This window comes from Pseudomonas sp. FG29 (genome assembly GCF_057809355.1).
The window spans coordinates 55,671-171,013 of record NZ_JBMDJU010000004.1; the positions used below are offsets into that span (position 1 = coordinate 55,671).

Consider the following 115,343-nt stretch of genomic DNA (forward strand, 5'->3'; position numbering starts at 1 on the left):
GCTGGCGGGTACGAAGCCGGCCAGGCGGGCGCAGGCGAAGACCATCTGGAAGTGCAGGGCCTGACGCTGGTCGACGAAGTACAGCACGCGGTCGGCCTTGAGCGTGCCGGCGCGGTAGCGGGTAGCCGCCAGGTCGGTGGTGGCATACAGGTAGCCGCCGCCAGCCTTCTGCACGATCAGCGGCAGCGGGTTGCCTTCGGCGTTCTTGAACTCGTCCATGAACACGCACTGGGCGCCGTTGTCTTCGGTCAGCAGGCCCTTGGCGGCGAGATCGGCGACCACCTGCGGCAGGTCGTCGTTATAGGCGCTCTCGCCCTTGACGTCGGCCATGCTCAGCTTGACGCCGAGGCGGTCATACAGCGCCTGGCAATGCGAGAGGGAGATGTCGTTGAAACGGTGCCACAGGCGCAGGCACTCGGCGTCACCGGCCTGCAACTCGACCACCAACTGGCGCGCGCGGTCGGCGAACTCCGGCGATTCGTCGAAGCGCTTCTTGGCTGCGCGGTAGAAACCTTCGAGGTCGGCCAGCTCACTCTCTGCGGCGGCCGGGTTTTCCTGCATGAAGGCCAGCAGCATGCCGAACTGGGTGCCCCAGTCACCGACGTGGTTCTGGCGGATCACCTCGTCGCCGAGGAACTCCAGCACACGCGCCACACCGTCGCCGATGATGGTCGAGCGCAGGTGGCCAACGTGCATTTCCTTGGCCAGGTTAGGCGCCGACAGGTCGACCACCACGCGCTGCGTCGAACCGTTCTTGCGCACGCCGAGCTTGGCATCGGCCAGCGCGGCTTCCAGGCGCTGGGCCAGGGCGTCGCTGTTCTGGAAGAAATTGAGGAAGCCCGGGCCGGCGATTTCCACCTTGGTGATCTGCTCATCGGCTGGCAGGGCAGCGATCAGCTTCTCGGCCAGGTCACGCGGCTTCATGCCGGCCGGCTTGGCCAGCATCATGGCGATGTTGCTGGCGAAGTCGCCGTGGCTCTTGTCCTTGGTGTTCTCCACCTGGATGGCCGGCGTCAGGCCAGCCGGCAGCACGCCGTCGGCGGTCAGGCGGTCAAGGGCTTGCTGGATCAGGTGGCGAATGCTGTCTTTCATGGTCGGCTCGGATGCCTTGGCTCGGTCGAAAACTGAGCATTATAAGAGCAGCTGCGAGCTGCAAGCCACAAGCGACAAGGAAAAGCGTGCCGCGTTTCTGTGGATAGGGTGGGCTTCAGCCCACCAAGACTGGCCGCTGTTGGTGCGCTGAAGCGGGACGCCGCCCGTCCCACCCGACGGACTGTTACAGCGCGTCGGCTCAGAACAGATCGATCGGGTCGACGTCCAGCGACCAGCGCACCGCGCGCCCGCCGGGCATCTGCTCCAGCGCCTGCAGCCAGGGCGTCAGCAGGCGATGCAGGGGGGCGCGGGCGTTGCCCTGCAGCAGCAGCTGCGCGCGGAAGCGGCCGGCGCGGCGCTCCATCGGTGCGGGGATCGGGCCAAGCAGTTCGATGCCGCTCAGGCCCAGCTCACCCAGCAGGTGCTCGGCTTCATTGCAGGCCTCGTCGAGAAAGGCCTCGGCCTGGCCCGGTTTGTGCGCTTCGGCGCGCAGCAGGGCCAGGTGGCAGAACGGAGGCAGGCCGGCGGCGCGGCGCTCGCTCAGGGCCTGTTCGGCGAAGGCGAAGTAGCCCTGTTCGGTCAATTGCACCAGCAGCGGATGGTCGGCCAGATGACTCTGGATGATCACCTTGCCTGGCTCCTCGGCACGCCCGGCGCGGCCAGCGACCTGCACGATCAACTGGGCCATGCGCTCGCTGGCACGGAAGTCGGCGGAGAACAGGCCGCCATCGGCATCGAGGATCGACACCAGGGTCACCCGTGGGAAATGGTGACCCTTGGCGAGCATCTGGGTGCCGACCAGGATGCACGGCTCGCCCTTGTTGATGGTGGCGAACAGGCGATCCATCGCGCCCTTGCGTGAGGTGCTGTCGCGGTCGATGCGCAGCACCGGGTAATCGGGGAACAGCACGGCCAGGCGTTCTTCGGCGCGCTCGGTGCCGGCCCCTACCGGGCGCAGGTCGACGTGTTGGCACTTCGGGCAGTTGCTCGGTTGGCGCTCGATATGGCCGCAGTGGTGGCAGCGCAGTTCCTGATAGCGCTGGTGCACGGTCATGCGCGCATCGCAGCGCGGGCATTCCGACAGCCAGCCGCAGTCGTGGCAGAGCAGGGTCGGGGCGAAGCCGCGGCGGTTGAGGAATACCAGCACCTGCTGGCCGGCTGCCAGGGTCTGGGTAATGGCCTGCTGCATTGGCCCGGAGATGCCCGAGTCCAGTGGCCGGCTCTTCACGTCCAGGCGCAGGAAGCGCGGCTGGCTGGCGCCGCCGGCGCGTTGGGTCAGCTTGAGCAGGGCATAGCGGCCGCTGTGAGCGTTGTGCAGGCTTTCCAGCGAAGGCGTGGCCGAGCCGAGGACGATGGGCAGGTCTTCCTGACGGGCGCGCACCAGGGCCAGATCGCGGGCGTGGTAGCGCAGGCCTTCCTGCTGTTTATAGGAAGCGTCGTGTTCCTCGTCGACGATGATCAGGCCTGGGTTCTTCATCGGCGTGAACAGCGCGGAGCGGGTGCCGATGATGATGTCGGCCTCGCCATCGCGCGCCGCCAGCCAGGCATCTAGACGATCACGGTCGCTCACCGCCGAGTGCAGCAGAGCGATGCGGGCGTTGAAGCGGCGGGCGAAGCGGTCGAAGGTCTGCGGGCCAAGGTTGATCTCGGGGATCAGTACCAGCGCTTGTTTGCCGGCCTCCAGGCACTGATGGATCAGCTGCAGGTAGACCTCGGTCTTGCCGCTGCCGGTCACGCCCGCCAGCAGGTAGGCGTTGAAGCGCCCCCAGCCCGAAGCCACGGCGTTGACGGCGGCGCGTTGCTCGGCATTCAGCGGCAGCTCGGGCTGCGCCAGCCAATGCCCGGGTTTGGCGTGGGGCTGGTTACGCCGCAGCTCGACCTTGACCAGGCCTTTCTCATGCAGCAGCTGCAGGCTGTCGCGATTGAGCTGCAACTGGCTGAGCAGGCTGTGAGCGACACCGTGCGGATGTTGCGCCAGGGCCTTGAGGGCTTCCTGCTGGCGCGGTGCGCGGGCCAGGCGCGGGTCGTCGACGCTGGCACCGGGCTTGGCCAGCCAATAGCGCTCCTGGTGCACCTGCGCCGGCTCACCCTGACGCAGCAGCACCGGCAGCGCCCAGCTCAGGGTGTCGCCGAGGCTGTGCTGGTAGTACTGCGCCGTCCACAGGCAGAGCTTGAACAGCGAGGCTGGCAGTGGTGGGCGTGCATCGAGCAGTTCGAGCGCGGGCTTGAGCTTGTCGGGCGGCACTTCGCTGTGGCTGTCGACCTCTATCAGAATGCCGATCATCTCCCGCCGGCCGAACGGCACGCGCAGGCGCGCACCCGGCTGCAGAGCGCTGCGCGACACGCCGGCAGGCGGTAGGTAGTCGAACAGGCGACGCAGCGGCGAAGGCAAGGCAAGGCGCAGGATCAGGTCGGGCACGCAGGGGCTCCATGGCTGGGCGAGCGATCTTACCATGCGACAGTCGGCGCTCTGCGCGGCTTGCATAGCCCTGAACGTCTGGTAAGATTCGCGGCTTATTTCTGTGCGGTGCCTGACGTTGGGTCGGGTGGCGGCACGACTACCCCGAGGAAAGCACCATGAAAGCCGATATCCATCCGAATTACGTCGAGATCGAAGCCACCTGCTCCTGCGGCAACGTGATCAAGACCCGCTCCACCCTGGGCAAGAACCTGAGCCTGGACGTTTGCTCCGAGTGCCACCCGTTCTACACCGGTAAGCAGAAAGTGCTGGACACCGGCGGCCGTATCGATCGCTTCAAGCAGCGTTTCGGCGTATTCGGCGCCAAGTAAGCGACCGAACGATAACGGAACGTGCCATGCACCTTTCCGTGAATCTGAAAAAGGCGTCCCTGGTGGGCGCCTTTTTCGTTTCTCTGCTGTGGCTGGAATTCGCTCAGGCGTTCTGCCCGGTGCGGGCCGACCTGCCGCAGGTTGCCGTGCGCCAGGTGGTGGATGGCGATACGCTGCGCCTGGTCGATGGTCGCAGTGTGCGCCTGATCGGTATCAATACCCCGGAGCTGGGGCGCAAGGGGCGCAGTGACGAGCCCTATGCCGTGCAGGCCAAGCGCCGCCTGCAGGCGCTGGTCGAGGCCAGTGGCGGCAAGGTTGGCGTGCAGCCTGGCAAACAGGGCAAGGATCATTACGGTCGTACCCTGGCGCATCTGTATGACCGCAGTGGACATAACCTCGAAGCTCAGTTGCTCAGTGAAGGCCTCGGTTTCATGGTCGCTTTCGCGCCCAATACGCAATTGGTGGGCTGCCAGGTGCAGGCCGAGCGTAAGGCACGCCAGCAGCGCCTGGGCTTGTGGCGAGATGAGCAGGTCAAGCAGGCGGGGCAGTTGCGCCGCAGCGGCTTCGCCCTGATAGGCGGGCGCATCACCGATGTGCAGCGCAATCGTGGCGGTCTGTGGTTGGAGATGGATGGCAATCGCGTATTGCGCGTGGCGCCCGAGTTGCTCGCGGTGTTCGACGAGCGCGCTTTGTCGCGCTTGAAGGGGTGGCGTGTCGAGGCGCGTGGCTGGGTGATCGATCGACAGGCGCGAGGCGAGAGCAAGTCGGGCCAGGCGCGCTGGCTATTGCCATTGACCCATCCTGCGATGCTGGAGGTGCTGCCATGATGCGTATGTTGGTGATGTGTCTGGCATTTACCTGGCTGGCCGGCTGCGCGGTCAACCCGGCAACCGGGCGCAGCGATTTCGTGATGATGAGCGAGCGCCAGGAACTGGATATCGGCGCCCGCTACAACCAGGAAATTCTCAAGCAGAACCCTCGCTACGACGACGCCAGGCTGCAGGCCTATATCCAGCGCGTCGGCGAGCGGGTGGCGCGCAGCAGTCACCGCAATCAGCTCAAGTATGTCTTTACGCTGGTGGATAGTCCGGACGTCAACGCCTTCGCCCTGCCTGGCGGCTACATCTATATCCATCGCGGCCTGCTCGCTTACCTCAACTCCGAAGCCGAGTTGGCCGCTGTGCTCGGTCACGAGGTCGGTCACGTCACGGCGCGTCATAGCGTGCGCCAGCAGAGCCAGTCGATGGCCTGGGGCTTGCTCGGTCAGGCAGCAGCCATCGGTACCGGCGTTGGCGCGGTGGGCGATGTCGCCAATGTCATGGGCAACGCCTTCGTACGGGGTTACGGTCGCGATATGGAGCTGGAGGCCGACGGTCTCGGCGCGCAGTATCTGGCACGTGCCGGCTACGACCCGCAGGCGATGATCGAAGTGGTCAAGGTGCTGAAGAATCAGGAGACCTTCGCTCGTGATCAGGCCGCCAAGCGCGGAGAGGCGGTGCCCGACAGTGGCGGCTATCACGGTCTGTTCGATACGCACCCGGACAACGACCGACGCCTGCAGGAAGTGATCGGCCCGGCCCGTGCCTTGGCGGGTGGACAGCAGGAAGTGGGGCGCGATGTCTTCCTGCAGATACTCGATGGCCTGGTATTCGGTGACTCGGCATCCAGTGGCATTCGGCGTGGTCAGCATTTCTATCACGGGCCGCTGGATTTCACCCTGAGCTATCCGCCGGGGTGGCAGATGGTCAATCGCCCGGACGTGTTGATCGGTCACAGCACAGATGAGCAGGCCTTCATTGCCATGACGCTCGAGGCAGCAGACAAGCGTCTCACGCCTGCGGAGTTCCTGCGTAAGCGCGCCGGTAGCCAGCGCCTCGTTGCAGGTGAGGCTCTGCAGGTTGGGGCGTTGCGGGGTTATACCGCCGTACTGCCTGGGCAGTCGGCTCGTCGGGTGGCGGTGATCTATCGCGGAGACAGCGCCTTTCTGTTCGTGGCGGCAGTCAAGGGGCGCGCTTCGCTGGAGACCGAGGATGAGCGTTTCCTCAGTGTGATTCGCAGCTTCCGTGCGCTCACGGCGCAGGAGCGCAAACTGGCGGAGCCGGTGCGGTTGCAACTGGTGCGTGCGAAAGCGGGTCAGCGTCTGGCGAATCTAGTCGGTCAGGGCGCCGCTGCGGAGGGAGGCGAAGCGCGTTTGCGCCTGCTCAATAACCTTTACCCTAGCGGTGAACCGCGCGCTGGAGACTGGGTGAAGACGTTACGCTGAGTCGGCGGTTACAGCGCGACCGAACAGTCTTGTCGAGCTGTATACAACTTGCGTATCCTCGGCCGCCTGCCCATTCAACAGCAACAAAAGCGGAACGCCACTATGTCTGATCTCAAAACTGCCGCTCTCGAGTATCACGCTCAGCCCCGTCCCGGTAAGCTCAGCGTCGAGTTGACCAAGGCCACTTCCACCGCCCGCGACCTGTCGCTGGCCTACAGCCCGGGCGTTGCCGAGCCGGTGCGTGAAATCGCCCGTGATGCCGAACTGGCCTACCGTTACACCGGTAAAGGCAACCTGGTCGCCGTGATCTCCGACGGTACCGCCATCCTCGGTCTGGGCAACCTCGGCCCGCTGGCTTCCAAGCCGGTCATGGAAGGCAAGGGCGTACTGTTCAAGCGCTTCGCTGGCATCGACGTGTTCGACATCGAAGTCGATTCGGAAAGCCCGCAGGCCTTCATCGACACGGTAAAACGCATCTCCATCACCTTCGGCGGCATCAACTTGGAAGATATCAAGGCCCCCGAGTGCTTCGAGATCGAGCGCGCGCTGATCGAGCAGTGCGACATCCCGGTGTTCCACGATGACCAGCATGGCACTGCCATCGTCACCGCTGCTGGCATGCTCAACGCGCTGGAAATCGCCGGCAAAACGCTCGAAGAAGCGAAGATCGTCTGCCTGGGCGCCGGTGCTGCCGCCATCTCCTGCATGAAGCTGCTGGTGAGCATGGGCGCCAAGGTCGAGAACATCTTCATGATCGACCGTCAGGGCGTGATCCACGCCGGCCGTGACGATCTGAACCAGTACAAGGCCGTGTTCGCCACCGAAACCGACAAGCGCACCCTGTCCGATGCGCTGGAAGGTGCCGACGTGTTCGTCGGTCTGTCCGGTGCCAACCTGCTGGGCGCGGAAGACCTGCAACGCATGGCGCCGAACCCGATCGTGTTCGCCTGCTCGAACCCGGATCCGGAAATCAAGCCGGAACTGGCTCATGCCACCCGCAACGACGTGATCATGGCAACCGGTCGCTCCGACTACCCGAACCAGGTCAACAACGTACTCGGCTTCCCCTTCATCTTCCGTGGAGCGCTGGACGTCCGTGCCACCCGCATCAACGAGGAAATGAAGATCGCCGCTGCCCTGGCGCTGCGTGATCTGGCCAAGCTGCCGGTGCCTCAGGATGTCTGCGACGCCTATGGTGTCGATTCCCTGAGCTTCGGTCGCGAGTACATCATTCCGAAACCGATGGACAAGCGTCTGATCACCGTGGTCTCCGATGCCGTGGCCAAGGCTGCGATCGAATCCGGCGTAGCCACGCTGCCCTATCCGAAGCACTACCCGCTGAGCTCGGTGGATGACGTGTTCAACGGCTAAGCCGTTGGATGCAGCAAACAAGAAACCCGCCTAGGCGGGTTTTTTGTTGAGTGCGATTTTGCTGCAAGCGACAGGCTCTTGCCTGCGGCTTGCAGCTGGCTTCAGAACAGATCGATCGGCGCCATTTCATCGGCGGGCAGAGGGCTGCCGGGCGCGCCGCTACCTGGTTCGAACTCATTCATCGGCGGCGGTGAATCCTCGCTCTTGAACACCTCGAAGTAGGCGTCCGGCGTGCCGGGCGATGCCGCGCGACCGCTGACGGGATCGACCCGCAAGGTCAGGATGCCCTTGGGCTCCTTGGGTGCATGGTTGGGGCGATCCTTGAGCACCGGCCCCATGTAGTTCATCCAGATCGGTAGCGCCACGGTGCCGCCGTACTCGTTGCGGCCCAGGCTTTCCGGCTGGTCGAAACCGGCCCATACGGTGGTGACGTAGTCGGCGTTATAGCCGGAGAACCAGCTGTCCTTGGACTCGTTGGTGGTACCGGTCTTGCCAGCCAGGTCATTACGGCCCAGCGCCATCGCTCGGCGGCCTGTACCGCGACGAATCACGTCCTGCAGCATGCTGGTCATGATGTAGGCCGTGCGCTCGTCGATGATCTGTTCGGCGACCTTCGGTTCTTCCGCCGGCAGCTCGTTGTCGGTGCTGAGCGCCAGGCTGGCGTCATCCGCCGCCGGAGCCGTGCCGGGAACGCGGGCGGGGTTGGCGCGGAACAGCGTTTTGCCGTTGCGGTCGTCGATACGCTGGATCAGGTAAGGCTCGATCTTGTATCCGCCGTTGGCGAAGGTCGCCCAGCCTTCGGCAATTTCCAGCGGTGTGAGGCTGGCCGTGCCGAGTGCCAGCGACAGATTGCGTGGCAGATCCTGCTCGCTGAAGCCGAAACGCTGGATGTAATCGAGTGTGCGAGAGACGCCGAGATCCTGCAGCAGGCGAATCGAAACCAGGTTGCGCGACTTGTACAGCGCCTCCCGCAGACGGATTGGGCCGAGAAAGGTGTTGTTGTCATTCTTCGGCCGCCATTTCTGCGACAGGTAGTCGTCGGAGAGAATGATCGGCGCGTCGTTGACCAGGGTCGCGGCAGTGTAGCCGTTGTCCAGCGCGGCACTATAGATGAAGGGCTTGAAGCTGGAGCCAGGTTGGCGTTTGGCCTGTACCGCGCGGTTGTAGTTGCTCTGGTCGAAGGAGAAGCCGCCGACCAGAGACTGAATCGCCCCGCTGTAAGGATCGAGCGAAACCAGCGCGCTCTGCGCGGCGGGAATCTGCACGAAGTTCAGGCTGCCGTCGCTCTGGCGTTGCACCCTGACGATGTCGCCGACCTTGGCCACGTCCGCTGGTTGCTGTGGGCGCGGGCCGAGGCTGTTGGTATTGAGGAAGGGGCGTGCCCATTTCATGCTGTCCCAGGACACGGCCTGTTCTTCGCCGTTGCGAGTCATCACGAGAATGCCGCTCTTCTCCACCTGTGTGACGACCGCGGGTTCCAGGCCGCCTATGGTGCGGAACTTGCCCAGCTCGGTCAGCCAGGTTTCCCGTGTCATGCCGGGAAGGCGGCTTTCCGGGCCGCGATAGCCATGGCGCTGGTCGTAGGCGATCAGCCCGTCGCGTAGCGCGGTGTTGGCGATCTCCTGCAGGGTGCTGGGGACGGTGGTGGTGACGTTGTAGCCCTCGGTGTACGCCTCGCTGCCGTAGCGCCCAACCATCTCGGCTCGCGCCATCTCGGCAATGTAGGGGGCGTTCAACTCGGGAGTGGGGACGTGGTAGCGGGCATCCACTTCCTCTGCCAGCGCGCTCTCATAGCGGGCTTGGTCGATGCGCCCGAGTCGATAGAGGCGACCGAGAATCCAGTCACGACGTTCCTTGGCGCGGGTCGGGTTGACCAGCGGGTTGTAGCGCGACGGCGCCTTCGGCAGGCCGGCGATCATGGCCATCTGAGCCAGCGACAGATCGCGGATGGATTTGCCGTAGTAGACTTGTGCGGCTGCCTCGATACCGTAAGCGCGGTTGCCGAGGTAGATCTTGTTCACGTAGAGCTCGAGGATTTCGTCCTTGCTCAACTCACGTTCGATCTGCAGTGCCAGAAGAATTTCCGTGGCTTTGCGCGAGAAGCTGCGCTCGTTGGTGAGAAAGAAGTTCTTTGCCACCTGCATGGTGATGGTGCTTCCACCGCTCTGTATCTGGCCGCTCTTCAATAATTGCGTGGCAGCGCGCATCAGGCTGGTCACATCGACGCCATAATGGTTGGCGAAATTATCGTCCTCGGCCGCCAGCAGTGCGCTGATGAAATCCTTGGGGATTTCGTCGAAGCGAATGGGGGAGCGTCGCATTTCACCGAACTCGGCAATCAGCTTGGCATCGCTGCTGTAGACGCGCAGCGGAATCTGCAACTGAACCTGGCGCAGCGACTCGACGGACGGAAGGGTAGGGCTAAGATAAAGGTATGCGCCGCTTAAACTGAGCAACAGTCCACAAAATGCGGCAACGCAAGACCACCAGAAGAACTTCAGCAGGCGCATCAAAATGTCAGGAATTCCAAGTAAAAGAATGAGTTAAGCAGTAGCCGAGGCTAAAAGGGAAAAACTGATCACATTATAAGCGTTTTTTCCTCGGGGTAGCCATTTGCGCTTCTGTCAAGACTGATATTTAATGTGGAAAAACATAAATAGTCCGTAAGTCGCGGATGCCAATAGGAAAACGGTCGTGCTAGGGCTCTTCAAGAAGAAAGCGAATACGCTGCTGGGGATCGATATCAGCTCGACCTCGGTCAAGCTCCTCGAATTGAGTCGCTCGGGAAGCCGCTACAAGGTAGAGGCTTACGCCGTCGAGCCGCTCCCGCCGAATGCTGTGGTGGAAAAGAACATCGCCGAACTCGAAGGGGTGGGGCAGGCGATTTCTCGCGTGCTGGTCAAGGCCAAGAGTGGCGTCAAGAGCGCTGCAGTGGCGGTGGCAGGTTCCGCCGTGATTACCAAGACCATCGAGATGGAAGCCGGGCTTTCGGACGACGATCTGGAGAACCAGCTGAAGATCGAAGCCGACCAGTACATTCCTTACCCGCTCGAAGAAGTGGCCATCGATTTCGAGGTTCAGGGGCCTGCGGCCCGCAACCCCGAGCGTGTCGAGGTGCTGCTCGCGGCCTGTCGAAAAGAAAACGTCGAAGTGCGTGAGGCAGCGCTCGCCCTGGCTGGGCTGACCGCCAAGGTCGTCGATGTCGAGGCTTATGCTCTGGAGCGTGCCTATGGTCTGCTCGAGGCGCAGTTGGGTGCCGGGCACGATGAGCTGACCGTCGCAGTGGTGGATATCGGCGCCACCATGACGACGCTGAGTGTTTTGCACAACGGGCGCACCATCTACACCCGTGAACAGCTCTTCGGTGGCAAGCAACTGACCGAGGAAATCCAGCGCCGCTATGGTCTTTCCGTTGAGGAGGCCGGGCTGGCCAAGAAGCAGGGCGGCTTGCCGGACGACTACGATGCCGAAGTGTTGCAGCCCTTCAAGGAGGCGGTCGTTCAGCAGGTGTCGCGCTCGCTGCAATTCTTCTTCGCGGCTGGTCAGTTCAATGATGTCGACTACATCCTCCTGGCTGGTGGCACGGCATCGATCCCTGATCTCGATCGTCTCATTCAGCAGAAGATCGGAACGCAAACCCTCGTGGCCAATCCCTTCGCCGACATGGCGCTGGGCAGCAAGGTCAATGCTGGTGCGCTGGCCAGTGATGCGCCGTCACTGATGATTGCCTGTGGTCTGGCGATGAGGAGTTTCGACTGATGGCACGGATCAACCTACTTCCCTGGCGTGAACAGCTACGAGAAGAGCGCAAGCAGCGCTTTCTCGTCAGTCTCGTTGGCGTGCTGATTGTCGCGGCAGGTCTCGTCTTTCTGGGTGACCAGATGCTGTCCTCAGCTATCGATAACCAGAACGCACGAAATGGCTTCATCAAGAAGGAAATCGCGGTTCTGGATGCGCGAATCAAGGAAATCAGCGAGCTGAAAACGCGTCGTCAGCAACTGCTCGAGCGGATGAAGATCATTCAGGACTTGCAGGGTAACAGGCCGATCATCGGGCGTATCTTCGACCAGTTGGTAAGAACCTTGCCTGATGGTGTGTATTTCACCAGCGTGAAGATGACTGGCAAGGACATCGCCATCGTCGGGGCTGCCGAGTCCAATAACCGGGTTTCCAATCTCATGCGTAATCTCGATGCCTCCGAGTGGCTGACGGCGCCTAATCTGACCGAGGTGAAAGCCGTCACGGCTGGCGCGGTGGACCAGGCCAACGTGTTCCAGTTGACTGTCAAGCAGACGCAGCCCGATCAGCAGCAGCCGGAGGCCGGGAAATGAGTATTCGCGAGTCTCTGGAAAGTTTGCGCAGCGTAGATATCAATGAACTCGATGTTAATAACGTCGGGTCGTGGCCTGGACCGGTCAAGTTCATTGCGGGCTTGCTGTTGTTTATCGTTGTGCTGGTTCTTGGTTACAACTTTCACCTGAAAGATCTTCAGGCGGCTCTGGAGCGAAGCCAGCAAGAGGAAACTACGCTCAAACAGCAATTCTCCAGCAAGGCCTTTCAGGCTGCGAATCTTGAAGCCTACAAGGAGCAGATGAAGGAAATGGAGGTGTCTTTTGGGGCATTGCTCAAGCAATTACCCAGTGATACCGAAGTTCCTGGTCTTCTAGAGGATATTACGCGCACCGGATTGGGCAGCGGCCTGGAGTTTCAGGAGATCAAGTTGCTACCTGAGGTGACGCAGCAGTTCTATATCGAATTGCCGATTCAGATTAAAGTCACGGGCACTTATCACGACCTAGCGACCTTCGTCAGCGGTGTGGCCAGCCTGCCGCGTATCGTCACCCTGCATGACTTTCAGTTGGCGCCGGCGGGTGCCGACAGCTCCACTCGGTTGAGCATGCAAATCATGGCTAAAACCTATCGCTACAACGACAAGGGGGCTCAATGATGCGTTTTGCTCGCATGGCTCTCGTAGTGAGTGTTTCCCTGCTTGCGGGTTGTGGAGCGGGTGGGGACTTTTCTGATTTGCGTGCCTACATGGACGAGGTGCGTGCCAAGCCGAAAGGTGCAATAGAACCCCTTCCGACTTTTCAGCCTTACGAAAGCTTTACTTACAGGGCTGCATCATTGCGAAGCCCGTTCCAGCCCCCTGTCAAAATCGATGTCGTCGCTCGTCAGAAGGGGTCAAAGGAAATCAAGCCTGACGAAAGCCGAGTCAAGCAGTTCTTGGAAGGTTTCAATATCGAAACGTTCCAGATGGTAGGAACCTTGAGGAATGACCACGAGCTTTTCGCGCTGGTTAGCGGCGCAGGGGGGGTTCATCGGGTCAAGGTTGGCGATTATCTGGGGCGTAACGACGGCAAGATCACTGCCATCGACGAGTCCAGAATCGATGTGATCGAGATCGTTCCGGATGGTGAGGGTGGCTGGCTGGAGCGTCCTCGTACGCTGCCCTTGAAGGAGCGCTCCTGAAGGAGCAAATGAAGAAATGAATACCAATAATCTGTCTGCCAAGCAGGGTACGAAAATGAATGGCTCTCTCTCGCATCTGAGCGTCGCACTGATGGCGGTACTGTTATCGCCTTCGGTTCTGGCTGCGAATCTTCAGGGTATGGATGTCGCAAGCCTGCCAGGCGATCGTGTCGAGCTGAAGCTCTCCTTCGATGAGCCGGTCGCAGCTCCTCGTGGTTACACCATCGAGCAGCCGGCGCGTATCGCTCTCGATCTTCCAGGTGTATCCAACAAGCTTGGCACCAAGAACAAGGAGCTGGGCGCTGGCAATGCGCGTAGCGTGACTCTCGTCGAGGCCAAGGATCGTACGAGGTTGATCGTCAACCTGACTGCTCTGGCGCCTTACAGCACGCGCGTCGAGGGCAACGATCTCTATGTTCTTGTCGGTGATGCTGCATCTGCAGCGAGTCGTCCTGTTGCGACGCCACCGGCTCCGGTCGTTCAGGCTCCGCAAAACAAGGCCTATGGTGTGCAAGCCAAGGCTGTGAGCAATATCGATTTTCAACGTGGCGAGCAGGGCGAAGGCAATGTGGTCATCACGCTGTCCGATGCCTCGGTGAGTCCGGATATTCAGGAGCAGGGCGGAAAGATTCGTCTGGACTTCGCCAAGACTCAACTGCCCGAATCGTTGCGTGTGCGTCTGGATGTCAAGGATTTCGCTACGCCGGTGCAATTTGTCAGTGCGACCGGTACGGGCGATAAGGCCAGTATCCTGATCGAACCGGTTGGTCAGTACGACTACCTCGCCTACCAGACCGACAACAAGCTGACGCTGAGCGTCAAGCCGATCAGCCAGGAGGATGTAGAGCGTCGCAACGCGGATCGGTTCGCTTACACGGGTGAAAAACTGTCGCTCAATTTCCAGGACATCGATGTTCGCTCGGTTCTTCAGTTGATTGCGGACTTTACCGATCTGAATCTGGTCGCCAGCGATACCGTTGCTGGCAATATCACCTTGCGCTTGCAGAATGTGCCCTGGGATCAGGCGCTGGATCTGGTTCTGAAAACCAAGGGATTGGATAAGCGCAAGGTTGGTAACGTGCTGCTCGTCGCGCCTGCCGATGAAATTGCGGCGCGTGAACGCCAAGAGCTTGAGTCGCAGAAACAGATTGCCGAGCTGGCGCCGCTGCGTCGCGAGCTGATTCAGGTCAACTATGCCAAGGCTGCGGATATGGCCAAGCTGTTCCAGTCGGTCACCAGTGCTGATGGCGCTTCTGATACCCGTGGCTCTATTACGGTAGATGATCGCACCAACAGCATCATCGCTTATCAGACTCAAGAACGTCTGGATGAGTTGCGGCGCATCATCGCTCAGCTCGATATTCCAGTGCGTCAAGTGATGATCGAGGCGCGTATCGTCGAGGCCAATGTCGACTATGACAAAGCGCTTGGTGTGCGCTGGGGGGGGGCTGCAACCAGTGGCAACTGGTCTGCTTATGGTAAGGACGGTGCGACATCATTCAAAGACGGTGTTGCGGCCCTGCCTGGAACTGACAAGGTTGGTAACCTTACTCTAAAAGAGGGGACTGCACCGGTGCCTTTCGTAGATCTTGGCGCCGCCAATAGTACCTCTGGGATTGGTATTGGTTTTCTCACAAATAGTGTGACGCTGGATCTGCAGCTTTCAGCCATGGAGAAAACCGGTAACGGTGAAATCGTCTCTCAGCCCAAAGTAGTTACGTCGGACAAGGAAACTGCCAAGATCCTCAAAGGGCAGGAGGTTCCTTATCAGGAGGCGAGTTCGAGTGGCGCGACCAGCACCTCGTTCAAGGAAGCTGCACTCTCGCTGGAAGTTACTCCGCAAATCACGCCTGATAACCGCATCATCATGGAAGTCAAAGTCACCAAAGATGCGCCTGATTTTGCTCGGGCACTCAACGGCGTGCCGCCCATCAACAAGAACGAAGTGAATGCCAAGGTGCTGGTAAGCGATGGTGAGACGATCGTCATTGGTGGCGTGTTCTCCAATACTCAAACCAAGTCTGTAGAGAAGGTACCGTTCCTGGGGGATCTGCCTTTCGTCGGCCGAGTATTCCGCCGTGACATCGTTGCTGACAACAAGGCCGAGTTGCTGGTTTTCATTACTCCGCGCATCATGAACAACCAAGCCATTGCCGTGAATCGATGACCTAAGTGCGGAATGTAATCCTCGTTGGCCCGATGGGAGCTGGAAAGAGCACCATCGGGCGTTTGCTTGCCAAAGAACTGCGTTTGCCCTTCAAGGACTCCGACAAGGAGATCGAGCAGCGTACCGGTGCCGACATTCCCTGGATCTTCGATGTCGAGGGGGAGCAGGGATTTCGGGAGCGCGAGCAGGCGGTGATCGCCGAGCTGGCGCAGCAGGATGGTCTGGTGCTGGCCACTGGCGGTGGCGTCGTGATGCGTCCGGAGAACCGGCGTGCCTTGCACGCAGGCGGTCGTGTGGTCTATCTGCATACCTCCGTCGAGCAGCAGATTGACCGTACGGCGCGTGATCGCAATCGCCCTCTTTTGCGTACGGCCAACCCTGCTCAAGTGCTGCGCGATCTGATGGCGTTGCGCGACCCGCTTTATCGTGAGGTGGCCGACGTCATCATCGAGACGGATGAACGGCCTCCACGCATGGTCGTCCAAGAGATCCTTGCTCGGCTGGAGACGCTTTCGCCCCGTTAAAGCACAGGGCGAACTGCGTTATCCTAGCGGCCTTTCCATTCTGGGGGCGTCATGCAGACTCTTCACGTTGATCTCGGCGAACGCAGTTATCCCATTTACATCGGCCAAGGCCTGCTGTGTCGTTCTGAGTTGCTGGCACAGCATATCGCAGGGCGGCAGGTGGCGATCGTCACCAATGAAACGGTCGCCCCTATCTATCTGAGCGCATTGCAGCAGGCCCTCGCGCAATACAGCGTTGCCTCTGTGGTGTTGCCCGATGGCGAGGCCTTCAAGAATTGGGAGACCCTGCAGCTGATTTTCGACGGCTTGCTGACCGCGCGGCATGATCGCCGCACCACCATCGTGGCGCTAGGCGGCGGGGTGATCGGCGATATGGCCGGTTTTGCCGCTGCCTGTTATCAGCGCGGTGTCGAGTTCATCCAGGTGCCGACCACCTTGCTTTCTCAAGTGGATTCCTCGGTCGGTGGCAAGACCGGAATCAACCACCCTCTGGGCAAGAACATGGTCGGGGCGTTCTATCAGCCCAAGGCTGTACTGATCGATACTGCAACGCTGAACACCTTGCCTTTGCGTGAGTTGTCGGCTGGTCTGGCTGAGGTCATCAAGTACGGCTTGATCTGCGATGAACCTTTCCTCGGTTGGCTCGAACAGAACATGCCCGCTTTGCGTGCGCTTGATCAGCAGGCGCTGACGGAGGCCATCGAGCGCTCCTGTGCGGCCAAGGCGCGAGTGGTCGGCGCGGACGAGCGTGAGTCGGGGATTCGTGCGACGTTGAATCTGGGGCACACCTTCGGTCATGCCATCGAGACCGAACAGGGGTATGGTGTGTGGCTGCATGGTGAGGCCGTTGCTGCAGGTACCGTGATGGCTTTGGAAATGTCGTATCGCCTGGGCTGGTTGGCCGCAGAAGAGCGTGACCGTGGCATCCGCTTGTTGCGGGCTGCGGGGCTGCCTATCGTGCCGCCGCAGGATATGACGCCGGAGCAGTTTCTGGCGCACATGGCGGTGGACAAGAAAGTGCTGGATGGTCAGTTGCGCCTGGTCTTGCTCAAGCGCCTGGGCGAGGCTGTGGTGACGGCCGACTATCCGCGAGAGATTCTCGATGCCACGCTGCGTACCGATTACGCCGCGCTGGCCCGCTCGATCAACGCCTGAAGAGTGATTCATGACCAGTTTGCACGCTGACGAAGCGTTTCTATCCCATTACCAGCTCAGTCACGACCCCTTTGCTCCAAGGGTGCCAGGCTTCAAGTTCTTTCCTGCGCAGCGCAAGCCTGTGCTGGGGCAGCTGCATCACCTGGCCCGCTACAGTCAGTTGCTGTTGGTAGTCACCGGGCCTGAGGGCAGTGGCAAGACGTTGTTGCGTCAGGCGCTGGTTGCCAGTACCAACAAGCAGGCTGTGCAAAGCGTGGTAATCGCCCAGGGTATTCAGGGTGGTGAGGCGATGCTGCGTCAGGTCGCTCAGGGGTTGTCGCTGGCAAGCGCCGATACTCGCAGTATTTTGCACCAGATTGGTCAGTTGGCCCTGACGGGGCAGGAGGTCTACCTTCTGATCGACGATGCCGATCAGTTGGACGATGCCGCGCTCAAGGTAGTGCTTGCTCTTGCTGCTGGTGATGGTGAAGGGCGGCCCCATGTGTTTCTCTTTGCCAAGGACGATTTGCTGGCTCGTCTTGAGGCGTTGGCGGGGGGCGAGGAGTGCTATCACGCAATCGAGTTGCAGCCTTACGCGGAGGATGAGACGCGCGATTATCTGGCTCAGCGCCTGGAGGGTGCGGGGCAGGGCGTCGACATCCTGAGCGAAGAGCAGGTTGAGGATATCCATCAGCGTTCCGGTGGCTGGCCAGGGGCTATCAATACCGAGGCGCGTGAGATTCTGATCGAACAGATGTTGGCGCAGCGCTCGGATGGGCGTCGCCGCGGCTTTTCCTTCTCTCTGCCGAAAAAACATCTATTGGCGCTGGGCGTCGTGTTGATCGGTGTAGTCGCTGCCTGGTTGATGCAGGGACGTGAGCAGGCACCTGCAAATGTCCCGGTTGCAAGCTCTACCTTGCCGCTGGGTGCTACGCCGGAGGCTGCGAGCGAAAGCGAGGCGGCTCCCGTTCGTGAGAGCGGCGCCGCGCCTGCCATCGAATTTGCCGGCAATAGCCAGCCGCTGCCGTTGCCTTTGGTGGGGGAATCGCAGGCTGTCATTCGTCAGCCATTGGCTGAGGCGGCTGGTGAGGAACTGGATGATTTCGAGCCTCCGGCGGCACCGGAGCCCTCGACCGTGACGGCGCCTTCTGCGTCAATCCCTGCTGCACCTGCACCTGCACCTGCACCTGCACCTGCACCTGCACCTGCACCTGCACCCAAACCGGTGGTACAGCCTAAGCCTGCAGAACCGGTGGCTGCCAAGCCTGTTCCGGCCCCTGCGCCTGCGAAGCCGCCAGTGCCGGCGTCGGCTCCGGCGAGTGGCAACTGGTATGCTCAGCAGCCAGCGTCGCGTTATGCGCTGCAAGTGGTGGGGTCGCGCTCGGAGGCCAATATTCAGGCCATGGTGCGTCAGGGTGGTAGCGAATATCGCTACTTCAAGAAGATCCATCAGGGGCAGCCGCTGTATGTGCTCACCTATGGCAGTTTTGCCAGTCGCGACGCGGCGCAGGCGGCTGTCAAGACGCTGCCGGCGAAACTGCAGGCCGGCAAGCCCTGGCCGCGAACCATTGGTAGCATCCAGCAGGAAATGAGCCGCTAGTTCATGCCTGGGAAGGGCGGCAAACGGCCGCTCTTTCCGCTTGCCTGTTCACTCCAAACAGCATTCAATCGAACCGCCCAAGGTTCATGGCAGGGCTGTCCGCACAGCCCTGCCTCGTTAAAATGACCATTCGGTCGCTAGCACGGCCTTTCGGCCTTATCCTTCGTTTTTGCGACATAAACTTTCACCCCCTCGTCACGAAAATTTGTGACGAGCAGGGTGGATATGTACAATGACCTCCCTTTTGCCCACGCAAAGCTGGTCTGTGCCCGCTTTTCGGGTTTAAGTCATTGAATTAGAAAGTAATTTGCCTGAAGTCTAGGCAGCCTGGTGAGAGTTTCCCCTATGAAAGCAGGTTTGTACCGTCCTGATGAGTTCAAGGATAACTGCGGCTTCGGCTTGATCGCCCATATGCAAGGTGAGGCTAGTCATCACCTGCTCAAGACCGCTATTGAGGCCCTCACCTGCATGACTCACCGCGGCGGTATCAACGCCGACGGCAAGACCGGTGATGGCTGCGGCCTGCTGATCCAGAAGCCCGATCAATTCCTGCGCGCTATCGCTCAGGAGCAATTCGGCGTCGAACTGCCTGGGCAATATGCCGTGGGCATGGTGTTCTTCAATCAGGATTCGGCCAAGGCCGAGACTGCGCGCGAGAACATGAATCGTGAGATCCTCGCGGCCGGCCTGCAACTGGTGGGCTGGCGCAAGGTGCCGATTGATACCAGCGTACTGGGTCGTCTGGCACTGGAGCGCCTGCCGCAGATCGAGCAGGTGTTCATCGGCGGCGAAGGTCTGAGCGATCAGGAATTCGCCATCAAGCTGTTCAGCGCCCGCCGTCGCTCGTCGGTAGCCAATGCCGATGACAGCGATCACTACATCTGCAGCTTCTCGCACAAGACCATCATCTACAAAGGTCTGATGATGCCGGCGGATCTGCAGCAGTTCTACCCGGATCTGGGTGACGAGCGCCTGCAGACCGCCATCGCGGTCTTCCACCAGCGTTTCTCTACCAACACCCTGCCGAAGTGGCCGTTGGCGCAGCCGTTCCGCTATCTCGCGCACAACGGCGAGATCAACACCATCACTGGCAACCGCAACTGGGCGCAGGCCCGTCGCACCAAGTTCGCCAACGAGCTGATCCCTGATCTCGACGAGCTGGGCCCGCTGGTCAACCGTGTCGGTTCCGACTCCTCGAGCATGGACAACATGCTCGAGCTGATGGTCACCGGTGGCATCGACCTGTTCCGTGGCCTGCGTATGATCATTCCGCCGGCCTGGCAGAATGTCGAGACCATGGACGCCGACCTGCGCGCGTTCTACGAATACAACTCCATGCACATGGAGCCCTGGGATGGCCCGGCCGGCGTGGTACTGACCGATGGTCGCCATGCCGTGTGCCTGCTCGACCGTAACGGTCTGCGCCCGGCGCGCTGGGTCACCACCAAGAACGGTTACATCACCCTGGCGTCGGAAATCGGCGTGTGGGATTACCAGCCCGAGGACGTCATCGCCAAGGGCCGTGTCGGCCCGGGGCAGATCCTCGCCGTCGACACCGAGACCGGCCAGGTGCTGGACACCGAGTCCATCGACAGCCGCCTGAAGTCGCGTCACCCCTACAAGCTGTGGCTGCGCAAGCATGCCCAGCGCATCAAGGCGACGCTGGAAGACCGCGACCACGGTTCGGCCTTCTACGACCCGGATCAGCTCAAGCAATACATGAAGATGTTCCAGGTCACCTTCGAGGAGCGTGACCAGGTGCTGCGTCCGCTGGGTGAGCAGGGCCAGGAAGCCGTTGGCTCCATGGGTGACGACACGCCGATGGCTGTGCTCAGCCAGCGCGTGCGCTCGCCCTACGATTACTTCCGCCAGCAGTTCGCGCAGGTCACCAACCCGCCGATCGACCCGCTGCGCGAAGCGATCGTCATGTCCCTGGAAATCTGCCTGGGCGCCGAGCGCAACATCTTCAGCGAGTCGCCGGAGCACGCTACCCGCGTGATCCTCAGCAGCCCGGTGATTTCGCCGGCCAAGTGGCGTGCGCTGATGAACCTGGATCGCCCGGGCTTCGACCGTCATGTCATCGACATGAACTACGACGAGTCGCTGGGCCTGGAAGCCGCCGTGCGCAACATGGCCGATCAGGCCGAGGAAGCTGTGCGTGCCGGCAAGGTGCTGCTGGTACTGACCGACCGCCACATCGCCCCGGGCAAGCTGCCGGCGCATGCCGCGCTGGTCACGGGTGCCGTGCATCACCGCCTGACCGAGAAAGGTCTGCGCTGCGACTGCAACATCCTGGTGGAAACCGCTACTGCCCGTGACCCGCACCACTACGCCGTGCTGCTGGGCTTCGGCGCCTCGGCGGTGTACCCGTTCCTGGCCTACGAAGTGCTGGGCGACCTGATCCGCACCGGCGAAGTGCTGGGCGATCTGTACGAAGTGTTCAAGTACTACCGCAAGGGCATCTCCAAAGGCCTGCTGAAGATCCTGTCGAAGATGGGTATCTCCACGGTCGCGTCCTACCGCGGTGCGCAACTGTTCGAGGCCGTCGGCCTGGCCGACGAAGTCACTGAGCTGTGCTTCCGGGGTGTGGCCAGCCGCATCCAGGGTGCGCGTTTCGTCGACATCGAAAGCGAGCAGAAGCTGCTGTCCCAGGAGGCCTGGAACAACCGTAAGTCGATCCAGCAGGGCGGCTTGCTCAAGTTCGTCTACGGTGGCGAGTACCACGCCTACAACCCGGATGTGGTGCGCACACTGCAGGAGGCCGTGCAGCAGGGCAACTACGAGAAGTACAAGGCATACTCGACGCTGGTCGACACCCGTCCGGTGTCGATGATCCGTGACCTGCTCAAGGTCAAGGAATCCACTGCGCCGATCAGCCTCGATGAAGTCGAGCCGCTGCAGTCGATCTTCAAGCGCTTCGACGCTGCCGGCATCTCCCTCGGCGCGCTGTCGCCGGAGGCGCACGAGGCGCTGGCCGAGGCGATGAACCGTCTGGGTGGTCGCTCCAACTCCGGTGAGGGCGGCGAAGACCCGGCCCGCTACGGCACCATCAAGAGCTCGAAGATCAAGCAGGTGGCCACTGGCCGTTTCGGTGTGACTCCGGAATACCTGGTCAACGCCGAAGTGCTGCAGATCAAGGTGGCCCAGGGCGCCAAGCCCGGTGAGGGCGGCCAGTTGCCGGGCGGCAAGGTCAACGGCCTGATCGCCAAGCTGCGCTACGCGGTGCCGGGCGTGACCCTGATCTCGCCGCCGCCGCACCACGATATCTACTCGATCGAAGACCTGGCGCAGCTGATCTATGACCTCAAGCAGGTCAACCCGAAAGCGCTGGTATCGGTCAAGCTGGTGGCGGAAGCCGGTGTCGGCACCATCGCCGCCGGTGTGGCCAAGGCCTACGCCGACCTGATCACCATTTCCGGTTACGACGGTGGTACCGGCGCTTCGCCGCTGACCTCCATCCGTTATGCCGGCGCGCCCTGGGAACTGGGCTTGGCGGAAACCCACCAGACCCTGCGCGGCAACGACCTGCGCGGCAAAGTGCGGGTACAGACCGACGGTGGTCTGAAAACCGGCCTCGATGTGATCAAGGCCGCCATCCTTGGTGCCGAGAGTTTCGGCTTCGGCACTGCACCGATGGTTGCCCTGGGCTGCAAATACCTGCGCATCTGCCACCTGAACAACTGCGCCACCGGCGTGGCCACGCAGAACGACAAGCTGCGCAAGGATCACTTCATCGGCACCGTCGAGATGGTGATGAACTTCTTCACCTACGTCGCCGAGGAAACCCGCGAGTGGCTGGCCAAGCTGGGCGTGCGCAGCCTGGAAGAGCTGATCGGGCGTACCGACCTGCTCGAAGTGCTGCCGGGCGAAACCGCCAAGCAGGGCAACCTGGATCTGTCGCCGCTGCTGGCTAGCGCGCATATCCCGGCTGACAAGCCGCAGTTCTGCCAGGTGCCGAAGAACCCGCCGTTCGACGAAGGCCTGCTGGCCGAGAAGATGGTGGAAATGGCCAAGGACGCCATCGCCGGCAAGACCGGTGGCGAGTTCGAGCTGAACATCGGCAACTGTGACCGCTCCATCGGTGCGCGTATTTCCGGTGAGATCGCCCGCGTGCATGGCAACCAGGGCATGAACGACGCGCCGATCACCTTCCGCTTCAAGGGCACTGCCGGGCAGAGCTTCGGCGTGTGGAACGCCGGTGGTCTGCACCTGCGCCTGGAAGGCGACGCCAACGACTATGTCGGCAAGGGCATGACCGCAGGCAAGATCGTCATCACCCCGCCGGCCGGCAGCCCGTTCGCTACCGAGGACAGCGCCATCATCGGTAACACCTGCCTGTACGGCGCCACTGGCGGCAAGCTGTTCGCCACCGGCACTGCAGGTGAGCGTTTCGCCGTGCGTAACTCCGGTGCTCACGCCGTGGTGGAAGGCACTGGCGACCACTGCTGCGAGTACATGACCGGCGGTTTCGTCTGCGTACTGGGCAAGACCGGCTACAACTTCGGCTCGGGCATGACCGGCGGTTTCGCCTACGTGCTCGACATGGACAACGGCTTCTACGACCGCGTCAACCACGAGCTGGTGGAAATCCAACGCATCAACAACGAAGCGATGGAGGCCTACCGCAGCCACCTGGAAAGCGTGCTCGCCGAGTATGTCGAGGAAACCGGTAGCGAGTGGGGCCAGAACCTGCTGGAAAACCTGGACGATTACCTGCGCAAGTTCTGGCTGGTGAAACCGAAAGCGGCCAGTCTGAAGTCGCTGCTGTCCAGCACCCGTGCCAACCCGCAATAAGAATGCGCCTGAAGTGGTTTGATGAGGTAATGCAATGACTGAACGTCTGAATAACGACTTCCAGTTCATCGAAGTCGGGCGCAAAGACCCGAAGAAGAAACTGCTGCGTCAGCGCAAGAAGGAGTTCGTCGAGATCTACGACAACTTCAAGCCGGCGCAAGCTGCAGACCAGGCGCATCGCTGCCTGGGCTGCGGCAACCCGTATTGCGAGTGGAAGTGCCCGGTGCACAACTTCATTCCCAACTGGCTGAAGCTGGTGTCGGAAGGCAATATCCTGGCCGCCGCCGAGCTCTCGCACCAGACCAACACCCTGCCGGAAGTCTGCGGCCGCGTGTGCCCGCAGGATCGCCTCTGCGAAGGTGCCTGCACCCTCAATGACGGCTTCGGCGCGGTGACCATCGGTTCGGTGGAGAAGTACATCACCGACACCGCCTTCGCCATGGGTTGGCGCCCGGACATGTCCAAGGTCAAACCGACCGGCAAGCGTGTCGCGGTGATCGGCGCCGGCCCGGCCGGCCTGGGCTGTGCTGACGTACTGGTGCGCAACGGCGTGACCCCGGTGGTGTTCGACAAGAACCCGGAAATCGGTGGCCTGCTGACCTTCGGCATCCCCGAGTTCAAGCTGGAAAAGACCGTGCTCAGCCGCCGTCGTGAAGTGTTCACCGGCATGGGTATCGAGTTCCGCCTGAATACCGAGATCGGCAAGGACGTGACCATGCAGCAACTGCTGGATGAGTACGATGCCGTGTTCATGGGCATGGGCACCTACACCTACATGAAAGGTGGCTTCCCGGGTGAAGACCTGCCGGGCGTCTATGACGCGCTGGACTTCCTCATCGCCAACGTCAATCGCAACCTCGGTTTCGAGAAGTCGCCGGAAGACTTCATCGACATGAAGGGCAAGCGCGTCGTGGTGCTGGGCGGTGGTGACACCGCGATGGACTGCAACCGCACCTCGATCCGTCAGGGCGCCAAGGCCGTGACCTGCGCCTACCGCCGTGACGAAGAGAACATGCCCGGCTCGCGCAAGGAAGTGAAGAACGCCAAGGAAGAGGGCGTGAAGTTCCTCTTCAACCGCCAGCCCATCGCCATCGTCGGCGACGGCAAGGTGGAAGGCATCAAGGTGGTCGAGACCCGTCTCGGCGAGCCGGATGCCCGCGGCCGTCGCAGCCCCGAGCCGATTCCGGGCTCCGAGGAAGTCATCCCGGCCGAGGCCGTGCTGATCGCCTTCGGTTTCCGTCCGAGCCCGGCGCCCTGGTTCGAGCAGTTCGAGATCCAGACCGACAGCCAGGGCCGCGTCGTGGCTCCGGAGCAGAACACCTTCAAGCACCAGACCAGCAACCCGAAGATCTTCGCCGGTGGCGATATGGTGCGCGGTTCTGACCTGGTGGTGACGGCGATCTTCGAAGGCAGGAACGCCGCCGAAGGCATCCTGGATTATCTGGGCGTCTGATCGATTGCGTCGCGGCTTGCCCGCGACAAATTGACCCGATGGATAAAAGGCACGGCACCCGCCGTGCCTTTTGTTTTGGGCTCTGCGAAAATGCCCGCACTTTTTTCTAGGACTCTGCCATGACCGCCCTGAAGAACGACCGTTTCCTGCGTGCCCTGCTCAAGCAACCCGTGGATGTCACGCCGATCTGGATGATGCGCCAGGCTGGCCGCTATCTGCCGGAATACCGCGCGACCCGGGCCAAGGCCGGCGACTTCGTGAGCCTGATGAAGAATCCGCAGTTGGCCTGCGAGGTCACTATCCAGCCGCTGGATCGTTACCCGCAGCTGGATGCGGCGATCCTCTTCTCCGACATCCTCACCATCCCCGATGCCATGGGCCAGGGGCTGTATTTCGAGACGGGTGAGGGGCCGCGCTTCAAGAAGGTGATCAGCAGCCTGGCCGATGTCGAGGCGCTGCCGGTCACCGATGCCGAGAAAGATCTGGGCTACGTGATGGACGCCGTGCGCACCATTCGCCGCGAGCTGAACGGCCGAGTGCCGCTGATCGGCTTCTCCGGCAGTCCGTGGACGCTGGCCACCTACATGGTAGAAGGCGGTTCGTCGAAGGACTTCCGCAAGACCAAGGCCATGCTCTACGACAATCCGCAGACCTTGCACGCGCTGCTCGACAAGCTGGCGCAGTCGGTCACCGCTTATCTGAATGGCCAGATCCTGGCCGGTGCGCAGGCGGTGCAGATCTTCGATTCGTGGGGCGGCGCGCTGTCGGCAGCGGCCTATCAGGAGTTCTCCCTGGCCTACATGAAGAAGATCGTCGACGGTCTGATCCGCGAACACGACGGGCGTCGCGTGCCGGTGATCCTGTTCACCAAGGGCGGCGGTCTGTGGCTCGAATCCCTGGCCGCCAGTGGTGCCGAGGCCCTGGGTCTGGACTGGACATGCGACATTGGCAGCGCTCGCACTCGTGTCGGTGACAAGGTCGCCCTGCAAGGCAACATGGATCCGGCGGTGCTCTACGCCAAGCCGGCGGCGATTCGTGCCGAAGTGGCACGCATTCTGGCGGCCTATGGTGCCGGCAGCGGTCACGTGTTCAACCTCGGCCATGGCATCACCCCGGAAGTCGACCCCGCCAACGCGGCAGCCTTTTTCGAGGCCGTGCACGAGTTGTCGGCGCAGTACCATCAGTGACACATAAAAAAGCCCGGCATTGCCGGGCTTTTGCTTAGAGGCCTACTAAGTACTTGCTATCGATCTTGCGCTTTTCCAGTGTGTATTGCGCGAGGTCAAGCTGGCCGCTGCTCAACTGATCATCCAATTTCTGCATGTCGCGTTCATGCAGCTTTGCGACATGTGCCTTGGTGATGTTGTAGTTGATTGCACGTGCCGCGTCGTAACCGCTGACGGGATCCCAGAGAATGGATATTGGCCAGAGCAGCAGGTTGACAATACCGTACCCGTATTCGCGCCCATAGAATGATCCGCCCCCAGGTAAGAGGCCCAGAACGGCACCGACGCCCGGAGTCTTTTCCTTGACGGCTAGGCCATGTGCCTCGTAGGAATCGAGTTCAGCTCTCTGTATGGAGTTGAGCCCGTTGGCGCAGCCGGTCGTAATGGCGAGAAGGCAGCCGATCAATAGTGTGCGCAGGTATGGCATTGCATGTCCTTGATTTGTAAGTGTTGTCCTGAGGCGCTCGATGGCGCGGGCGCAAACTATCACGCGTGATGGCTCTTGGCTATTATTTGCGAAGTTCTTTCGACGCCTCGCGCTTGTCACAGCCTTTGCATAGAATCCGAGGTCACTCAGGCTCAGGGAGGTGTGCGATGCGACGTGTGGTGTTCAACCAGAAGGGCGGCGTGGGCAAATCCAGCATCGCCTGCAATCTCGCAGCCGTCAGTGCGGCGCAGGGCTATCGCACGCTGCTGATCGACCTCGACGCCCAGGCCAATTCGACGCATTACCTCACTGGGCTGACCGGTGAGGAGATTCCCATGGGCATCGCCGATTTCTTCAAGCAGACCCTGGCCTCCGGCCCCTTCGCCAAGAAGGGCAAGGTGGATATCTACGAAACGCCCTTCGACAACTTGCATGTGGTCACGGCCACGGCCGAATTGGCCGAGCTGCAGCCCAAGCTCGAGCAGAAGCACAAGATCAACAAGCTGCGCAAACTGCTCGACGAGTTGGCGGAAGACTACGACCACATTTACCTGGATACGCCGCCGGCGCTGAACTTCTATACGGTTTCAGCTTTGATCGCGGCTGATCGCGTGCTGATCCCCTTCGATTGCGACAGCTTCTCGCGCAATGCACTGTACGGCCTGCTGGCCGAGATCGAAGAACTCAAGGAGGATCACAACGAGGCGCTTGAGGTGGAAGGCATCGTGGTCAACCAGTTCCAGCCGCGCGCGACCTTACCGCAGCAGTTGCTGGATGAACTGATTGCCGAAGGGCTGCCGGTGCTGCCGGTGAATCTGATGAGTTCGGTGAAGATGCGTGAATCGCACCAGGTGTGCACGCCGCTGATCCATCTCGATGCACGGCACAAGCTGACGCAGCAATTCGTCGAGCTGCACGACCTGCTAAACGCCAGTTGAGCGATTGAGCGGCAAAAACGCCTTGGCTGCCTCAGGCAGACCACGGCGTTTTCATGTCAGCGCACCACGAATACGTCACACGGCGCCTTGTGCAAAAAGTGTTGCGCCAGGCTGCCCAGCAGTGCCTGGGAGAAGGCACTGCGGCCATGACTGCCGAGCACCAGCAGGTCGCTGCGGCGTGCCTTGATCTGCTCCTGAAGGCTGCGCAGGATACCGCCCTGCAGCACCTCGTGGCTGATCTTCGGGCCGTCCGGCGGCATGTGCTGGGTTTCGTCGTGCAGCAGTTGTTCGATCAGCCCCTGCTGCATCTGCAATTGCTCGGCGACCTGCTTGGCCGTGCCCTTGTCCGGTTCGAAGACGTGGATCGCATGCAGCTCGGCTTCGGCGGGTAGCAGGCGAGAGGCCTTGCCCAACGCGCTACAGGCGCACAGCGAGAAATCGATGGCGGCGATGGCGCGTTGGTAGGGCGTGCTGTCGTTACGCGCCACCAGCAGCATGGGCACGGTGCAACGCCTGGCGATGCGATCGAGGCTGGTACCGGAGAACAGGTCATGGCGCTGCTGATGGCCGCCGAGTACCAGCAGGTCGCAGCCACTGTTCTGCACTTCCTGCAGCACCACGTCCGAGGGCTTGCCGGCGAGGATGCGTAATTCACTGCCTGGTGGAGCGTAGCGGGTCAGGCTCTGATCCAGTGCCTGGCGTACTTTTTCCTGTTGCTCGGTGGTTTGCCCGGGGGCGAGGACGTGCAGCAGGGTCAGGCGGGCGCCATGCTGGCGGGCCAGTTGAGCGGCACGGCACAGCGCCATGTCGGCGGTATCACGCAGATCGTGGGCGATAAGGATGTGCTGGTACATGCTGACGGCTCTCCTGCCAGGTTCGGCAATTTTATTGTGCCTGTTCAATTAGTCCTTCTTTTGACCTGTGGCAAGTCAGCGCGTGCGCAATTGATAGCATCCGCGACTTTCTGCAACACATTCGCCGGTGGCATCGGTCAGTTGCAACTCCAGCAGATACTCGGCTTTGCCCTGCAGCGTGGCTTCGCGTTGCAGGCGCTCGATCTCTTCGTCGCTCAAACGTGCTTCCACGCTGATGTCTCCGGTGGCCGGACGGCGAAAGCGCAGGTTCATTTCCTTGATCAGCGGATAGAAACGCTGCACGTCGAAGCTGGTGAGAAACAGCGCGCCGCCGGGGATTTCCGCGAGGGTAAACAGCGCCCCGGCGTACATGCTGCCGATATGGTTCTGGTTACCGGCCAGCGGCATGCACAGGCGCACGAAACCGGGCTCCAGCGTCTCGGCCTTGAGGCCGCTGCGTTTGACGAAGGCGATCTGTTCTTCGGTGAGTTGGCGGGCGATTTCCACGGGCAGCGTCATGGCAGGTTCTCCAATCAATACCCTGCCAGCCTAGATGGACGCGGGCCACCTGCAAGTGACCCGAGCGCCCGTGGTCAGTGACCGAAGCGCTCAGAGGCCATGTTGACGCAACCAGGCCTGCAGTTGTGGCAGCGACATGGCGCCGCTCTGGCGCGCGACTTCGACGCCACCCTTGAACAGCAGCAGGCTGGGAATCGAACGGATACCGAGCTGACCGGCCAACTGCGGTGCGGCCTCGCTGTCCAGCTTGCCCAGGCGGCAGCGCCCCTGCAGTTGGGCGGCAGCCTGTTCGAAGACCGGGGCGAAGGCGCGGCAGGGGCCGCACCAACTGGCCCAGACATCCACCAGCAGCGGCAGGTCGCCCTTGAGCTGGCCGGCGAAGTTGGCTTGGGTCAGGGTGATGGGCGTAGCGGGCAGCACGTTGCTCTTGCAGCGGCCACAGTGCGGGGCATCGCCCAGGCGTTCGGCGGGAATGCGGTTGAGCCCGTTGCAGTGCGGGCAGGGGACTAGCAGGGGATCGCTCATGATTCGGCTCCAGGGCACCTCTAAAAACTACCTCGGCTTTGGCTTCCTGCGTTGCTCTACCTCCTGCATCCATGCAGTCGTGCGTTGCCATCACTGCGTTAAAAACAGACTCGGAGGCCGCTTGCGGCCAACGCACTTCAGTGCGGCCCCGAGGGGGCGAGCGGAGCGAGTCATGCTCATGTACAAAAGTAAAGTCGACCGCGACTCCGACCGTTCCTCGCCTGTTTTTGCGGGGCCGCCATCGGTATTGTGCTGACTGCCTCGCCTACGTTTTTAGAAGTGCCCTCTAGTGGTTATGACCGCTATCTGGAGCCGAAGCAGCGGCTTTTCAAGCGATCAACCGCGCGCGGCCTCGAGTGCCTGGCTCAGGTCGGCGAGGATATCGTCGATATGCTCGATGCCGATGGACAGGCGCACCATGTCGCGCGGCACGCCGGCCTTCTGCAGTTCCTCGTCGCTGAGCTGACGGTGGGTGGTGGAGGCCGGGTGGCAGGCCAGCGACTTGGCATCGCCGATGTTGACCAGGCGCACCACCAGTTGCAGTGCATCGATGAAGCGGGCACCGGCTTCCTGACCGCCCTGGATGCCGAAGGAGAGGATCGCCGCCGGCTTGCCGCCAAAGTAACGTTGGGCCAGTTCATGCTCGGGGTGATCGGCCAGCCCGGCGTATTTCACCCAGGCCACTTGCGGGTGATTTTGCAGATATTGCGCGACTTTCAGCGCGTTCTCGGTGTGCCGCTCCATGCGCAGAGCCAGGGTTTCCAGACCCTGCAGGATGAGGAAGGCGTTGAACGGCGACAGGGCCGCGCCGGTGTTGCGCAGCGGTACCACGCGGCAGCGGCCGATGAAGGCGGCAGGGCCGAAGGCTTCGGTGTAGGTGACGCCGTGGTAGGACGGATCGGGCGTGTTGAGCAGCGGGAAGCGCGCCTTGTTATCGGCCCAGGGGAATTTGCCGGAGTCGACCACGATGCCGCCGATGCTGGTGCCATGGCCGCCCATGTACTTGGTCAGCGAGTGCACGACGATGTCCGCGCCATGCTCGAAGGGGCGGCAGAGGATCGGCGTGGCTACGGTGTTGTCGACGATCAGCGGCACGCCATGGCGGTGCGCGGCTTCGGCCAGCGCCGCGAGGTCGACGATATTGCCGGCCGGGTTGCCGATGGATTCGCAGAACACCGCCTTGGTGCGCTCGTCGATCAGCGCTTCCAATGCGGCGATGTCATCGTGCGCGGCGAAGCGGGTCTGGATGCCGAAACGCGGCAGGGTGTGGGCGAGCAGGTTGTAGGTGCCGCCGTAGAGCTTGGCCACCGAGACGATGTTGTCGCCGGCTTCGGCCACGGTCTGGATGGCGTAGGTGATGGCGGCCATGCCGGAGGCCACGGCCAGCGCACCGACGCCACCTTCCAGGGCCGCCACGCGCTCTTCGAGCACGGCGTTGGTCGGGTTCATGATGCGCGAATAGATGTTGCCGGCGACCTTCAGGTCGAACAGGTCGGCGCCGTGCTGGGTGTCGTCGAAGGCGAAGGAGCTGGTCTGGTAGATCGGTACCGCCACCGCCTTGGTAGTGGGATCCGGGTCGTAGCCAGCGTGGATGGCGAGTGTTTCCAATTTCATGCGAGCGTTCCTTCAGGGCAGATTGAAAGGATCGCAGCATGGATAAAGCGACGAGGCCCGGTCAATGCGCTGGCGCAATGAAACGGGCCTTGGGTTAGATCGTTGTATTCGTAGCTTATGCCTTAGACCGGCGTCAGCGGGAAGAACCAGGGGATGATCGCCGTGCCTACGGCCCAGAGCAGCAGGTTCAGCGGAATACCGATACGCATGAAGTCGGTAAAGCGGTAGCCGCCGGCGTTGTACACGAAGGTGTTGGTCTGGTAGCCGATGGGGGTAGCGAAGCTGGCGCTGGCGGCGAACATCACCGCCACCACGAAGGCGCGCGGGTCGACGCCCAGGTGCTGAGCGACGCCGATGGCGATGGGCGTCACCAGCACGGCGACGGCATTGTTCGACAGCACCTCGGTGAGCACCGAGGTGAACAGGTAGATGAAGCTCAGCATCAGCAGCGGACCGGCCCAGGGCAGCCAGCTCATGACATGTTCGACCACCAGCTTGACCAGGCCGACCTTGTCCATGGCGATGCTGATGGCGAGCATGCCGAAGATCAGGCTGAGGATCTTCCAGTCCACGGCCTTGTAAGCGTCCTCGACGTCGAGGCAGCGCGTGGCCAGCACGGTGACCGCGCCGATGATCGCCAGGCCTTCGATGGGCATGACGCCAAAGGCCGCCAGCAGCATCACTGCCAGCGTGGCGATGATGGCGATCGGTGCCTTGTCGCGGCGGAAGGCGCGTTCCTGCACGGCGTTGAGGCTGATCAGTTCGCCGTTGTCGGCGAAGCGCTTAATCTGCGTGGGCGTGCCTTCCACCAGCATCACGTCGCCGAACTGCAGTTGGAAGTCGTCTAGGTTGCCCTGCACGTTCTCGTCCTGGCGGTGAATGGCCAGCACGGCGATGCCGTAACGGGCGCTGAGGTCGAGGTCGCGCATCGGTCGGTGGCTGTAGCGCGAGTTCCGCCCGACGATGGCTTCGGCGAGTATCACATCATGGCTGCTGATGGTTTCGAAGGCGTCGCCACGGTTGAAGCTCAGATGGCCGCTTTCGCGCAGCTCCACTACGTCCTTGACCTGGCCGTGCAGCAGCAGGCGGTCACCGCTGGCCAGCAGGGTGTCGGCGCCCGGTTCGCTCAGTTCCTGTTCATCACGCACCAGCTTCAGTACCTGCAAGCCGCTGCCGCCGTTGAGGTTGGCTTCGTGCAGGGTCTTGCCGATCATCGGTGAGTCGTGCGGCACCAGCAGTTCGGTCATGAAGGTGCGATCCAGATCCGGACGTAACTGGCGCGACAGCGTCTCACGTTCAGGCAGCAGGCGATGGCCGATGGTCAGCAGGTAGAGCATGCCGCAGGCCGCCATCACCAGGCCGGCGCCAGTGATTTCGAAAATGCCGAATGGCTCCAGGCCGGCCTTGCGCGCGACGCCGTCGACCAGGATGTTGGTCGAGGTGCCGATCATGGTCAGCGTACCACCCAGGATGGTGGCGTAGGACAGCGGGATCAGCAGCTTGGAGGGCAGGGTGCCGGCGCGGCGCGCCAGGGCGATGGCGACCGGGGTGAGAATCGCCACCACGGGAGTGTTGTTCAGGCCGGCCGACACCACCAGGGCGGTGATGGTCAGGCCAGTGAGGACGCGAATCGGGTTGGTGCCGACCAGCTCACCCAGCCAGTTACCGAGTGCGTCGATGCAGCCGGTACGTTCCAGCGCGGCGGAGAGCACGAACATGCAGGCGATGGTCACCGGTGCCGAGTTGGACAGCACGCTGAGCACTTCGCTGGGCGCCAGCAACTGGGTGACCAGCAGGGCGGCGACGGCAATCGCGGCGACGATGTCCGGGCTCCATTTCTCCCGAACGAAGGCATAGAGCACCCAGATCAGCAGGGCGCCGACGAACAGCAGGGGCAGGGAATCCCAGAACATGAACATCCTTAGAACCTGCCGGTGGATCTGCTGCGGGCGGCGCTCGCGAAATCGTGGACAGAGGTTCTGCGTCGAATCTCGTGTGAGGTATCGGGCACGCACTGGGCGGCCTGGCTGGGCGCCACGATAGAGGGGTTCTCTTAGATAGTCTAAGAATGTTTGGGTAGATTGATATGCCTTTTCGGTTTAACGAATAAGGCGCGTTCGTCCGCCGCGCAAGGCGTTGAAATCAGGCTTCAGCGGCTGATCGGGGATCAGGATGAGCAACTGATTTCCAGGTGCTTGCCCCACTCCGGTGGGCGTTCGGCGTAGCGCTCCATCCCCGGCTGTTCTTCGAATGGCCGTGACAGCACCGCGTGCAGCTCGCGCACCGGGCCATAGTCACCGGCCTCGGCCGCTTCGATGGCCTGCTGCGCCAGGTAGTTACGCAGGATGTACTTGGGATTGACCGCGTGCATGCGTGCCTGGCGCTCGCCTTGCTCGCCGCCTTCTTGCTCGCATCGCGCCAGGTAATCGCGGCCCCAGGCATCGAAGCCGGCGATATCGACGAAGTCATCACGCACGACATTCAGCGCCTCGGCAGGTGCCTGCTCGCCGAGACGGCGGAAGAACAGCGTGTAGTCGGTAGCTTTGCCGGCCTGCATCAGCTGCAGCAGGCGCTGGATCAGCGTTTCGTCATCCTCCTGCGCGCTGCTGAAACCCAGGCGTTTACGCATCAGGTCGAGGTAATGCGCCTGGTACAGCGGCAGGAACAGATCCAGGGTGGCGCGCAACGACTCGACCTCGACGACCGGCGTCAGCGCCTGGGCCAGAGCCGCGAGGTTCCAGTGGGCGATGGGCACCTGGTTGCTGAAACTGTAGCGGCCGGTGTCATCGGAGTGGTTGCAGATGTGGTTGGCATCGAAATCATCGAGGAAGGCGTAGGGGCCGTAGTCGAAGGTGATGCCGAGGATCGACATGTTGTCGGTGTTCATCACACCATGGCAGAAACCATAGGCCTGCCAGTGGGCGATCATCTCGGCGGTGCGCTCGACCACTTCGCGCAGCATCGCCAGCCAGGGTTCGTCCTGCTCCAGGCAGTGGGGGAAGTGGCAGGCCAGGACATGCTCGCCGAGTACCTTCAACTGGTCGTGCTGGCGCGTGTAGTAGAAGTATTCGAAGTGGCCGAAACGCACGTGGCTCGGCGCCAGACGCAGCACCATCGCCGCGCTTTCCTTCTTTTCGCGCCAGACTGTTGTGTCTGAGCCGGTGACGCACAGTGCGCGTGAGCTGGGGATGCCGAGGGCATGCAGGTGTTCGCTGGCAAGAAACTCGCGGATCGAGGAACGCAGCACCGCACGGCCATCACCCATGCGTGAGTAGGGCGTCATGCCGGCGCCTTTGAGGTGCAGATCCCAGTGCTCGCCGGCCTCGTTGAGTACCTCGCCCAGCAGCAGGCCACGGCCATCGCCCAGGCGCGGCGTGTAGCCGCCGAACTGATGGCCGGAGTAGACCATGGCGCGCGGCTCGGCCTCTGCCCACAGTTTGTGCCCGGCGAATAGCTCGGTGAATTCCGGGCGCTGCGCTTCGGCCGGGTCGAGGTCGAGCAGCGCCATCGCCGACTCGCTGACCACCACCAGCCGCGGCTGCTCGATGGGCTCGGGCAATATTTCCGTGGCGAACGCTTCGCCGAGACGGGCGAAGCGGTTGTCGAAGGTCAGTTGGTCGAGCGTTTTCACCGGATGTTCCTCTGTGGGTCAGGGCGCCACGGGCGGCGGTGGGAGCTTGCTATCGGCCGCGCCGGCTGCGGCGATTTTCGCCAGATCCTTCTGATCGAGCTTCTGCTCGCCGTGCTCCAGATTCTTGACGTACACCTCGACCTGGCGGAAAGCGATGTTGATGCCGTGCTTGGGAAACTCGCGGTCGATGAAGCGGTTGATCTCGTCGGTGGCCGGGTTGCGGTCGCCGAGGTCGCGCACATGGATGCGCAGCTCATGATCCAGCGTGCTTTCGCCGAAGTTGAGGAAGTAGACGATGGGCGCCGGATCCTTGAGTACCCGCGCATTTTCCTGCGCGGCCTGCAGCAGCAGCTTGCGCACCAGATCCAGATCCGAGCCGTAACCGACGCCCACCTTGAGGGTGACACGAGTAACCGTGTCGCTCAGCGACCAGTTGATCAACTGGCCGGTGATGAAGGTCTTGTTCGGGACGATGATTTCCTTGTGGTCGAAATCGGTGATGGTGGTGGCGCGGATGCGGATCTTGCTCACGGTGCCGGACAGATTGCCGATGGTCACCACGTCGCCGATACGCACCGGGCGCTCGAAGAGGATGATCAGGCCGGAGATGAAGTTGGCGAAGATCTCCTGCAAACCGAAGCCCAGGCCGACCGACAGGGCCGCCACCAGCCACTGCAGCTTGTCCCAGCTGACACCCAGCGTCGACAGCGTGGTGACGATGCCGATGGCCACCAGCGCGTAGGACAGCAGCGTGGTGGTGGCGTAGGCGCTGCCCTGCGCCAGGCGCATGCGTGATAGCACCAGCACCTCGAGCAGGCCGGGCAGGTTGCGCGCCAGTGCCACGGTGATGGCGATGATGAGCAGAGCGCCGAGTACGTCCAGCAGGCTGATCGGCACCAGCGCAGCGGTATTGCCGGTGCCGCTGCTGTATTCGTAGAGGGTGACGGTTTCCAGGTAGGTGAATACGCCGATCAGGTCGGCCCAGACCCAGTACAGGCAGACCAGGAAACCGCCCATCAGGGCCAGGCGGATCAGGCGCAGGGACTGCTGGTTGACCTGCTCGATGTCCAGCGTGGGTTCTTCGATGGGCGCTTCACCGTCCAGGCTCTCCTTGCTTTGCGCCTGGCGCTTGGCCAGGGCGCGCTGGTAGGCCAGGCGTCGTGCCGCCACGCTCAGCCCACGCACCAGGGTGGCTTCGACGATGAGCAGGATGATCAACAGGTAGAGCGTGTCGATCAGGCGGTCGGTGAGCTTGAGCGAGGTGTAGTAGTAACCGAAGGCGACCGCACCGATCAGCGCCAGCGGCAGCAGGTTGAACAATACGCCGAGGCCGGTTCGCAAACCCGAGGCGTTCTCGCGCAAGGGCGCGTTGAACAACAGGCTGAACAGCATCCAGGCCATCAGGGCATAGCAGGTGATGACCACGGCAATGCCGATCACGTCGCTGGCCAGGCTCTCGGGCTGATGCTCGGCGATGCTCACTACCGCGACCAATGCCATCACCACCAGCCCCAGGCGGCGCATGTGTTGGCGGAAGAAGGCGACGTTGGCCGGTGGCCAATGGAAATGCAGGACGGCCACGCCATCGGGGGACAGGATGCGGTGCAGGGTATAGAACACCAGCCAGGCCTCGGCCATCTCGTACAGTGCGCCGCCGAGATAGAGGTTCTGCCCACGCGCATCGTGCAGCAGGGCATAGCCGCACAGTGCCAGCAGCAGGGTGACCGGCAGGGCCAGGATCAGGTTCAGCCCCAGGGCCAGAGGGGTGTGCAACTGGCTATCGTGCTTGTAGTGGCCGATATCGGCGTGCAGTTCGCTGAGCTTGCCGAAAAGGTATTGGCGGCGCCAGAGAATCACGGCGCAGAGCAGAATCAGCGGCAGGAACACCAGCGGGCGCTCGATGAGCCCGGCCCCCAGCTCGCTGATGGCCATGCCCCAGGGGATTTCCGCAAGCTGCCGCTGCAACTGGTAGGGCGCCATCTTCAACCATTCAAGATCGAGCGGCTTGTTGCTGGGAATCCAGAACATCTGCTCGTCGATGGTGGCGCGCAGGCTGCTGGCGGTGCTCTGCAGTTCCTTCTGGTTGATCTGCAGGGTGATCGATTCATTGAGCAGGGCGTTGAGCGAGCGGCTCAGTTTTTCCAGCAGTTCGCGACGGGTCGCCAACTGATCGAGCATTGCCTTGCGCAGCTCCGGGGTGATTTCCTCGCTGGGTTGGTCGGCCAGCAGCTTGTCCACGTAGGCGTTGGGGTCGCTGATTTCGTCGCGCTGCTTGTTCAGCTCGAACTGATAGAGGCGGATATCGGCGATATCATCGGCCAGCGAGCCATCCTCGTGCTTGAGTTGCGGCAGCGCCTGCTTCTGCTGATAGAGGATCTTCGACAGCAGCAGGCTGCCCTGCAGGACGCGGATCTGCTCGTCCAGGGCCTGGTTGGCCTGGTTCAGGTTGTCCAGTTGCTGGCGCGCTCTGAGGTTCTCTTCCGTGCGGCTGTTGAGGCGCTCGGTCGAGCGCAGCAGGTAGTCGGAGAGCTTGAGGTTGAGCGTGCTTTCCTTGGCCAGCAGCTTGTCGGAGCTGGTGCGCGCGGCTTCGCGCGACTGTTCGGCGACGGTCTGTTCGGAGTCTTCGCGGCGGCGCTCGTTGATCAGCCCCTGCAGATCCTGGCGTTCCTGCTCGGCACGGCGAATGCGCTCGTCGAGCAGGGCGCGCTGCGCGCTGCCGAGATCCTGTAGCAGGCTGTTGCTGGCCAGTTCCTGGCGGCGTAGCTGGGTTTGCAGCGTGAGCATGGCCAGCTCGGCATTGAGCTGGTCGCGCCGCTCCGGGCTCAGCGGCTTGCCGTCGATGCGCCCGCTCTTGAGGCTGGTGTTGATGTCCTGGCTGCGCGTCTGGTTCTGACTGATCTCGGTCTGGGCGCGCTCGGGGCGATTCTGTGCGCTGATGATCAGGCTGTTGGCGTCGATGATCGCCTTGTTCCAGTCACTGATCTGGGTGGAGCGCTCACTCAGCAACTGATCCAGCTGATCCAGCGACAGGCGTCCGTAGCGCTGAGCAACGGACACTTCCGGGCTGGCCTTGAGCCGGCTCAGCTCGCGCTGTGCATCGGTAATCTGGCGCGGAGCCTTGTCGATCTGCAGGCGCAGGTCGTTCAGGCGCTGTTCGGCACTGTCGCGATCCTGGAGCATGCGCAGGGTCTGCTCCAGGGTTTGCTTGAGGGCCAACTGATCGGCCTCGGGCAGTTTGCGGTCGGCCAGGCTGTCCAGGCTCTGCTGAACATCGGCGGCTTTGGGCAACTCATCGGCTTGTGCCGTGCTCAGGCCGAAACACAGGAGGGTAAAGGTGACTGCAAGAAAAAGGCGCAGCTTGGGCATGATGATCCGGTGACCGAGGAAGTGGGCGTGCTCAGTGTAGAGTGGCGGACGCGTCGACGCCGGTCGAGAGCGACCGGCGTCAGCTGTGCGATCCTAGCAAAGTCTCAGAGGAACAAGCCGGGACCGGGGCGACTACCTTCGGGGAATCTGACGCCGACCTTGCGTACCTTGTTCCCTTCCATGGCGGCGACCGTCCAGGTCAGGCCCTGCCATTCCACCTGGTCACCGACCACCGGCTCACCGCCGATCTCGTGGGCGATGAAGCGGCCCAGCGGCTGATTGCCCTCCACGTCATCGAGCTTGAGGCCGTAGAGCGTGGCGATGGCATTCAGCTCAGCATCGCCTTCCAGTACGAAATCACCGAAGAAACGCAGATCCTGGCCACGCTTGGGCGCCTGGCTGAACAGCTTGCCGAGGGCCGGCAGGTCATGCTCGTGGCCGATCACGCAGAGCAGGTCGCCCGCCTCCAGGCGCGTACTGCCGGAGGGGTGAAGCAGTTCGCGGCCACGGAACAATGCGGCGATGCGAGTGCCTTCCGGCATGTTCAGCTCGCGCAGGGCGGCGCCGATGCACCATTTCTCCGCCCCCAGGCGATAGACGAACAGCTCCCACTGGCTGGTCGGATGCACCTCCAGCCCGGCGCGCGACACCGGCGCCGGCTCCGGCGGTACGGTGACGCGCATCAGCTTGGCCGCCAGTGGCAGGCTGGTGCCCTGCAGCAGCAGGGAGATGATCACGATGAAGAAGGCCACGTTGAAGAACAGCTGCGCGTTCGGCAGCCCAGCCATCAGCGGGAATACCGCGAGGATGATCGGCACCGCGCCGCGCAAGCCGACCCAGGCGATGAACGCGCGCTCGCGATCATGGAAGGCGCGAAACGGCAGCAGGCCAAGGAAGATCGACAGTGGCCGCGCGAAGAGAATCATCCACAGCGCCAGGGCCAGTGCCGGCAGTGCGATGGGCAGCAGCTCGTGGGGTGTGACCAGCAGGCCGAGTACCAGGAACATGCCGATCTGCGCCAGCCAGGTGAGGCCGTCGAGCATGTGCAGGATGCCGTGGCGCGAGCGGATCGGCCGGTTACCGAGCAGCAGGCCGCACAGGTAGATGGCGAGGATGCCGCTGCCGCCGACGGCAGTGGTGATGGCGAAGATGATCAGGCCGCCGCTGACCACCAGCAGGGGGTAGAGACCGGCGGCCAGTTCCATGCGGTTGATCAGCTTGAGCAACAGCCAACCACCACCGAGCCCCAGCAGGGCGCCGAGGCCGAACTGCTGCACCAACTGGATGGGCAAATCCCAGCTGAAGCCGCTCTGGCCGCTGGCGAGCATGGCGATCAGGGTGATGGTGAGGAACACCGCCATCGGGTCGTTGCTGCCGGATTCGATTTCCAGCGTGGAGCTGACCCGCTCGTTGAGGCCGCGTCCGCCGAGCAGGGAGAACACCGCAGCGGCGTCGGTGGAGCCGACGATGGCACCGATCAGCAAGCCTTCGAGCAGGGTAAGGTCGAACAGCCAGGCGGCGGCGAGGCCGGTCAGCCCGGCGGTGATCATCACGCCCACGGTGGCCAGGGACAGTGACGGCCACAAGGCCACGCGGAAGCTGGAAACCCGGGTACGCATCCCGCCATCGAGGAGGATCACGGCCAGCGCCAGGTTGCCGACCAGGTAGGCCAGCGGGTAATTGTTGAAAACGATACCGCCGGGGCCGTCGGTGCCGGCGAGCATGCCGACGCCGAGGAAGATCACCAGGATTGGGATACCGAAACGCGTGCCGAACGCGCTGACCAGAATGCTGGCCGCCACCAGCAGAGCGCCGATCAAGAACAGATTATTGATGGCGCTGGCGTCCAACGGCGTACTCCTGGTCCAGTGAAGAGAGTGCGCCGTCATGCATGGCGCGTGCCAGGGATTCTAACCGTAGCCTTTGCCTGTCTGTCAAAAAGGTTATTACATTTTTCGCGATGCCCCGGAGCTGCGCGTGTGCAGAGCTCCGGGGGCGCGAATGACTTCAGAACCAGGCGTCTTGCATGCTCAGGCAGGTATCGTCGCGCGCTTCGAGAATGGCCAACTCGTGATGGCAGCTCGGCACTTCCCAGGTCAGGAAATAGCGCGCGGCCTGCAGCTTGCCGCGATAGAAGGCTTGCTCCTCGGCATTATCGGTACGCGTCAGGCCCTCTTCGGCGCGAATCGCCTGCTCCAGCCAGCGCCAGCCGATCACTGTATGGCCGAACGCCTTGAGGTATAGCGCCGAGTTGGCCAGCCCCTGGTTGACCTTGCCACTCATCAGATCGCCCAGCAGCGCCAGGGTTACCGTTTGCAGGCGCGCCACGAGTTGCTCCAGTGGCTGACGCAGAGCCGTGAGCGATTCATGCGCACCGGCGCGCTGACAGCAGTCGTTGATCAGCTTGAGCAATTGCTTGAGCGCCGCCCCACCGTTCATCGACACCTTGCGCCCGAGCAGGTCGAGCGACTGGATACCGTGGGTGCCTTCGTGGATCGGGTTGAGGCGGTTGTCGCGGTAGTACTGCTCCACCGGGTATTCGCGGGTGTAGCCGTGGCCGCCGAGGATCTGGATCGCCAGCTCGTTGGCCTTGAGGCAGAACTCCGAAGGCCAGGATTTGACGATGGGTGTGAGCAGGTCGAGCAGTTCCAGGGCGCGGGTGCGCTCTTCGGCGGTTTCCAGGGTCTGGGTGTCGTCGAACAGGCGCGCGGCGTACAAGCCGAGGTCGAAGGCACCTTCGACGTAGGCTTTCTGGGTCAGCAGCATACGCCGTACATCGGCGTGTTCGACGATGGAGATCTGCGGGCTGGTCGGATCCTTGCCATCGGGCTGGCGGCCTTGCGGGCGGTTGCGCGCGTAGTCCAGCGAATACAGGTAGCCGGCGTAGCCGAGCATGATCGCGCCCATGCCAACACCGATGCGCGCCTCGTTCATCATCTGGAACATGTAGGACAGGCCCGCATGCGGCTTACCCACCAGATAGCCGACACATTCGCCGTTATCGCCGAAATTCAATGCAGTGGAAGTGGTGCCGCGCCAGCCCATCTTGTGGAACAGCCCGGCCAGGGTCACGTCGTTGCGCGCGCCCAGCGATCCATCGCCGTTGACGTGGAACTTGGGCACCAGGAACAGGCTGATGCCCTTCACGCCGGGCGGTGCGTCCGGCAGCTTGGCCAGCACCATGTGCACGATGTTTTCGGAGATCGGCTGGTCGCCGCCGGAGATGAAGATCTTGTTGCCCTTGATTCGGTAACTGCCGTCGGCATGCGGTTCGGCGCGGGTTCTGATGTCCGATAGCGACGAGCCAGCGTGCGGCTCGGTCAGTGCCATGGTGCCGAAGAAGCGGCCGTCAATGATCGGTTGCAGGTAGCGGGATTTCTGCTCCTCGTTGCCGAAGGCCTCGATCAGGTTGGCCACGCCCATGGTCAGCATCGAGTAGGAGCTGGTGGCGATGTTGGCCGACTGGAAATGCGCGAAGCAGGCCTGTGACAGCAGATTGGGCAGTTGCATGCCGCCGTGCTCGAAATCGCGGGTGGCGTTGAGAAAGCCGGCCTCATGAAAGGCGCGCAGCGCCGGCTCGACTTCCGGGATCAGCACTGCGCCGCCGTCGACGTACTGGGGCTCGTGTTCGTCGTTCTTGCGATTGTGCGGGGCGAACAGTTCCTCGGCGATGCCGCGCGCGGTGCTGATGGCCGCGTCGAAGGTCTCGCGATTGTGATCGGCGAAGCGCGGGCGCTGGGTCAGGGCTTCGGCGTCGAGCACTTCGTAGAGTTCGAACGCCAGGTTGCGGGAGCTGAGCAGGGTCTCGGACATGGAACGGGCCTCCAGATGATCGACCGAGTCTAGGCAGCCTGCCGCCCAACTGCCCAGCATCATCATTCACCGTGATAGTCACAGGTCGGTGTCTGTAGGGCGGGGGCAACCCGCCGCGCCGGGAGTGGCGGGTTGCACCCGCCCTACCAGGTTGTCAGGCGAAGCCCCGCGCCAGCTCGCGGGTCAGCTCGGCCGCCGGCATCGGCCGGCAGTTGGCAATGTTCTGCCCGGCCCACAGCGGCGAAAAGTCCCCGCTGCCTTGCGCTTCGGCTGCCGCTCGCAAGGGGGCGATGGCTGCAGTGGCCAGTGGGAATTCCGGCGCCTGCGTGCTGAGCGGCCCCAGCTCGCGCATCAGACGGTTGATGATGCCGCGTGCCGGGCGCCCGCTGAACAGGTTGGTCAGCGCTGTATGGCGCGCCGCCGGGCTTTGCAGGGCGGCGCGGTGGATGGCGCCGATATTGGCTTCCGGGCACAGCAGATAGGCGCTGCCGACCTGCACGCCCGCTGCGCCCAACGCCATGGCTGCGGCCACGCCACGGGCATCGCTGATGCCGCCAGCAGCGATCACCGGCACATCGAGGGCATCGACCAGTTGCGGCAACAGGGCGAAGGTGCCGAGCTGGCGGCTGAGGTCATGGTCGAGAAAGTGCCCGCGATGCCCGCCAGCTTCCAGGCCCTGCGCGATCACCGCATCGACGCCGTGTTCATGCAGCCAGAGCGCCTCGTCCAGCGTGGTCGCGCTGGAGAGAATCTTCGCCCCGCTGCGCCGCACACGCTGCAGCAGGCTTTCGTCTGGCAGGCCGAAATGGAAACTCACCACGGCTGGGCGGAACTCTTCCACCAGCTCGGCCGCTTCGTCGTTGAATGGCAGGCGCCCCGGCCCGCTGGCGATGCTTGCCGGATCTACGCCAAACTCGTCGTAGTAAGGCGCCAATGCCTCGCGCCAGGTTGTGTCGCGGGCGGCATCCGGCTCGGGCGGTACATGGCTGAAGAAATTGAGGTTGAACGGGCGTGTGGTCAGGCTGCGTAGCCTCTCCAACTCCTGACGCAGGGCCGTCGGCGTAAGCATGGCGCAGGGGATCGAACCCAGGCCGCCAGCCTCGCATACGGCTGCCGCCAGGCGATGATCCTGCGAGCCGGCCATCGGTGCTTGAATCAGGGGCAGTGCGCTGCCGAGCAAGCCTTGCAGAGACATCATGAGTTCTCGCTGTCCGCTGAGGAGGTAACCAGCGTGCCATGCTGCAAGCCACGATGCGAGCCGCTCGTGGCCTGTTAAACTGCGCGCCTGATTCGAGGACTCCCGCATGAACTACCGCCACGCCTTCCATGCCGGCAACCACGCCGACGTGCTCAAGCATCTGGTGCTGACTCGCCTGATCGCCCTGCTGTCGAAGAAAGAGACGCCCTTCGCCTATCTCGACAGCCATGCCGGCATCGGCCTCTATGATCTGCAAGGCGACCAGGCCAGCCGTACCGGTGAGTACCTAGAAGGCATCGCTCGCCTGTGGCAGGCCGCGCAGTTGCCGGACGCGGTGGAGGCTTATCTAGAAGTGGTGCGGGCCATGAACCCGGACGGCGAGCTGCGCTACTACCCGGGCTCGCCGGAGCTGGCACGTCTGCTCAGTCGTGAGCAGGATCGCCTGCAGCTCAACGAGAAGCACCCCGAGGATGGTCGTCTGCTCAAGGACAACATGCGCGGCGACCGTCGCGTGGCCGTGCACCTGGGCGAAGGCTGGCACGTGCCACGTGCACTGATGCCGACCCGCGAGAAGCGCGTGCTGCTGCTGATCGATCCGCCCTTCGAGCAAACGGACGAACTGCAACGCTGTGCCGAGGCCTTGAATGAAGCGCATGGCCGCATGCGCCAGGCCATCGTCGCGATCTGGTACCCGATCAAGGACGAACGTCAGTTGGCGCGCTTCTACCGCGACCTGCAAAAGAGCGCCGCGCCCAAGTTGTTGCGCGCCGAGCTTTACGTGCACGCCCCGGACGATGCCACGCGCCTGAGTGGCTCGGGCCTGGTGATCAGCAACCCACCATGGGGCCTGGAGGACGAACTCAGGCAACTGCTGCCATGGTTGGCCGATGCGCTCGGCCAGAGCCAGGGCGGCTGGCGCCTGGATTGGCTGATAGAAGAAGCCACAAGCGGTAAGTCATAAGCGTAGCCTGGATGAAATCCGGAAGCCGTGCCCTCCGATCCCCGGATTGCATCCGGGCTACCAGCTTGCAGCCTCAGCCCGGCTTGTGATTGGGCTCGATGTGATAGCTCAGGTTGCGCCGCGGGCTGAGGTACTCCAGCACCTCCAGCGGTAGCTGCGAGGGGCGCAGGCTGCGGGCGATGGCCTGCCTCGGCTCCTGCGCCAGGTCGAGGATCAGCGCTTCCTGCTTGGGTATCTCCGCGTCGTAGAGAATCAGCGTCGGCTTCAGTGCCTGGGTCGGGTTCATGCCCAGCACCAGCGCGTAACGCTCGTCTTCGAGCTGTACCAGGCTGCCCGGCGGGTAGATCCCCATGACCCGGATGAAGGCCTTCAGCATCACCTCGTCGAAGCGTTCGCGCTGCTGCTTGAACATCAGCGCCAGCGCCTCGTGCGGGCTCAGCGCCTGGCGCGGGTCGAGCGGGTTGCACAGGCCGTCGAAGTGATTGGTGATGGCTACCAGGCGGCTGAGACGACCGATGCTGGCTTCATGCAGGCCACGCGGATAGCCAGTGCCGTCGCAGTGTTCGTGATGCTCGTGGATGATGCGCAGCACCTCGTCATCGAGCATCAGCTTCTGCCCCATGCGCAGGCCGAAATCGGTGTGCATCTGCAGCAATTGCTGTTCCGGGCGGGTCAGCGGTTCGGGTTTGAGCAGCACCTTGCTCGGCACTTCCATCTTGCCGATATCGTGCAGCAACGCGCCCAGGCCAATGCTGTGGCAGGCCTCGCTGTCGAGACCGAGCTGACGGCCCAGCAGCAGCGACAGGACGGTGACGTTGAGCGCATGGAAGTAGCTGTCTTCGGCGGCCTTGCCGGTGATGCCGTGGAGCACCACACCAGGTGCGCCGAGCAGGGTCTCGACCATCTCGCCGACGATGGCTCCAGCTTGGCGCATGGCGTCTTCCGGGCGGCTGCGCAGGGTCTGGTTGAGCGACTTGATGCGCTGGCTGGCCTCGATGAAACGGCGATCCACTTCGGCCAGGCGACTGCGCAGGTGGCGCAGCTTCTGCGCACGTTCCTGGCGGGCGCGGCTCTCCGGATCTTCGGGCACTTCTTCGCTGACGCTGGGCTCCAGAGTGGGCTCATCGGAGAGCTCCAGCGGCGGGCAGTCACTGCGTGAGGGGTCATAGCGCAGTTGCTTCAGCTTCAGGGCACGCAGGGCGCGGAGCTGCCCCTCGTCCTTGATCTTGAAGTTGCTGAAAGCGAAATCATGCTCCCACCAGCTTAGATCCAGCTGTATGTACAGACCTATGCAAAGTTGCTCGGGAGTGATGGTAGGGAGAGGGGCGGCCATGCCGGACTCATCGATTGCTGGCTAAGTGCCGGCAGTTTAGTCCGGCTGATGGCATAAAGGCATCTGTTGTTCAGGCTGTCACGTCGATGCTGTTGCCCAGATTCGGCGGATTGCTCGATGTGCTGGCCGGTGCTGCCGCCTGTACCAGCCCGGCCATGTTGGCGGCCTGTAGATCCAGGGTCTTGCGCAGCAGCAGAAGCGACATCTGCGCGGCAATCTGCGAAGAGGCCTGACTGGATACCTGGCTGGCGATGCTGCTCAGTTCCACGATGTTCGACTCAGATGGCGGGCTCAGGGGGTAGACATACGCCTGTTCCGCCGAGGCCGCAATAGCCGTTGGGGTTCTTCGCCAGGTACTGCTGATGATAGGTCTCGGCGTAGTAGAAAGTCGGCGCCTCGGCGATTTCCGTGGTGATGCTGCCCATGCCGGCCTTGTCCAGCTCGGCCTGGAAGCGTGCCTGGCTGGCCAGCGCTGCGTGCAGTTGCGCCTCGTCCTGGCAGTAGATGGCCGAGCGGTACTGGGTGCCCTGGTCGTTGCCCTGGCGCATGCCCTGAGTCGGGTTGTGCGCCTCCCAGAACACCTTGAGCAGCGCTTCGAAGCTGGTGTGTTGCGGATCGAACACCACCAGCACCACCTCGGTGTGCCCGGTGAGCCCGGAGCAGACTTCGTCATAGGTGGGGTTGGGGGTGTAGCCACCGGCATAACCGACCGCCGTACTGAATACGCCCGGCTGCTGCCAGAAGCGCCGTTCGGCGCCCCAGAAACAGCCGAGGCCGAACACGGCCTGCTGCAGACCCGCAGGGAAGGGCGGTTTGATCGGGTGGCCGTTGACATGGTGAGTATCGGCCACCGGCAGCGGTTCGGCACGGCCGGGCAGCGCCTGTTCGGCTGTCGGCAGGGCGAGTTTATGAACGAGAATCTGCGAGCGCAAAACCATGGCGATCTCCTGTAAATGGCAGATTGTGGACTGCGTGCCGAGGCGCGTGTTACGTCCGTTGGTCGGTCGAGCTCTGTGGCCGGCACGGATAGCGGCGCAGGCTGTCGATCAGGTCGCGACCCGGGATGGGTTTGTCGAACAGGTAACCTTGCCCGATATCGCAGCGCTGGCGACGCAGGAAACCGAGCTGGGCCGCGGTCTCGATGCCTTCGGCCACCACCTTGAGCTTGAGGTTGTGGGCCATGGCGATCACCGCCGAGGTGATTTCCATGTCGTCCTGATTATCGGGGATGTCCTTGACGAAGCTGCGATCGATCTTGATCACGTCGATGGGAAACTTCTTCAGGTAGCTGAGCGACGAATAGCCGGTACCGAAATCGTCCATGGCCAGGGTCAGGCCCAGGCTCTTCAGGCGGCCGAGTTGGTGGCGGGTGTCATCGGTGGCCTCCAGCAGCAGGCCCTCGGTGAGTTCCAGCTCCAGCAGGCGCGGGTCGAGTTGCTCTTCGTGCAGGATGGCGGCGATGGAGCCGACCAGATCCGGGTCGGAGAACTGTTTGGGTGACAGGTTGATCGCCACCTGCAATTCGCCCATGCCGATGGCGGCAATCTGCTTGCTCATCCGGCAGGCCTGGCGCACCACCCACTTGCCGATGGGGATGATCAGCCCGGTTTCCTCGGCGACGCTGATGAACTGATCCGGGCGGATCATGCCCTTCTCCGGGTGCTGCCAGCGCAGCAGGGCTTCCATCCCCACCAGTTGTCCGGTCTTGAGGCACAGCTTGGGTTGGTAGAACACCTCCAGCTCGCTCTGGGTCAGGGCGCGGCGCAGGTTGTTCTCGACGAACAGCTTGTAGTTGGCCTCGGCGTTCAACGCTTCGGTGAACTGCTGCACCTGATGCTTGCCGTTGGCCTTGGCCTTGTGCAGCGCCAGGCCGGCATGTTTCATCAGCGTCTGCGGATCGCCGCCATGCTTGGGGGCCAGCGCCAGGCCGACCGAGCCGGTGATGCTGATCAGCTGGTTGTCGACGAACAGTGGTTTGTCCAGGGTCTGCAGCACCTGATGGGCGATACGCTGGGCGGTATCTTCGTCGCTGCCGTCGAGCAGGATGGCGAACTCGTTGCTGGCGAAGCGCGCCAGCGTACCTTGCATGCCCAGGCTGTTGCGCAGGCGCCGGGCCAGGGCGGCGAGCAGCTTGTCGCCGGTCTGGTGGCCGAGGCTGTCGTTGATCCGTTTGAAGTTGTCGATGTCCACCAGCAGCAGTCCGAGCGATTGCTCGGGGTTGCGTGCGAAACGCTCTTCCAGGCTGCGAATGAACGAAGGGCGATTGCCCAGGTTGGTCAGGTTATCGGTGTAAGCCAGGCGCTCGATGCGCTGCTGGGCCAGTTTGGTCTCGGTGATGTCTTCGTAGATGCCGATGTAGTGGGTCAGCTCGCCGTCGTCACCGTACACCTTGGAAATCGACAGTTGGCCCCAGTAGGGCTCCTGACTCTTGCGTCGGCTGCGGAACTCGCCCTGCCAGCTGTTGTGTTCGGCCAGGCTTGAAGCGTTGTCGAACAGCAGATCGCTGAGGTTGGCCAGGGCCGGCAGCTCGGACAAACGCTGGCCGCAGACCTCGTCGCTGCTGTACAGGGTGATGGCGGTGAAACTGGGGTTGACGTATTCCACCATGCCGTCGCGGTCGACCAGCAGGAAGGCGCTGGCGCTTTGTTCCACGGCGCGCTGGAACAGGTTCAGGGCATGGGTGGCGTCGCGCTTCTGCTGGTTGATCAGCACCTGTGCATACTGGTCTGCGAGTTCGCCGGCGAAGGCGATTTCATCGGCTTGCCAGGGGCGGGGGGCGCCTCGGTGTTCCAGGCAGAGGACGCCGACCACTTCGCCGTCCACACGGATGCTGGCATCGAGTACGGAGGTGATGTCTTCCGGCGCGAGGTAGCAGGCCGCCAGCTCGCGGGTGCGTGGATCCTGACGGGCGTTCTGCGCATCGATGGCGCGCCCGCTGCGCAGGGCTTCGAGGTAGATCGGGAAGCAGCGCGTATCGAAGCCCTGCAGGCTGTCGTGGCGTTTGAGGCCGGCGCGGTAGAGCGCGACCGATTCGATGCTGTGCTGATTGATGCGCCAAATGCCGGCTTGGGCGATGCCGTAGGTTTCGCAGGCCACCTCGGTGATGAGTTCGGCGGCTTCGCGCAACGGATCGGCCGACAGGTAGCGTTGTCTGGCCAGGCGTACGATCAGTGCCTGGCGGGTGCGCGCGCGCGCCAGATGGTCGCGCTGCTCCTGCTGGGTGAGCTGGAGCTGCGCTGTCGTGTCGGCTTGCGGCTTGGCCGGCAACTGCAATTCGTAGTCGCTTTCGACGCGCTCGGCATTTTCCCCGCTGGTGACCAGCAGATAGCCACGCAGTAATTGGCGATTGCGCTGTTTGAAGGGTTCGCCGACTTCCAGCAGGTTCAACGGGCCGAGTGGCGTGTGCAGGGTGTAGTGGACGACGTAGTGAGGGCTACTCAGCAACTGCTGCTGAATGGAATCGTGCAATCCGTAGCGCGCCTCAGGCTCCATCAGGCTGGCATAAGGTGCGTCCACCAGCGCGCAGAGTTCGGGGGCGCTCACGCCCAGGGCCCGTTCGCAGGCCGGGTCGAGAAACAACAGGGCCCAGCTTGGCTCGTTCAAGCGCTCGAAACGCAGCATCCCGAGCCGCGAGGGCACTGGCAACTGCGTCACAACCTCGGCTGCCAGGCGATTGCCGGCATCGGGATGGCTTTTCATTGGGCGGTGGGCTTCCAGTATGCTGGCCATACGAGCGGAGGATTTCGTCGCAGCAGCGGTGCCGGCAGGGGCAATCGCGGCGTGCGGGCAAGCACCGGCTCGGGCCTACTTCACTATAGCGTTCGGCAAGGGTGCATGATGCGATCGTTACTGACAAGAAAACTCATGGTGTTGGTGCTGCATAGCACGCTTTTTTCTTCGGCATCCGCGTTGGCGGCCACAAATGACGGGCTCCAGGGCGAGGAACAGGTGGCGTACCTGAGCGAACTCAAGCGACTCTATCTGACCACGGACGAACGCCAGGCGCTGCTGGCGCACAGCAATGCGCTGCTCGACACCTATGCGTTGCGCGCGGCCTACCAGGTGGGGCAGGCGCAGCGTGACGATCTCACCTATCGGTTGAGTACCGGTGCATCGGGCGAATTGATCCTGCGTGAGGAAGTGCGTGGCAGTCAGGGTACAGCGGTCAGTGTGCGCAACCGTCACCTCTCGGTGTTCGGGCTCGATCCCTATATCCGCTATGAATGTCCGCCGAGCGGCATTCGCTGCACGCTGCTCAACCCGCGTGACGGGCAGCCGTTGCTGACTATCGTGCGTGATCTCGGTGGCGCTGCCGAGCTGGCCAAGGCATTGAGCTTTCTGATCCGTAACGTGCAGAAGGGCTGAAAAGCCCTAATCACGGGCAAAAAAAACCCCACCCAGATTGGGCGGGGTTGAGGATGCGAGCGTGGCGTGCTCGAAACGGTTTACAGCAGGATGGTGCGAATGTCCGCCAGCACCTGCGACAGGCGCTGAGTGAAGCGCGCAGCGGCTGCACCATTGATCACGCGGTGATCGTAGGACAGCGACAGCGGCAGCATCAGACGCGGCTGGAAGGCCTTGCCGTCCCAGACCGGTTGCATGGTCGCCTTGCTGACACCGAGGATCGCCACTTCCGGCGCGTTGACGATCGGCGTGAAGCCGGTGCCGCCAATGTGGCCGAGGCTGGAGATGGTGAAGCAGGCGCCCTGCATGTCGTCAGCCGATAGCTTCTTCTTGCGGGCCTTGTCGGCCAGCTCGGCCGCTTCGGCTGCCAGTTGCAGCAGGCTCTTCTGGTCGACGTTCTTGATCACCGGCACCAGCAGGCCGTCCGGTGTATCGACGGCGAAGCCGATGTGCACGTACTTCTTGCGGATGATCGCCTTGCCGCTCGGCGCCAGCGAACTGTTGAAGTCCGGCAGTTCCTTGAGCAGGTGAGCGCAGGATTTGAGCAGCAGCGGCAGCACGGTCAGCTTGACGCCAGCCTTCTCGGCCACGGCCTTCTGCGCGACGCGGAAGGCTTCCAGGTCGGTGATGTCGGCCGAATCGAACTGGGTCACGTGCGGCACGTTGAGCCAGCTGCGGTGCAGGTTGGCGGCGCCGACCTGCATCAGGCGGGTCATCGCCACTTCTTCGACTTCACCGAACTTGCTGAAGTCCACCGCCGGGATCGGCGGGATGCCGGCGCCGCCGGTAGCGGCAGCAGCAGTCGCCTGCGGTGCGGCCTTGGCCTTCTGCATCATGGCCTTGACGTAAACCTGCACGTCTTCCTTGAGGATGCGACCTTTCGGGCCGGTGCCGGCGATGTCCGCCAGTTCCACGCCGAAATCACGCGCTAGCTGACGCACGGCCGGGCCGGCGTGCACCTTGGCGCTGCTGCGCTTTGGTGCATTGGCCGGGTCGGCAGCAGCGGCCGACAGCGAGGCGATGGCGCGCACTTCGGCGGCCACTTCCGGTGCGGCGCCTTCCGGCACACGGTGCACTTGCTGGCTGGCTTGCGCCGGTGCGGCGGCAGGTGCGGCGCCGGCTACCTTGAGCTTGAGAATCAGATCGCCAGTGCCGATTTCGTCATCCAGCTTGACCAGCACTTCTTCCACCACACCGGCAGCCGGCGAGGGGATTTCCATGGAGGCCTTGTCGGATTCCAGGGTCAGCAGGCTCTGGTCGGCTTCGATGCTGTCGCCGGCCTTGACCATGATCTCGATGACCTTGCCCTTGGCGCTGGAGCCGATGTCCGGGACGTGCACGTCCTGCACGCTGCTGCCGCTGGCTGCGGCGGCCGGTGCCGGGGCTGCTGCAGGTGCGGCAGCTTGTGCGGGTGCGGCGGCTGGAGCCTGAGCAGCGGCGGCCGGGGCGGCCCCTTCGACTTTCAGCTTGAGGATCAGATCGCCGGTGCCGATTTCATCGTCCAGCTTGACCTGTACCGACTCCACCACGCCGGCAGCCGGCGCGGGGATTTCCATGGAGGCCTTGTCGGACTCCAGGGTGATCAGCGACTGGTCGGCTTCGATACGGTCGCCGGCCTTGACCATCACTTCGATGACCTTGACCTTGCCGTCGGTGCCGATGTCCGGCACGTGCACGTCCTGCACGCTGCTGGTTGCGGCAGCGGCAGGCGCGGCGGCCGGAGCAGCCGCTTTCGGTGCTTCGGCGGCTGGTGCGGCTTCGGCTTTCGGCGCCGGCGCGGCTTGCGCAGCACCTTCGACTTCCAGCACCAGCAGCTCGTCGCCTTCCTTCAGGCGGTCGCCGATCTTGACCTTCAGTTCCTTGATGACGCCGGCCTTGGGTGCGGGCACCTCCATGGAGGCCTTGTCGGACTCCAGGGTCAGGATGCTCTGGTCGGCTTCGACACGGTCGCCGACCTTGACCAGCAGTTCAATGACCTCGCCTTCACCACCGAGGTCGGGTACGCGAATCAGTTCACTCATCGCTACGCTCCTCAGCAGTCCAGCGGGTTGGCTTTGTCAGGGTTGATGCCGAACTTGGCGATCGCATCGGCCATGACCTTGGCTTCGATCTCGCCACGGTCGACCAGTGCTTCCAGCGCTGCCAGCACGACCCACTTGCGATCCACTTCGAAGAAGTTACGCAGTTGCTTGCGGCTGTCGCTGCGGCCGAAGCCGTCGGTGCCCAGCACCTTGTATTCCTTGCTCGGTACCCACTGGCGAATCTGTTCGGCGAACAGCTTCATGTAGTCGGTAGACGCGATGACCGGGCCCTTGCGGCCGCCCAGGCACTGCTCGACGTAGGTCTGTTGCGGCTTCTGGCCCGGGTGCAGGCGGTTGCGCCGCTCCACGGCCAGGCCGTCACGGCGCAGCTCGTTGAAGCTGGTGACGCTCCAGACGTCGGCAGCGATGTTGTACTCGTCGCGGAGAATCTTCGCCGCTTCGCGTACTTCGCGCAGGATGGTGCCGGAGCCCAGCAGTTGCACGTGGTGCGCGGCTTCCTTCTTGTCTTCTTCGAGCAGGTACATGCCCTTGATGATGCCTGCCTGCGAGCCTTCCGGCATGGCCGGCTGCTGGTAGGACTCGTTCATCACGGTGATGTAGTAGAAGACGTCCTGTTGCTCTTCGGTCATCTTCTTCATGCCGTCCTGGATGATCACCGCCAGCTCGTAGCCGTAGGTCGGATCATAGGTGCGGCAGTTGGGGATGGTCGCGGCCATGATGTGACTGTGACCGTCTTCGTGCTGCAGGCCTTCACCGTTTAGGGTGGTACGGCCGGCGGTGCCGCCGATCAGGAAGCCACGGGTGCGGCTGTCGCCAGCGGCCCAGGCCAGGTCGCCGATACGCTGGAAGCCGAACATCGAGTAGAAGATGTAGAACGGCAGCATCGGCTGGTTGTGGCAGGAGTACGAGGTACCCGCGGCGATGAAGGAGCTCATGGCGCCGGCTTCGTTGATGCCTTCCTCGAGGATCTGACCTTTCTTGTCCTCTTTGTAGAACATCACCTGATCTTTATCGACCGGCTCGTACAGCTGGCCTACGGAAGAGTAGATGCCGAGCTGGCGGAACATGCCTTCCATACCGAAGGTACGGGCTTCGTCCGGGATGATCGGGACGATGCGCTGGCCGATGTCCTTGTCCTTGACCAGTTGCGCGAGGATGCGCACGAAGGCCATGGTGGTGGAGATTTCACGGTCGCCCGAACCGTCGAGGATGGCCTTGAGGGTATCCAGCGGCGGGGTCGGGATGCTGAAGCTCTTGGCGCGACGCTGCGGTACGAAGCCACCCAGCGCGGCGCGGCGCTCGTGCAGGTACTTGTACTCGGCGCTGCCCGGCTCCGGACGTACGAAAGGCAGGTTTTCCAGCTCTTCGTCTTTGATCGGGATGTCGAAACGGTCGCGGAACTGACGCAGGCTGTCGACATCGACCTTCTTGGTGTTGTGCGCGGTGTTCTTCGCTTCGCCGGCGCCGGTGCCGTAGCCCTTGATGGTCTTGGCCAGGATCACGGTCGGCTGGCCGCTGTGGTTCACGGCCTGGTGGTAGGCCGCGTAGACCTTGTACGGGTCGTGGCCGCCACGGTTGAGCTTCCAGATCTCGTCGTCGGAAAGGTCTTTGACCATCTCCTTGAGTTCCGGCGTGTTGAAGAAGTTCTCGCGCACGTAGGCGCCGTCTTTGGCCTTGTAGTTCTGGTATTCACCGTCGACCACTTCGTCCATGCGACGCTGCAGGGCGCCGTCCTTGTCCTTGGCGAACAGCGGATCCCAGAAGCGACCCCAAACGACCTTGTTGACGTTCCAGCCGCCGCCACGGAACACGCCTTCGAGTTCCTGGATGATCTTGCCGTTACCACGCACCGGGCCGTCGAGGCGCTGCAGGTTGCAGTTGATGACGAAGATCAGGTTGTCCAGCTTCTCGCGGCCGGCCAGGGCGATGGCGCCGAGGGATTCCGGCTCGTCGCACTCGCCGTCACCCATGAAGCACCAGACCTTCTGCTTGCCGGCGGGGATGAAGCCGCGCGCTTCCAGGTACTTCATGAAGCGTGCCTGGTAGATCGCCTGGATCGGGCCCAGACCCATGGAAACGGTCGGGAACTGCCAGAAGTCCGGCATCAGCCAGGGGTGCGGGTAGGAGGACAGGCCCTTGCCGTCGACTTCGCGACGGAAGTTCTGCATCTGGTCTTCGCTCAGGCGGCCTTCCATGAAGGCGCGGGCGTAGACACCGGGGCTGGCGTGGCCCTGATAGAACACCAGGTCGCCGCCGTGTTCTTCGGTCGGGGCCTGGAAGAAGTAGTTGAAGCCGATGTCGTAGAGAGTCGCCGAGGAGGCGAAGCTGGAGATGTGGCCGCCCAGATCCGGATCTTCCAGGTTGGTGCGCATCACCATGGCCAGGGCGTTCCAGCGTACCAGCGAGCGGATGCGTCGCTCCATGAACAGATCGCCGGGCATGCGCGCTTCGTGCGTGACCGGGATGGTGTTGCGGTACGGCGTGGTGATCGCGTAGGGCAGTTGCGCACCGCTGCGGGTGGCCAGCTCGCCCATACGGGTCATCAGGTAGTGGGCTCGGTCTTCACCCTCACGGTCGAGGACGGATTCAAGGGCGTCCAGCCATTCCTGGGTTTCGATCGGATCGAGGTCTTGCATGGCTTGCTCCAGGGCGGAAAGGCTTCCAGAATCGGAGGCCAGTGGGTCTCGCCGGCTTTTTGGGCGGGCGAGCTGAATTCTTGGATGTACCGGGGGTAGGGCCGGCCGGCGTGTAGTTTTACTACATTTCGACGACGGATTCAGCTCTCCCGCTACAAATCTTTCGTAGTAAAACTACAGTGAGCTGCGCTGCATGCCGCGGATACTCAGCGGTAGCGGGACTTCGGATGTCCCGACGAGCGGCCGGCAGACCGCCAAAAAGGATAGACCATGAGCCTGCCCTCGCTGCTCAATTTGCCTGCCTCCTTCGATCCTCTCGCTGATCGTGCCGACCAGTTCCTCACCGCCGCCCTCGCGGAACAGCCTGAATTGCAGGCCTTGTGGCAAGCCTGGCCGGCCGAGCGCCTGGCCACCTGGCGGCAGGTGGCGGCCCTGAGTGATTTTGTCGCAGAGCACGCGCATCGTGACCCGCAGACCTTTCTCGCGCTCGCGGAATCGGGCGAGCTTGAGCGCAGTCTGGCGCCTGGCGAGTTGCGTCAGCAGCTCGATGCGCTGTTGGCCGAGTGCGCCGATGAAGAGGCGCTCGGGCGTTGTCTGCGACGTTTCCGTAATCGTCAGCAACTGCGCATCATCTGGCGTGATTTCAGTCGTCAGGCTGCGCTGGCGGAGACCTGTCGCGACCTGTCCGATCTGGCCGATGCCTGCATCGATCTGGCCTATCACTGGCTCTACCCACGGCATTGCGCACAGTTCGGCACGCCGACTGGCCGGCGCAGCGGTCGGCCCCAGCACATGGTCATCCTCGGCATGGGCAAGCTTGGCGCGCACGAGCTGAACCTGTCTTCGGACATCGACCTGATCTTCGGCTACCCGGAGGGTGGCGAGACCGAAGGCGTGAAGCGCCCGCTGGACAACCAGGAGTTCTTCATTCGCCTGGGGCAGAAGCTGATCAAAGCGCTGGATGCGATCACTGTCGACGGTTTCGTCTTCCGCACCGACATGCGCCTGCGTCCTTATGGTTCCTCCGGGGCGTTGGTGTTCAGCTTCAATGCGCTGGAGCAGTACTACCAGGATCAGGGCCGCGATTGGGAGCGCTACGCCATGATCAAGGCGCGCGTGGTCGGGGGCGATCAGGCCGCCGGTGCCGAGTTGCTGGAGATGCTGCGGCCCTTCGTCTATCGCCGCTATCTGGATTTCTCTGCCATCGAGGCGTTGCGCGCGATGAAGCTGCTGATCCAGCAGGAGGTGCGGCGCAAGGGCATGAGCGAGAACATCAAGCTCGGCGCTGGTGGCATCCGCGAGATCGAGTTCATCGCCCAGGCCTTCCAGTTGATCCATGGTGGGCGCGACCTCAGCCTGCAGCAGCGGCCGCTGCTCAAGGTGCTGACCACGCTGGAAGGACAGGGCTACCTGCCGCCCGCCGTGGTCGCCGAGATGAAGGACGGTTATGAATTCCTCCGTTACACCGAGCACGCCCTGCAAGGCATCGGTGACCGGCAGACGCAGATGTTGCCGGCCGACGCGCAGGATCAGGCGCGCGTGGCGGTGATCATGGGCTTCGCCGATTGGGCGAGTTTTCATGAGCGCCTGATGCACTGGCGCGGGCGTATCGAATGGCACTTTCAGCAGGTCATCGCCGACCCCGACGAGGAAGATGGCGCGGCTGGCGAGGCCGCTGTCGGCGCCGAATGGTTGCCGCTGTGGGAGGGCGCGCTCGATGAAGAAGCTGCCGTTCAGCAGTTGCAGGAGGCCGGTTTCGGTGAGGCCGCTGCGGCTTGCCGCCGCCTGTCTGATCTGCGCAATGGCCCGCAGGTGCGCGCCATGCAGCGCCTGGGGCGCGAGCGCCTGGATGCCTTTATTCCGCGCCTGCTGGCGCAGACCGTCGAGCACGATCAGCCGGATCTGGTGTTGGAACGCGTGTTGCCATTGGTGGAAAAGGTGGCGCGGCGCTCGGCCTATCTGGTGCTGCTGACCGAGAACCCTGGCGCGCTGGAGCGCCTGATCACCCTGTGCGCCGCCAGCCCCTGGATCGCCGAGCAGATTGCCCGTTATCCCCTGTTGCTCGATGAGCTACTCAATGAAGGGCGCCTTTATTCGCCGCCGCTGGCACCGGAGCTGGCAGCCGAGTTGCGCGAACGGCTGGTACGCATCCCCGAGGATGATCTGGAGCAGCAGATGGAGGCGCTGCGGCATTTCAAGCTGGCGCACAGCTTGCGCGTGGCCGCCTCGGAGATCGCCGGCACGCTGCCTTTGATGAAGGTTTCGGACTACCTGACCTGGCTGGCCGAGGCGATTCTCGATCAGGTGCTGGCGCTGGCCTGGCAGCACACGGTGCAGCGTCACGGTCGCCCGCAGCGCGCCGACGGCACGCCGTGCGACCCGGACTTCATCATCGTCGGCTATGGCAAGGTTGGTGGCCTGGAGTTCGGTCATGGTTCGGATCTGGATCTGGTGTTCATCCATGATGGCGATCCACAGGCCGAGACCGACGGCGCCAAACCCATCGATGGCGCGCAGTTCTTTACTCGACTAGGGCAGCGCATCATCCACCTGCTGACCACCCAGACCACGTCCGGTGCGCTCTACGAAGTGGACATGCGCCTGCGACCTTCGGGTGCGGCCGGTTTGCTGGTCAGTTCCCTTGGCGCCTTTCAGCGCTATCAGGAGAGCGAGGCCTGGACCTGGGAGCACCAGGCGCTGGTGCGCGCGCGGGTGCTGGTCGGTTGTCAGCGCCTGGCGGGAGCGTTCGCCCGTGTGCGTGCCGAGGTGCTCGGGCGTCAGCGTGATGTGGCGGCCCTGCGCAGTGAAGTCAGCGAGATGCGGGCGAAGATGCGCGACAACCTCGGCACCCGCGCGACCGTGGCCGGTACCGGGGCGAATGCCTTCGATGCCGTGGCCTCCTTCGATCTGAAGCAGGACGCCGGTGGTATCGTCGATATTGAATTTATGGTGCAATACGCGGCCCTGGCCTGGTCGTGGCAATACCCGCAACTGCTCGAATTCACCGACAACATTCGCATCCTCGAGGGGCTCGAACGGGTTGGATTGATGACGGCGGAAGATGCCGGTCTGCTGCGCGAGGTCTACAAGATCTATCGCTCGGCAGCTCATCGTCAGGCGCTGCAGAAGCAGCCCGGGGTGGTGCCGGGCGATCAGTTCCAGGATGAGCGCCGCGCCGTGATGCGCCTGTGGCGCCAGCTGGAACTGAATTGAACGAGAGGGGCCAAGCCCCGAGCATGACCGAACCGCGAAGCGAATTGAGGAGCAGGCAAGATGTCGATGTCCGACCGTGATGGCGTGATCTGGTACGACGGTAAACTGGTGCCGTGGCGCGATGCGACCACCCATGTGCTGACCCACACCCTGCACTACGGCATGGGCGTGTTCGAAGGCGTCCGCGCCTACAACACCCCGGATGGCACGGCGATCTTCCGTCTGCAGGCGCACACTGACCGCCTGTTCGACTCCGCGCATATCTTCAACATGCAGATCCCTTACACCAAGGAAGAGATCAACGAAGCGCAGCGCGCCGCGGTACGTGAGAACGGCCTGGAAAGCGCCTATCTGCGCCCGATGGTGTTCTTCGGCAGCGAAGGCATGGGCCTGCGCGCCGCCGGCCTGAAGGTGCACGTGATCGTTGCCGCCTGGCACTGGGGCGCCTACATGGGTGAAGAAGCACTGGAAGCCGGCATCAAGGTGCGCACCAGCTCCTACACCCGTCACCACGTCAACATCGCCATGACCCGCGCCAAGGCCAACGGCAACTACATCAACTCGATGCTGGCCCTGCAGGAAGCCATCTCCGGCGGCGCCGACGAGGCCATGCTGCTGGATCCGGAAGGCTACGTGGCCGAAGGCTCGGGCGAGAACATCTTCCTGGTCAAGGATGGTGTGGTGTACACCCCGGAAGTGACCTCCTGCCTCAACGGCATCACCCGCAGCACCATCCTGACCCTGGCCGAAGAGCACGGTATCAAGGTGGTCGAGAAGCGCATCACCCGCGATGAGGTGTACATCTGCGACGAGGCCTTCTTCACCGGCACCGCCGCTGAAGTCACGCCGATCCGCGAAGTCGACGGCCGCAAGATCGGCGCAGGCCGCCGTGGCCCGGTGACCGAGAAGCTGCAGAAAGCCTACTTCGACCTGGTGACCGGCAAGACCAGCGCGCATGCCGAATGGCGCACGCTGGTTAAATAAGCGATTGTTCGAAGGCTCGACGGGGAGGCCTCAAGAGTCCGCCGGCAATCTTGTGAGTTAGAGTCAGGCTAGGCGCAACAGGGACGAGGGCGTGAGTTTACTGCGGTAAATGAACGCCCGAGGCCCTTTGCAACGACGCATGACCGACGCGCAGCTGATTGCAGGCGGGCTCTGAGCCTCCCCGGTCGTTTCTGGAAAAGATATGAAGATACTGATCATCGGCCCCAGCTGGGTAGGCGACATGGTGATGGCGCAGACGCTGTTCCTGTGCCTGAAGCAGCGCCATCCCGATTGCGAGATCGACGTGCTGGCACCGGACTGGAGCCGGCCGATCCTCGAGCGCATGCCCGAGGTGCGCGCCGCGCTGAGTCTGCCGTTGGGCCACGGTGTGCTCGACCTGGCCACGCGCCGGCGCATCGGCAAGTCGCTGGTCGGTCAGTACGATCAGGCCATCCTGCTGCCCAACTCGCTCAAGTCCGCCCTGGTGCCCTGGTTCGCCGGCATCCCCAAGCGCACCGGCTGGAAAGGCGAGATGCGCTACGGCCTGCTCAACGATATCCGCACGCTGGACAAGGCTCGCTATCCGTTGATGATCGAGCGTTTCATGGCGCTGGCCTATGAGCCGGGGGCTGTGTTGCCGCAGCCCTATCCGCAGCCGCGCTTGCAGATCGACGAGTCCAGCCGCGACGCGGCATTGGCCAAGTTCGACCTGCAACTGGATCGCCCGGTGCTCGCGCTGTGCCCAGGTGCCGAGTTCGGCGAGGCCAAGCGCTGGCCGGCCGAGCATTACGCCAAGGTAGCCGAGGCTAAGATTCGCGAAGGCTGGCAGGTCTGGCTGTTCGGCTCGAAGAATGACCATGCCGGTGGCGAAGACATTCGCCTGCGCCTGATTCCCGGCCTGCGCGAGGAAGTCAGCAACTTGTCCGGGCAGACCAGCCTGGCCGAGGCCATCGACCTGATGTCGGCCGCCACTGCCGTGGTGTCCAACGATTCCGGCCTGATGCACGTGGCAGCGGCGCTGAACCGGCCGCTGGTGGCGGTCTACGGCTCCACCTCGCCGGGCTTCACCCCGCCGCTGGCCGACCGTGTCGAAATCGTTCGTCTGGGGCTGGAGTGCAGCCCCTGCTTCGAGCGCACCTGTCGTTACGGCCACTACAACTGCCTGCGTGAGCTTGAGCCGCAGCCCGTGATCGAGGCGCTGGAACGGCTGGTCGGCGATGCCCTGATTCTGGTCGAGGGCGACTGATTTGCGGGTGCTGATCATCAAGACCTCGTCGCTCGGCGACGTGGTGCATACCCTGCCGGCATTGACCGACGCGGCTCGTGCGATACCCGGCATCCGCTTCGATTGGGTGGTGGAAGAGGGCTTCGCCGAGATTCCCGCCTGGCACCCAGCGGTTTCTCAGGTGATTCCCGTGGCCGTCCGTCGTTGGCGCAAGCATCCGCTGCGCACCTGGCGCAGTGGTGAGTGGGCGCGCTTCAAGAAACGCCTGCGCGAAACCCGCTACGACCTGGTGATCGACGCCCAGGGCCTGCTCAAGAGCGCCTGGTTGACACGCTATGTGTCGGCGCCAGTGGCCGGGCTGGATCGCGACTCGGCACGTGAGCCGCTGGCCAGCCGTTTCTACGACCGTCGCTACGCGGTGCCCAAGGATCAGCACGCGCTGGAGCGCGTGCGTCAGTTATTCGCCAAGGCGCTGGACTACCCCTTGCCGGCCGCCACGGGTGATTACGGGCTGAACCGTGCGGCGATGATGGATGCTCCGGCGCAGCCTTATCTGGTGTTCCTGCACGGCACCACCTGGGCCAGCAAGCACTGGCCGGAGGCCGATTGGCGTGCGCTGGCCGAGCGTATGGACGAGATGGGGTGGGCGGTACGCCTGCCCTGGGGCAACGAGGCGGAAAAGGCTCGCGCCGAACGCATCGCGGCCGGCCTGACGCATGCCGCTGTGCTGCCGAAGCTGAACCTGGCCGGTGTGGCCAAGGTGATCGCTGGCGCCAGCGCCTGCGTCTCCGTCGACACTGGCCTCGGCCATCTGGCTGCTGCGCTGGATGTGCCGAACATTTCCCTCTACGGCCCGACCCTGCCCGGCAAGGTGGGCGCCTACGGCCGTAGCCAGATTCACCTGTGCGCCAGCGGCCCGAACGCCGGCTGCGGCGACCGTGACAAGCCCTGCTTCGATGGCCTCGGCGCCGAGCGCGTCGGCCTGGAACTGGAGGCGCTGCTGCTCGCGCCTCCCGGCACCCTTTAAGGAGCGGCTATGCAACTGGCCTTCGTTCTCTACAAATACTTCCCGTTCGGCGGGCTACAGCGCGATTTCATGCGCATCGCCCTGGAGTGTCAGGCGCGCGGCCATGCCATTCGCGTCTACACGCCGATCTGGGAAGGGGATAACCCTGCAGGCTTCGACGTGCGCGTGGCGCCGGTGCGGGCGCTGTTCAACCACCGCCGCAACGAGAAATTCAGCGCCTGGCTGCAGGCCGATCTGAAGCGCGACCCGGTCGACCGGGTGATCGGCTTCAACAAGATGCCGGGCCTCGACGTGTACTACGCCGCCGATGGCTGTTTCGAGGATAAGGCGCAGACTCTGCGCAACCCGATCTATCGCCGTTGGGGCCGCTACAAGCACTTCGCCGAGTACGAGCGCGCAGTGTTCGCGCCGGAGTCGAAAACCGAGATCCTGATGATCTCCGAAGTGCAGCAGCCGCTGTTCATCAAGCACTACAAGACCCCGCTGCAGCGTTTCCACCTGTTGCCGCCGGGCATTGCTCAGGATCGCCGTGCGCCGGCCAATGCCGCCGAAATTCGCGCCGAATTCCGCCGTGAGTTCAAGCTGGCCGACGATGATCTGCTGCTGGTGCAGATCGGCTCCGGTTTCAAGACCAAGGGCCTGGATCGCAGCCTCAAGGCACTGGCCTCGTTGCCACGTGAACTGCGCAAGCGCACGCGTCTGATCGCCATTGGCCAGGACGATCCCAAGCCCTTCCTGCTGCAGATCAAGGCGCTGGGCCTGTCCGATCAGGTGCAGATTCTCAAGGGCCGCAGCGACATTCCGCGCTTCCTGCTTGGCGCCGACCTGCTGATCCATCCGGCCTACAACGAGAACACCGGCACCGTGCTTCTCGAGGCGCTGGTGTCCGGCTTGCCGGTGCTGGTCACTGATGTCTGCGGCTACGCGCATTACATCGCCGATGCCGATTGCGGCCGGGTCGTGCCCAGCCCCTTCGAGCAGGAGCACCTCAACCGCATGCTCGCCGATATGCTCGCCGACCCCGAGCGCCGCACATTCTGGCGGCGTAATGGCCTGGCCTATGCGGACAGCGCCGACCTGTACTCGATGCCGAAGAAGGCCGCCGACGTGATTCTCGCGGAGAAACACGCGTGAAGCTGATCCTCGCCGAGCCGTTCAAGCGCCTGTGGGCCGGTCGCGATGCCTTCGAGGCTGTCGAGGCGCTGCAGGGCCAGGTCTATCGTGAGCTGGAGGGGCGCCGCACCTTGCGCACCGAGGTCGATGGCCGTGGCTACTTCGTCAAGATTCACCGCGGCATTGGCTGGAGCGAGATCGCCAAGAACCTGCTGACGGCCAAGGCACCGGTGCTGGGGGCTGGCCAGGAGTGGCGGGCGATTCAGCGTCTGACCGAGACCGGCGTGCCGACCATGACCGCCGTGGCCTATGGTGAGCGCGGCGCCAATCCTGCACGCCAGCACTCGTTCATCGTCACCGAGGAACTGGCGCCTACCGTCGACCTGGAGCAGCTCAGCCTCAACTGGGCCGAGCAACCGCCCAAGCCGGCACTCAAATGGGCGCTGATCGAACGAGTGGCGCAGATGACCGGCGGCATGCACCGCGCCGGAGTCAACCACCGCGACTGTTATATCTGTCACTTTCTGCTGCACAGCGACCGGCCGATCCAGGCCAGCGACCTGCGCCTGTCGGTGATCGACCTGCACCGCGCCCAGGTGCGTGACGCGGTGCCCCGCCGCTGGCGCGACAAGGATCTGGCCGCCCTGTATTTCTCGGCATTGGACATCGGCCTGACCCGCCGCGACAAGCTGCGCTTTCTGCGCACCTACTTTCAGGGTCCCTTGCGTCAGGTGCTGCGCGAGGAGGCAAGCCTGCTGGCCTGGCTGGAGCGCAAGGCGGCCAAACTGTATGAGCGTAAGCTGCGTTATGGAGATCGACTGTAGATGTCGGAAAGAAAGGTGTTGATCCGTGCAGGTATGAAAGTGGCGCTTGTGCCGTGTCCTGCGCTTGGAGATACCACGTTGTTTCTATGGCTCGCCTGGCGCTTGCAGGCCGCCGGGGCGCAGGTTGTTTTGGCATCTGGATCGTTGTTCGCTCTGCGTGATTATCTTCCGGGGCTAGACGTTATCGGAGGGGGCAAGCCTGACGTGCCTGCGCTGGCTGAATGCCATGACCTAGTGATCTGTGCCATCGACTGGTACGTGGAAAAATCAGACTCTGGAAACACTGCGGCCCTGGATAACGTTGCCTACCTGGCGGGCAAGAAATTGCCTGCCCGATACTCGCTCGACCAACGCCCCGTATTGCTGGAGGGGCGCTCCGTTGCGGGTGCCCACAACGTGATCTGTCGTGATCCCAAGGCCGGCAAAACCATGGTGCAATGGATTGATCTCTATGCCGCGGAGGTACTCGGGCTGGATATATCCACGACGCCTGCCGGCCTCCAAGCGCTGCCGGACACGGCAAAGGATGCCGATCGTCGCGTGGCGATCTTTCCAACCACACCCCATGCCAGCAAGAACTACTCAGTCCGAGGTTTCAGGCGCCTTGCCGCTAGACTCGCGGCGAAAGGTTGGCAGGTGGAGTTCGTGGGGACTCTTACAGAACAGGCAGCACTGCAATCGCAGTATCCCGAGGTTGTCGTCCATGCCTTTGCAGACCTCAAAGGCTTGGTCGACTACCTGCGCACCTGCTCGATCGTCATCAGCAACGACTCGGGTGGCGGTCATCTAGGGTCACTGCTTGGCTTGCGCACGTTCACCATCACCCGACGGCGTCCAGACTTTACCTGGCGCCCGGGTTTTAACGCGTTGAATCAGGTCGTTCATCCTGTTTTCACATTCAAGTGGATGGGGAAAACGATCTGGCGCCCCTTCATTCCTCTCGGCCGTGTACTGCGGGAGTTCCCTGCCGTGGCGAGGCCTTAGTCATGTCGGCGTGGAAGCATGACGTCAGCGGTTCCTTGCTCAGCGCTTTCGGTAGCCTGGAAGCCGTCTTCGAATTGCACGGTGAGCGGTTGACCTCCGATCCTCTGTCCGAAGTCATACGGGTGGAAATCGAGGGAGTTCGCTATTACGTCAAGCGCTACCGGGGGGCAGGTAAAGGTCTGCGCCGCTACCTGGGGCGTCCGCGAGTCAAGGCTGAGTGGCAGAACCTGAAATTGTTCGCCAAATGGGGCATTCCTACCGCTCCTATCGTGGCTTATGGCCTCGAACGCAGTGCCGGCGCATTCGTACGCGGCGCGCTGGTAACCCGCGAGCTGGAGAACACCCTCAATCTGGCCGAAATCGTTGAGTATGAGGATCAGCGCCTGGCTGACCGTGGATGGGTCTTGCATGTCAGTCAGCAGGTGGCTCAGGGAACGCGCACCCTGCATGAGCATCACTTCACCCATAACGATCTGAAGTGGCGCAATCTTCTGGTCAATGACAAGGCCGAGCTGTTCTTTATCGACTGCCCTACCGGCAGTTTCTGGTGGGGGCCGTTGCTGCGTTATCGCATCATCAAGGATCTGGCGTGTCTGGACAAAGTCGCCAAGCGCGTGTTGTCGCGTACGCAACGCCTGCGTTTCTACCTGCAGTACCGCGATCGCAGGCGTTTGAGCGAGGGTGACAAGCGTCGGGTGTTGCAGATCCTCAAATTCTTCGAGGGGCGTGAATGACGGATTTCATGGCGGCGCAGGATCGTGCCTTGCTCGAACGTCACGGGCTGGCTGGTTTCGATGCGTTGTGGGCATTGAAGCTGGAAGCCGTGGACGAGCCCAATACTGAGCGCGGTGGCTGGAGCAGTGTCTATCGCCTGGAGCTGGATGAGCGCGCTTTCTACCTGAAACGGCAAAGCAATCACCTGACCCGTACGTTGCTGCATCCTTTCGGCGAACCGACCTTCGCCCGTGAGTTCCGCAATATCCGGCGTTATGCCGAGCTGCACATCCCGGCCCTGCAAGCGGCATTTTTCGCCGAGCGCCGGGTACCAGGTGAGCGCCGGGCCATACTGCTGACCCGCGCCCTGGACGGATGGCAGGATCTCGACCATTGGCTGGCTGACTGGGGCGCACTGGAGCCACCGCGGCGTACCGCCATCGTGCAGGCCTGTGGCGATCTGGCGCGCCGCTTGCACGAAGCTGGACAGATGCATGGCTGTTTCTATCCCAAGCACATCTTCCTGCGTGAACAGGGCGGCCTCTTCGAGGCGCAACTGATCGACCTTGAGAAGACACGCCCGCTGTTGCTGGGACGGCGTGATCGGATCAAGGACATCGAGCCCCTGTTCAGGCGGGCCGGTCATCACTGGGGGCGCGACGAGCTGCAGATTTTCCTGCAGAGTTACCTGGGCGATGAGACATCCATGCAGCGCTGGCTGCACGAGCTGTCGCAGCGCAGCCGCTACAAGGCCACGCGTTAGCGGTCAGTGCGCTGTGTGATGGCAAACAATAACAACATGATGTCCGTCATGAACCGAGCCACTGATGAATCTCTACTTTTCCCTGATCAAACTCAAGGCGCGCCTGCTCGAAGGGCGCAAGCTCACTCGCGCCGATATTCACCGGCGACTGGCGCTGAAACGACGCGCTGAACGGCCGGATGTACGCATGGTGGGTGTGACCGGTAGTGGTGCGAAGAGCACCACCAGTGCTCTGGTCTTTCACATGCTCAGCGAGGATCAGCCTGCCGCCCTGTCCATGCTGGAGAACACGGAGCAGATGATTGCACCGCGCCTGGCCAGGTTTCCTGCGCAGGCGCGCTTTGGCGTCTTCGAGATCAGTGGCCACGCGCCGGGCGTGCTCGACACTGTCTGCGAGCTGGTGCAGCCGGACGTGGCGATCATCACGGTCATCGCCAGCGATCACCGCACCAGTTTCCGAGACCCGGGCGCCACCGCGCGCGAGAAAATCAACCTTGCGCTCAATGCCGCGCGCCGCGGCGGCCTCGTGCTGCTTAATGCCGATGACCCGCAAGTGCTCGCCATGCGTGAGCAGATTCCGGCGGCACAGGTGCGTACCTACGGCGAGTCAGAGGGTGCCGATTATCGCGCGCTGGATATCCGCCAATCCGAGGTTGGTCGCCTGCGTTTCCGTTGCCGGGCTGGGCAGGAGGAGGCCGAGTTCGATTTCGCCCTGTTGGGGCGTCATCTGCTGGTGCCGGCGCTGGCCAGCATCGCCTGCGCCCATCAGGCGGGCATTCCCCTGGCGCGTCTGGCCGAGCGCGGGCGACAGTTCGTGCAACTGCCGGGGCGTTGCTCGTTGCACGTCAATCCGGGAGCGCCGACCTTCATCTGCGATACCGTCAAGGCGCCTTATTCGACGCTGGATCTTGCGTTTGCGCAGATGGATCTGTTCCACCAGGTGCCGCGCAAGACCATCGTCATCGGCAAACTTTCCGATTATGCCGGTGCGCAGGGTAGCCGTTATCGCCAGGCCTATCGGCTGGCTCGTCAGTACGCCGAGCGCGTCATATTTCTTGGCCATCCAGAGCTCAATATCAAGCCCCTGGAGGGAGACGAACTCGGCACGAACCTGGTTCTGGTCGAGGATATCGTCGCCCTGCGTCGGCTGATTGCCGATACCGCCTTGGCTGGTGAGGTGATCCTGCTCAAGGCGTCCTACAAGGTCGACCGTATGGAGCGCATCGCGCTCGACTATGTGCGCGAGGTTCAGTGCTGGATCAGCGGCTGCTCGCGCGCCTGTGTCTGTTTCAATTGCGATCAGTTGACGGCCGATGGAAAGGTCTATCGGCCCAGCGCCGAGAGCACCTCGTACATGATCGACGATCCCGATTACTTCTGCGAGGTCATCGCCCGGGAAGGGGCGCGATGAGCTACGGCCAAGCCGAACAGGCGTCACGCCAGGCGCTGCGGGTCGAGCCTGGCACGCGTCACGGTTCGCGCATCGACTACGACCTGCAATTGGCCGAGTGTCGCTACCGCGTCTACTTCGACTGTGCGCAACTTGAGCTGACGGCCGACTGCGAGAGCACCCTGGCGATGCTGGCCCTGGGGGCGATGAGTCTGCGTCGCGAGTTGCAGGTGGTCGGGCCGATCTCGCCGCGTTACCTGGAGAACCAGCGACAACTCATGCAGGTGTTCGGCGGATGGTTCGAGCGTTATCGTCTCGTGCCCATCGTGGCCAGCACCTTGCGGGAGGGCTGTCCTGCTACGGCTGGAACAGGGCGCGTCGGCTGTTTTTTCACCGGCGGTGTGGACTCCTTCTATACCTTTCTCAAGCATCGCGACGAGATCACCGATCTGGTCTTCGTGCATGGCTACGACGTCGATCTCGACGATCGCATGCGTCGTGAGCAGGTCAGCGCCATGGGGCGTGCCCTGCAACAGGCCTGTGGCGTTCGTTTCATCGAACTGGAAACCAATGCCATACGGCTGTTTCGTGATTTCGGGCGCTGGGGGGCGCATGCGCACGGTTATGGTCTGGGCAGCGCGGCGCGCCACCTGGCCGGCTACCTGAGGCGTATCTACATTCCCTCGTCATTCGCCACGGCCGAGCTGATGCCCTGGGCATCGCATCCGCTGACCGATCCGCTGTTTTCCGATGAGCGCCTGGAGGTCATCCACGACGGCTGCGAGGCCGGGCGCGTGGACAAGATCCGTGCGCTGGCCGGCGATCCCCTGGCCCTGGAGCACCTGCGCGTATGTTGGGAGCGCGTCGCGGGGCGCTACAACTGTGGGCGCTGCGAGAAGTGCCTGCGCACCATGACCAGCCTGCAGGCGCTCGGTGTGCTGGGGCAATGTGCGACCTTCCCCACGCAGGTAGAGAGTCGACAGGTGCGTGAGCTGGTCATCCATGACACCAGCCTGGCCACCTTCGCCCACGACAACCTACGTCTGTTGCAAGCGTGCGGTCAGGGTGAAAGTGCGCTCGCGCAGGCCTGGCGCGAGGTGCTCGAGCGGCCGCAATGGCGTAACCGGATGATCCTCAAGTGGCGTAAATGGCGCCGTCGTGTCAGGAAACTGTTGAACAAAGTGGGAGTGGGCCTTGAGCCAGATCCGTCTGCTTGATTACACCGGGGCGGTATTCGCCGACAGCTTCAACCTGGGCGACGATATCCAGACCCTGGCGGTCGCTCGCCTGGTACCGCGAGTCGACGGCTACGTCGATCGTGAATCCCTGGATCGCGTGGATACGCCCTGTACCGTGCCGATGAATGGCTACTTCATGAACACACGGAACTGGCCGCCATCCCCTGCGGTGCGGCCGGTGTTCTACGCCTTCCACCTGGCCGCCGAAGCGCAGGATTGGTTGTGCGCGGCGCCCAGCCTGGAGTATCTGCGCCGTTGGCAGCCGATTGGCTGCCGCGACCGTGGTACCCAGGCATTGCTCGACCAGCATGGCATCGACACCTACTACAGCCGCTGCATCAGCCTGACCTTGCCGCGCCGCGAACACGAGCCGGAGAAGGGCGAGGTGTTTCTGGTCGGCCTTACACCTGCTGCCCGCCAGGCCGTGCCCAGATCGCTGCGCAGGGGAGCGGTGACTGTCGACCAGGCACGGGTGCGTCTGCCGATTACCAATGGCGAGCTGAAGCGTGCCCTGGCGGCCGAACTACTCGATCAGTATCGACAGCGGGCGCGACTGGTGATCACCTCGAAGATTCATTGCGCCATGCCCTGCATCGCCATGGGGATCCCCGTGGTCTTCCTCTACGACATCGAGCGTCGTGGCGACTACCGGGTACAACTGATCGACGAGTTGGTGGGCATTCATTACGTGCATCAGCGTGGCGCGTTGGCGCGCTTGCGCAATCACTGGCTGGGTCGGCGGATCGACTGGTCGCCACAGGCGCTGGATATCGAGCCGTTGAAGGCGGAGATCGCCGCAGGCTTTTCCACCGCCTTCGCCCGCGTACATGGGGAAGACGCATGACGATCAGATTGTCTGAGTTGCGCTGCGACTGGTCGGACGCCCCGCAGCATCCGTCCGAGGTCGTCTACCGCGTCGATCTGGGCGAGCGTCACTATGACGTGTTCATCCGCAGCTGCGATCTGGTTCGCCAGCCCGGCATGGAGGCCGTGGTGCCAATGGCGCTGCTCGCGGCGATGAGCCTGCGCCGTCCGCTGCATGTCGAGGGGCGCTTGTCGGCCACCTTCCTGAATGGCTTGCGGCAGGTCATGGCACTGTTCGCGCAGCACTTCGAGCCCTTCGAGGTCGTCGATATCACGGCCGACGAACTCTACCTGGCTGAAGCAGCGATGCCTGGCGAGCGGCGTGGCGCGTTCTTCTCGGGCGGCGTGGACTCCTTCTACACGCTGTTCAAGGGGCGCGAGGAACTGACCGATCTGATCTACATCCATGGCTTCGATGTGCGCCTGGATGACTGGCCCAGGCGCCAGGCCATTGCCAGCATGGGTGAAGCGGTCGCATCGAGCATGGGTATGCGTTTCGTTCAGGTGGAAAGCAACCTGGCCAAGGTGCTCGAGGATTTTGGCTCCTGGCCGCTGCATGGGCATGGTTTTGCCTTGATGAGCGTGGCTCGGGCCCTGGCGGGAGCGTTCGGCGAGATCCGCGTTCCTGGCACCCACAGCCTCAAGGGCCAGAAACCCTGGGGCTCCTGGCTCGACACCGATCCGCTGTTCTCCGATGAGCGCCTGAGCGTGGTGCATGATGCCTGCGAGGCCGAGCGGGTCGACAAGATCATCGCCCTGGCCGACCAGCCGCTGGCGCTGCGTTACCTGCGAGTGTGCTGGGGGCGTGTCGAAGGTACCTACAACTGCTGCCGCTGCGAGAAGTGTCTGCGCACCATGACGACGCTGCATGCGCTGGGCAAGTTGCAGGAGGCCGAGGCGTTTCCCCTGGCGTTGACGCCGGCGCTGGTCGCCAATGTGTTGTTGCCACGCGATGGCCTGCGCTGCTACGCGCAGGAGAACATCGCCTTGTTGCAGCAGCATCGTCCCGAGGAGCGCGAGTTGATCGCCGCGCTGGAAAAGCAGTGGCGTCGACCGATCTGGCTGTCGCTTCGGCTCATCAAGTGGCGCAAGCGCATGCAGCGCTGGCGTAATCAAGCCACACGTCTGCGCGCCTGGCTGAGGGGCGCACGGTGAGCATGTCCGCAACTGGTTTCGCCCCGTCCTTTTGAGCGTCATATGCTGTTACAGGTAGTTTCCATCTCTGGCGGTTCAGCATGACAGCCCCTGTCCATGAGGTCGTGCCGCAGCGTGCGTCTGAGTATCTGATCAGCGTGGTCATCCCGACTTTCAACTACGCCTCGATGCTGCCGCGTGCACTCGAGTCGGTGCGCGAGCAACTGGCGGACGATATCGAGTTGATCGTGGTGGATGACGGCTCCACCGACGCTACGGCTGAGGTACTGGCGGATTTCTGCCTGCGTGCGCCGCGTCTGCGGGTGCTGGCGCAGGCCAATGCTGGCGCTGCGGCGGCGCGCAACCGTGGCATCGCTGCGGCGCAGGGGCGTTTCGTGCTGCCGCTCGATGCCGATGATGAATTGTTGCCCGGTGCCTTGCAGCGATTGAAGGCATTGATCGAAGCCCAGCCGACGGTGGAGATGATCCTGGCCGGACGTATCACCTGCCATGCCGATGGCCGCAGTCGTGTGCAACTTCCGGTACCGATGCATGCGCTCGGCCCCCGCGAAGTGATTTCCCTCTATCTGTTGCGCAAGTGGGTCAGCGTTGCCCATGGTTCGACGCTGTTTCTGCGTGACCTGCTGCTGCAGTATCCCTATCCGCAGGGATTCGAGGCCGGAGAAGATATCCCCGTGTTCGCCAGTGTGCTGGCGCGAGCCCGTGTGGTGACGCTGCCGCATCCGCTCGTGCGTATCCACAAGCATGCTGACAGCGTACGTCGTCGTGTTCCGGGTGAGCAGGCGACCATGCGTCTGGTGGACGAGGTTTTTGCCCGTCTGCCTGCCGAGTGCCAGTCGCTGGTTGGACGTTTTCGTGCGCAGAGTTACCTGTCCCTTTTTCGTTCGGCCTGGCGCCTTGATCATCGTGCCGAGGCTCGGCGTTATTACCTGTGTGCCCTTAAACTAAGCCCCACGCAGGCGCTGCGCTGGCGTTATCTGGGTAAACTGTTGCGCTTGAGCCTACATATCAGGTCGAGGAACCGTTCTTGATGCAGTTGAGGAACTTGTCGGTAGCCGGACGAACGCCCGAGTTGCCGTTGACACTGGAGGTTGCGGGTGAGCCTCTGGTCATCGAGCGCCTGCTGCGAGTGTTGCCGGGACAGCGTTATGTCGGTATGGCTCGCTGGCAGGGGCGCCAGGTGTTGGCCAAGTTGTTGGTCGGCAGCAAGGCGCAGCGCCACTTTCAGCGCGAGCTGGAGGGTGCTGAGCTGTTGGTTGGACAAGGACTGGTCACCCCCGAGCTGTTGGTACAGGGCTTCGTCGAGGGGCAGGGCGGTTGGCTGCTGTTCGATTACCTGGAAGGCGCGCAGAGCCTCTGGGAGGCTTGGCGTCAGGCAGCACGCGAGCCGCTGCTGAGCGATGCCCAACAGGCGGTGCTGGCCGAGGCGCTGGGGGCGATTGGGCAGATGCATGCTCAGGGCTTGTGGCAGGCCGACCTGCATCTGGACAACCTGCTGCGGCATGAAGGCCGCCTGTATCTGATCGACGGCGGCGGCGTGCGCTGCGAAACGCCAGGGCAGCCGCTGTCGCGTGCGCGCGTGCTGGAAAACCTCGGCGTGTTCTTCGCCCAGCTACCGGCCGAGCTGGATGCCGTTCTCGAAGAGTTGCTGATCCACTATTTGCTGGCCAACGGCGAGCACGCGCTGCCGCTGGAAATGCTCCAGGCCGAGATCGCCAAGGTGCGGCGTTGGCGTCTGCGCGATTACCTGAAGAAAACCGCACGCGATTGCAGCCTGTTCGCCGCGCGGATTGGCGCTTTTGGCTTGCGTGTGGTGCGCCGTGAGGCAGAGCCGGCGCTGCAGCCGCTGCTGGCCGATCTGGACACTCGCATCGAGGCCGGGCACATCTACAAGACCGGCGGCGCCGCCACCGTGGCACGTGTCGAGGTGGAAGGTCGGTCTCTGGTGGTCAAACGTTACAACGTCAAGAACTGGCTGCACTGGCTCAAGCGCTTCTGGCGGCCCAGCCGCGCCTGGCATAGCTGGCGCGAGGGTAACCGTCTGCAACTGCTCGGCTTGACCACGCCAACGCCGCTGGCCGTGATCGAGCGGCGCTGGTGCTGGCTGCGCGGTCGTGCCTACCTGATTACCGACTATTGTGGCGGTCAGGATATAATCGCCCGTTTTGAGGCATACCAGCAGGCAACCCCCCCGGAAACCGAGCTGCTGGCGCTGGATCGACTGTTCGCAGCGATGCAGCGTGAACGCATCAGTCATGGTGATTTCAAGGGGCACAACCTGTTCTGGGATGACGCGCAGGGCGCCTGGTCGCTGATCGACCTGGACGCCATGCGACAGCATCGCAGTACGCGCAGTTTCGCCCGGGCCTACGCCCGCGACCGCGCCCGTTTTCTGCGCAACTGGCCGGCGGATTCCGCTCTGCACCAGTTGCTCGACCAACGTTTACCGCAGGTGCCTGGCACCTGCCCGAATTAGAGGCTCAAACCTGTGGCACTGACCATTCTCGGCCTGTCCGGCGCCCTCAGTCACGATCCGTCCGCCGCGCTGTACATCGACGGCAAGCTGATCGCGGCCGTGGAAGAGGAGCGCTTCGTGCGCGACAAGCACGCGAAGAACCGCATGCCTTACGAGTCGGCCAAATTCTGCCTGGAACAGGCCGGCATCAAGCCGGCGGATGTTGACGTGGTGGCCATTCCCTTCGCCCCCATCAGCATCTTCGAGAAGGCCCGCTGGCAGTACGCCAAGCGTTACGCCTACGCGCCGGATCGTGCCCTGGATGCCATCCTGTTCGGTAACCGTCGTTACAAACGCTACAAGAAGCGTATCGAGTGGTGCCTGGTACAACTCGGTTTCGACCTGAAGAAGGTCAAGATCGAGCCGGTCGAGCACCACCTGGCGCACGCCTCCAGCGCCTACCACTGCTCGGGCTTCAAGGAGAAGACCGCGATCCTCGGCATCGACGGCAAGGGCGAGTACGCCACCACCTTCTTCGGCTACGGCGAGAACGGCAAGATCCACAAGATCAAGGAATTCTACGATCCGGATTCGCTCGGCGGCCTCTATGGTGCGATCACCGAGTACCTGGGCTTCGAGATGCTCGATGGCGAGTTTAAGGTCATGGGCATGGCGCCCTATGGCGATGCCGCCAAGTACGATTTCTCGCGTCTGGCCAAGTTCGAGAACGGCGAGCTGATCATCAACACCGAGTACGCCAACGTCATCGGTTTCCGTCGCTACAAGGAAAACGGCAAGGGCTACTACTTCTCGCCCAAGCTGATCGAGTGGCTGGGGCCGAAGCGTGAGGGCGATATCGCCGACGACCCCTACATCCATTACGCGGCCAGCATGCAGGCGCTGTTCGAGAAGCTGGCGCTGCAGATGATGGAGTACTACCTGGGCGACATCCTGCGTGAGACCGGCAAGATTGCCTTCGCCGGTGGCTGCGCGCTGAACGTCAAGCTGAATCAGAAGATCATCGCCCGCGATGACGTCAAGGAGCTGTTCGTGCAACCGGCCTCTGGCGATGCTGGCACTGCCGTCGGCGCCGCCGCCTACGTCTCGCACAAGCGTGGCGTGCCGGTGGAGAAGATGGAGCACGTCTATCTCGGCCCCTCGTACAGCAACGAAGACGTCATCGCTGCCTGCGCCAAGCACCCGAACCAGCCGGTGTTCAAACGCATCGACAACACGGCTGAGCGCATCGCAAAAATCATGGTCGACGGCAACCCGGTAGCCTGGTTCCAGGGTCGCATGGAGTTCGGGCCGCGCGCCTTGGGTGGCCGCTCGATCATCGGTTGCCCGAGTATTCCGGGCGTGGCCGACCGCATCAACGAGCAGATCAAGTTCCGCGAGCGCTGGAGACCCTTCTGCCCATCGATGCTCGATACCGTGGCGCCGAAGATGCTCAAGGTCGATCACCCGAGCCCGTTCATGACCTTCACCTTCGAGGTGAACGAGGAGTGGAAGGAGCGCGTCAGCGAAGTGGTGCATGAAGACGGCACCTCGCGCGCTCAGGTGCTGGAGCGCCGCTTCAATCCGCGCTGGTATGACCTGATGCTGGAGCTGGAGAAGCTGACTGGCAATGGCGTGTCGCTGAACACCTCGCTCAATCGTCGTGGCGAGCCGATGATCTGCTCGCCGACCGACGCGCTGAACATGTTCTACGGCTCGGATCTGCAGTACCTCATCATGGAAGATGTGCTCGTGGTCAAGGATGGCAAGGATTGGTATGACGGCGTCTGAGCAGGCAGATGGCCAAACGCAGCGCTGGGTTCTGCAGTTCTGCCATGGCTATGACGGCCCATTTTTGGATTGCGCCCGGCAGTACGCCGTGCTGTTCAAAGGTACGCCCTACAAGGTCTGTACGGTCTACCTGACCGGCAAGCCGTCGGAGGAGGTCGAGCGCGGCTCGGCTTCCGACGAGGTGATCTTCCTCGATTACTCCAGTGCACAGGTGCGCGGCCTGAAACTGGGTGCCATCCGCGATTTGCGGCGGATCGCCGCCTCGCGCGACTTCGCCCTGTGCATCGCGCACCGTTTCAAGCCGATCTACGTTGCTCTGCTGGGCAGCAACCTGCCGGTGGTTGGCGTGCACCACGCCTTTGGCGACTACAAGCGCCGTTCTCGCCAACTGTTCGCCAACTTCTTCCGCAAGCGCCTGATGCTGCTTGGTGTTTCCAATGCCGTGCGTGACGACATGCGCAGCTGTTTGCCGGATTGGCCAGCGGAGCGTATCGAGACCCTCTATAACCGTATTGACGTCGAGGCGGTGCAGGCCGAGCAGGTTTCCCGCGAAGCGGCCCGTGAGCATCTGGGGCTGCCGCAGGACGCCTGGGTGGTCGGTAATGTTGGCCGCCTGCATCCGGACAAGGATCAGGCCACGCTGATTCGCGGCTTCGCCCAGGCGTTGCCACAACTGCCGGCGGGTAGTCTGCTGGTGATCATGGGAAGTGGCCGTCTGGAATCCGATCTCAAGGCCCTGGCGCTGCAGTTGGATATAAGCGACTCGGTGCGCTTCAGTGGCCAGGTGCCCAATGGACGCCGCTATTTCAACGCATTCGATGTGTTCGCCCTGACCTCTGATCATGAGCCGTTCGGCATGGTGTTGTTGGAGGCGATGGCTGCCGGAGTGCCGGTGCTTGCGACCGATTGTGGCGGGGCGCCAGAGGTGGTGGGTAAGTCGGAGGCTTTGTTTGCCTTCGGCGATGATGCGGCGCTTGCTGATTGCTTATTGGCTGCATCGAATACCGAGCCACCGCAAGCGGGGGGTATGCCGGTATGTTTCACCGATGCTGGCGCTCGTGCTCGTTTCTGGTCACTGCCAGGCGTGGTGCGCTTTCTGCAGGCGAGGGTGTGATGATGCCTGAGCGCGTATCCAGGCAACTGGTCTATCTGGTTTATGGCGGCAAGCCTGAGTATCACCTCGAGGCCAAGTACAGCATTCTTTCTGCATTGCATCAGGCGCAGGGAGCGTGCCCACGCATCCTGCTCTACACCGATGAGCCTGCTCAGTTCATTGATTGGCCGGTTGAGGTTGTCGTGCTCGATCAGGAGACTTTGAGGGCCTGGACGGGGCCAGCGGCCTATCTGCACCGGCGTAAGGCTGCTGCCATCCGTGATGCATTGCAGTATGCCGAGCAAAGCATTTTCATCGACACTGACACCTTCTTTCTGGCCTCCCCGGTGAAACTTTTCGAGCGACTTGCACAGGCTCCGTGGCTTGTCGATGAAATCGAAGGCGTGTGGCACGAGTACGAAGGTGAGGATTTGCATGACGTGCTGGCGCCTTATCTGGCGCAACACCATGGTGTCGACCGGCACATGCTGCTGATCAACTCTGGGGTTCTGGGCTTTCAGGCGGACGCCACATGCCTGATGGAGGAAACGCTGAACCTCATCGATATCATGCATCCGATGGTTCCCCGAATTCATGTCATCGAGCAGTTCGCGGTGGGCGTCGCTGCCAGGCATCTGGGACGGCCAGCGGAGTCTCGAGGGGTGATCAAGCATTACTTTTCCGGGAAGAACTACTGGCGTCACATGGTTGCTACATTCTTCCAGCGTCATGGCGAGAGCTTCTCTGTCAAGGCAGTCGAGGCCGTTCGTGAGGTGCCAACGGATAAGCCCAGACCTGTCTGGTGGCATCGCCTGAACTTTCGTTTGCGTAGTGTCGTTCTCTCCTCTCGGATGCGTTCAAATGCCAAGTTGGCCTATTACGCAACGGTTCTGTGCGCTGGTGATCCTTATGCCAAGGCTTGTGGTCAGGGCTATGTCCAGGAGTTGCGGCGAAAGGCCATGCATGAGGGGGAAAGCCTGAGCACTCAGCCTTGGAGCAGAATACTGAGCCGGCAGCAGAGGCAGCGTCTGGCCAGGCTGCTGGGCGAGTCCGTTTCAGGTCATGCCCCGTGATCCTTTCTAGTAGCGTTTTCGAGGTGACCCTGTGAAGGTGCTTTTTCTGGTTCAGGCCGAGCAGCGAGCGATACTGGATCGCCTGTATGAAGGCATTGCCGAGGCGTGCGATAGCTGTGACATCCGCTGGCTGAGCAGCGATGAGCAGGCCAATCTGAAGCGTTATTTTCGTGAGCACGTCGACCTGGCGAATTATGACCGGATCCTTTTCTTCCTTCGCTTCAAGAAGGAAATGCGTCAGTGGCGGTTCATTCGTACGCTGCCGAATCTGGTGATCCTCGAGCACGACGCCTACCAGAACTACATTCCGTGCAAGTACACGGGTAAGTTCAGCGCCCATTACCGTCGCATGCCTTGGGTACGCATCATCAGCTCTGGTGCGCAGGTCAGCCAGCGCCTGCGCGAAGAGGGCTTCGATGCCTGCTTCGTCCCCAAGGGCTATGACCAGGCCTTGCTGACCTGCTCTGATCGCGAGCGAGACATCGAACTCGCGTTCGTCGGCAGCACCAAGAGCGTGGCCTACAGCGGTCGCAAGGCGCTGTTGGATGAATTGGGGCGCCACGAGAACCTGCTCGTCACCAAGACCAAATCGGGTGAGGAGTACTGTGAGACCCTCAACCGCATCCGTTTCTTTGTCAGTGCGGACGTGGGCATGGGGGAGTACATGATCAAGAACTTCGAGGCGATGGCCTGTGGTTGTGTGCTGCTGGCTTATGATCATGGTGAGGTGGAGAACTCAGCGTTGGGCTTCGTCGATATGCACAATCTGGTTCTCTATCGGAACGTCCCAGAGTTGCGCGAAAAGCTGAACCTGTTGCGGCAAGATTCGCAAAGGGCTGCCGCAATCGCCGAGGCGGGGCGTCAACTGGCCGAACAGCATTTTGGCTTTGCGGCTATCGGGAGTCAGATTGTCGAGACCATGCGTGTGCCGTTACGTCCTGCGCGACAGCCCTCCTGGCTGCAGCGGCAGTTGCATAAGATAGGTGTTCACTACTAATGCAGGCGCACGTGGATATCCTGAATATCATGTGGGGTGGAGGGAGCTCGTTCGTCTCCGTGCACAAGGTACATCGCGATATTCTGCGGTTCGTCGAGCCTGGTGCGGTCGTCGCGAGTCTCTTGTTGCAGGGTGGGGAGGCCCAGCCCCTGGCAGAAATCGGCGAGGTTTCGCGTCTTGAACTCTCTTCGGCACGCATCAAAGGGCGGGGTCTTGCTGCGCTCAGGCGCTGGTTTGATCGCCGCCGTCTTGCTGGCAGGCTGGACGTCTGCCAGCCACGGTTGGTGCTACTCGACGGCATCGGTGTGGCTGCATACGTGCTTCCATTGCTGGCAGCATTGAGCAGCGCGCGTGTAATCGTGCTTTTCCATGGCCACAGGCGGCTGAGGCCTGATCAGATCAGGCTTCTGCAGCGTTTCCCTTCCAAAAGGCTTGATCTGGTCGCGGTTTCAGCAACATTGGCGAGCGATCTGGAGCGCCAGATCGGGCGCAACGTGGCAGGCGTGCGTATCGCTCTGGAACCCACGTCGCTGCTTGCTTCGCTCAGAACGAGAGAAGAGGCCTTGCGGACTTTGGGTCTTGCAGAGGTGGCGAGCGGGCGTGTAATCGGTGCTGTAGGGCGACTGGTCAAGGACAAGGGCTTCGCTCTGCTGATCGAAGCAGCAGCTGGCTGGCTGAGGGGGCATCCCCAGGATCGCCTGGTGATAGTAGGGCAGGGGCCGGAACGAGAGGCGTTGGTCAAGCTGGCAGAGGCGCTTGGTGTCGCCGCGCAAGTTCATCTGCCCGGTCATGTGGCAGATGCGCCCAGCCTGTACCAGGCATTTGACCTGTTGTGCATTCCTTCTCGCCAGGAGGGCTTGGGGTTGGTGTTGCCTGAAGCCGTGATCGCCGGTGTGCCGGTGTTGGCGACGGATCTGCCGGTTTTTCGCGAACAGCTCGATGGTGACTTCGGCTTGCTTGCCCTTGATCAGCAGAGCTGGGAGGTTGCTCTGAACCAGTATCTGTCGGGCGACCTGGGTGCATTGGCGCGTGCGCAGCGCGCAGGCCTCGATCCCGAGCGCGCCTGGACGCGCTTCTGTGAGTTTTATCGGGCTTTATTGCGCTAGTTATCCAGAACAGCCGCGGTCAGTGCCGCCATCGGGAACTGTTTGGCGATGCCGAGATTCTCGAGTGGGCGTGAGAAATGGGCAAGGTTGCGTCTGGCTTTGGCTTTTGAAAGTGGTCTGCGCTGAAAACTGAGATCCGCAATGTCGATCAGGCCCAGTGAGCCTTCTGGCGTTCGCACGATATTGCCTAGGTGCAGGGATCGGAAATAGATGCCGAGGCGGTGCAGGTTCCGAATGAAGACGATCAGATCCGGTAAATGCTCGGAAAAGGCGTCCGGGTCATTCTGATAGCAGTCCTTGAGTGTTTTACCCTGCAACGGGCTATATAGCACCGCGCTCAGTGATGGAGCCTCCAACTGATAAAGCTCCAGCGGTGTGAGAGTGGGTACGCCCAGTGATTTGAGGCGCTTGGCATTGCGCCAGAAACGCTGCGAATAGGGCACCAGCAGCGCCGAGGAAAGCAGGCGCTTGCGCCTGAACACCTTGAGAAAATTGCCGTCGGCCAGCCTATACACCTTGGGGCCTAGACTGTCCTCTTCCATTACCTGCGCGCCGGTCGTCAGCTTGGCCAGCATGTCGTTAGTCAATATGTTCTTGATAGGCATGAATAGGCCGGACGTTCAGTTGGCTGCGAAACGGGCAAGTATATGAGAGTACAGGGCCTGATAATGGTTTCCGGCCAGCATTTTCAGCACAGGCTCATTGAGCCATAGCTGCAGCTCCCCGGCAGTCAATGGTCGTCCGAGTCGCTCCTGGGCATTGATGACGGCCTTGTCCCACCAGGCGCTGGCGCAGGCACGGTCGAACTCGTTGGGGTAGCTGTGGCAGCCATAAAGCAGTTCGCGGAAGAATTGTCGGCGCTCGCATGGAACCAGTCGGGTTACAAGCTTTTGCCAGCCACGGTATGGGTGAGGAGGGCGCGGCAAACGGTCATTCAGAAGGAGGGTGTCCTGCATTGCCTCCTGGCTGAGTGGGGCCATGTGATGTTTGCTGAACCAGGACTCCACCTTCGCGCGAAACTGTGCCTTACGGCTCCAGTAGTGATGAATCACATCGGTGCACGCATGGAGTTCCATCCGTCCGTGTGCGGCCAGGGCCAGGCAAAGCTCTTCCAGGGTATAAAGCTCTGGCGCCATGGGGCGCAACTCATCCATCCAGGCGATGGAGCGCTCCAAAAGGTTCTGATCGCTTTGCATGAGGCCTATGACCCCGGAATTGGTCTGGCGCAAACTCGTGAGCGGAAGCTTGGCTTGCTCTAGACGAGCCAGCATTTCTACAGGCAGCGACGAGGCTTCGCTGAGCGGTTGTCCTATCGCATTGCAAAGAAGTTTTCCCGGAGCGATGCGCTTGAACAGCGCGGCGGGTGACTTGCGAAAGAACGTATCGGTGTCAATAAGAACGGCCTTTTCGCAATTCTGCAAGGCCTCCTTGAGCACCATGTGCTTGATACGGAAGTGGTAGCGGTGCGGGCCGGACCAGCTCGGATCGATTGCACTGATCTGCACCGGGAGATTGTTGAAAAAGCTCGGGGCATCAGTGAATACCCGAATACTGAAAGGCTCGATGTGTTTGCATTCATTAGCGTGCGTCAGTGCACTGACAATGCTGAACACGCTTTCGCGTTGATAGGTTTCTGCACCGAAAGCCAGGTAAACCATTTGTGTAGCGTGAGTCATCGGGGGGAGCCAGTATCTTGATGGTGTGTAGAATACCATCCTCTCAATACAAGGCTGTCGTCAGATGGCTCATCTTACTGGAGTGAAGATGGTAGGCGCTCGCAGTACCTGGGCCGTTGGCGTCCTGTTCGTGGGTTATCTGTGGTTTCTCTTTGGCATTGTCTGGTCGCCTAGCAACAAACTTTACCAGCAAGGGCTGGTGTTATTGGTGTGGCTGCCGGCACTGGTTGCAGTGATTGCTCTGCACAAACAGTTGCGGCCGATCTGGTCGGCGAACAAAATTTTGCTGGGGTTGTTGTTGGCCCTGTTGAGCTGGGCGGCTCTGAGTACGCTTTGGACTGCAGCCGAAGCGCCGCTCAGGGAGCTCAAGCGGGTTGTCTACGTTGCCTTGTTTCTAGTTTCCTTTCTGATCCTGGCCGAGTTGCGCCCGACATTAGTATGGAAAGGCTTGGGCTTGGCATTTGTTGCGCTGGCCCTGTCCTGTCCGGTCAGTTTCTATCTGTTCTACGTGCAAGGCATGCATCCGCTAGAGGCAAGGTTGTATGGCATCGGGCAGGCTGGCCATCCCATCCTCGGTGCCTATGTGATGTCGTTGGCCGTCATGTGGGGGCTGCAGTTCATACCTCGTGAGCCTTGGCAGCGCCTCGTATGGAGTGCGTTGATCTTCCTGCTGATCGCATTTGTCGTGCTCGGGCAGAGTCGCGGTGCCATGTTGGCTCTCGCGTTGTCTCTGCTGTCCATGCCACTTTGGAGTGGCGGGCGCATCGCCTGGCTGGTCGCGCTGACTACCTGCGTCCTGGCGGTTGTTGGTGCGGTTCTGTTCATGCCGTTCATTCTGCAGCGGGGTTTCTCCTACCGCCCGGAGATATTCGCCTCCAGTGTGCAGATGATCATGGACAGCCCCTTGCTTGGTCTGGGAATCGGTTCGGACTACCGCGTATATACCGCTGATTACCCCCGAGGTTTCGATCATTCACACAATGCTTTTACTCACGCAGCCATTGAGCTCGGTATTCCCGGGTTGCTGCTCTGGAGTGGGCTGTGGCTAGCAGCTTTCCGTGTTGCCTGGCTGGGACGTACTTCGTGGGAAGGTCGTCTTTTGTTGAGCAGTCTTCTGGTCTCCTTTTTAGCACTGCAATTCGATGCTGCCAGCCTTTGGGGCAGCCCACGAGCAGAGTGGTTTGTCACCTGGCTACCGATTGGGCTATCGCTGGTCATTGCAGCTCGCCGCGCCGATGCTGGCGTCGGGCTAAAGAGACTCGATTGAGTCAAATTATTGTGCTCAAGGCTGCTATAGGGCATGGCATAAAAACTTCAGGGAGTGCTGAGGCGCGTAACAGGAAGCTACTGGTACAATCCGCCTCTTGCTAACCCTGCCAGCGCATGAGGCAAGCCGAATGGCCAATTCCAACCAGCAATCCAGCTTGAAGGTGTATCTGCGATTGCTGCGCTACGTGGTTCCCTATTGGGGCCTGTTCACCATCAGTATCCTTGGCTTCCTGATCTTCGCTTCCACCCAGCCAATGCTGGGCTACATCCTCAAGTACTTCGTCGATGGTCTGTCCAACCCGGAGGCCAGTCTATTCGCCGGCGTGCCCTGGTTGCTGGAATATGCGCCCTGGCTGGCCCATCTCAAGCTGCTGCAGGCCGTGCCGCTGTTGATCGTGCTGATCGCCCTGTGGCAGGGCATCGGTTCGTTTCTGGGCAACTATTACCTGGCCAAGGTCTCGATGGGCCTGGTGCAGGATCTGCGCATCGCGCTTTTCAACAATATGTTGACGCTGCCCAACCGCTACTTTGACAACCACAACTCCGGTCACCTGATCTCGCGTATCACTTACAACGTGACCATGGTCACCGGTGCGGCGACCGACGCGATCAAGGTGGTGGTACGCGAAGGCATGACGGTGGTGTTCCTGTTCGCCACGCTGCTATTGATGAACTGGAAGCTGACCTTGGTGATGCTGGCCATCCTCCCGGTAATTGGTGTGATGGTGACCAGTACCAGCCGGAAATTCCGCAAGCAGAGCAAGAAGATCCAGACCAGCATGGGCGACGTCACCCATGTCACCTCTGAAAGCATCCAGGGCTACCGAGTGGTGCGCAGTTTCGGTGGTGAGGATTACGAGAAGCAGCGTTTCCTCGATGCCAGTGAGGAGAACAAGAACAAGCAGTTGAAGATGGTGCGCACCGGTGCGGTGTATACGCCGTCGTTGCAACTGGTGATCTACAGCGCCATGGCGGTGTTGATGTTCCTCGTGCTGTGGTTACGTGGTGATTCCTCGGCGGGTGATCTGGTGGCTTACATCACGCTCGCCGGTCTTTTGCCCAAGCCGATTCGCCAGCTGTCTGAAGTGAGTTCGAACATTCAGAAGGGTATTGCGGGCGCCGAAAGCATCTTCGAGCAACTCGACGAGGAGCCCGAAGTGGATCATGGCACGCAGACGCGTGAGCGTGTCAGCGGCCAGCTCGAGGTGCGTGACCTCAGCTTCAGTTATCCGGGAACCGAGAAGCCGGTGCTGGAGAACATCTCCTTCGTCGCCGAGCCAGGGCAGATGATCGCGCTGGTCGGTCGCTCAGGCAGCGGTAAGTCGACCCTGGCCAACCTGATTCCGCGCTTCTATCACCATGATCAAGGGCAGATCCTGCTAGACGGCTTGGATGTTGAGGATTACACCCTGCGCAACCTGCGCCGGCATATCGCGCTGGTCACCCAGCACGTCACCCTGTTCAACGACAGCGTGCGTAACAACATCGCCTACGGTGATCTGGCCGGTGCACCGCTCGAGGCCGTGCAGCAGGCTGCCGCCGATGCCTATGCCGCCGAGTTCATCGAGAAAATGCCGCAAGGTTACGACACCCTGGTCGGTGAGAACGGTGTGTTGCTCTCCGGCGGTCAGCGTCAGCGCCTGGCCATTGCTCGCGCCCTGCTCAAGGATGCGCCGCTGCTGATTCTCGACGAGGCCACTTCGGCGCTGGATACCGAGTCCGAGCGGCATATCCAGGCAGCACTGGATCAGGTGATGCAGGGCCGTACCACGCTGGTGATCGCGCACCGCCTGACTACCATCGAGAAGGCCGATCTGATTCTGGTGATGGATCAGGGGCAGATCGTCGAGCGTGGCAGCCACGCCGAACTGCTGGCGCAGAACGGCTACTACGCGCGCCTGCATGCCAAGCAGTTCGAGGAAGGCGACGAGTCCGTCGTGGCCGAGCAGAACGCCTGATGTTGAGTCGTCTGCAATTCTGGCGTGAGCGTGGCTGGGCACCGATTTCCGCTGCTGACTACGCCGAGGCCTGGGCGCGTTTTGGCGGCAGCGTCGCCACCCATCCCGAGGTGGTCGCGCGTCTGGCTGATCTGGCCGGTATCCCGGTGCGTTACCTGGCGTGGAAGGTCGATGGCGAGCTGCAAGCCGCTATCCCGACCTGGGGGCGGCATCTGGCCTTGTCCAAGGATGTGCTCAAGCAGCAGGGCAAGCGCGGTCTGTTCGATCTGGGTAATGCCGAGATCATTCTGCCGCTAGCAACTGGTGCGCAGGTTGCGCTGCGCCATCGGGTGCGCTACCTGTCCGAACTCAATGCGGCCGGGCTCATCGGCATCAGCGAGCAGCCCGAAGGCCTGGCGCTGGCCCGTGAGCCGGAGCAATACAGCAAGAAATTCCGTTACAACCAACGCCGTGAGCAGCGCCTGCTGGAAGAGGCGGGCGGGGTGATTCGGCCGATGCTGGAGCTGAGGCCCGAGGAGCAGGCACGCATCTATGCCGACCTGTTCCAGCGTCGTTGGGGCTTCGAGGCCACCGGCAAGGATCATCTGGCGGAGGTGTTCGGCCTGTTGCGTGAGTTCATGACCGGTTCCTTGATCTATCTGAACGACGAGCCGGTGGCGATCCAGGTGCTCTACCGTGTCGAGGCGCCGCAATGGATCAGCCTGGAGTACATCAACGGCGGGGTTGATCCGCAGCAGCGTGAGTTCAGCCCCGGCAGCGTGCTCAGCTTCGTCAATACGCAAAGCGAATGGGAACAGTCGCGGGCGCTGGGCAAGCCGCTGCGCTATTCCTTCGGCCGCGCCGACCGCGAATACAAGGATCGCTGGTGCAATCGGGTACCGGTCTATCAGGTGTGAGGCCATGAACGGACGCAAGCAACAACTGCTCAAGCGCCACCGGCGCAACAAGCGCATCGCCATGCTGGTAGCCCTGCTGGCCTTGCTTGTGCTCGGTGTGCTCGTCGCCTGGTGGCTGCCGCCTCTGCTGCTGGTGCTGGGTTGGGTGGCGCATGAGGCCTGGTTCGCCGACCATCTGTTCTATTCGCCGCGCGACGATTACCGCTACGACTTCCCCGATGATTGCCTCAGCGTGCCGGTGCGTATCGAGCAGGGGGCGCTGCAGGTCGAGGCCGATCTGGACGGCTATGACACTCAGGTACTCGAACTGCGCCTGACGGCGACCTGGCTGGGGCGCTGGTTCGATCCCCATGTGTGGCTGGGTGATGATCGTCAGGACTTCGAGCGTGGCGTGGCCGGGCGTCGCTATCTCAATCTGTCCGGTTTGCAGGCCAACGGTCTGCGCATCGTTCCACGCTTTTGCCGCATCGATGGCGAGCTGCGCCTGCATGTCATGCGCAACCCGGACTATGCCGCGCAGCGCATGCTGATCATCGCGCCGCATGCCGACGATGCCGAGCTGGCGGCCTTTGGTCAGTACAGCCGCTCGTCCGACACCGCCATCGTCACCCTGACTCAGGGTGAGATCGAGGCCGAAAACTATCAGCGCCTCGGCCTGGATCAGGCTGCCGCCGCTCGCCTGAAGGGCCGCCTGCGTGCCTGGGACAGCCTGGCCGCGCCGCTCTGGGGGGGCGTGCCGCAGCAGCGCTGCGTGCAGCTCGGCTACTACTGCCTGCAACTGACGGCCATGGCCGAGCAACCGCAGGTGCCCTTCGGCTCCCGTGAGTCAGGGGAAAGCGATGTGCGCCCTGTGCGCCGTCACAACCCGCTGACTCTGCCGGCCGATGCCGACGGCCAACCGACCTGGAACAACCTGATCGCCGACCTGGTGGCGGTGATCGAGCATTACCGCCCCGAAGTGCTGCTGACGCCGCATCCGCAACTCGATCCGCATCACGATCATGTAGCCAGTACGCGTGCCCTGCTCGAAGCCTGCGAGTGCAGCGGCTGGAAGCCGCAAACCCTCTTGCTCTACGCCAACCACCTGCATGACAACGATCGCTGGCCGATGGGCCCGGCGGGCAATGGCATCGCCTTGCCGCCGGCGATCACGGCGCTGCCGGCCGACCGCCTGTGGAGCCCGCCGCTGGATGCCGAGCGGCAACTGGACAAGGCCATGGCGCTGGGCCTGCAGCATGACCTGCAAGGCCCGCTGCCGCTGAAAAGGCGTCTGCGTCGCCTGATTCAGTGGGCCCTGGCCGGGCGCCGCTGGCCGGCCACGGGCGAAGATGAGTTCTTCCGCAAGGCCGTGCGCCGGCATGAGTTGTTCTGGGTTCGCCCGCTCTGAGCAGCCTGCCATATTCGTCATGCTATGATTTTTCCGTTTTTCTCCCCTTCTGGAGCCATCATGAAACTGACCATGCCCCGCTATGACCAAGCCGCCGTTCTGGTGGTGGGCGATGTGATGCTCGATCGCTACTGGCATGGCGGCACGTCGCGGATTTCCCCGGAAGCTCCGGTGCCCGTGGTGCGTGTCGACCAGATCGAGGATCGCCCAGGTGGCGCCGCCAACGTGGCGCTGAACATCGCGGCGCTCGGCGCGCGCGCCCTGCTGGTCGGCGTGACCGGCGAAGATGAAGCCGCCGACAGCCTCAGCGACAGCCTGCGCGGTGCCGGTGTGGAAACGCATTTCCAGCAGTTGGATGACCAGCCGACCATCGTCAAGCTGCGGGTGATGAGTCGTCACCAGCAACTGCTGCGCATGGATTTCGAAGAGCTGTTCAACACCGACACCGCCGCCCTGGCGCGCGATGTTGATGCGCTGCTCGATGGGGTCAAGGTGCTGGTGCTGTCGGACTACGGCAAGGGTGCGCTGCAGAACCATCAGGCGCTGATCCAGGCTGCACGCAGGAAGAACATTCCGGTGCTGGCCGACCCGAAGGGCAAGGATTTCTCCATCTACCGTGGCGCCAGCCTGATCACGCCGAATCTGCACGAGTTCGAAACCATCGTCGGCGGCTGCGTCGATGAGGCCGAACTGGTCAGCAAGGGTGCCAAGCTGATGACCGAACTGGAGCTGGGCGCCCTACTGGTGACGCGCGGCGAGCATGGCATGACCCTGCTGCGTCCGGGGCATGCCCCGCTGCATCTGCCGGCCCGTGCCCGTGAAGTGTTCGACGTCACCGGTGCTGGGGACACGGTGATCTCCACCCTGGCGGCTTCCATCGCCGCTGGCGAGGAACTGCCGAACGCTGTGGCCCTGGCCAACCTGGCGGCCGGCATCGTGGTCGGCAAGCTCGGCACGGCAGCCATCAGCGCGCCAGAGCTGCGCCGCGCCGTACAGCGCGAGGAAGGTTCCGAGCGCGGCGTGCTGAGCCTGGATCAACTGCTGATCGCCATTGAGGACGCCCGGGCTCACGGCGAGAAGATCGTCTTCACCAATGGCTGCTTCGACATCCTCCATGCTGGTCACGTGACCTACCTGGAGCAGGCCCGTGCCCAGGGCGACCGCCTGATCGTGGCGATCAACGACGATGGCTCGGTTAGCCGTCTGAAAGGCCCGGGTCGTCCGATCAATGCTGTCGACCGTCGTATGGCGGTGCTGGCCGGCCTGGGTGCGGTGGACTGGGTGGTGAGCTTCAGCGAGGACACCCCCGAGCGCCTGCTCAAGCAGGTACAGCCCGATGTACTGGTCAAGGGCGGTGACTATGGCATCGACCAGGTGGTCGGCGCCGATATCGTCCAGGCATACGGCGGTGAGGTGCGCGTGCTCGGTCTGGTGGAGAACAGCTCCACCACCGCAATCGTCGAGAAGATTCGCAGCAAGTGACTCTGGCAGCGCATTGATCGCGAATCAAACGCAGCGCTGCCCCTGTTGACCCGATTGCCGCAGCGCTGCGGCTTGACGGTCATAGGCGCTCGCCAGTCGGCGACGCATCATCGACGGCATCACCCGCGAGGAGCGAGATGCCATGAGTGTCGATGTACAGGGCCAGGCCCTGAGCGTACTGAGCAAGCTGGCCCAGGCCGACTGGCCGGATCGCCTCAACCTGCGCAAACCCTTCGAGAAGTTCGTCTTTACCGGCAGCCGTGCCAGCTTTCGCCTGATGGCCGAGCGTGCGTCGACGCGGCCGCGTACCGCGCCGGCCAGAACCGATGATCTCTTCGACTTGTCGCTTTCCGAAGAGCAGCAAATGCTGGTGGACATGCTCCAGGGCTTCGCCCTGGACGTATTGCGCCCGGCAGCGCATGAGGCCGATGCCGAGGCGCGAGTGCCGGCGGCGTTGCTCAATCAGGCGCAGGAGCTGGGGTTGGCCCACTATGGCGTCGGCGAAGCGCAGGGTGGCCTGGCCAGTGAGCGCACCGTGCTGAGCAATGCGCTGATCGCCGAGAGCCTGGCTCAGGGCGACTTCTCGTTGGCTGCCTCGTTGCTGATACCGCTCTCGGCGGCCAATTGCATCCGTCGCTGGGGTTCGCCGGCGCAGCAGGGCGAATGGTTGCCTGCGTTCGTGGGCGAAGCCGGGGCACCGGCCTACGCCCTGGCTGTGACGGAACCGGCCATACTGGCTGATCCCAAGCTGCCGGCCAGCCGTGCCCGCAAACGCGGCAAGCATTACATCCTCGATGGCGAGAAGGCACTGGTACTCGGCGGCCTGCAGGCCAGCCGTCTGATCGTCGCGGCCAAAGCGGGGGATGGGCCGGCGCTGTTTGTGGTCGACGCGGCGAGCAAAGGCGTCAGCCGCCGCGCCGAGCCGGCCATGGGGCTCAAGGCTTGTGGTCTGGCGCGCATCCAGTTGAAAGGCGTGAAGGTGCCGGCCAGCCAGCGCCTGGCGGGCGCCGATTTCGACTTTCAGGCCTTTCTCGATTACTCGGCGCTGGCCTTCTGTGCGCTGGCCGTCGGCACGGCGCAGGCTGCGCTGGATTACGTGGTGCCTTACTGCAACGAACGCCAGGCGTTCGGCGAGCCGATCAGCCATCGTCAGGGCGTCGCCTTCATGATTGCCGATATCGCCATCGAGCTGGAGTCCATGCGCCTGATGCTCTGGCGCGCCTGCGCGCTGGCCGAGAGTGGCCAGCCATTTCACCGTGAGGCCTATCTAGCCCGCCTGCTGTGTGCGGAGAAGGCGATGAAGATCGGCTGCGATGCGGTGCAACTGCTCGGTGGTCATGGTTTCACCCAGGAACACCCAGTGGAGCGCTGGTATCGCGATTTGCGCAGTGTCGGCGTGCTCGCCGGCGGTTTGCACCTTTGAAAGGAAGGCCAGCATGAACCTGGAAACCCCGAAGAAATTCCGTGGCCTGCAGCATCAGGCTCATCAGGTCGCGGCACGTTACCTGCGGCCGATCTCACGCAAGTACGACAAGGCCGAGCATGCCTATCCCAAGGAGCTGGACATGCTCGCCGCCTTGCTCGACGGCATGAACGCCGGCTCACCGGATGCCGTCGGCGCCGGTTCGGCGAGCAAGCGCGGGGCCGCCCGCGAGCAGCAGGAAGGCATCCGCAACGGCGGCAACATGGCAGCGTTGCTCGGCGTGATGGAGCTGTGCTGGGGCGATGTCGGTCTGCTGCTGGCCATGCCGCGTCAGGGCCTGGGTAACGCCGCCATCGCCGCCGTGGCCAACGACGAGCAACTGGCGCGCTTCGGCAAGACCTGGGCGGCCATGGCCATCACCGAGCCGAGCTGTGGGTCGGATTCGGCTGCCATTCGCACCACGGCGGTCAAGGACGGCGATCACTACGTGCTCAATGGCGAGAAGATCTACGTCACCTCCGGCGAGCGTGCCGACGCGGTGGTGGTCTGGGCCAGCCTCGACCGCAGCCTCGGCCGGGCGGCGATCAAGTCGTTCGTGGTGGAGAAGGGCACGCCAGGCATGACTGTCACCCGTCTGGAGAAGAAGCTCGGCATCAAGGCTTCGGATACCGCCTCGATCAGTTTCAGTGACTGCCGGGTGCCGGCGGCCAACCTGCTTGGCAACGCCGAGATAGACGTGCAAAAAGGCTTCGCCGGGGTGATGGAAACCTTCGACAATACCCGACCGCTGGTGGCTGGCATGGCCGTCGGCGTGGCCAAGGCGGCACTCGACCGCACCCGTGCGCTGCTGCGCAAGGCTGGTATGCGGCTGGATTACAGTAAGCCGCTATTGAGTGTCAGCCATGCCGAAGCCACCCTCTATCGTCTGGAGGCAGAATGGGAGGCCGCGCGGCTGCTGACTCTCAAGGCGGCCTGGATGGCCGACAACAAGCTGCCCAATTCCAAGGAGGCGTCCATGGCCAAGGCCAAGGCCGGGCGCGTAGCCAGTGAGGTCACCCTCAAATGCGTCGAGCTGGCGGGTGTCATGGGCTATGCGGAGGACGAACTGCTGGAGAAATGGGCGCGCGACTCGAAGATTCTCGACATCTTCGAAGGTACCCAGCAGATCCAGTTGCTGATCGTCGCCAGACGACTGCTCGGCAAGGGATCGAGTGAGCTGAAGTAGCGACGAAATAGCCATGAAAAAGCCCGCATTCGCGGGCTTTTTCTTAGAAGCGGAAAACTTCCTTATCGATCTTGATGGGCTCGGCCACCGGGATCTTCGGCACCTGTGGCGGCGCCTGAACTTCCGGTTTGGAGGGGGCTGGCTTCCTCCGTACAACTGGCGCCGGTTGTTCGACCAGCGCTACCACCGGCTGGATGGCCACTGCCAATTCGGCCGCCATGCGCTGCAGCAGAACGCTCTGCGCCTTGACCTGCTGCGGCAGGCTACCGTCGTGTTTCTCTTCCAGGTGGATCAGGCGACTGTCACGCAACTGGCCGCGGCGGTCGAGCAGTCGCCATTGCGCTTCCAGCACGGCGGGCTCGCTGGGGCCAGAGTCGAGGCGGGTGATGGTCAGCATCACTTGCGCATCGGCGCTGAAACCGGGCGCTGGAGCCAGTACCAGGCGTTGGCTGTCGAGACGCCAGGCCAACTGACGCAGCAGTTGCTGGTCGATATCGTTGGCCAAGCCACTGGCCCAGCGCGCATTGGGGGCGGCCACCAGGCTGCCGTCCGCCTGGCGTTGCAGCAGATTGCCGTTGCGCAGGTAGTCGGCGACGCTGACGGGCCCGACCAGAACTGCAACGCCGTTCTGCTGGTTCGGTGCCACCGCTTCGCCGGCATCCAGCTGGTAGAGCGGTACCGGCTTGGGTTGCAGCAGGCTACAGCCACTCAGCGTCAGCAGAGAGGCCAGGAACAGGCCCAGGGGGCGTACTACGGTCATCATCAGATCCCGGCAGCCAGGATGAAGGCTGCACATCAATAGCATTTCATGCCAATGGGCTGCCAAGACCGGCAGCCCGAGCCGCGTATCATCCGTCAAACCGCCTTTTGACTCCAGCCCTTACTGCCGTCTGTCAGACGGCTGGGATCACTCGACCAGCAACTGATCGACCCGCTGGAAGCCGCGCGGCAGCTTGTTACCACGGCGGCCACGCTCACCCTTGTAGTGTTCGAGGTCATCGGCCTTGAGTGTCAGGGTGCGCTTGCCGGCCTGCAAGACCAGGCTGCTACCGTTCGGCAGAACGGCCAGATCCGTCAGGTACTCCTCGCGACTGGCCACGCGCTCACCGGGGATGCCGATGATCTTGTTGCCCTTGCCTTTGCCCAGTTGCGGCAGGTCGCGCACGGGGAACAGCAGCAGGCGGCCTTCGGTGGTGACTGCCGCCAGCCAGTCGTCTTCGAGGCTGTTCAGCGGCTTGGGCGCGACCACGTGGGCGCCGTTGGGCAGGGTCAGCAAGGCCTTGCCGGCTTTGTTCTTGGCCTGCAGGTCTTCGCCCTTGACCACGAAGCCGTAGCCCGCGTCCGAGGCGATCACGTACAGCGCACTGTCATCGGGCAGCAGCAGGCACTCGAAGCTGGCGCCTGGCGGCGGTGTCAGGCGGCCGGTCAGCGGCTCGCCCTGACCGCGCGCCGATGGCAGGCTGTGGGCGGCCAGCGAGTAGCTGCGCCCGGTCGAGTCGATGAATACCGCGTACTGGTTGGATCGGCCTGGCGCTGCCGCCTTGAAGCCGTCACCGGCCTTGTAGGACAGGCCGGTGGCGTCGATGTCGTGGCCCTTGGCGCAGCGCACCCAGCCTTTTTCCGAGAGCACCACGGTGACCGGTTCGGTCGGCATCAGCTCGGTTTCCGACAGGGCACGGGCTTCAGCGCGCTCGACGATCGGCGAGCGGCGGTCGTCGCCGTATTTTTCGGCGTCTTCGAGGATTTCCTTGCGCACCAGTTTTTTCAGCTTGGCTTCGCTGCCGAGCAGGGCCAGGAGTTTTTCGCGCTCCTTGGCCAGTTCGTCCTGCTCGCCGCGGATCTTCATTTCTTCCAGGCGGGCGAGCTGACGCAGGCGGGTGTCGAGGATGTAATCGGCCTGAATGTCGGTGAGGCCGAAGCGCTCCATCAGCACCGGCTTGGGATGATCCTCGCTGCGGATGATGCGGATGACTTCGTCGAGGTTGAGGAAGGCGATCAGCAAGCCTTCCAACAGGTGCAGGCGCTTCTCCACCTTGTCCAGGCGGAACTGCAGGCGGCGGCGCACGGTGCCGACGCGATACACCAGCCACTCGCTGAGCAGGGTGCGTAGATCCTTGACCGACGGTTTGCCGTCGAGGCCAATGACGTTGGTGTTGACCCGATAGCTGGACTCCAGGTCGGTGGTGGCGAACAGGTGGGTCATCAGCTCTTCGGCATCGACCCGGTTGGAGCGCGGGATGATGACGATGCGGCAGGGGTTCTCGTGGTCGGACTCATCACGCAGGTCGGCGATCATCGGCAGCTTCTTGGCCTGCATCTGCGCGGCGATCTGTTCCAGCACCTTGGCCCCGGAAACCTGGTGCGGCAGCGCAGTGACGACGATATCGCCGTCCTCGACGCGGTATACGGCGCGCATGCGCACCGAGCCGCGACCGGTCTGGTAGATCTTCAGCAGGTCGGCGCGTGGCGTGATGATTTCCGCCTCGGTGGGGAAATCCGGGCCCTGCACGTGTTCCATCAGCTGTTCGATACCCGCGCTCGGCTCGTCGAGCAGACGCACGCAGGCGGCGGCGACTTCGCGCAGGTTGTGCGGCGGCACGTCGGTGGCCATGCCCACGGCGATGCCGGTGGTGCCGTTGAGCAGCAGGTTGGGCAGGCGCGCCGGCAGGGTGGCCGGCTCGTTCATGGTGCCGTCGAAGTTCGGCACCCAGTCGACGGTGCCCTGGCCCAGTTCGTCGAGCAGCACCTCGGAGTAACGCGACAGGCGCGCCTCGGTGTAGCGCATGGCGGCGAAGGACTTGGGATCGTCCGGCGCACCCCAGTTGCCCTGGCCATCGACCAGGGTGTAGCGGTAGCTGAACGGCTGCGCCATCAGCACCATGGCTTCGTAGCAGGCGCTGTCGCCGTGTGGGTGGTACTTACCGAGCACGTCGCCGACGGTGCGCGCCGACTTCTTGTGCTTGGAATCGGCGTCCAGGCCCAGCTCGCTCATGGCATAGATGATGCGGCGCTGCACCGGCTTGAGGCCGTCTCCGATATGCGGCAGGGCGCGATCCATGATCACGTACATGGAGTAGTTCAGGTAGGCCTGTTCGGTGAACTCGGCCAGCGACCGACGCTCCACGCCTTCCAGGCTCAAATCGAGGGATTCGCTCATGCGGGCCTCATTGCAGGGTTGATTGGCGCAGCACCAGGGTGCCGCCCTTCTGAGTGAATTCGAGTTGTTTCAGGGCGCTCATGCCCAGCAGCACTTCGTCGCCGTCCATGCCGGGGGCGATCAGCGCGGCCACGTCGCGCAGTTCGATGTCGCCCAGGCGCAGGCTGTCCAGGCGGGTGCGGTGCCCGGTGGCACGGCCATTGGCGGTGCTCAGGGTGATCGGTGCGCCACGCTTGAGGCCGAGCTTGCGTGCCAGCGCTTCGGGGATGGCTACAGCGGTGGCGCCGGTGTCGAGCAGGAAGGTTACCGGCTGGCCGTCGATCTGCCCGTCCAGCAGGTAATGGCCCTGGCGGTTGCCGGCCAGGCTGATTTCCACGTAGCCCTCGCCATGCACCGATTGCGGTATCTGATTGGGGTTGCGCTGGCGGTCTTCCCAGTTGCCGAAGAAATGCGTGGCCAACAGCAAGCCGGCGCCCCAGGCGAGCACCCACATCACCCGTCCGGCACGCTTGCCCGGAGCCTGCTCGCTCACTGGCGCTGGCTCCAGCCGCCGGCCGGCGCGGCGAAGCGCCAGACGATGGGGCGCTGTTCGCCATCGGCACGCGTCAGATCGCCGTTGTCGACGCCGATCCAGGCGCCGTCCTTGTCGATCCACAGGGCCTCGGCCACGCCATAGTCCGCCGTGTAGCGACGGGGTTCGCTGAGCGCCTCGGCCGCGAACGACCAGCAGCGCTCGACTGCGCCATCGCTCAGCGTGCGGCGGCAGATGCGATAGGCCTGGCGTTCGAGGGTGAACAGTTTGTGCTCGAAGTAGCTCAGGCCGGAGAAGTCGCGCGGCGCGTCGTGCCCACCCAACGCTGCCGGCGATGGCTGCGTACCGCTGTCATTGAACAGTACGCAGCCGCCGGTACAGCGCCAGGTGCTGTTCTGCCGATGCAGCACGGCCAGGCCCCGGCGGCGTTGCTCGGCGGCCAGCCACAGGCGTTCGCCAGCGGGGTCGATGGCGATGCCCTCGAACCCCTGGTTGAAGTGCAGCAACATGCCGCTGGCACGCGCCTGGCGTATCAGGGCATTGGGCAGGCGCAGCCACTGGGCGGCGCCGTTGGGCGCCAGTTGCAATACGGCAGACTGGGTTTCGCTGACCAGATAGCGATTGCCCTGCGCGTCACAGCTCAAACCCTCGAAATCCAGGGTGCCGCCACGTACCAGGCTGGCCGCCCAGTTGCGCATGCGCATCCCCCAGGGCTGCTGACTCTCGGGCGGCTCCGGGGCGACGAAGGTTTCCGCTTCGGCTTGCAGGTGATCGCCATCGAGGTTGAGCTGGAATACGCGGTCGTCGTCGCGATCCGAGAGCGCCCACAGGGTCTCGCCGCATTTGGCCAGGCCGGAGAGATTGCCGTTGGCCATGCCTTCGACCGGGTATTCGGCGTTCAGGCGTAGCTCTTCCAGCGCTGCCGGCTCCGCCTGCGCCAGGCCGGCCAGCAGGCTGGTGGCCAGGATCAGCCTGCGCATCAGGCCAATACCTCGGCCAGGTTGCCCTTGGACTCCAGCCAGTTCTTGCGGTCGCTGGCGCGCTTTTTCGCCAGCAGCATGTCCATCACCTCGCGGGTGCCGTCGAAATCATCCAGCGTGAGCTGCACCAGGCGACGGGTGTTCGGATCCATGGTGGTTTCGCGCAGTTGCGGCGGGTTCATCTCGCCGAGACCCTTGAAGCGCGTGACCTGCGGCTTGCCGCGGCGCTTCTCGGCCACCAGGCGGTCGAGGATGCCGTCGCGCTCGGCGTCGTCCAGGGCGTAGAAAATCTCCTTGCCCAGGTCGATGCGGTACAGCGGTGGCATGGCCACGTAAACGTGCCCGGCATCGACCAGCGGGCGGAAGTGCCGGACGAACAGGGCGCAGAGCAGGGTGGCGATGTGCAGGCCGTCGGAGTCGGCGTCGGCGAGGATGCAGATCTTGCCGTAGCGCAGCTGACTCAGGTCGCTCGAACCCGGATCGATACCGATGGCCACAGCGATATCGTGTACTTCCTGGCTGGCCAGCACTTCGCTGCCGTCCACTTCCCAGGTGTTCAGGATCTTGCCGCGCAGCGGCATGATGGCCTGGAATTCCTTGTCGCGCGCCTGCTTGGCGCTACCGCCGGCCGAATCACCCTCGACCAGGAACAGCTCGCAGCGCAGCGGGTTCTGCCCGGCGCAGTCGGCCAGCTTGCCTGGCAATGCCGGGCCCTGGGTGATCTTCTTGCGCTCGACTTTCTTGCCGGCCTTGAGGCGGCGCCCGGCGTTGCTGATGGCCAGCTCGGCCAGTTGCAGACCGGTTTCCGGGTTGGCGTTGAGCCACAGGCTGAAGGCGTCCTTGACCACGCCGGAAACGAAGGCAGCGGCCTCACGGGAGGACAGGCGCTCCTTGGTCTGGCCCGAGAACTGGGCGTCCTGCATCTTCATCGAGAGAACGAAGGCGATGCGTTCCCAGATGTCTTCCGGGGCCAGCTTGACCCCGCGCGGCAGCAGGTTGCGAAACTCGCAGAACTCGCGCATCGCGTCCAGCAGGCCCTGGCGCAGGCCGTTGACGTGGGTGCCGCCCTGCGCGGTTGGGATCAGGTTGACGTAGCTTTCCTGCACCGCGTCGCCACCTTCGGGCAGCCACAGCAGCGCCCAGTCCACCGCTTCCTTGTTGCCGGCCAGGCTGCCGACGAAGGGCTCGGCGGGCAGGCGCTCGAATTCGCTGACGGCATCGACCAGGTAGGAGCGCAGACCATCCTCGTACAGCCACTCGACCTTCTCGCCGGCGGCCTTGTCCTCGAACGTGACACTCAGGCCCGGGCACAGCACGGCCTTGGCCTTGAGCACATGCTTGAGGCGGCTGACGGAGAACTTGAAGGAGTCGAAATACTTGGTGTCCGGCCAGAAGTGCACGCTGGTGCCGGTGTTGCGCTTGCCGACGCTGCCGATGACTTCGAGATCGCTGGCCTTGAAACCGTCGGCGAAGCTCATCTGGTATTCGCTGCCGTCGCGCTTGACGGTAACCACCACGCGCGTCGACAGGGCGTTGACCACGCTGATGCCGACGCCGTGCAGACCGCCGGAGAACTGGTAGTTCTTGTTGCTGAACTTGCCGCCGGCATGCAGCTTGGTGAGGATCAGCTCGACGCCTGGTACGCCTTCTTCCGGGTGGATGTCCACCGGCATGCCGCGACCGTCGTCGAGCACTTCCAGGGAGTTGTCCTCGTGGAGGATCACCTGGATCGACTTGGCGTGCCCGGCCAGGGCTTCGTCGACGCTGTTGTCGATCACCTCCTGGGCCAGGTGGTTGGGGCGCGTCGTGTCGGTGTACATGCCCGGGCGCTTGCGCACCGGGTCGAGGCCGGAAAGGACTTCGATGGCGTCTGCGTTATAGGCGTTCTGCTGGGCCATAGGGTCTCTTGGTCATCAATTGAATGCGGAAAAGTCGGTATCGCGCCAAAGTGTGGCGCCAATGCCGGCGAAAGCGAAGAGTGCCGGCAAGCGTTCGGTGAAGCCCTGGAAGCCATGATCGCCGCCGGCCTGGATGCGCAGGGCGCAGGCCCGGTAGTAGCGTTCGGCGTCGCGGTAGTCGAGGGTTTCGTCAGCGCTCTGCAGCCACACCTGATAGCGGCTGGCGTCCTGTGGCGGCGCCACTTCCAGCTCGGCCAGGGCGTGGATGTGATCTTCGGTGAGTTCCCAGGTCTCGTCGCTGTAGAAATTCTTCTGCGGGCCGAGGTAGCCATCGAAGCGCAGGTGCGGGCGCACCGCCGGGTTGATCAGCAGGGCCTTGAGGCCATGCCGCTCGGCCAGGTAGGTGGCGTAATAGCCGCCCAGCGAGCTGCCGACCAGCAGCGGCGAGCCGAGCTCGGCCACCAATGCTTCGAGCTGGGCCATGGCCTGGCGCGGATGATGATGCAGCGCCGGTACGCGTAGATGCTCGGCGATTTGCAGGTGCGTCATGGCGCGGCTCAACTGCCTGGCCTTGTGCGAGGCGGGTGAGCTGTTGAGGCCGTGGATATAAAGGATGGACGCAGTCATGGTGCGGGAGGCTACTACAAAACGCGGCGGTAGGCTTCAGGCGGCAGGTTACAGGCAAGCGCAAAGCGGTTTTCCTGCAGACTGAGGTCTGCAGCGTGTGGCCTCAATAGCCCTTGACGCTGTAATCGATCTCGAAGGTGATGCCGGTAACGCGCGAGACGCCGGTTTCCAGCCTGCCGTCGCTGTGCAGGCGCAGCCAGCGGTAGCCGGGGGCTTCGTTACTGACCTGGAAGTCCTCGCTGCCCGGGGCGAACTGCACGCAGGTCGAGGGCGAGGCGAGCAGGCGCAGGTTGCCGCGCTGCTGATCGAACTCCTGATGGATATGCCCCCAAAGCACGGCGCGGGCCTGTGAGTGGCGCTCGAGAATGGCGAACAGGGTATCGGGATTGCGCAGGCCAATGGGCTCCATCCATTTGCAGCCGATGGACACCGGGTGGTGGTGCAGGCAGATCAGGTGATGGCGCTCGGGCGCTTCGCTCAGAGCGCGCTCGAGCAACTCGAGCTGGCTGTCGGCGAGAAAACCCGGTACGGCGCCAGGGATCGAGGAGTCGAGCATGACGACACGCCAGGCGCCGACATCGATCACCGGCTCCAGCAGCGTGCTGTCGGCACAGGCCGCCTGCATGGGCGGAACTTCGTCATGGTTGCCGGCCAGCCAGCGTACGGGCGTGGCGAATGCCTCGGTGAGGCGGCGAAACCGCTCGTAGGATGCCAGGCTGCCATCCTGCGACAGGTCGCCAGTGGCGAGGATCAGATCGATGCCGGGCTGCTCCTGCTGCACCTGCTCGATCACCCGTTGCAGGCTGGCGCAGGTATCCATGCCCAGCAGCTTGCCGTCCGCTTCGGCGAACAGATGGCTGTCGGACAGTTGCACCAGCAACACCGAGGAATCGGTGGCGAGGGGGGCATGACTCGGCAAGGCGGTCTCCTAGGTCGCAATCGACTGAATTATGGTGGCTGGCGCGGTAAAGAGAAAACCCAGGAACTCGACTTGCATCACAGAAAAACGCTGCATTTGGCGCTTGCAAGGGAGCGCCTGTCTATGCGGTATCGGTGCAGCGACTGCCGGAGAGGCCATTGGATCGCATAGGCGATGCTATCGGCCAGCGCGGTGCAAGCTTGAAGACGGCCTCAGATGACCGGTTGGGGCTCGTGGCCACAGGCCAGGCAATGGCTCAGCCACTCGCCGAGGAATAGGTTGAGTTGACTCTTCTCGTCCGGCTGATGCATGGCGGCGTTCGGATAAGGGTAGCGAATGTGCAGGCGCCGGGCATTTTCGGCGCCGATGACTTCAGCCATGCGTGCGTCATGGTAAACCCGCACCTCCAGCTGTGGCACCGGCAGCCAGGGTAGGCTGTGCTCCTGGCGCACGCACAGGGTGGTGGTGTAAGGGCAGCTTTCCTGCACCTCCAGATTGAGCACGCCCAGCAGGTGCTCGCCCTGGCTGAGCGCCACGCGGCGGGCCTGGTGGCCGCTGCGCATGTTCGGCAGCAGGCGCATCAGCCGTGCGTAGTTGGCTTCGCAGGCGCTCTGCAGTTCGACCAGGTCGACCCGATAGCGCTCGCGCAGGGCATTCATGACCACATGCCCCGTACTTCGTCGCGGTTCAGCGCCAGCCATTGCAGGGCAATGATGCTGGCGGCGTTGTTGATGCGCCCATCGCGCACGGCGGCCAGGGCATCGGCCAGTGGCATCACGTGCACGCGGATGTCCTCGCCTTCCTCCGGCAGTCCATGCACACCGCCGGCACCGCTGCTGTCGCAGCGACCGAGGAACAGGTGGACGAACTCGTCGGAGCCGCCAGGGGAGGGGAAATACTGGGTGATTGGCCACAGCGGGCCGAGGATCAGATCGGCTTCTTCGACCGCTTCGCGGCATGCGACCTCTTCGGGCTCCTCGTCCTTGTCGATCAGCCCGGCGACCAACTCCAGCAGCCAGGGATTGGACGCCTTGTCCATGGCGCCGACCCGGAACTGCTCGATCAGCACCACTTCATCGCGCTGCGGGTCGTAGGGCAGCACGCAGACGGCGTCGTGACGCACGAACAGCTCGCGGGTCAGTTGCGGGCCCATGTTGCCAGCGAACTGGCGATGGCGCAGCTTGATCCGGTCAAGCCGGTAGAAGCCGCGAAAGCAGTTCTCGCGCTCGATGATGTCGATGTCGTCTTTGTTCATTGCACCCCCAGATGGTCGTAACGGGCCAAAATCAGACTGTGTGAAAACTACTGCGCTCGGCCATGCTGCGTTAAAAAACGGCTCAAAATGCTCATTTACAGCTCGTAAACTGCGCTTTCTCGCCGTTTTTCGCCTTGCCTGACCTTCGCTCGCTACGGTTTCACACGGTCTGAACTGCGGCCCGTTACGCATCACACTAGCGAGCATAGTGCTCGCCGATCAAGCCTGGCTGACGGAAAGTGCGTCGCTACACCTTCTGGTACAGCTGGCTGCCCTGCGCCTTGAACTCCTCGGCCTTGGCCTGCATGCCCAGCTCGGCCTCCAGGTCGACGGCGTCGATGCGTTGCTCCTTGGCGTAGTCGCGTACTTCCTGGGTGATCTTCATCGAGCAGAACTTCGGCCCGCACATGGAGCAGAAGTGCGCCACCTTGGCCGAGTCCTTGGGCAGGGTCTCGTCGTGGTAGGCGCGCGCGGTGTCCGGGTCGAGGCCGAGGTTGAACTGATCCTCCCAGCGGAACTCGAAGCGCGCCTTGGAGAGCGCGTTGTCGCGGATCTGTGCTCCCGGATGACCCTTGGCCAGGTCGGCCGCATGGGCGGCGATCTTGTAGGTGATGATGCCGGTCTTCACGTCATCCTTGTTCGGCAGGCCCAGGTGCTCCTTGGGCGTGACGTAGCAGAGCATGGCGCAGCCGAACCAGCCGATCATCGCCGCGCCGATGCCGCTGGTGATGTGGTCGTAGCCCGGCGCGATGTCGGTGGTCAGCGGGCCGAGGGTGTAGAACGGCGCCTCGTCGCAGCATTCCAGCTGCTTGTCCATGTTCTCCTTGATCAGGTGCATCGGCACGTGGCCGGGGCCTTCGATCATGCACTGCACGTCGTGCTTCCAGGCGATCTTGGTCAGCTCGCCGAGGGTTTCCAGCTCGCCGAACTGCGCGGCGTCGTTGGCATCGGCGATCGAGCCGGGGCGCAGGCCGTCACCCAGGGAGAAGGACACGTCGTAGGCCTTCATGATTTCGCAAATGTCGTCGAAATGGGTGTAGAGGAAGTTTTCCTTGTGGTGCGCCAGGCACCACTTGGCCATGATCGAACCGCCACGGCTGACGATGCCGGTGACGCGCTTGGCGGTCAGCGGCACGTAGCGCAGCAGTACACCGGCGTGGATGGTGAAGTAGTCCACGCCCTGTTCGGCCTGCTCGATCAGGGTGTCGCGGAACAGCTCCCAGGTCAGGTCTTCGGCGATGCCGCCGACCTTCTCCAGCGCCTGGTAGATCGGCACGGTGCCAATCGGTACCGGCGAGTTGCGGATGATCCACTCGCGGGTTTCGTGGATGTGCTTGCCGGTGGACAGATCCATGACGGTGTCCGAGCCCCAGCGGATGCCCCAGGTCAGCTTGGCCACTTCTTCCTCGATGGAGGAACCCAGCGCCGAGTTGCCGATGTTGCCGTTGATCTTCACCAGGAAGTTGCGGCCGATGATCATCGGCTCCAGCTCCACGTGGTTGATGTTGGCCGGGATGATGGCGCGGCCGCGGGCGACTTCGCTGCGCACGAACTCGGGGGTGATTTCCTTCGGAATGGCGGCGCCGAAGCTGTGGCCGGCGTGCTGCTCATTGAGCAGGCCGGCTTCACGGGCTTCGGCCAGCTTCATGTTCTCGCGGATGGCGACGTATTCCATCTCGGGCGTGATGATGCCCTTCTTGGCGTAGTGCATCTGGCTGACGTTATGCCCGGCCTTGGCCCGGCGCGGGTTGCGCACGTGGGCGAAGCGCATCTTGGTCAGCTCTTCATCGGCCAGGCGGCGCTGGCCGAACTCGGAGGACAGACCCGGTAGTTTCTCGGTGTCGCCACGATCCTCGATCCAGGCACTGCGTACGTCGGCCAGGCCCTTGCGCACGTCGATGGTGACGTTCGGATCGGTGTAGGGGCCGGAGGTGTCGTAGACGGTGACCGGTGCGTTGATCTCGCCACCGAAGTCGGTGGGGGTGACGTCCAGGCTGATCTCGCGCATCGGTACGCGGATATCCGGGCGTGAACCCTGCACATATACTTTCTGCGAACGGGGGAAGGGCTGTACGGACTGCTGGTCGACCTGGGCGCTTTCGCTCAGGTGCTTTTGTTGTTGTGTACTCATCAGGGCTCTCCGGGCTGGATGTCGGAGTAGAACCTGGGCGGAGTACGAGCGCGGGCGCACCGGAGGTGGTGCCGAGAGACTCGCCACGAATGCGGCGAGGACATCTTGTTCCCTACGCAGGCCTTAACCTGATCAGGTTCAACGGGATCCGGCAGTTGCCAATCTCAGCCCCTCACATGGGGCACCCCGACAAGAACTCGCGCAGTCTAATCAAGGCGCGCAGGTAAAACCAAGCGAGTGGCTGAAATAAGTCGACCCGTGCGTCGGAACTCGACCGCCATACTGCGAGGACGGGCATTGTTGCAGCCGGGCAACAAAGCTTCTTACAAACTAGACTCAAGGCACCGGAGCGGCCCTTGACCCTGGCCAGTGGCCGCCCGTAGCCTTGCCGATTACCGCCTTTTCAAGGATCGACACCCATGTTGCGCAGACTATCCCTGGCCCTTGCCGTGGCCGCCGCTTCGCTGAGCCTGGCTCACGCCGAAGAAGCGCCGCTGTCGAGCAAGACCGATCTGGTGACCGTGTACCAGGAGGCCGCTCGAAACAACGCCGATATCGCCGCCGCGCGAGCCGACTACAAGGCGCGTCGCGAAGTGGTGCCACAGGCCCGCGCCGGATTGCTGCCCAACCTCTCGGCCGGTGCCAATTATGGCGACACGCGCACCGAGATCGACTCGCCCAGCGCCACCATTTCGCGCAGTGGCCTGGTCTACCAGGCCAACCTGAGCCAGCCGCTGTTCCGGGCGGATCGCTGGTTCCAGCTGCAGGCTGCCGAAGCCACCAGCGAGCAGGCGGCACTGGAGCTGTCGGCCACCGAGCAGAACCTGATCCTGCAGAGTGCCGAAACCTACTTCGCCGTCCTGCGTGCGCAGGACACTCTCGCTTCGACTCGCGCCGAGGAAGCCGCCTTCAAACGTCAACTGGATCAGGCCAACGAGCGCTTCGACGTCGGCCTTTCCGACAAGACCGACGTGCTCGAGGCGCAGGCCGGTTTCGACACCGCCCGCGCCAACCGTCTGCTCGCCGAGCGTGCCGTGGAGGATGCCTTCGAGGCGCTGGTGACCCTGACCAATCGTGACTACGTGGCGGTAGAGGGGATCGTCCACACGCTGCCGGTGCTGGCGCCGACGCCCAACGATGCCAAGGCCTGGGTCGATACCGCAGCCGCACAGAACCTCAACCTGCAGGCCAGCCTTTACGCCGTGACCGCTGCCGAAGAAAATCTGCGCCAGCGCAAGGCCGGCCATGCGCCGACCCTGGATGCCGTGGCCAGCTACCAGAAGGGCGACAACGACAGCCTGGGTTTCACCAATTCGGGCTCGCCGCTGTCGCAGGGGTACAGTGGTGACGTTTCCCAGCGCACCATCGGCCTGCAACTGAATATCCCGCTGTACAGCGGCGGCCTGACCACCTCGCAGGTGCGTGAGGCTTATCAGCGCCTGGGCCAGACCGAACAACTGCGCGAGAGCCTACGTCGCCAGGTGGTGCAGAACACGCGCAACCTGTTCCGTGCGGTCAACACCGACGTGGAAACCGTGCAGGCGCGCAAGCAGTCGATCATCTCCAACCAGAGCGCACTGGAAGCCACCGAGATCGGCTATCAGGTCGGTACCCGCAATATCGTCGATGTGCTCGATGCCCAGCGCCAGCTGTACAGTGCGGTGCGCAACTACAACGACGCGCGCTACGACTACATCCTCAACAACCTGCGCCTGAAGCAGGCTGCCGGTACGCTGAGCCCGGCTGACCTGGAAGCGCTGGGCAGCTTCCTCAAGCCGGACTACAACCCGGACAAGGACTTCCTGCCGCCGGATCTGGCTTCTGCCGCCGAGGCGCGCCTGAAGAACAATCAGGACTATTGAAAGCCCGATACGCAAAAGCCCGACGTCAGTCGGGCTTTTGCTTTCAGGTGCGGCAACTCCGAGATGCGGGGTGATCGAGCCGTCGTAGCCCGGATGCAATCCGGGGCAAGCGCCGTGCTGCAATATCCCCGGATTGCATCCGGCTACAGAAGGCGTTGTAGCCCTGTCAGCAGGCGCTGCAACGCGCCCTGGTTGGCCTTGAGCACGGCCAGGCCCGCCTGGCTCATGCGCTGCATTTCTGTGGGAGTGTCCAGCAGCGTGGCAACCCTGCCTGCCAGTTGCTCGGCGTTTTCCACTTCGCTCAGGGCGCCGGCTTCACGCAGTTGCGCGGCGATTTCGAGGAAGTTGAACAGGTGTGGCCCGCTCAGTACCGGTTTACCCAGTGCCGCAGGCTCCAGCAGGTTGTGCCCGCCATTGGCCACCAGGCTGCCGCCGACGAAGGCGATATCGGCCAGGGCATAGAGAAACAGCAGCTCGCCCATGGTGTCGCCGAGCAGCACCTGATCACCTGCCTGTACGTCTTGCCCTGTGGAGCGCTTGCGCGTGGTCAGACCCTGGTTCAGGCACAGCTCATGAACCGCCTCGAACCGCTCGGGATGGCGTGGCACCAGGATCAGCAGGGCGTCCGTTCGGGCCTTCAACAACTGCCGATGGGCGGCGAGGATGATCTCGTCTTCACCGGCATGGGTGCTGGCAGCGATCCACACCGGGCGCTGCTCGGTCTGCCACTTGCGGCGTAGTTCGGCCGCGCGCTGCGGCAGCTCGGCATCGATCTTCAGGTCGTACTTGATCGAGCCGGTTATGTCCACGCACTCGGGACGGGCGCCAAGCGCCAGGAAGCGCTGCGCTTCTGCCTGGGTCTGCACGGCAATCAGCGACAGCTTGGCGAGCATCGGTGCGGTCAGCTTGCCGAAGCGTGCATAACCGCGCGCCGAACGTTCTGACAGGCGGGCATTGGCCAGGGCCACCGGTATGCCGCGTTTGGTGCACTGGTGGATATGGTTCGGCCACAGCTCGGTTTCCATCACCACGGCCAGGCGCGGCTTGACACGATTGAGGAAGCGCGCCGCCGCCCAGGGCAGGTCGTAGGGCAGGTAGCAATGCTGCACGCTGTCGCCGAACAAGGCCTGGATGCGCTCCGAGCCGGTCGGTGTCATGCAGGTGACGGTGATCGGCAGTTCGGGGTGACGTGCCTGCAGGGCGCGGATCATCGGCGCGGCGGCGATGCTTTCGCCGACCGAGACGGCATGCACCCAGATGCCGCCGGTTTGCAGCGGCGGCAGGCCGAAGGAAAAGCGCTCCCTGATGCGCCGCGCATAGGCTGGCGCCTTGCGTGCGCGCAAGGCCAGGCGCAGGGCGATCAGGGGCAGGGCCAGGTGCAGCAGCAGGGTATAGAGGTGTCTGTTCATGGGGGCGCAGCTTATCGTCGCCGGCCCGAGCCTGGAAGTGCGATCAGGCTTGCGGGCGCAGCAGCTCCTGCGCCAGGCAATCGGCCAGCCAACTGGCCGCCGGGCCGAGCGCGCCGTCGCGGCGCCAGACCAGCTCTACCACCAGCGGCAACGGCGCCCAGTCGCTGCGCAGTTCCTGCAGGTGGCCCTGGTAGGTCGGGTACTGCGCGACATGGCGCGGCAACCAGGCCCAGCCCAGGCCGCGGATCACCAGCTCGGCCATGACGTAAAAGCTGTCGGCGCGCCACAGCAGTGGACTGATCTGCTCGCCGCCGGGGTAATGACTGTCCTGCGGGGTCATCAGCAATTGGCGATGCTCGGCCAGGTCGCGCCGTTCCACGCTGGTGCGTCCGGCCAGTGGGTGTTGCGGGCTGCACACCGTGACCATCTCGATGGTGCCCAGGCGCTGGCTTTCCAGTTCGGCGGGCATCTGCTCGTGGTGGAACAGCAGGCCAAGGTCGGCCTGGCGCTGCACCAGCTTGCGCGCCACATCGCCCTGCGCGCCGCTGGACAATTGCACCTCGATCAGGGGAAAGGCCTGCGCCAATGCCTCCAGGCTGGCCAGCACCGGCTGATAGGGCATGGCTTCGTCCTGTGCCAGGCGCAACCGGGCCTCCTCGCCACGGGCCAGACCGAGGGCGCGGCCGTCCAGGCGCTGACATTGCTGCAGCACGCTGCGCGCCTCTTCCAGCAAGGCGCGACCTGCTTCGGTCAGGCGCGGCTGGCGACCACTGCTGCGTTCGAACAGGGCGACGCCCAGATCCGTTTCGAGCAGCGCGATGGCGGTGCTCACGGCTGACTGCGCGCGCCCGGTTTCGCGGGCCACGGCAGAGAACGAGCGGCTCTCGGCGGTGCGCACGAACAGGCTGAGCTGATCGAGGTTCCAGTTCATAACCTATCTCCCAGACAGATGGGTAATGACTTTATCCCATCGTTGCGAGGACTAAAATCGGCGGCATCGTTCAGGAGCCGCCGCCATGCCCGGATACCTCTATCTCGCAATCGCCATCGCCGCCGAAGTCATCGCCACCACCTCGATGAAGGCCATCGACGGCTTCAACAAACCCTTGCCGCTGCTGCTGGTGATCGGCGGCTACGCCATCGCCTTCTGGATGCTGATTCTGGTGGTGCGCACCATCCCGGTGGGCATCGCCTACGCCATCTGGGCGGGGCTGGGCATCGTGCTGGTGAGCATCGCTGCGCTGGTGTTCTACCAACAGAAGCTGGATCTGCCCGCCATCCTGGGCATGGGCCTGATCGTCAGTGGCGTGGTGGTGATTCAGCTGTTCTCGCAGTCGACCGGGCACTGATCGGCTGCGGGCGCGCCTGGCACACGGGTTATACTGCGCCCCTGTTTTTCTTCGAGGCCCGTTCATGTCCCAAGCTCTCAGCACCGATGTCCTGATCGTCGGCGGCGGTATCGCCGGCCTCTGGCTCAATGCCCGTCTGCGTCGCCAGGGCTTCTCCACACTCCTGGTGGAGTCGGCGAGCCTGGGCGGCGGGCAGAGCGTGAAGTCGCAGGGGATCATTCATGGCGGCGCCAAGTACGCTCTGCATGGCGCGCTGACCGGCTCGGCCGAGGCCATCGGCGATATGCCACGGCGCTGGCGCGAAGCGCTGGCCGGCGATGGCGAGCTGGATCTGCGCGGTGTGCGTCTGCTTTCCGATGCGCATTACCTGTGGTCGCCCGGCACTCTGGCCGGCAATCTGACCAGCTTCTTCGCCAGTAAGGCCATGCGCACGCGGGTCGATGCGGTCAAGGGCGATCAGTTGCCGCCAGCGCTGCGTGATCCGAAGTTCAAGGGCAAGGTCTATCGGCTCAACGAGCTGGTGCTGGACGTGCCCAGCCTGATCACACGCCTGGCCGAGCTGGCCGGTGACAGCCTGCTGGCTGGCGAGCAGATCGAGCCGCTGCGCGAAGCCGGTGAACTGGTTGGCCTGCGCGTCGATGGTCGCGAGATTCGCGCGCAACGCGTGGTGCTCAGCGCGGGAGCAGGCAATGCCGAGTTGCTGGTCGCGCTCGGTATCGAACAGCCGCGCCAGCAATTGCGCCCGCTGCACATGGTGCTGGCCAAGGGGCCGGCGTTGAAACCGTTGTATGCCCATTGCCTGGGGGGCGGGCCGAAGCCGCGGGTGACCGTGACCACCCACCCGGCCGCCGACGGCCAGTGGGTCTGGTACCTGGGTGGCGACCTGGCCGAGGCCGAGGGTGTGGCGCGTGATGAGGCTGCGCAGATTCAGGCCGCGCAAAAGGAAGTCGCCGCGCTGCTGCCCTGGGCCGATCAGAGCCAGACCCGCTGGGCCACGCTGCGGGTGGATCGTGCCGAACCGGCGCAGTCCGGCCTGGTGCGCCCGGACAACGCCTTCCTCGCCGAGCAGGGCCGTCTGCTGGTGGGCTGGCCGACCAAGCTGGCGCTGTCGCCGGACTTCGCTGACCGCGTGCTGCAAGCCCTGGCTCGCGATGGCGTGCAACCTGGCACTCAGACGCCGCTGCCCGAGCTGCCACGTCCGCCGGTTGCCCTGCCGGTGTGGGAGACCCTGCTGCCATGAGCCTGCACGATCTGCATCGCCCGCTGGGGAGCACCGGCCTGCGTGTTTCGCCACTGGGCCTGGGTACGGTCAAGCTGGGCCGCGATCAGGGCGTCAAATACCCCAATGGTTTCACCATTCCCGACGATGCCCAGGCACTCGCTTTGCTGCATCAGGCGCGTGAGTTGGGTATCAACCTGATCGACACCGCACCGGCCTATGGCGTCAGTGAGCAGCGTCTCGGCCCGCTGTTGCGTGGTCAGCGCGATGAATGGGTGATCGTCAGCAAGACTGGCGAGGAATTCGAGCAGGGCCAGTCGCATTTCGACTTCTCCGCCGCGCACACCCGGCTGTCGGTAGAGCGCAGCCTGAAACGCCTGGAAACCGATCGCATCGACCTGCTGCTGGTGCACTCCGATGGCAACGACTTGGCCGTGCTGCGCGACACGGGCGTCTACGAGACGCTGGAGGCGCTCAAGCGCGAAGGCAAGATTCTGGGCTATGGCATTTCCGGCAAGACCGTCGAGGGTGGACTGCTGGCATTGCAGCAGGGCGATTGCGCCATGGTCACCTACAACCTGGCCGAGCAGGGCGAAAAGCCGGTTCTGGACTACGCTGCCAGTCACGGCAAAGGCATCCTGATCAAGAAGGCCCTGGCCAGCGGGCATGCCTGCCTGGCCGACGGTGTCGACCCGGTGCGCGCCAGCTTCGAGCTGATCTTCGCCCACCCCAGCGTCAGCAGTGCCATCGTTGGCACCATCAATCCGTCACACCTGGCGGCTAACGTGGCCACGGCTGCGGCGGTGATCCGCGAACGGGGCTGAAGTTACGTTCCTTTACAGGATCGGGTTGTGCCTGTTGCCTGGCCTGAGGCAGCCTAGCCGTCTGTTTCGCCCTGAACCTCGCCGGGTGCTTGCTGCCTGGCACGAGTCAATGAGGAGTCGAGATGTCGCGTACGCTGATTCGCAAGGACCCGAGTCGCTTCAAGACCCTGCCATTGTTCGTCGAGGCCAGCCCCGATGGGCTGAGCTACCAGAGCCTCGGCCAGCCGCTGAATTTCCGTCAGATGCTCGAACGGCGACGTCCGCTGGAGGTCGCCGACAGCCAGCGTTTTGCCGTTGAACTGGCCAATCTTGGAGTGTCGGTACGCCTGACTCTGCGGCTGCAGGGGCGTGACTACTGGGTGCTGGTGCGCCAGCGTCGCCCGGATCGTGGCGATACCGTACTCAAGCTGATTTCGGGCTACGTGCCGGCGCATGAGCTGAACCTGCCGTTGCTTACGGCGATCCAGGAGGTGGCCGAGGAGTGTCTGATCGAAAGCGAGGGCAGTTGGCTCAGCGGTCGCTTTGGCGACACCTGGCTACCGACGCCTTATCAGGAGGCGCTGCGCTATCGCGAGACCAGCCATTTTCGCCTCAGCCCGCTGTCCGGAGCCGCGCGCCCGGTGCAGTGCGGCAACCTGACCCTGCTCGAGCGTCCGCGCGCCTACGTGCACTTGCCTACTGCTTCGCTGCAGCTGGTCTATGACCTGAATCTGGAGCTGCCGCGCGACATCCGCGCGCCCAGCCTCTTCCACGTCGATGAGCGCCTCGAAGGCGGTAGCCTGGTGGCGCGCCTGGAGCGACGACGTCCCGATCTGTATCTGCTGGCGTTGCACAAGGGCCAGCCCACGGGCGAGTTGTTCACCCTGCGCGCTGGGCAACTCACGGCGGCCAGTACGCGTGGTGTCTGGTTGTCGGAGAGTTTTGCCGAGCAGGAAGGCTGGCTGGTGCGTGATGAGCGCGTGCGCTGGAAGGACTGGCAGCAGCGTTACGCTGTACCGCCAGCGCAACGCCGCCTGGGCTGAGATCAGTTCACGCGGCTTTCATGCATGCGCGTGAGCTGGCGCTCCAGCAGTGCCGGGTAAGGGTCGAGCAGGCGCTCCACGCAGCTCGCGCCCTCGGGGCTGGCGATGGGGCGAATGCGCGCACGTTGGCGGATCAGCATGTCGGCCGCCACGCTTTGCTCCACCAGCAGCAGGTTGCGGCTGTGCTGCGACAGGGCTAGAGCATTGAGGGCGCTGTCACTGAGCAGCAGGTCGGCCTGGCCGAGCGCTTCCAGGTCGCGACCCAGGGTGAGCCCCAGTTGCAATTGCAGGGTCAGGCCGCTGTCGGCCACCTCGATCTGCAGGGCATGGCCAAGAGCGCGCATCAGTTCGCCACAGCAGATGGCGTGGGTCAGGTAGTCCTCGGCGCAGTCGCGTTCGTGGAACAGCATCAAGCTGCTGCCATCCTTGAGCGTGTGCAACTCGCCCTGATACAGCGCGGCAGCCTGCTCCAGGCAGTCACGATAGCGCTGCAGCAGATCCAGCAGGCGCGTGCGTGGCAGGCGTCGCAGCTGCTCCTGGCCACCGAGCTGGATAGCCAGTACGGCGCTGGCGCGCGAAGGCACCGGTGCTGTGGGCTGCTGCGGTAGGGCGGGTTCTTCGGCGAGGTCGGCGAAGGGATCGTCGTCGTGCTCATCCCAGGGCAGATCCTGCGCCGCTTGTGGCCGTGCCGGGGCGTCTTCGTCGAATGTCGGAGCGGTCTGTGCGCGGGCCAGGCTGTCGGCGGCGAACGGAGCATCCTGCTCTTCGGCGAAGGCATCCTCTTCGGGGAAGTCGTCTTCCTGCACCTCGGGCTGCGGGCGCGGCGGTACCAGGCGGGCCTGCAGCTGGCGAGCCAGGTCCCCGAGTTCGTCGTTGCGCCCGGCGCCCGGTGCCGGGTCGTCCGGGTCGCGCAACCACAGGCGCAACTGCAGCAGCGGGGTGGAAATGTGTCGACCCAGGCGCATGCTCAGCGACAAGGTCAGGGCCAGCAGGATCAGGCTGAGAATGCCCATGCTCTGCAGGCTGATGGTCATCGGTTGCTGGAACTGGCGCATGTCCAGGCTGACACGCAGTTGCCCGGCCATCACCTCTTGAAAGGTGATGGGCGTGGAGTACAGCCCTTCGCTCTCGCCCAGCACGCTGCGTGTCGGGCGCGACCCGGCTTCGGCGAGGATGCGGTTGTCCACGCTGTAGATGGCGGCATGCGCCACCAGCGGGTTCTTCGCCAGGTTGTTGAGCAAGACGTTGAGGCTGAGGATGTCGTTGGACACCAGCAACTCGGTGGCCGAAGCCGCCGTCTGGGTGATCAGGGCCTGACCCAGGGCGTCGGCCTGTTGCTGCATGGCCTGCTTGAACTGCATGCCCATGACCCAGGCATAGATGACCATGGCCAGGGCCACCAGCAACAGGCTGTGGCTGGCGATGCGCAGCACCAAGGGCACCCGCCGCTGACGCAGCGCGTGGAAGATCATCAGGAAGAAGTTATCGGGTTTGACGGGCGCGGGCCGGTTCACAGAGCACGGCTCTTGTCGACTGAAGTTGCCGCGCAGTATAGCGAGCGACCTTGGATGGGCAAAGCGCGCGGCTGCGCGCAGCAGGGGTAATCTGGTTAGAATGTGCGCCTTTTCGTCGGTTGACGCCCTGGGGGCACCTCTAAAAACTACCTGCGTTGCCAGCGCGGCGTTAAAAACAGGCTCGTGCGCGAGTCCGATCAGAATGCTCATTTACAACACGTAAACTGCGTTTCTTCGCCTGTTTTTGCCTTGCGCTGACTGCCTCGTCTACGTTTTTAGAGACACCCCTGTGCGGCCCGGCCTCACCTCAAACATCTGCCTTGGAGGGTGCGCCTTGCGCGAAATCGTCCTGATCAACATCACCGGCGAAGATCGCCCCGGGCTCACCGCAGCCATCACCGGCGTCCTGGCGCAGGGCGGGGTGAACATCCTCGACATCGGCCAGGCGGTCATCCATGACACCCTGTCGTTCGGCATTCTCATCGAGATTCCCGATAATGGCCGTTCGCAGTCGGTTCTCAAGGATCTGCTGTTCACCGCTTACGAACTCGATCAGCAGGTGCGTTTCACCCCGGTCTCCGAAGCTGACTATCACCAGTGGGTCAATGGCCAGGGCAAGGCGCGCCATATCGTCACCCTGCTGACGCGCAAGGTCAGTGCCGAGCAATTGCAGCGGGTCAGCGCGATCACCGCCAAGTACGACCTGAACATCGACCATATCGACCGTCTCTCCGGGCGCATGCCGCTGGACATGCCGGCCGAGCAGGGCAAGGGCTGCATCGAGTTCTCCGTGCGCGGCGAGCCGGCCGACCCGGTGGCGCTGCGCGCCGAGTTCCTCAGCGTGGCGCAGGAGCTGAACGTCGACATCGCCTTCCAGCGCGACTCGGTATTCCGCCGCAATCGCCGCCTGGCCGTGTTCGACATGGATTCGACGCTGATCGAGGCCGAGGTCATCGACGAGTTGGCCAAGGCTGCTGGCGTGGGCGAGCAGGTCGCCGAGATCACCGAGCGCGCGATGCGTGGTGAGCTGGATTTTCGTGCCAGCTTCAAGGAGCGCCTGGGCCTGCTGCGAGGGCTGTCGGAAGACGTGCTGGAAGAAATCGGCGCCTCGCTGCGCCTGACCGAAGGTGCCGAAGTGCTGTTCGCCGAGCTCAAGCGCCTGGGCTACAAGACGGCGATTCTCTCCGGTGGCTTTACCTATTTCGCTCGGCAGTTGCAGGCCAAGCTGGGCATCGACTACGTATTCGCCAACGAATTGCAGATCGAGAACGGCAAGGTCACCGGCGTTGCTGTCGAGCCCATCGTCGACGCGCAGCGCAAGGCCGATCTGCTGCGTGAACTGGCCGAGAAGGAAGGGCTGCAGCTGGAGCAGACCATCGCTGTGGGCGACGGCGCCAACGACCTGCCGATGCTCGGGCTGGCGGGCCTCGGCGTAGCATTCCGCGCCAAGCCGTTAGTCAAGCAGTCGGCCAAACAGGCCATCTCCACCCTCGGCCTGGACGGCATTCTCTATCTGCTCGGCTTCCGTGATCGCGAGGGGCAGGAATAAGCGCCACGTTCTTTCGGCAACGAAAAAGCCGCCTGAACAGGCGGCTTTTTATTGGGCAAGGGTTTATTCGTCGCCCGCGGAGAAGTCGTAGTCCATCGACTGACTGGGGCCTTGCAGGTAGTAACCCTGAATGAAGTTGACCCCGGCCTGCCACAGCGTCGCCAGCACGCTGGCGCTTTCCACGAACGGCACGATGGTCAGCTTGGCCTGGGCATGCAAGCTGCTGAGCAGCGTCTTCAGCGCTTCCTGGCTGTCAGCCGTGCTGAGATCCTGGGTGAAGGAGCCATCGACTTTGACGAAGTCGACATGCAGGTGCTTGAGCGTATTGAACGGATTCAGCGCACAGCCGAACTGGCTCAGGGCGACCTTGCAGTGCAGTTCCGCCAGGCCCTGGGTAAGCGCCTTGGCCTGTTTCAGGTAGGCGATGGCATCCGGCTCGCTGAACTGGAAAGCCAATGAATCGGACGGCAGACGCGCGGCCTTGAGCGCCACGCTGAGCCAGGGCAGCAGGGTTTGATCCTGCAGGCTGGCGGACGACAGGTGGACGAACAGGCGGGTGTTGTGGCCTCTGGCGCGATGGTCGGCGAGCAGCTTGATGGAGTTGAGGATCACCCAACGGTCGATCTTCTCGCCCAGGCCTGCATCACGAGCGGCCGCCAGGAACTGCGCCGGTGGTACTTCCTCACCTTGCGGGCTGAGCAGGCGCAGCAGCACTTCGTAATGTTCGTTGGCGTCGCCGCGCAGGCTGATGATGGGCTGGAACAGCAGGCGGAAACTGTTGTTTTCCAGCGCTTGCTGCACCATCGCCAGCAGGTTGCCACGGTTGGCAGCGGCGGCCAGCTCTTCGGCCGGGTTGAACAGTTTGACGCTGTTGCCCTCGGCGATCTCGTCGGCGCAGCGGTGAGCGCGATCCAGCACGACCTGGGCCTTGGCGGTCTTTTCGCTGAGGCCGGCCACGCCGATGGACAGGGTGGTCTGAGCGGTGCGGCCACTGATGTCGAACAGATGACCTTCGACCTTTTTCAGCAACTCCCTGAGATTGGCCTCGCACTGCTCGGGCGTACGTCCCGGCAGGAGGGCGGCGAACAGGTCGTCACCGAAGCGGGCCAGTTGCGTCTCGGCTGGAAAGTGCGCGCGCAGCAGGCCAGCCAGGTCGGTGAGCAGCAGGTCGATGCCGGCCAGGCCGATCTCGCCCTGCAGGCCGGTGTAGCGATCGACACGAATATAGGCCAGGGTAGACGGCTGGCTGGCGTTGACTGCGCGCTCTGCCGCGGCATCCATCAGCTCGAGGAAGTGCGTGCGGTTGAACAGTCCGGTGACCAGATCCTGGCTGCTGATCTCGCGCAGCTTTTCTTCCAGTTCGGCGTTCGAGGTTTCTGCGCGGATGACCACCTGGATGCAGGGTTCGCCATCGTAGGTTGCTGGCGAGAAGTTCATCTGCGCGGCGAAGCTGCTGCCGTCGGCGCGTACGCCCTGACAGTTGAGGTCGGCGTTGCCGTCCACGCTCTGGTAGTGCTTGAGGAAGTCCTTGAAGCTGCTTTGGTCGGCGCTGGCGATCAGGTCGATCATCGGCATGCCTTCCAGCTCGTCGGCATCTTCGTAGCCGAACAGCTCCAGATAGGCGCGGTTGGCGTAGATATGCATGCCATCGTGCACGTAGGTGATGGCGTCCACCGAGCTTTCCAGCAGCAACTGGCAGCGTTTTTCCGCCTCGCGCAGCGCAACTTCGGCGGCGCGGCGGGCGCGGCGCTCCTCAAGGCTGGCCAGCTCACGCTTGGCCACCAGCACCAGACGCTCGTCCTCGCCCTGCGGCAGGGCGTCCTGGGCGCCGAACAGCATGGCTTCGGTAATGGCTTCGGAGTCGTTGCCCTCCACCAGCTGGATTACCGGAATGTCCTTGGCCTGGCGGCGGATGGCGTTGATCGCTTCGCTCGGTTCGAGGTGCTCACTGCTGGGGGCGCAGATCAGCAGATCCCAGCTCTGTTTCAGGACTTCGGCGAGGTCCTCGCTGGAGGTCAGTCGGTGCACGCGCGTGGCATGGCCGGCATTGCGGAACAGGCTGACCAGGCGCTCGGCCTCGTTCTGCGAATCCTCAAGAATCAGCAGACGGATGGTTTTCTTGTCGATTGCCATAGAAGTGGGTCAATACCGCGCCGAGCGGGCGCGAAAAGGCGACGAAAGGTGGAGTTTCGGCAGCCTACAGCGACTTCCAGAGCGAGTCAAAATCTTCCTCCCCAGCCGGCTTCTGGCTTTGCGAGGCTGTGACAGGCTTCCCGGCAACGCCCTCGTCGCTGCCCACTCGATGGTATTCGAACTGGCTAAAACTGCCGGTACTGACCTGCCTGCGCGTGAGCACGGCGCGGTGCTCGTCACCTTGATTGTTGATCAGCACCTTGCTGCCCTCCTGGAACGGCAGGCGCGGTGTGATCAGGCTAGCCGGGCGCGAGATGGCGGCGATTTCCGGCAGCAGCAGGGCGCGCAGGTACTGGCTGTTCTGTTCCGCCTTGCGCACCAGTTGCAGACCGCAGGGTTGCGCGTGGGGTGCGATCAGCTCGATGCCCATCTGCGTGCCGCCGCCGCGTACCTGGCGGATCCAGCGCACGATGGCCACGCTCCAGCCCTGGCTGGGGCTGTCCTGAATGCCGAGCAGTTCGCCGGCCTGCAGCTGGCTGGGGACTTCCTTGGGCCACGACAGGCAGTAACCACCGGGGCTGTGATTGACGATGGCCAGCGGGTAGGTGGGATAACTCTCGGTATTGGTGTCGACCTGCTCCTGCTGCTCGCCCGGCGTGACCTTGGAGTACTGGATTTCCTCGAAATGGATCTCTTCGGTCGAGGTGCGCTGTGCATCGAATGCACCCGACCAGATATCAGGTTCGCCGGTCGACGGCTTGAACACGGCCGCGCCCACTTCGACAGGCCGCTTCAGTACTTCGGCGAAAGAGCGGTTGCCGGCCAGGAAGAAATGCAGGGCGGTCATGCCGATGCACAGGGTCAGGTTGCCTTGTGCCGGCGTGCGCTGGAAGGTGCGCTCGGCGATATCGCCCCAGGCCGCCGCCACATGTTGCAGCAGATCCAGACTCACGCCTTCGGGCACTGGCAGCGAGGCGCTGCTGCGCTGATCCTCGGGCAGTGCCAGATAACTCTTGAGGGCCTCGACCAGCGGTTGGGGATCGATGCCGAGCAGGTTGTGCAGCTCGCCGCTCTGGTAGAGCGACTTGTAGCGTGGCGGGCCATCGACTTGCGGGGCGAGCACGAACAGGCTGCTGGGTTGATCCCCCGACTGCAGTCGAACCAGTCCGCTCCAGGACTCCAGTGCCTCGGCCAGGCGCGCGATGCCACTCTGACGCATCTGGTTGGTGCGTGCGCAGCCCAGCAGCAGGGCGATGATGTAGGTCTGCTCCGGGCTCAGGCCCTGCACATGGCGCACCAAGGGGTCGCGTATCGCCTGGCGCTGCAGGCGTTGCTGGGTGGCGATCCGATAGAGCTGGTGCAGTTCAAGCCAAAGACCTTCAGGAACAGGGCAATACAGTTGGCTGGCGCGGATCAGCGGGGCGCACAGGCTGTGCATGGCACGCTGCAGGGCAACCGCCAGCAACTGGTCGCGATCCTTGCCGGTGCGGTCGA

At 63.1% G+C, this 115,343-nt stretch carries 88 protein-coding genes, 1 pseudogene and 1 riboswitch (2 of these 90 cut by a window edge); of the genes and pseudogenes, 51 read left to right on the forward strand and 38 right to left on the reverse strand.

Going from position 1 to position 115,343, the window contains the following annotated elements:
* Window positions 1-1,092: the 5' portion of an arginine--tRNA ligase gene (gene argS, locus ACODS1_RS06955; RefSeq protein ID WP_489085047.1), read on the reverse strand. The gene continues 648 nt to the left of window position 1, outside the view; 1,092 of the gene's 1,740 nt are visible here — the first part of the coding sequence; it begins with the start codon at window positions 1,090-1,092; its stop codon lies off the left edge, out of view.
* A 199-nt stretch (window positions 1,093-1,291) separates the two neighbouring features.
* A complete protein-coding gene (locus ACODS1_RS06960; RefSeq protein ID WP_489085048.1) occupies window positions 1,292-3,511 on the reverse strand; it encodes a primosomal protein N' in 2,220 nt (739 codons plus the stop codon).
* 158 nt (window positions 3,512-3,669) lie between these two features.
* Here ACODS1_RS06960 and rpmE point away from each other — a divergent pair, with 158 nt between their 5' ends.
* From rpmE to ACODS1_RS06980, 4 genes are all read left to right on the forward strand, one after another.
* A complete protein-coding gene (gene rpmE / locus ACODS1_RS06965; protein ID WP_014821726.1) occupies window positions 3,670-3,882 on the forward strand; it encodes a 50S ribosomal protein L31 in 213 nt (70 codons plus the stop codon).
* 26 nt (window positions 3,883-3,908) lie between these two features.
* Complete coding sequence (locus ACODS1_RS06970) at window positions 3,909-4,709, forward strand: thermonuclease family protein (RefSeq protein WP_489085049.1); 801 nt, start codon at window positions 3,909-3,911, stop codon at window positions 4,707-4,709.
* The gene (locus ACODS1_RS06975; protein ID WP_489085050.1) at window positions 4,706-6,145 is read left to right on the forward strand and encodes a M48 family metalloprotease; all 1,440 of its coding nucleotides are present in this window, start codon (window positions 4,706-4,708) and stop codon (window positions 6,143-6,145) included. The genes ACODS1_RS06970 and ACODS1_RS06975 overlap by 4 nt, the downstream gene beginning before the upstream one ends.
* Before the next feature lie 102 nt (window positions 6,146-6,247).
* The gene (locus ACODS1_RS06980) at window positions 6,248-7,516 is read left to right on the forward strand and encodes a malic enzyme-like NAD(P)-binding protein (protein ID WP_489085051.1); all 1,269 of its coding nucleotides are present in this window, start codon (window positions 6,248-6,250) and stop codon (window positions 7,514-7,516) included.
* 101 nt (window positions 7,517-7,617) lie between these two features.
* Here the strand turns inward: ACODS1_RS06980 and ACODS1_RS06985 are convergent, their stop codons facing one another.
* Window positions 7,618-10,026, reverse strand: a complete 2,409-nt coding sequence (locus ACODS1_RS06985) for a penicillin-binding protein 1A (protein WP_489085052.1) — start codon at window positions 10,024-10,026, stop codon at window positions 7,618-7,620.
* Between the two features lie 184 nt (window positions 10,027-10,210).
* On the opposite strand from ACODS1_RS06985, the gene ACODS1_RS06990 reads away from it, so the two are divergent.
* The 11 genes from ACODS1_RS06990 to hemE all read left to right on the forward strand — a co-directional run bounded on the left by ACODS1_RS06990 (window position 10,211) and on the right by hemE (window position 25,847).
* Window positions 10,211-11,275, forward strand: a complete 1,065-nt coding sequence (locus ACODS1_RS06990) for a pilus assembly protein PilM (protein ID WP_322979850.1) — start codon at window positions 10,211-10,213, stop codon at window positions 11,273-11,275.
* On the forward strand, window positions 11,275-11,847 hold the full coding sequence (gene pilN, locus ACODS1_RS06995) for a type 4a pilus biogenesis protein PilN (protein WP_489085053.1): 573 nt from the start codon (window positions 11,275-11,277) through the stop codon (window positions 11,845-11,847). The genes ACODS1_RS06990 and pilN overlap by 1 nt, the downstream gene beginning before the upstream one ends.
* Window positions 11,844-12,464 carry a type 4a pilus biogenesis protein PilO gene (gene pilO, locus ACODS1_RS07000; RefSeq protein ID WP_489085054.1) on the forward strand — a complete coding sequence of 207 codons (621 nt, stop codon included), beginning with the start codon at window positions 11,844-11,846 and terminating at the stop codon, window positions 12,462-12,464. The genes pilN and pilO overlap by 4 nt, the downstream gene beginning before the upstream one ends.
* On the forward strand, window positions 12,464-12,988 hold the full coding sequence (gene pilP, locus ACODS1_RS07005; RefSeq protein ID WP_489085179.1) for a type 4a pilus biogenesis lipoprotein PilP: 525 nt from the start codon (window positions 12,464-12,466) through the stop codon (window positions 12,986-12,988). The genes pilO and pilP overlap by 1 nt, the downstream gene beginning before the upstream one ends.
* A 55-nt stretch (window positions 12,989-13,043) precedes the next feature.
* Window positions 13,044-15,155, forward strand: a complete 2,112-nt coding sequence (locus ACODS1_RS07010) for a type IV pilus secretin PilQ (protein WP_489085180.1) — start codon at window positions 13,044-13,046, stop codon at window positions 15,153-15,155.
* A 5-nt stretch (window positions 15,156-15,160) separates the two neighbouring features.
* Window positions 15,161-15,679, forward strand: coding sequence for a shikimate kinase AroK (gene aroK, locus ACODS1_RS07015; RefSeq protein ID WP_322979847.1), 519 nt, complete (start codon window positions 15,161-15,163; stop codon window positions 15,677-15,679).
* Between the two features lie 51 nt (window positions 15,680-15,730).
* Window positions 15,731-16,834: a 3-dehydroquinate synthase gene (gene aroB / locus ACODS1_RS07020; protein WP_489085055.1), complete on the forward strand. Its 1,104-nt coding sequence runs from the start codon at window positions 15,731-15,733 to the stop codon at window positions 16,832-16,834.
* A gap of 10 nt (window positions 16,835-16,844) precedes the next feature.
* Complete coding sequence (locus ACODS1_RS07025) at window positions 16,845-18,413, forward strand: SPOR domain-containing protein (protein ID WP_489085056.1); 1,569 nt, start codon at window positions 16,845-16,847, stop codon at window positions 18,411-18,413.
* A 345-nt stretch (window positions 18,414-18,758) separates the two neighbouring features.
* Window positions 18,759-23,207: a glutamate synthase large subunit gene (gene gltB, locus ACODS1_RS07030; protein ID WP_489085057.1), complete on the forward strand. Its 4,449-nt coding sequence runs from the start codon at window positions 18,759-18,761 to the stop codon at window positions 23,205-23,207.
* A 34-nt stretch (window positions 23,208-23,241) separates the two neighbouring features.
* Complete coding sequence (locus ACODS1_RS07035; RefSeq protein WP_013713734.1) at window positions 23,242-24,660, forward strand: FAD-dependent oxidoreductase; 1,419 nt, start codon at window positions 23,242-23,244, stop codon at window positions 24,658-24,660.
* A 119-nt stretch (window positions 24,661-24,779) separates the two neighbouring features.
* Entirely contained in the window at window positions 24,780-25,847 is a 1,068-nt protein-coding gene (gene hemE, locus ACODS1_RS07040; protein ID WP_489085058.1) for a uroporphyrinogen decarboxylase, read from the forward strand.
* A 34-nt stretch (window positions 25,848-25,881) separates the two neighbouring features.
* Here hemE and ACODS1_RS07045 read toward each other — a convergent pair whose 3' ends face one another.
* Complete coding sequence (locus ACODS1_RS07045; protein WP_489085059.1) at window positions 25,882-26,313, reverse strand: hypothetical protein; 432 nt, start codon at window positions 26,311-26,313, stop codon at window positions 25,882-25,884.
* A gap of 167 nt (window positions 26,314-26,480) precedes the next feature.
* On the opposite strand from ACODS1_RS07045, the gene ACODS1_RS07050 reads away from it, so the two are divergent.
* Window positions 26,481-27,251: a ParA family protein gene (locus ACODS1_RS07050; RefSeq protein ID WP_489085060.1), complete on the forward strand. Its 771-nt coding sequence runs from the start codon at window positions 26,481-26,483 to the stop codon at window positions 27,249-27,251.
* A gap of 56 nt (window positions 27,252-27,307) precedes the next feature.
* Here ACODS1_RS07050 and ACODS1_RS07055 read toward each other — a convergent pair whose 3' ends face one another.
* From ACODS1_RS07055 to ACODS1_RS07100, 10 genes are all read right to left on the reverse strand, one after another.
* Window positions 27,308-28,105 carry a universal stress protein gene (locus ACODS1_RS07055; protein ID WP_489085061.1) on the reverse strand — a complete coding sequence of 266 codons (798 nt, stop codon included), beginning with the start codon at window positions 28,103-28,105 and terminating at the stop codon, window positions 27,308-27,310.
* A gap of 75 nt (window positions 28,106-28,180) precedes the next feature.
* Window positions 28,181-28,624 (reverse strand): YiiD C-terminal domain-containing protein, encoded by a 444-nt coding sequence (locus ACODS1_RS07060; RefSeq protein ID WP_489085062.1) that lies wholly within the window; start codon window positions 28,622-28,624, stop codon window positions 28,181-28,183.
* Between the two features lie 90 nt (window positions 28,625-28,714).
* The gene (trxC, locus tag ACODS1_RS07065; protein WP_489085063.1) at window positions 28,715-29,149 is read right to left on the reverse strand and encodes a thioredoxin TrxC; all 435 of its coding nucleotides are present in this window, start codon (window positions 29,147-29,149) and stop codon (window positions 28,715-28,717) included.
* Window positions 29,150-29,485: 336 nt separating this feature from the next.
* Complete coding sequence (locus ACODS1_RS07070; protein WP_489085064.1) at window positions 29,486-30,763, reverse strand: bifunctional O-acetylhomoserine aminocarboxypropyltransferase/cysteine synthase; 1,278 nt, start codon at window positions 30,761-30,763, stop codon at window positions 29,486-29,488.
* Window positions 30,764-30,885: 122 nt separating this feature from the next.
* Window positions 30,886-32,676 (reverse strand): SLC13 family permease, encoded by a 1,791-nt coding sequence (locus tag ACODS1_RS07075; RefSeq protein WP_322979835.1) that lies wholly within the window; start codon window positions 32,674-32,676, stop codon window positions 30,886-30,888.
* 254 nt (window positions 32,677-32,930) lie between these two features.
* Window positions 32,931-34,394 (reverse strand): protein adenylyltransferase SelO, encoded by a 1,464-nt coding sequence (selO, locus tag ACODS1_RS07080; RefSeq protein WP_489085065.1) that lies wholly within the window; start codon window positions 34,392-34,394, stop codon window positions 32,931-32,933.
* 18 nt (window positions 34,395-34,412) lie between these two features.
* Window positions 34,413-37,760 carry a mechanosensitive channel MscK gene (gene mscK, locus ACODS1_RS07085; protein ID WP_489085066.1) on the reverse strand — a complete coding sequence of 1,116 codons (3,348 nt, stop codon included), beginning with the start codon at window positions 37,758-37,760 and terminating at the stop codon, window positions 34,413-34,415.
* 104 nt (window positions 37,761-37,864) lie between these two features.
* The gene (locus ACODS1_RS07090; protein ID WP_322979832.1) at window positions 37,865-39,610 is read right to left on the reverse strand and encodes a potassium/proton antiporter; all 1,746 of its coding nucleotides are present in this window, start codon (window positions 39,608-39,610) and stop codon (window positions 37,865-37,867) included.
* A 157-nt stretch (window positions 39,611-39,767) separates the two neighbouring features.
* On the reverse strand, window positions 39,768-41,573 hold the full coding sequence (locus tag ACODS1_RS07095) for an acyl-CoA dehydrogenase (protein ID WP_489085067.1): 1,806 nt from the start codon (window positions 41,571-41,573) through the stop codon (window positions 39,768-39,770).
* Window positions 41,574-41,727: 154 nt separating this feature from the next.
* The gene (locus ACODS1_RS07100) at window positions 41,728-42,768 is read right to left on the reverse strand and encodes an NAD(P)H-dependent flavin oxidoreductase (protein WP_489085181.1); all 1,041 of its coding nucleotides are present in this window, start codon (window positions 42,766-42,768) and stop codon (window positions 41,728-41,730) included.
* A gap of 109 nt (window positions 42,769-42,877) precedes the next feature.
* Between ACODS1_RS07100 and ACODS1_RS07105 the strand changes: the two genes are divergently transcribed.
* The gene (locus ACODS1_RS07105) at window positions 42,878-43,732 is read left to right on the forward strand and encodes a 23S rRNA (adenine(2030)-N(6))-methyltransferase RlmJ (RefSeq protein WP_489085068.1); all 855 of its coding nucleotides are present in this window, start codon (window positions 42,878-42,880) and stop codon (window positions 43,730-43,732) included.
* A 73-nt stretch (window positions 43,733-43,805) separates the two neighbouring features.
* On the opposite strand, the gene ACODS1_RS07110 is transcribed toward ACODS1_RS07105, so the two are convergent.
* The 5 genes and pseudogenes from ACODS1_RS07110 to ACODS1_RS07130 form a co-directional block, all read right to left on the reverse strand.
* Entirely contained in the window at window positions 43,806-45,065 is a 1,260-nt protein-coding gene (locus ACODS1_RS07110; RefSeq protein ID WP_489085069.1) for a cyclic di-GMP phosphodiesterase, read from the reverse strand.
* Window positions 45,066-45,135: 70 nt separating this feature from the next.
* Window positions 45,136-45,333, reverse strand: a complete 198-nt coding sequence (locus tag ACODS1_RS07115) for a putative motility protein (RefSeq protein ID WP_489085070.1) — start codon at window positions 45,331-45,333, stop codon at window positions 45,136-45,138.
* Window positions 45,334-45,343: 10 nt separating this feature from the next.
* Window positions 45,344-46,003: a peptide-methionine (S)-S-oxide reductase MsrA gene (gene msrA / locus ACODS1_RS07120; RefSeq protein WP_489085071.1), complete on the reverse strand. Its 660-nt coding sequence runs from the start codon at window positions 46,001-46,003 to the stop codon at window positions 45,344-45,346.
* A 49-nt stretch (window positions 46,004-46,052) separates the two neighbouring features.
* Entirely contained in the window at window positions 46,053-46,949 is an 897-nt protein-coding gene (locus tag ACODS1_RS07125; RefSeq protein ID WP_489085182.1) for a putative bifunctional diguanylate cyclase/phosphodiesterase, read from the reverse strand.
* Window positions 46,950-48,764, reverse strand: a pseudogene (locus ACODS1_RS07130) (diguanylate cyclase domain-containing protein); the annotation flags it as partial. It lies immediately after the preceding gene.
* Window positions 48,765-48,902: 138 nt separating this feature from the next.
* Here ACODS1_RS07130 and ACODS1_RS07135 point away from each other — a divergent pair.
* Entirely contained in the window at window positions 48,903-49,430 is a 528-nt protein-coding gene (locus ACODS1_RS07135; protein ID WP_489085183.1) for a hypothetical protein, read from the forward strand.
* 80 nt (window positions 49,431-49,510) lie between these two features.
* Here ACODS1_RS07135 and aceF read toward each other — a convergent pair whose 3' ends face one another.
* The gene (aceF, locus tag ACODS1_RS07140; protein WP_489085072.1) at window positions 49,511-51,490 is read right to left on the reverse strand and encodes a dihydrolipoyllysine-residue acetyltransferase; all 1,980 of its coding nucleotides are present in this window, start codon (window positions 51,488-51,490) and stop codon (window positions 49,511-49,513) included.
* 11 nt (window positions 51,491-51,501) lie between these two features.
* Window positions 51,502-54,147, reverse strand: a complete 2,646-nt coding sequence (aceE, locus tag ACODS1_RS07145) for a pyruvate dehydrogenase (acetyl-transferring), homodimeric type (RefSeq protein WP_322979823.1) — start codon at window positions 54,145-54,147, stop codon at window positions 51,502-51,504.
* Between the two features lie 270 nt (window positions 54,148-54,417).
* Here aceE and glnE point away from each other — a divergent pair, with 270 nt between their 5' ends.
* From glnE to ACODS1_RS07245, 20 genes are all read left to right on the forward strand, one after another.
* Window positions 54,418-57,360 carry a bifunctional [glutamate--ammonia ligase]-adenylyl-L-tyrosine phosphorylase/[glutamate--ammonia-ligase] adenylyltransferase gene (gene glnE, locus ACODS1_RS07150; protein WP_489085073.1) on the forward strand — a complete coding sequence of 981 codons (2,943 nt, stop codon included), beginning with the start codon at window positions 54,418-54,420 and terminating at the stop codon, window positions 57,358-57,360.
* 60 nt (window positions 57,361-57,420) lie between these two features.
* On the forward strand, window positions 57,421-58,344 hold the full coding sequence (locus ACODS1_RS07155; RefSeq protein WP_489085074.1) for a branched-chain amino acid transaminase: 924 nt from the start codon (window positions 57,421-57,423) through the stop codon (window positions 58,342-58,344).
* A gap of 202 nt (window positions 58,345-58,546) precedes the next feature.
* Window positions 58,547-59,590, forward strand: a complete 1,044-nt coding sequence (waaF, locus tag ACODS1_RS07160) for a lipopolysaccharide heptosyltransferase II (RefSeq protein ID WP_489085075.1) — start codon at window positions 58,547-58,549, stop codon at window positions 59,588-59,590.
* Window position 59,591: 1 nt separating this feature from the next.
* Window positions 59,592-60,596, forward strand: coding sequence for a lipopolysaccharide heptosyltransferase I (gene waaC / locus ACODS1_RS07165; RefSeq protein WP_489085076.1), 1,005 nt, complete (start codon window positions 59,592-59,594; stop codon window positions 60,594-60,596).
* A 9-nt stretch (window positions 60,597-60,605) separates the two neighbouring features.
* Window positions 60,606-61,730, forward strand: coding sequence for a glycosyltransferase family 4 protein (locus ACODS1_RS07170; protein WP_489085077.1), 1,125 nt, complete (start codon window positions 60,606-60,608; stop codon window positions 61,728-61,730).
* Window positions 61,727-62,533 carry a lipopolysaccharide core heptose(I) kinase RfaP gene (gene rfaP / locus ACODS1_RS07175; protein ID WP_489085078.1) on the forward strand — a complete coding sequence of 269 codons (807 nt, stop codon included), beginning with the start codon at window positions 61,727-61,729 and terminating at the stop codon, window positions 62,531-62,533. Before ACODS1_RS07170 ends, rfaP begins: the two co-directional genes overlap by 4 nt.
* A complete protein-coding gene (locus ACODS1_RS07180) occupies window positions 62,534-63,517 on the forward strand; it encodes a glycosyltransferase family 9 protein (RefSeq protein ID WP_489085079.1) in 984 nt (327 codons plus the stop codon).
* 2 nt (window positions 63,518-63,519) lie between these two features.
* On the forward strand, window positions 63,520-64,251 hold the full coding sequence (locus ACODS1_RS07185; protein WP_489085080.1) for a lipopolysaccharide kinase InaA family protein: 732 nt from the start codon (window positions 63,520-63,522) through the stop codon (window positions 64,249-64,251).
* Window positions 64,248-64,994 carry a lipopolysaccharide kinase InaA family protein gene (locus ACODS1_RS07190; RefSeq protein ID WP_489085081.1) on the forward strand — a complete coding sequence of 249 codons (747 nt, stop codon included), beginning with the start codon at window positions 64,248-64,250 and terminating at the stop codon, window positions 64,992-64,994. The genes ACODS1_RS07185 and ACODS1_RS07190 overlap by 4 nt, the downstream gene beginning before the upstream one ends.
* 64 nt (window positions 64,995-65,058) lie before the next feature.
* Window positions 65,059-66,405 carry a Mur ligase family protein gene (locus ACODS1_RS07195; RefSeq protein WP_489085082.1) on the forward strand — a complete coding sequence of 449 codons (1,347 nt, stop codon included), beginning with the start codon at window positions 65,059-65,061 and terminating at the stop codon, window positions 66,403-66,405.
* Window positions 66,402-67,601 (forward strand): hypothetical protein, encoded by a 1,200-nt coding sequence (locus ACODS1_RS07200; RefSeq protein ID WP_489085083.1) that lies wholly within the window; start codon window positions 66,402-66,404, stop codon window positions 67,599-67,601. The genes ACODS1_RS07195 and ACODS1_RS07200 overlap by 4 nt, the downstream gene beginning before the upstream one ends.
* Window positions 67,579-68,466, forward strand: a complete 888-nt coding sequence (locus ACODS1_RS07205; protein WP_489085084.1) for a polysaccharide pyruvyl transferase family protein — start codon at window positions 67,579-67,581, stop codon at window positions 68,464-68,466. The genes ACODS1_RS07200 and ACODS1_RS07205 overlap by 23 nt, the downstream gene beginning before the upstream one ends.
* Window positions 68,463-69,641, forward strand: coding sequence for a hypothetical protein (locus ACODS1_RS07210; protein WP_489085085.1), 1,179 nt, complete (start codon window positions 68,463-68,465; stop codon window positions 69,639-69,641). Before ACODS1_RS07205 ends, ACODS1_RS07210 begins: the two co-directional genes overlap by 4 nt.
* Window positions 69,642-69,721: 80 nt before the next feature.
* Window positions 69,722-70,672, forward strand: coding sequence for a glycosyltransferase family 2 protein (locus tag ACODS1_RS07215; RefSeq protein ID WP_489085086.1), 951 nt, complete (start codon window positions 69,722-69,724; stop codon window positions 70,670-70,672).
* Entirely contained in the window at window positions 70,672-72,117 is a 1,446-nt protein-coding gene (locus ACODS1_RS07220) for a lipopolysaccharide kinase InaA family protein (RefSeq protein WP_489085087.1), read from the forward strand. The genes ACODS1_RS07215 and ACODS1_RS07220 overlap by 1 nt, the downstream gene beginning before the upstream one ends.
* Before the next feature lie 12 nt (window positions 72,118-72,129).
* Complete coding sequence (locus ACODS1_RS07225; RefSeq protein WP_489085088.1) at window positions 72,130-73,884, forward strand: carbamoyltransferase family protein; 1,755 nt, start codon at window positions 72,130-72,132, stop codon at window positions 73,882-73,884.
* Window positions 73,871-74,998 carry a glycosyltransferase gene (locus ACODS1_RS07230; RefSeq protein WP_489085089.1) on the forward strand — a complete coding sequence of 376 codons (1,128 nt, stop codon included), beginning with the start codon at window positions 73,871-73,873 and terminating at the stop codon, window positions 74,996-74,998. Before ACODS1_RS07225 ends, ACODS1_RS07230 begins: the two co-directional genes overlap by 14 nt.
* Window positions 74,998-76,050, forward strand: a complete 1,053-nt coding sequence (locus ACODS1_RS07235; RefSeq protein ID WP_489085090.1) for a hypothetical protein — start codon at window positions 74,998-75,000, stop codon at window positions 76,048-76,050. Before ACODS1_RS07230 ends, ACODS1_RS07235 begins: the two co-directional genes overlap by 1 nt.
* A gap of 31 nt (window positions 76,051-76,081) precedes the next feature.
* Window positions 76,082-77,047, forward strand: coding sequence for a glycosyltransferase family protein (locus tag ACODS1_RS07240; protein WP_489085091.1), 966 nt, complete (start codon window positions 76,082-76,084; stop codon window positions 77,045-77,047).
* An 11-nt stretch (window positions 77,048-77,058) separates the two neighbouring features.
* Entirely contained in the window at window positions 77,059-78,153 is a 1,095-nt protein-coding gene (locus ACODS1_RS07245; protein ID WP_489085092.1) for a glycosyltransferase, read from the forward strand.
* Here the strand turns inward: ACODS1_RS07245 and ACODS1_RS07250 are convergent.
* Both ACODS1_RS07250 and ACODS1_RS07255 read right to left on the reverse strand, forming a co-directional pair.
* Window positions 78,150-78,758 (reverse strand): protein kinase family protein, encoded by a 609-nt coding sequence (locus tag ACODS1_RS07250; protein ID WP_489085093.1) that lies wholly within the window; start codon window positions 78,756-78,758, stop codon window positions 78,150-78,152. The genes ACODS1_RS07245 and ACODS1_RS07250 overlap by 4 nt on opposite strands.
* 15 nt (window positions 78,759-78,773) lie before the next feature.
* Window positions 78,774-79,811, reverse strand: coding sequence for a hypothetical protein (locus ACODS1_RS07255; protein ID WP_489085094.1), 1,038 nt, complete (start codon window positions 79,809-79,811; stop codon window positions 78,774-78,776).
* Between the two features lie 82 nt (window positions 79,812-79,893).
* Here ACODS1_RS07255 and ACODS1_RS07260 point away from each other — a divergent pair, with 82 nt between their 5' ends.
* From ACODS1_RS07260 to ACODS1_RS07290, 7 genes are all read left to right on the forward strand, one after another.
* Window positions 79,894-81,096 (forward strand): O-antigen ligase family protein, encoded by a 1,203-nt coding sequence (locus ACODS1_RS07260; RefSeq protein WP_489085095.1) that lies wholly within the window; start codon window positions 79,894-79,896, stop codon window positions 81,094-81,096.
* Window positions 81,097-81,226: 130 nt separating this feature from the next.
* Window positions 81,227-83,056, forward strand: a complete 1,830-nt coding sequence (gene msbA / locus ACODS1_RS07265; protein ID WP_489085096.1) for a lipid A export permease/ATP-binding protein MsbA — start codon at window positions 81,227-81,229, stop codon at window positions 83,054-83,056.
* Window positions 83,056-83,952, forward strand: a complete 897-nt coding sequence (locus ACODS1_RS07270) for a GNAT family N-acetyltransferase (protein ID WP_489085097.1) — start codon at window positions 83,056-83,058, stop codon at window positions 83,950-83,952. The genes msbA and ACODS1_RS07270 overlap by 1 nt, the downstream gene beginning before the upstream one ends.
* Window positions 83,953-83,956: 4 nt before the next feature.
* Window positions 83,957-85,339 (forward strand): PIG-L deacetylase family protein, encoded by a 1,383-nt coding sequence (locus ACODS1_RS07275; protein WP_489085098.1) that lies wholly within the window; start codon window positions 83,957-83,959, stop codon window positions 85,337-85,339.
* Between the two features lie 60 nt (window positions 85,340-85,399).
* Window positions 85,400-86,821, forward strand: coding sequence for a bifunctional D-glycero-beta-D-manno-heptose-7-phosphate kinase/D-glycero-beta-D-manno-heptose 1-phosphate adenylyltransferase HldE (hldE, locus tag ACODS1_RS07280; protein ID WP_489085099.1), 1,422 nt, complete (start codon window positions 85,400-85,402; stop codon window positions 86,819-86,821).
* A gap of 142 nt (window positions 86,822-86,963) precedes the next feature.
* Complete coding sequence (locus ACODS1_RS07285) at window positions 86,964-88,244, forward strand: acyl-CoA dehydrogenase family protein (RefSeq protein WP_489085100.1); 1,281 nt, start codon at window positions 86,964-86,966, stop codon at window positions 88,242-88,244.
* A 13-nt stretch (window positions 88,245-88,257) separates the two neighbouring features.
* Entirely contained in the window at window positions 88,258-89,469 is a 1,212-nt protein-coding gene (locus tag ACODS1_RS07290; RefSeq protein ID WP_489085101.1) for an acyl-CoA dehydrogenase family protein, read from the forward strand.
* Window positions 89,470-89,512: 43 nt separating this feature from the next.
* Here the strand turns inward: ACODS1_RS07290 and ACODS1_RS07295 are convergent, their stop codons facing one another.
* The 10 genes from ACODS1_RS07295 to thiC all read right to left on the reverse strand — a co-directional run bounded on the left by ACODS1_RS07295 (window position 89,513) and on the right by thiC (window position 100,968).
* The gene (locus ACODS1_RS07295) at window positions 89,513-90,232 is read right to left on the reverse strand and encodes a PqiC family protein (protein ID WP_489085102.1); all 720 of its coding nucleotides are present in this window, start codon (window positions 90,230-90,232) and stop codon (window positions 89,513-89,515) included.
* Window positions 90,233-90,376: 144 nt separating this feature from the next.
* Window positions 90,377-92,626, reverse strand: coding sequence for a DNA topoisomerase IV subunit A (gene parC, locus ACODS1_RS07300; RefSeq protein WP_489085103.1), 2,250 nt, complete (start codon window positions 92,624-92,626; stop codon window positions 90,377-90,379).
* Between the two features lie 7 nt (window positions 92,627-92,633).
* Window positions 92,634-93,158 carry a retropepsin-like aspartic protease family protein gene (locus tag ACODS1_RS07305; protein ID WP_489085104.1) on the reverse strand — a complete coding sequence of 175 codons (525 nt, stop codon included), beginning with the start codon at window positions 93,156-93,158 and terminating at the stop codon, window positions 92,634-92,636.
* A complete protein-coding gene (locus tag ACODS1_RS07310; RefSeq protein ID WP_489085105.1) occupies window positions 93,155-94,138 on the reverse strand; it encodes an esterase-like activity of phytase family protein in 984 nt (327 codons plus the stop codon). Before ACODS1_RS07310 ends, ACODS1_RS07305 begins: the two co-directional genes overlap by 4 nt.
* Complete coding sequence (parE, locus tag ACODS1_RS07315) at window positions 94,138-96,036, reverse strand: DNA topoisomerase IV subunit B (RefSeq protein ID WP_489085106.1); 1,899 nt, start codon at window positions 96,034-96,036, stop codon at window positions 94,138-94,140. The genes ACODS1_RS07310 and parE overlap by 1 nt, the downstream gene beginning before the upstream one ends.
* A gap of 15 nt (window positions 96,037-96,051) precedes the next feature.
* Window positions 96,052-96,663 (reverse strand): YqiA/YcfP family alpha/beta fold hydrolase, encoded by a 612-nt coding sequence (locus ACODS1_RS07320; RefSeq protein WP_489085107.1) that lies wholly within the window; start codon window positions 96,661-96,663, stop codon window positions 96,052-96,054.
* Between the two features lie 103 nt (window positions 96,664-96,766).
* The gene (cpdA, locus tag ACODS1_RS07325) at window positions 96,767-97,582 is read right to left on the reverse strand and encodes a 3',5'-cyclic-AMP phosphodiesterase (RefSeq protein WP_489085108.1); all 816 of its coding nucleotides are present in this window, start codon (window positions 97,580-97,582) and stop codon (window positions 96,767-96,769) included.
* Between the two features lie 212 nt (window positions 97,583-97,794).
* Window positions 97,795-98,247: a DUF1249 domain-containing protein gene (locus ACODS1_RS07330; RefSeq protein WP_322979788.1), complete on the reverse strand. Its 453-nt coding sequence runs from the start codon at window positions 98,245-98,247 to the stop codon at window positions 97,795-97,797.
* Window positions 98,238-98,837 carry an NUDIX domain-containing protein gene (locus ACODS1_RS07335; protein WP_489085109.1) on the reverse strand — a complete coding sequence of 200 codons (600 nt, stop codon included), beginning with the start codon at window positions 98,835-98,837 and terminating at the stop codon, window positions 98,238-98,240. Before ACODS1_RS07335 ends, ACODS1_RS07330 begins: the two co-directional genes overlap by 10 nt.
* A 247-nt stretch (window positions 98,838-99,084) precedes the next feature.
* Window positions 99,085-100,968, reverse strand: a complete 1,884-nt coding sequence (gene thiC, locus ACODS1_RS07340) for a phosphomethylpyrimidine synthase ThiC (RefSeq protein ID WP_489085110.1) — start codon at window positions 100,966-100,968, stop codon at window positions 99,085-99,087.
* 92 nt (window positions 100,969-101,060) lie between these two features.
* Window positions 101,061-101,167, reverse strand: a riboswitch (TPP riboswitch).
* Between the two features lie 220 nt (window positions 101,168-101,387).
* On the opposite strand from thiC, the gene ACODS1_RS07345 reads away from it, so the two are divergent.
* Entirely contained in the window at window positions 101,388-102,830 is a 1,443-nt protein-coding gene (locus tag ACODS1_RS07345) for a TolC family outer membrane protein (RefSeq protein WP_489085111.1), read from the forward strand.
* 143 nt (window positions 102,831-102,973) lie between these two features.
* Here ACODS1_RS07345 and waaA read toward each other — a convergent pair whose 3' ends face one another.
* Entirely contained in the window at window positions 102,974-104,239 is a 1,266-nt protein-coding gene (gene waaA, locus ACODS1_RS07350) for a lipid IV(A) 3-deoxy-D-manno-octulosonic acid transferase (RefSeq protein ID WP_489085112.1), read from the reverse strand.
* Between the two features lie 43 nt (window positions 104,240-104,282).
* Window positions 104,283-105,170, reverse strand: a complete 888-nt coding sequence (locus ACODS1_RS07355; protein WP_489085113.1) for a LysR family transcriptional regulator — start codon at window positions 105,168-105,170, stop codon at window positions 104,283-104,285.
* A gap of 85 nt (window positions 105,171-105,255) precedes the next feature.
* Between ACODS1_RS07355 and ACODS1_RS07360 the strand changes: the two genes are divergently transcribed.
* The 4 genes from ACODS1_RS07360 to ACODS1_RS07375 all read left to right on the forward strand — a co-directional run bounded on the left by ACODS1_RS07360 (window position 105,256) and on the right by ACODS1_RS07375 (window position 108,653).
* Window positions 105,256-105,588, forward strand: a complete 333-nt coding sequence (locus ACODS1_RS07360) for a DMT family transporter (protein WP_489085114.1) — start codon at window positions 105,256-105,258, stop codon at window positions 105,586-105,588.
* Window positions 105,589-105,652: 64 nt separating this feature from the next.
* Window positions 105,653-106,828 carry an NAD(P)/FAD-dependent oxidoreductase gene (locus tag ACODS1_RS07365; RefSeq protein WP_489085115.1) on the forward strand — a complete coding sequence of 392 codons (1,176 nt, stop codon included), beginning with the start codon at window positions 105,653-105,655 and terminating at the stop codon, window positions 106,826-106,828.
* Window positions 106,825-107,631 (forward strand): aldo/keto reductase, encoded by an 807-nt coding sequence (locus ACODS1_RS07370; RefSeq protein ID WP_489085116.1) that lies wholly within the window; start codon window positions 106,825-106,827, stop codon window positions 107,629-107,631. The genes ACODS1_RS07365 and ACODS1_RS07370 overlap by 4 nt, the downstream gene beginning before the upstream one ends.
* A gap of 122 nt (window positions 107,632-107,753) precedes the next feature.
* Window positions 107,754-108,653 carry a metal ABC transporter ATPase gene (locus tag ACODS1_RS07375; protein ID WP_489085117.1) on the forward strand — a complete coding sequence of 300 codons (900 nt, stop codon included), beginning with the start codon at window positions 107,754-107,756 and terminating at the stop codon, window positions 108,651-108,653.
* 2 nt (window positions 108,654-108,655) lie between these two features.
* Here the strand turns inward: ACODS1_RS07375 and ACODS1_RS07380 are convergent, their stop codons facing one another.
* Window positions 108,656-110,167, reverse strand: a complete 1,512-nt coding sequence (locus ACODS1_RS07380) for an AhpA/YtjB family protein (protein WP_489085118.1) — start codon at window positions 110,165-110,167, stop codon at window positions 108,656-108,658.
* 334 nt (window positions 110,168-110,501) lie between these two features.
* Between ACODS1_RS07380 and serB the strand changes: the two genes are divergently transcribed.
* The gene (gene serB, locus ACODS1_RS07385; protein WP_489085119.1) at window positions 110,502-111,716 is read left to right on the forward strand and encodes a phosphoserine phosphatase SerB; all 1,215 of its coding nucleotides are present in this window, start codon (window positions 110,502-110,504) and stop codon (window positions 111,714-111,716) included.
* Window positions 111,717-111,779: 63 nt separating this feature from the next.
* Here the strand turns inward: serB and ACODS1_RS07390 are convergent, their stop codons facing one another.
* Together ACODS1_RS07390 and ACODS1_RS07395 are read right to left on the reverse strand one after the other, a co-directional pair.
* Entirely contained in the window at window positions 111,780-113,849 is a 2,070-nt protein-coding gene (locus tag ACODS1_RS07390; RefSeq protein WP_322979777.1) for an EAL domain-containing response regulator, read from the reverse strand.
* A gap of 64 nt (window positions 113,850-113,913) precedes the next feature.
* Window positions 113,914-115,343, reverse strand: partial view of a molecular chaperone gene (locus ACODS1_RS07395; RefSeq protein WP_489085120.1) — the 3' portion only. Its footprint extends 376 nt past the window's final position; the window shows 1,430 of its 1,806 coding nt (coding positions 377-1,806); the start codon falls outside the window, past its right edge — the gene reads right to left on this strand; its stop codon occupies window positions 113,914-113,916.

What these genes read in the sequence shown, in the direction of transcription:
- rpmE (WP_014821726.1), top strand. Translation starts at nt 3,670, where the DNA reads ATGAAAGCCGATATCCATCCGAATTACGTCGAGATCGAAGCCACCTGC.
- ACODS1_RS06970 (WP_489085049.1), top strand. Translation starts at nt 3,909, where the DNA reads ATGCACCTTTCCGTGAATCTGAAAAAGGCGTCCCTGGTGGGCGCCTTT.
- ACODS1_RS06975 (WP_489085050.1), top strand. Translation starts at nt 4,706, where the DNA reads ATGATGCGTATGTTGGTGATGTGTCTGGCATTTACCTGGCTGGCCGGC.
- ACODS1_RS06980 (WP_489085051.1), top strand. Translation starts at nt 6,248, where the DNA reads ATGTCTGATCTCAAAACTGCCGCTCTCGAGTATCACGCTCAGCCCCGT.
- ACODS1_RS06985 (WP_489085052.1), bottom strand. Translation starts at nt 10,026, where the DNA reads ATGCGCCTGCTGAAGTTCTTCTGGTGGTCTTGCGTTGCCGCATTTTGT.
- pilN (WP_489085053.1), top strand. Translation starts at nt 11,275, where the DNA reads ATGGCACGGATCAACCTACTTCCCTGGCGTGAACAGCTACGAGAAGAG.
- pilO (WP_489085054.1), top strand. Translation starts at nt 11,844, where the DNA reads ATGAGTATTCGCGAGTCTCTGGAAAGTTTGCGCAGCGTAGATATCAAT.
- pilP (WP_489085179.1), top strand. Translation starts at nt 12,464, where the DNA reads ATGCGTTTTGCTCGCATGGCTCTCGTAGTGAGTGTTTCCCTGCTTGCG.
- ACODS1_RS07010 (WP_489085180.1), top strand. Translation starts at nt 13,044, where the DNA reads ATGAATGGCTCTCTCTCGCATCTGAGCGTCGCACTGATGGCGGTACTG.
- aroB (WP_489085055.1), top strand. Translation starts at nt 15,731, where the DNA reads ATGCAGACTCTTCACGTTGATCTCGGCGAACGCAGTTATCCCATTTAC.
- ACODS1_RS07025 (WP_489085056.1), top strand. Translation starts at nt 16,845, where the DNA reads ATGACCAGTTTGCACGCTGACGAAGCGTTTCTATCCCATTACCAGCTC.
- gltB (WP_489085057.1), top strand. Translation starts at nt 18,759, where the DNA reads ATGAAAGCAGGTTTGTACCGTCCTGATGAGTTCAAGGATAACTGCGGC.
- ACODS1_RS07035 (WP_013713734.1), top strand. Translation starts at nt 23,242, where the DNA reads ATGACTGAACGTCTGAATAACGACTTCCAGTTCATCGAAGTCGGGCGC.
- hemE (WP_489085058.1), top strand. Translation starts at nt 24,780, where the DNA reads ATGACCGCCCTGAAGAACGACCGTTTCCTGCGTGCCCTGCTCAAGCAA.
- ACODS1_RS07045 (WP_489085059.1), bottom strand. Translation starts at nt 26,313, where the DNA reads ATGCCATACCTGCGCACACTATTGATCGGCTGCCTTCTCGCCATTACG.
- ACODS1_RS07050 (WP_489085060.1), top strand. Translation starts at nt 26,481, where the DNA reads ATGCGACGTGTGGTGTTCAACCAGAAGGGCGGCGTGGGCAAATCCAGC.
- ACODS1_RS07055 (WP_489085061.1), bottom strand. Translation starts at nt 28,105, where the DNA reads ATGTACCAGCACATCCTTATCGCCCACGATCTGCGTGATACCGCCGAC.
- ACODS1_RS07060 (WP_489085062.1), bottom strand. Translation starts at nt 28,624, where the DNA reads ATGACGCTGCCCGTGGAAATCGCCCGCCAACTCACCGAAGAACAGATC.
- trxC (WP_489085063.1), bottom strand. Translation starts at nt 29,149, where the DNA reads ATGAGCGATCCCCTGCTAGTCCCCTGCCCGCACTGCAACGGGCTCAAC.
- ACODS1_RS07070 (WP_489085064.1), bottom strand. Translation starts at nt 30,763, where the DNA reads ATGAAATTGGAAACACTCGCCATCCACGCTGGCTACGACCCGGATCCC.
- ACODS1_RS07075 (WP_322979835.1), bottom strand. Translation starts at nt 32,676, where the DNA reads ATGTTCTGGGATTCCCTGCCCCTGCTGTTCGTCGGCGCCCTGCTGATC.
- mscK (WP_489085066.1), bottom strand. Translation starts at nt 37,760, where the DNA reads ATGCCCAAGCTGCGCCTTTTTCTTGCAGTCACCTTTACCCTCCTGTGT.
- ACODS1_RS07095 (WP_489085067.1), bottom strand. Translation starts at nt 41,573, where the DNA reads ATGTCCGAGACCCTGCTCAGCTCCCGCAACCTGGCGTTCGAACTCTAC.
- ACODS1_RS07100 (WP_489085181.1), bottom strand. Translation starts at nt 42,768, where the DNA reads ATGTCTCTGCAAGGCTTGCTCGGCAGCGCACTGCCCCTGATTCAAGCA.
- ACODS1_RS07105 (WP_489085068.1), top strand. Translation starts at nt 42,878, where the DNA reads ATGAACTACCGCCACGCCTTCCATGCCGGCAACCACGCCGACGTGCTC.
- ACODS1_RS07110 (WP_489085069.1), bottom strand. Translation starts at nt 45,065, where the DNA reads ATGGCCGCCCCTCTCCCTACCATCACTCCCGAGCAACTTTGCATAGGT.
- msrA (WP_489085071.1), bottom strand. Translation starts at nt 46,003, where the DNA reads ATGGTTTTGCGCTCGCAGATTCTCGTTCATAAACTCGCCCTGCCGACA.
- ACODS1_RS07125 (WP_489085182.1), bottom strand. Translation starts at nt 46,949, where the DNA reads ATGAAACATGCCGGCCTGGCGCTGCACAAGGCCAAGGCCAACGGCAAG.
- ACODS1_RS07135 (WP_489085183.1), top strand. Translation starts at nt 48,903, where the DNA reads ATGCGATCGTTACTGACAAGAAAACTCATGGTGTTGGTGCTGCATAGC.
- aceF (WP_489085072.1), bottom strand. Translation starts at nt 51,490, where the DNA reads ATGAGTGAACTGATTCGCGTACCCGACCTCGGTGGTGAAGGCGAGGTC.
- aceE (WP_322979823.1), bottom strand. Translation starts at nt 54,147, where the DNA reads ATGCAAGACCTCGATCCGATCGAAACCCAGGAATGGCTGGACGCCCTT.
- glnE (WP_489085073.1), top strand. Translation starts at nt 54,418, where the DNA reads ATGAGCCTGCCCTCGCTGCTCAATTTGCCTGCCTCCTTCGATCCTCTC.
- ACODS1_RS07155 (WP_489085074.1), top strand. Translation starts at nt 57,421, where the DNA reads ATGTCGATGTCCGACCGTGATGGCGTGATCTGGTACGACGGTAAACTG.
- waaF (WP_489085075.1), top strand. Translation starts at nt 58,547, where the DNA reads ATGAAGATACTGATCATCGGCCCCAGCTGGGTAGGCGACATGGTGATG.
- ACODS1_RS07170 (WP_489085077.1), top strand. Translation starts at nt 60,606, where the DNA reads ATGCAACTGGCCTTCGTTCTCTACAAATACTTCCCGTTCGGCGGGCTA.
- ACODS1_RS07180 (WP_489085079.1), top strand. Translation starts at nt 62,534, where the DNA reads ATGTCGGAAAGAAAGGTGTTGATCCGTGCAGGTATGAAAGTGGCGCTT.
- ACODS1_RS07185 (WP_489085080.1), top strand. Translation starts at nt 63,520, where the DNA reads ATGTCGGCGTGGAAGCATGACGTCAGCGGTTCCTTGCTCAGCGCTTTC.
- ACODS1_RS07190 (WP_489085081.1), top strand. Translation starts at nt 64,248, where the DNA reads ATGACGGATTTCATGGCGGCGCAGGATCGTGCCTTGCTCGAACGTCAC.
- ACODS1_RS07195 (WP_489085082.1), top strand. Translation starts at nt 65,059, where the DNA reads ATGAATCTCTACTTTTCCCTGATCAAACTCAAGGCGCGCCTGCTCGAA.
- ACODS1_RS07200 (WP_489085083.1), top strand. Translation starts at nt 66,402, where the DNA reads ATGAGCTACGGCCAAGCCGAACAGGCGTCACGCCAGGCGCTGCGGGTC.
- ACODS1_RS07210 (WP_489085085.1), top strand. Translation starts at nt 68,463, where the DNA reads ATGACGATCAGATTGTCTGAGTTGCGCTGCGACTGGTCGGACGCCCCG.
- ACODS1_RS07215 (WP_489085086.1), top strand. Translation starts at nt 69,722, where the DNA reads ATGACAGCCCCTGTCCATGAGGTCGTGCCGCAGCGTGCGTCTGAGTAT.
- ACODS1_RS07220 (WP_489085087.1), top strand. Translation starts at nt 70,672, where the DNA reads ATGCAGTTGAGGAACTTGTCGGTAGCCGGACGAACGCCCGAGTTGCCG.
- ACODS1_RS07230 (WP_489085089.1), top strand. Translation starts at nt 73,871, where the DNA reads ATGACGGCGTCTGAGCAGGCAGATGGCCAAACGCAGCGCTGGGTTCTG.
- ACODS1_RS07235 (WP_489085090.1), top strand. Translation starts at nt 74,998, where the DNA reads ATGATGCCTGAGCGCGTATCCAGGCAACTGGTCTATCTGGTTTATGGC.
- ACODS1_RS07250 (WP_489085093.1), bottom strand. Translation starts at nt 78,758, where the DNA reads ATGCCTATCAAGAACATATTGACTAACGACATGCTGGCCAAGCTGACG.
- ACODS1_RS07255 (WP_489085094.1), bottom strand. Translation starts at nt 79,811, where the DNA reads ATGGTTTACCTGGCTTTCGGTGCAGAAACCTATCAACGCGAAAGCGTG.
- ACODS1_RS07260 (WP_489085095.1), top strand. Translation starts at nt 79,894, where the DNA reads ATGGCTCATCTTACTGGAGTGAAGATGGTAGGCGCTCGCAGTACCTGG.
- msbA (WP_489085096.1), top strand. Translation starts at nt 81,227, where the DNA reads ATGGCCAATTCCAACCAGCAATCCAGCTTGAAGGTGTATCTGCGATTG.
- ACODS1_RS07270 (WP_489085097.1), top strand. Translation starts at nt 83,056, where the DNA reads ATGTTGAGTCGTCTGCAATTCTGGCGTGAGCGTGGCTGGGCACCGATT.
- ACODS1_RS07275 (WP_489085098.1), top strand. Translation starts at nt 83,957, where the DNA reads ATGAACGGACGCAAGCAACAACTGCTCAAGCGCCACCGGCGCAACAAG.
- hldE (WP_489085099.1), top strand. Translation starts at nt 85,400, where the DNA reads ATGAAACTGACCATGCCCCGCTATGACCAAGCCGCCGTTCTGGTGGTG.
- ACODS1_RS07285 (WP_489085100.1), top strand. Translation starts at nt 86,964, where the DNA reads ATGAGTGTCGATGTACAGGGCCAGGCCCTGAGCGTACTGAGCAAGCTG.
- ACODS1_RS07290 (WP_489085101.1), top strand. Translation starts at nt 88,258, where the DNA reads ATGAACCTGGAAACCCCGAAGAAATTCCGTGGCCTGCAGCATCAGGCT.
- ACODS1_RS07295 (WP_489085102.1), bottom strand. Translation starts at nt 90,232, where the DNA reads ATGATGACCGTAGTACGCCCCCTGGGCCTGTTCCTGGCCTCTCTGCTG.
- parC (WP_489085103.1), bottom strand. Translation starts at nt 92,626, where the DNA reads ATGAGCGAATCCCTCGATTTGAGCCTGGAAGGCGTGGAGCGTCGGTCG.
- ACODS1_RS07310 (WP_489085105.1), bottom strand. Translation starts at nt 94,138, where the DNA reads ATGCGCAGGCTGATCCTGGCCACCAGCCTGCTGGCCGGCCTGGCGCAG.
- parE (WP_489085106.1), bottom strand. Translation starts at nt 96,036, where the DNA reads ATGGCCCAGCAGAACGCCTATAACGCAGACGCCATCGAAGTCCTTTCC.
- ACODS1_RS07320 (WP_489085107.1), bottom strand. Translation starts at nt 96,663, where the DNA reads ATGACTGCGTCCATCCTTTATATCCACGGCCTCAACAGCTCACCCGCC.
- ACODS1_RS07335 (WP_489085109.1), bottom strand. Translation starts at nt 98,837, where the DNA reads ATGAACAAAGACGACATCGACATCATCGAGCGCGAGAACTGCTTTCGC.
- thiC (WP_489085110.1), bottom strand. Translation starts at nt 100,968, where the DNA reads ATGAGTACACAACAACAAAAGCACCTGAGCGAAAGCGCCCAGGTCGAC.
- ACODS1_RS07345 (WP_489085111.1), top strand. Translation starts at nt 101,388, where the DNA reads ATGTTGCGCAGACTATCCCTGGCCCTTGCCGTGGCCGCCGCTTCGCTG.
- waaA (WP_489085112.1), bottom strand. Translation starts at nt 104,239, where the DNA reads ATGAACAGACACCTCTATACCCTGCTGCTGCACCTGGCCCTGCCCCTG.
- ACODS1_RS07355 (WP_489085113.1), bottom strand. Translation starts at nt 105,170, where the DNA reads ATGAACTGGAACCTCGATCAGCTCAGCCTGTTCGTGCGCACCGCCGAG.
- ACODS1_RS07360 (WP_489085114.1), top strand. Translation starts at nt 105,256, where the DNA reads ATGCCCGGATACCTCTATCTCGCAATCGCCATCGCCGCCGAAGTCATC.
- ACODS1_RS07365 (WP_489085115.1), top strand. Translation starts at nt 105,653, where the DNA reads ATGTCCCAAGCTCTCAGCACCGATGTCCTGATCGTCGGCGGCGGTATC.
- ACODS1_RS07370 (WP_489085116.1), top strand. Translation starts at nt 106,825, where the DNA reads ATGAGCCTGCACGATCTGCATCGCCCGCTGGGGAGCACCGGCCTGCGT.
- ACODS1_RS07375 (WP_489085117.1), top strand. Translation starts at nt 107,754, where the DNA reads ATGTCGCGTACGCTGATTCGCAAGGACCCGAGTCGCTTCAAGACCCTG.
- ACODS1_RS07390 (WP_322979777.1), bottom strand. Translation starts at nt 113,849, where the DNA reads ATGGCAATCGACAAGAAAACCATCCGTCTGCTGATTCTTGAGGATTCG.